Here is a 115,343-nt window from a genome sequence, read left to right as displayed (position 1 = left end):
TCTTAACATACTCTCTATATTCTTCTATTGGTTCTGGAGTTATAGGTTGAGATTGGGCGTTAGTAGGCTTTATTATTTCTTCCATTTCTTGGGGTTTTTGAATTATAGATTTATGCTTATCGTTATTGCTACCCAATACGGTAAATTCGTTTATTGCTTCTTTACATTCAAAAACACTTTCATCGGTAATTAAATGGTACTCAGTGGGTAAAGTGCTATTAAAATCTGTTATAATTGATTTTAAATTAGAAAGAATTAAGTATTCAGGAACAGGAATTTTACTCCATTCTCCCTGTACTGCATTCATATATCCATTTTCTATTATAGCTAGCTCTTTAAGTTCAGAGTAATCAGATATCCCAAAATCTTTTAAACATACAGAATTTGTTAACTTGCTATGATGTAAAAATTTTCCTATATTAATTACAATTTTTATTAAATTACTTAGTTGTTCATTATTGATTCCAAGGTGATTTCCATTTTTATAAAATTCTGATAAATATGCACAAGCATCATTACTTCCTAAAAACATAGCACCTTGAAAATATAATATGGTATCTACAAATTTTTCTTGTTGCTTAGAAATCTCTTCTTCCAGTAAAGCATCTTTATAAGATTTTTTACCTTTTTCATATAAATATTCAGGAGTTAGTTGTATAAATTTTTGAGCTGAAATAGGAGTTTGTTTCATAATCCATATCCCTATAATATATTACACGAATTATCTGAGGTTATTATTTTAACCTCATCTTCATGTATGGTTATTGAGGATACAAGCTCTGAATAGTCTATTGTTACAGATATACAGAGGCTATCAAGAGTGAGATTAAAATTGTCAATAATTTCATCCTCATTAATTACGAAAGGATCTTCACTATTTTGCTTTTGACATATTTCAATAGCTTTTACGTGAGCAACAACACTTGGTTAAAAAACTTTTCATTAATATCTAATGACAATAAGGAAGTATTTATACATTTTTCATTTTTAAGTTCTCTTCCGACTAAGACCATAATATCTCTAAATTGTGTTATATTTATATTTTGAAGTTCATAATCAGGCATTTTTTTATTATTTCGTCATATAATTCTACTAAACCTTCACATGCGTTATTATTACCGGTAAATAAGGCACATTTAAAAGCTTTTTCAATTTTATAAAAATCTTGCATTAATGTACGAATGTTATTAGAAGAAAGTTTTTTTTAATTCGTTTAATTGCTTATATGCATTTGTTAAAAATGCTTGAGACGTATAACTTGGATTGCTGTTCTCTTAGGGCATATATTTATTATCTTGTTAAATTAGAGCTTAAGTAGAAGTTAACAAAAATTAAATCTACAATTTAAATTTAGTAATATTTTTGCTAAAAGAAAAGTTCGGCAGTGGAAAAAGAGATTATTTTTTTGGAAGGTAGTTGCAATATTATTCTGCCGGTACTATCAATATCTTTAAAAAAACCGGTTACTATATCATTTTGATATTTAACGCTAATATTTTCATATAACTTGTAAGCATGTTCTAACCATTTTTCTCTAATAAAAGGAAAACCGTTATTATACCAAATTTGATAATATTTTTCAAAATTCTCTATTAATATCTTAAGTAAAGCTTGTGGTTCTATAGGCAGTAGATTTTCGCCTATTAAGCTAGTAGTAGGCTGGTCGATATTATCAGGGTGATAGGTGATATTAATACCGATACCGATAATAAGGTAATAATTATTTTCTACTTTAACAGATTCAAGAAGTATACCGGCAATTTTCCGACCGTTAATTAATACATCATTGGGCCATTTTAGTTGTACACTGTCATCCCGTGGCTTGACCACGGGATCCAAAAAATAACTTGCAGCACCATTAGTTGTTGATTTACTGGATCCCGTGGTCAAGCTACTAGATGACATAGTCAACAATTCTATACTCTCATAAACTGCAAGTGCCGTAACAAAAGATAATTGCGGTAATAATTCTAGCTCTTTATCAGGCTTTATTAGTAAACTTACATGTAAGTTATCTGACCTAGACTGCCAGTTTTTGCCGCTTCTACCACGTCCGCTAGTTTGAGATTTGGCAAGTACTGCATAGTTTGAATCAACTTTAGCATTCTGAGCAATTCTCATAGCCTCAGAGCTTGTACTGTCTAGCTTGTCAAAAACAATTAGTTTAAATTTACCGATGTTCATTTTTCCATTGTCACCCCGTGGCTAGTTAAAATTATTAGCATTTTAAATTGTTTTTCTGGATCCCGTGGTCAAGCCACGGGGTGACAGTAGACACCACCTAACTCACCCCCTACTTACATGACTTGTAGCTACGTTATGTTTGCTTTGAATTTTTGGTGCTTTGCTTTTACTTTTAGTTATAAAGCTTTCTAAATCTTGTTTAGTAAATTTAAACTTAGCAATATTTTCATCAAAGGTTTTAGTTTTATCAAATCGTACATCTTTATTTTTATCTATTCCAAGTACCTCAATGAAACTATCTTTTATTTTACTTGAAGCAGCAGGATCGTTTAAGGTATGCAGCAAAGCTTTCAATGAGTTTGTATCGGCTTTTAGTGTATTATTACGACTAGTTGCAGCAATAATTACATATTCTTTAAGCTTTTCATTTAATTCTTTTTCGTTTAATGCTCCGGTTTTACAAAATGATAATAACATTTTTGCTTTATCATCATGATTTTCAATAACTCCTTCTTGCCATTTAGAAGTATTATTTTCTTTTGACGGAATAAACATTTCTAATAATTTAGTTCCAAATGTTTTATGTAGATTTTTATTATCATAAACTTCATAAACATTTAGTAGAAATTTTTGATGGTCAAATGTTTTATCTGCTTCTTTGCCAAGGTTATGATTATTCAAATGTTCTCTAGTTTGACAATATCCTTTAATATGCAAATAATCAGAATATTTTTGTGCATCTTTGAAATCCAAAGTATCTATTCCGGCAGTATCTAAAACAACGGTGTTTAAAGCATTTTCACGTAACTGCTCATTAGTTTCTCTTAGAGTTTCAGTATATTTAAATTTTCCTCCTACTTTTGCAAGCGTCTTAAATAATACATCAGCTAAAAACTTTACGATATCACTTGGGCTTTCAAATTTTTTTGCACTATATATAGCAATATTTGCATCAGCTTCCATACCCGTACCAAAAGCCATAGCTAGAGTTCTACCTTGCTTTTTAGCTAAGGTAATCTCCTCCATATTATCAGTTACTTCTTTTGTGTCAAATTCCGGTTCATTGCCTTTAAAATATTTTGTCGGTATATTATCTCTATATCCGCCGTCGACATATTTTTTACCGTCAATTTTTACCGACTCAAAAACAAGTGGTATAGAAGCAGAAGCACGGCAAGCTAAAGCAATTTCAACATTTGGCGTATCAAAGCTATTGAAAATAGTTAGTTCGCTTGTCTCTTGCTGAGTTGCCGTAATTACTAAATCCTTATACTGTACGGGATCGTATTTTCGGAGTAACGCTATGTCTTTAAAATATATTTTACCGTCTTTTTGGTTGTATCTTCCTCTTAATTCATCAAGAGCTTTATCATCTTTAACATTTACTATATCTGATCTCTGTAAAAAATTTCCTATATTTTCTTTAATAACAAGTTCTAATAGATCATATAAAGGTTTACCGTCTTTATTTAACTGTACTATACCCGCAGAAAATCCTTTTTTTCCAAGCAATGTTTGTAAATTTGTATTTTTAGAAATTTCTTCAAATCGCTCAGGCGGTGTCCCAAGAGCTACCACTGCTGCAGTTATAGCACCGGCGGAAGAACCGGCTACCGCCTTGACATTATCCAAAATACCGGCTTTTTTTGCTGCCTCATAAGCTCCGGAATATATTGCTCCCTTAGCTCCCCCTCCACTAAAAGCTATATATTCGATGGGAGTTTCTTGAGCCTTTTTAATATCCTCTAAATTCATAATTTTACTTAATTAGGTTATCTTCTACAAACTTCCAGTTAATCATATGCTTAATAAATATGTCAACATAATCAGGTCGTTTATTACGATAATCAATATAATAAGCATGTTCCCATACATCACATGCGAGAAGCGGCTTCATACCGTTTGCTATAGGTGTACCGGCATTAGCGGTTTTTATAATTTGTAACCTATTATCGTGATATACAAGCCATGCCCAGCCGCTACCGAACTGCCCTACTGCCTCTTGCTTAAACTGCTCACAAAATCCTTCAAAACTATCGAAATCTTTATTAATTTGTTCTAATATTTTACCGCTTGGCTTACCTCCGCCCTGCGGCTTTATTGAATGCCAAAAAAAGGTATGATTCCATATTTGGGCTGCGTTATTAAAAATAGCTGCATTTGAGTTTTGAGAGGACCATTCTATTATTTCTTCTAAATCTTTTTTTTGTAATTCTTCTTTATCTTTGAGTAAATTGTTTAGATTTTGTACATAAGCATTATGATGTTTACCATGATGATAATCAAAAGTCTCGGGAGTAAAATGTAGTTTAAAACTTTCTTTCTCATAAGGTAAATCAGGTAAGATAAAAGGATATGAGGTTTGATTAGATTTGTTGCAATAGGTCATATTTATTTTCTCCTATGTTGGTTTTTATATATTTATAGCGAGAATCAATACGTCATTGCAAGGAAAAATTGGTTTTGTTGCATGGATCGAAAAAAGCACTCGGTGTCATCCCGCGACTTGACCACGGGATCCAGTTTAAAATACTAAATATTTTAGTATTTTAAGTTGTTTCCTGGATCCCGTGGTCAAGTCGCGGGATGACACCGGAAAAACTGATCCACGCAACAAGGCCTGCAGTCGCTCGCAATGACGATTTAGTATCCACGCAGGAATGACATCATAGTAACTTATAAAAATCGGAAGCTAAATAAAGCGATCCGGTTATTATAATATTTGCTTTATTATCGCCGTTTATCTTCTTTATATCACTAATCGCTTCTTCAAGTGAGTCGCTTTCGCTAAAATCAATACCGCTCTTTCTGCCTTCCAAATTTATTGTTTCTGCACTATGGCTTAGTGGTTCGGATAAAACTTTAACACCGTAACCTTTAATTGTCAAACCCTTAAAGTAGGAGCAAAATTCCTCGATATTCCTATTTTTAGTCATACCGAGTATTAAATATATCGGTGATTTTAAATTATCACGAATCCAATTTGCCAAAACTTGAGCTCCGCTATTATTATGAGCTGCGTCTACCCAAATTTGAACATTATCACCTATTAATTTAGAATATTTTTTCGGTTCTATTTTTTCGATTCTAGCTCCCCAAATAGTATTTTGCAGTCCTTTAGAGATAATTTCGTTGCTGATATTAAATTGTTTATTTATCAAACTTATTAAAGCAATAACGCTTGCAGCATTTATTAATTGATGATCACCAAGTAGCGAAGGATTCGGAAACTCATAACTAAAATTTCGTGATGAATAAATAAATCCGTTGTCCGTCTTTTTAATACCGAAATCATATTCATAACAGAAACTCGGTACTTCTAACTCTTCAGCCTTTGCAAATAATGTTTCATAAACTTCCAAAGCTTGCATACTTATAACGCAAGGAACGCAAGACTTCATAATACCAGCTTTTTCAATTGCTATTAGGGGTAATGTATTACCCAGCATATTCATATGATCATATGAAATAGGTGTAATTAAAGTAATTAACGGTCGTTCTACTATATTTGTTGCGTCTAATCGTCCGCCAAGTCCCGTTTCTAAAATTAATATATCAGCTTTTGTTTTCTCAAATGCTAGAAATGCTGCCGCCGTAGTACCTTCAAAGAAGCTAGGTTCGATATTAAATTTTTCGCTTGCTACCCTCACCTGCTCATAAACCTGCCATAATTCATTATCCGAGATTTTCTCACCTGCTACTACGATTCGTTCATTAAATTCTAATAAATGAGGAGATGTATAGCAATGTACCTTATAACCGGTAAGCATAAAGATGCTTTTGAGCATAGCGGTACTTGAACCTTTACCGTTTGTACCTGCTATATGTATGACGGGAGGAAGTCTTAAATGAGGATTACCTAAGGCTTTTAAAAGCCTTGATATATTTTCAAGATCATATTTAATATTATTTTTCCAGGTCGGCACCGGAAAATGCGGCATTAGCATTTGTTACTGTTTTTTTGCTTTAATAATATAATCAGTTCCACCTATGTCACCCCGTGGCTTGTCCACGGGGTCTAGTTAAAAAATACTAATAATTATTAGTATTTTTATTATTTTTCTGGATGCCGTGGTCAAGCCACAGCATGACGCTGAAATAGTCAAATTTTGAAGTTCATCGAGTTTTTGGTTTTACTACATTAATAAGTCCAATTAATAATACTGATTTAATTATTCCCGGTATTATAAAAGGTAATACACCACCGTAAAATGCACCGCTTGGTCCTAAGAGTTTAGAAAGCCACATCCAGCCAAAACTCATAATAATTATATTACCGATTAAACATAAAGATATCTGATTTAACCATTTATTAGAAGTAAAAATTTTATCTTTTAAGCTAGCCATAATATATACGGCAATTACAAAACCCGCTAGATATCCTGCGGTGGGACCGAATAATATTCGTAACCCGCTCGAAAACTCTCCAAACACAGGGATTCCCATTGTTCCAAGAGTTATGTAAGATAGTATAGTTAAAGGTGCAGTAGTCTTATTATATGTAAGTCCGATGAACATCACTGCAACGGTTTGCAATGAAATAAATATAGGCTTCATAGGTATTACTATTTGTGAACAAATAGTAAGTAATACCACTCCTAAAACTATTTCTATTGCTTGCCTTTTGGTTAACGGTAGTGAGATTGAATTAAGTTGCATAAAATTGCCTCATAATTTATTTTTAAGTAATTGCACTAAATAGAATTATATAATGTCCTTGTCAAGAATATAAAAATGAAAATAAAAATTTATAATGATCTAGGAGTTTCAAAAGAAAGTATTAAGCATTGCGTGCATACCTTAAGACTTTATGCTCCAAAGTATAACGTAGATTATATTACTGCACAAGAAATTATAGGCGAAAAGTGGGTTCAAAACACCTTATTACTTATTTTACTTGGTGGAAGAGATTTATACTATGTACAAAAATTGCAAGGTAAAGGAAATGCTAATATAAAAAATTATTTAAAAAATGGCGGTAATTTTCTTGGGATATGTGCAGGCAGTTACTATAGCGGTAACTATGTAGAATTCGCTAAAGGAACAAATATAGAGGTTATAGGTGAAAGAGAATTAAAGATTTTCAATGGAACGGTTAGAGGACCGCTGCTTGCTCCTTATTATTACAACTCACATAAAGGAGCAAGAGCCGCTTATCTAAAAATAAATCCAACACTTAATTTAAATATTAAGGATTGTTATGCTTTTTATAATGGCGGTGGATATTTTGTTGATGCAGAAAATACTAAAGATACTGAAATAATAGCAAGTTATGAAGATAATAAACCTGTAATAATAAAATGTACTTACGGTGATGGGAAAGCTATTTTAAGTGGAGTTCATCTTGAATATGAGCCTGCACTCATAAAAAATCAATCTCTTAATAATATTCGTAAAATACTAAAAGCTCATGATACGGAAAGAATCAAATTATTAAATTATATATTAGACTTCTTCGGAAACTCGCTTATAGAGAGGAATTTGTAGGAAACACGCAGCACAGCACCACAGCGTACATAGAAGTATGTGAGAGAATGCGAGCAGCGGATTGACACACAAATTACCTCTAGAAGTAGAGTTTCCGAAGAAGTCTATTCAAAAATCTAAATCTGTATAATAGTTCGGAGGGGTAAAGCCCGGGATTCTATCTTGTAGTAATAACCTAAAAGCGGGTCTTGATTTAATTAGTGAATACCAATGTTTGATAAGCGTCCATTTATCCCAATAAATCTCACCGAAATAATCGAGTACCGATAAGTGACAACTTGCGGCAATATCGGCAATAGTTAAAGAATCCGATACAAGATAACTTCTTTTTTCTAGTAAAGAAGTTATATATTCTAAATGATAATTTAAATTATTTTTTGCAGCACGTAAAAACTTGGTTCGTGGGCTGCTCATTTTAGCAATTGATCTTATAACTTTTTCATCGATAATAATCTTAGTAACTTCACGATAAAATTTATCGTTAAACCAAAAAAATAATCTCCGAATTTCACAGCAAATATCAATATCTTCATCTAAAAAATTAAAATTCGGATATTTGCTATTAAGATATTCAACAAAAGGATAAATACCTACCACAAATAAGCCGTATGATTCTTCTAAAATAGGCAATGTTCCGGCAGGATTTATTTTTAAGAAATCTTTATTGAATTGCCAATAATCTTCTTTAATCGTAGTAAATTCTATATCTAATTCTTTTAAGAAGACACGGGCTTGTCTTGAAAGAGGACAAATAGGATAATGATATAACTTTTTCATTAAATTATGTCATAATAAGTTCGGTGTCATCTCGTGGTCTTGTCCTATATTGTACAAACACTTCGTATGTCATTCCTGCGAAAGCAGGAATCCAGAAAAATATAAAACAAGTCTATAAAAAAACAAGTTTTTTATAGATTTTGCTAGATTCCTGCTTTCGCAGGAATGACATAAGGGTCACGGGATGACAAATAAGGTCTATAAGCCGGATTCTGTATGAATAGAAATTCATTGCAGTTATTTATCTAGGATAAACGTTGCCGTTTACCTCAAGCGATCTACCCGCATTACAAGCCGGTTAGAGATAACCCGGGAACTTGATAAGTTCTGTAACGCCTATTTGATCTTGCTCTTGGTGGGGTTTACCATGCGTAATTTGTTACCAACTTACCGGTACGCTCTTACCGTACCTTTTCACCCTTACCGAAAATACTAAGATAGAACTTCAAAATTTGAAGTTGTGTCGAAATATTCATATTCGGCGGTATATTTTCTGTGGTACTTTCCCTAAAGTAATAATACTCTGCCGGAGGTTAACCGGCACCATACCTCTATAGAGTCCGGACTTTCCTCGTGATCTATAGCTTTGCTATATCATCACGCAACTGCACGACCGTTTAGAATTATGGTCAATTTTCTTAAATTAGTCAATAACATTTAGAAGAAGTTCAATTAACTTATTAGGTTCTGTGAAGGTTTCTAATTGACTTGCTATTTTGAGATATTTTTTAGCGAAAATTAATAAGATTTTTTTTGAAAATTTGACTTTTGTACACAGAATATAATTAAATTAATAAGTATACTAACAAATTTAAAATTTCAACTATTTTATTAAAGATATTCTTAATTTAACATTGCTACTATTTTTTTCATACTGTATAAATATGTATTTAATGCTTCTAAACACATAAATTGTTAGCAAATTTTGATATATGATATGAAAAAATTAATTTATTATTTTGGCAGTAATGGTAGTGATGGAAACGCTAGCATGAAGAATATACTTGGTAACAAAGGTGCCGGTCTTGCTGAAATGTCTAACCTAAAACTACCTATTCCTGATGGTTTTACAATAACTACAGAGCTATGTAATTACTTTTATACCCACAATAATAACTTTCCTAAAAATTTTCAAAGCGACTTAAAAAAAGCTATCACCGAACTTGAAATAACTACCGGTAAAATTTTCGGCAGTACAAGCAATCCTTTGTTATTATCGGTGCGTTCGGGCTCTACGATTTCAATGCCTGGAATGATGGATACTATCCTTAATCTTGGAATGAATAACGAAGTGTGTAATGCTCTTGCGGATTCCTGCGGTGATAAACGATTTGCTCTTGATAGTTACAAAAGATTTTTAGAAATGTACGGTTCAACGGTATTATCTATACCTAGTGATCTATTTGAACAAATTTACGAAAAGCACAAGATTCAAGCCGATATTTATAAAGATAGCGATATTACCGCAGAATTATTAGAAAAAATTATTGATGATTTCAAACGGTTGCATATTAAGTATACTAAGCAACTAATTAATGATCCTTATGAACAATTAGAATCGGCAATTAAAGTGGTGCTACATTCTTGGATGAGTAATAGAGCGGTTATATATAGAAAAATCAATAATATTTCGGAGGATTTCGGTACGGCTATTAATATTCAAGCAATGGTTTTCGGTAATTTAGGTAAAACTTCAGCTACGGGAGTTGCTTTTACTAGATCACCTTCTACAGGAGAAAAAAAGCTCTTTGGAGAGTTTTTAATAAATGCTCAAGGTGAAGACATAGTATCGGGAACTAGAACACCTATGCCTATTATTGCAAATGATTCAAATTCTATGCAAGCAATGATGCCGGAAGTGTTTAAGGAGTTATCACAAATTGCGAAAAAGCTTGAAGAACATTACTTAGATATGCAGGATATAGAATTCACTATAGAAAATAATAAGCTATATATCTTGCAAACACGTACCGCAAAAAGAACAGCCATCGCTGCTATTAATATTGCCGTACAAATGGTAGAAGAAAAGCTTATTTCTAAAGAACAAGCCTTAATGCGAATTGATCCGGAATCATTAAATCAATTATTACATACAAGAATTGATTACAGTAAGGGGCTTACTTCTATTGCCGAGGGGCTACCTGCTTCTCCTGGGGCTGCAACAGGTATTGCAGTATTCTCACCTTATGATGCCGAAAAATTATCTCATCATCATAAAGTAATTTTAGTACGCCATGATACTAGTCCCGAGGATATTAATGGAATGCATGTTTCTTCAGGTATTTTAACTATTAGAGGGGGAATGACTTCACATGCCGCAGTTGTGGCAAGAGGTATGGGGAAGCCTTGTGTTTGCGGCACAAGTAATTTATCTATAGATGAGAAAAAGCAAATATTAACAGCAGGCGACATAGTTATTAAACAAGGTGATATTATAACGATTGACGGAGGTAGTGGTAAAATCTTCTTAGGTGAAATGCCGTTAATTCAACCTACTTTCAGTGAGGAATCAAAATTAATTTTAGATTGGGCAGACGATATTAGTAGCTTAAAAGTTCGTGCAAATGCCGAAACGGTTAACGATGCTTTAGTATCTATAAAGTTTGGAGCTCAAGGTATAGGTTTGTGTCGTAGCGAACATATGTTTTTTGATAAAAATAAAATTCCTTTAGTAAGGGAAATGATTATTGCTCCTGATATAGAACGGAGAAAGCTTGCCGTGCAGAAATTATTATCTCTGCAAACTGAGGATTTTAAAGCTTTATTCAGAGTAATGAAAGATAAACCAGTAAATATTAGATTACTTGATCCGCCGTTGCATGAGTTTTTACCTACCACCGAAGAAGATAAAAAGAATTTGGCAAATAGCTTAAATCTACCTTTATCCATGATTAATCAACGTCTTCATGCTATGCATGAAGTAAATCCTATGCTCGGTCACCGTGGATGTAGACTTGGTATATGTTCGCCGGAAATTTACCAAATGCAAATTGAAGCAATTTTTACAGCTATTTTTGAGCTCCATAAAAAAGAACATATAGAATGTAACTTAGAACTAATGATTCCTTTAATTAGCAATGTAGGTGAAATAAAAAAGCTTAAAATGGATATTTATGAGGTAATAGAGGAATTAGAGCAACGTTATAGATATAAAATTTCCTTTACGCTCGGTACTATGATAGAACTACCAAGGGCAGCACTCGGCAGTAAGAAAATAGCTAAGGAAGTTGACTATTTTAGTTTTGGTACTAATGATTTAACTCAGACTACCTACGGAATTTCTAGAGATGATATTGCTTCCTTCCTTCCATATTATTTAGAAGAGAAGATTTTTGAATCCGATCCATTTACTACTCTAGATGAAGAAGGTGTAGGAGAATTAATTGAAATTGCTATAAAACGAGGAAAAAGCAGTAATGCTAATTTGAAACTCGGAGCTTGTGGGGAGCATGCAGGAAACCCTAGCTCTATAGAATTTTTTCACAGAATGAATTTAAACTATGTTTCTTGCTCTCCATACCGAATCCCTATAGCAAGAATTGCCGCAGCACAAGCTAAAATTAAACATGGGTGATAATATATAATCATTGCGAGGAGACACTACCCCGTCATTGCGAGCGGTCGAAGACCGCGTGGCAATCTTATCAAATATCCTGAGATTGCTTCGTCAAAATTTTCAGTTTTTCCTCGCAATGACGGAAAAATTATTTACAAATTAATATGATCATAATACCGATATTAAGCATTTTTGGGTTTTCGTCTTTTTTTGCCAAATATTTCAAAACAAAATTGACTTTCGTTATTCCTGTAACAATCAGCATATTAGTACCGGTTTTATATTGTTTTGCTATGTTAAAGCTATTACCGGCTGCAACATATGTAAGTTATTTCATCGGTATATTTTTAGCTTTCATGTCATTCCTGCATTTCATAGGCGTTGTTGCAGGGGTTGGCTCCGTTCCTGTCATCCCGCGACTTGATCGCGGGATCCAATTAAAAATGTTTAGTATTTTTAAGTTATATTTTTGGATACCGTGGTCAAGCCACGGTACGACACCGCACGTATTTCTTGATCTACGCAATAATACCTCCTTCATGTCATTCCTGCGGAAGCAGGAATCTAGAAAAAATATAATTGAAATCATTGTATTTACTTTATTGATTCTTTTGTTTTTTCTTTATACCAGAGATGCATCGCTGCATACTTATGATGATTTCTCACATTGGGGGATATTTACTAAAGAATTGCTATATTTCGGTGTTTTTGAGAATCAGTCTTCGTTAACCTCCATTATTACTACTCATGCCCATTATCCAAGAGGAGCTGCTGTTTATCATTATTTTATGCTGTTACTTTCAGGTTATTCGGACGGTAACGTATTATTTGCTCATTTCTTATTACATTTAGCATTTCTAGCTCCTTTAGCCGCAAATAAGAAATTGTGGCAAACCGGTGTGTTGTTCACACTTTTACTTTGTAGTGTAGTATTATATACGACCGGAATTCGCTCAATATATAACGATAGTACTATTGGCTTAATGTTCGGAGCTATTTTTGCAATTTATATCCTTGAGGAAGACAAGAAAAAAGCATTATTGCTTATTTTACCTATTACGATATTACTTGCCTCTTTCCGAGAAATTGGAACATGGTTTGCTAGTTTTGCTTCAGTAATTCTTATAGCTCATTATACAATTTTTTATAAAAAACATAAAAAATCAAGTGATTACATTATATATCTAATTCTACTTACCTTATCGATTTTGTGTAATTTTATTTGGATGAGTTATTTTAAAAATACTCATGATTTTTTTGACAGAGGCGAACATAGTTTTAGCAATTTAATATACATTGCTGAAAATTTTAATGAACAGCATAGATCATTATTACTAAATTACGGTAAATTTCTCTTGTTATTCTTAGTAAAAGAAGGAAGTTTAGTTGTATATACTATTTGTATAGCTGCATGGTACGGAATTCGTAAATATAAACCTGATTTGTTGAAAGAATATAAATTTTTCCTGATAAGTACGTTTGCGTGTTTTATAATTTTTGCTTTGTGGCGGTTATATTTATATTTCTTTAACTTTAGTTATGAGGAGGCAATTAGAGGAGCATCGTTACTTAGATATCTAGGATGCTATGTTATCGGTATCGGAATGATTGCAGCTGCATATATTAAAAATAGTATTTTCTTAAATAAGCAAAGTAATAAAGAGTTATTTATATTTCTTTTGCTTCTTGCTGTTTCTACGTTTTCCGTAGTAAAAAATATACTAAGAATCAAGCACTTAAACTTAGAACAAAAGAATTTTATCCAGCAAACGACAGAGATTAAAAAGCTATTGGAGCAAGGAAATAAAATTGAATTTAACTTTAGCGGTAAGAAAGATAATTTACAATGTTATATATTAAATTATAATCTAGCACCGTATTTAGGGAAAAAATCTTTACGAGAATGTATAAAAGCTCCTAAAGAAGCGATTATAGAAACAGAGAAAGAAGCAGTATACGCTCCCTTTAAATAGCGCTGAGGATTTGTTGCACAGCTCCTATGTCATTCCAGCAACGGCGGGAATCCAAACTTTTTTGTTGTCATACCGTGGCTTGTCCACAGTATCCAAAAAAACAATTAGTATTAGTTGTTTTAATATTTTTACTGGATCCCGCAATCAAGTCGCGGGATGACAGACAATAAAAAACCAGTCTACGCGAGAATAACATAAAACCAATATAGATTTTAACAATAATGGATATAAAATATAATTTAGCTGCCGCTTACCGAATAATGGCGTATTTATCGCTGGATGATCATACTTATACGCATCTATCCGCAAGACCTAAAAATGCCGATTTTTACTATATTTATCCTTTTGGACTAAGGTTTGAAGAAGTAACTACAGAGAATCTTTTAAAAGTTAGTTTAGACGGAAAAATTTTAGAAGGGGAAGAATATCAATATAATAAAACCGGTTACTTTATTCATGGTAGTATTTATAAAGCACGCTCTGATATTTCTGCCATTTTTCATTATCATACTCCTGCAGCTATTGCCGTTTCTGCTTTAAAATGCGGGCTTTTACCGATCAGTCAATGGGCATTACATTTTTACGATAGAATATCATATCATGATTATAATTCTCTAGTGCTAGATGCTGACAAGCAAAGCACTAGACTTGTTAATGACCTTAAGCAAAATTACGTGATGTTACTTCGTAATCACGGTGCTATTACCTGCGGCAAAACTATCCATGAAGCTATGTTTTATACTTACCATTTAGAACAAGCTTGTAAAACGCAATGTTTACTAAATTTCACAAAAGAACAAGAGCTTATAATCCCTTCCGTAGAAATATGTAAGCAGACGGTAAAAGACTTATTATCGTTTGAAAAAGATTTAGGCAAACGTGACTGGGAAGCTTGGCTGCGACTTGTGAAAATGTGATTTTTGCTTCTCATCTCCTTCTTGTAGTTTAGCCATACTCCCATATCAGAAAACTAAAAATATCAACCTATTAATTCTAAAGAATAAGGAGGATCTTCATGCCCTATTGTTACCATTCCGCTATGTTCATATACTTTTTGTACTAAGTAGTTATAGTGTCCACTATTTACAGGTAATGTATAAATCTGACCATGATACATGACTAAAGCAGGCCAAAGAGGGTTTTAAGAAACTACGGGAGGATTTGGTACAGTTAATTTACATATTTTACCTTCAAGATTATAATTAATTCCTAGATAAGCGTTATCTTTTGCCTCCATCTTATCGCCGTTAGGACCGCTAAGAACAAACTTAAAATCAAAAGATCAGCCAGGGATTATTTTATCAGGAAGAGAAAGAGATCTATATTCTATAATTGTTATTGGATAATGTTTATTTAATCTAAATTTTATATGTGTTTTTATTGTTTCTTCACGTATTTCACCGTAACATTTATTATGTTCATTTCTGATTTCAGTAGTTTTATAAGGTTTATGATTATTTGAATAAGTTGTAGTAGTAGTTGTTACGGCAGTGGTAGCTCCACTAGTATTGACATTAGTACTAACGTTTTTATTGTTACCGGTGTCAATAAATTCATGAATTTTCTCGCCAAAATCAAACACTTTTTCAATAACGCTTTTTCCTATATACTTTATAGTTCCTCTATGTCCATAATACTCTATTTTATCTTGTAATGTTAAATGAATTTTAAAAATGTCAAGCAAATACGCTCTAAGAAATGGACGAAAAGCTTCTAAAACTGTATCCTTATATAATACAGTATCATTAGAAGTATTTGTTGCATTAGATTTACATATATTAGCAAATCGCTCGGCTTTATTTAAAAGATTTATTATTTTGTAAAAATTCAGTAAGGTCAAAAGTTTCATCATTTTGTCCTTCCATATATCGCGTACATATTTCGCTACCTAAGTTTTTTCCTACAGCTATAAATAACTTTATTTTATCTATATTTAGTTTGTCACCAAAACCGTTATAACAAAGATATGCTAGAAGTGTTGCGGCGTCGGCAATTCCGAATACTAAAGCCTTTTGTAAATCTTTAATTGTCTGTAAATATAAATATATTACTGTTGATGTTACTCCTTCTTTAGATCTCATCCATTTTGCAAATGGTATATTTTCTAATGAATTATTGTATAAATTGCGAGGTGTTCTAAGTATTCCTTTTTCTTGTGATATATAGCATTCTTCCGGATATTGATTAGATATATTCGGTTGTTGTTGATACATAAAATATTTCCTCCATATTTATTAATAAAAATAAATTTTAAGAATTAATTAATGCCTACAACCGCTACCGTGAATATGTGGAGGATGGAGTTTTATATGCTTTAGCATCTTTTTAAGTAGTGTATCATGCTTAAGTTTTGATAAATAATCTAAGAAAGTTTTGCCGTTTAAATAATCTATTTCATGCTGAATTACAGTTGCTAAAAAGCCTTCTGCTGCTAGTTCTTGCTTATTACCGTTATAATCAAGATACTTTACCTTGATTGCTTTTGATCGTGTAATAGATGCTTCAATGCCTGGAAACGATAAAGAACCCTCAATAAAAGTTTGTTTTTCTTCCGAAAAATAAGTTATTTCCGGATTAATAAAAACTATAGGCGATGATTTATTATTTTCATGTAGGTCAACTACCGCTATACGCTTTAATATTCCTACCATATTAGCACCCAAGCCCACTGCCCTTTCTATATGTAAAGTCTGAAGCATTTTATCAACAATAGTACGAATATTATCATCAACAATGTCTATATATTCTGCTTGTTTTTTAAAAATATCGTTTGGTGCATAAACTATTTGATAGTAATGTTTCTCTTGATTCATTAATATACTCCGGATAAATGAAGAGTTATTTTTGCATTGCTAAATAAAGATAGATATCGTTATTGCGAGCGAGCATTGTTGCGTGTATCAGTTTTTCCAGTGTCATCCCGCGACTTGATCGCGGGATCCAGTTTAAAATACTAAGATTATTAGTATTTTAAGTTATTTTTCTGGATACCGTGGTCAAGCCACGGTATGACACCCAGTGCGTTTTTCGATCCATGCAACAACGTCTCCTTGCAATGACGTAGCTTTTTCAAACCATCAATATTTATTTAGCAATGCCATTATTTAATTACGATAGCTGATAATATATTCTGATTATAAGGTTCTTGCAAATGATATAAGCGTCTTTTACTTGGATATTTTAACGGATTTGTGTAAGTATTTTCAGCAATATTTTTTATATCTTTGACACCTGCTTCTTTAAGTTTTAACTCTACAAAAGCCGGTAAATCAAACATATAATGATTTTCTTTTATAGAGTTTATAAAAAACTGTTTATTGTTAATATCCTTACTTAAGAAAGCTTTATAATATTCATCATCAACTTCATATGAACTTTGAGCTATAGCAGGACCTATCACTGCTATTAAATTCTTTGCTCCTTTTTCTGCCATTTTAGTAACTATATTACTAATAATATTATTTATACTTCCTTTCCAACCTCCATGTGCCGCTCCGATTATTTTACCGTCACCGCTTGCAAGTAATACCGGTACACAATCTGCCGATTGTACCGCTAATACTAAATTTTTCTTAGTTGTAATGCTTCCATCTGCCTCAGGTACGGCAATTATGAACTCATCAGCATTAACAATTTGATTGCCATGTACTTGGTTTAAAATTAAAATATCTTGTGCTTTAAAATAAGTAGTAATAGATTTTTTGTTTTCAACTATTTCTGTTTCATTTATAGAGTTATTTTTTTTTATATATCTATGACTAGAATTATTGAATGTTTTATCAAAAATTTTATAATAAACTGATCCGTTTATTAATCCTTCCATGAAAATACCCCATATTAATTATAATAGTTTTATTAATACTTTATCCGGTCGTTTACAAAAAAATAAACAGCTGGAAAAAATAATAGCACAATTTCATCAAGACTATAACCTAATCCCTATTATTGGCGTAGAAATAGAGTTTTATTTAAGCCACAATATTGATATAGCTAAATTTGAAATACTTTCAAGAAAATACTTAGCTAGATTTAAAATTTCTAAAATAAAAAAAGAAAAAGGCAATAACCAATTTGAAATAGATCTTCCTCCTTCTGTAAACTTAATACAATATATAAAAAATATATTAGAGGTTAAAACTATTTTAAAAAAAATGGCACAGCAGTTAAACGGTTATATAGATTTTTCTCCTAAGCCGTTTTTGGATGATTATGGTAATAGTATGCATTTTCATATTAATTTTAATTCCGATTTCAATGATTATTATATAATTTTAGCAGCACAAGGGCTATGTCACTATATGTTAGACACCCTACTCGCTTTTATGCCGACTACTCTAGATTATTCACGGATAAATAAAAAATTTATGGCTCCTACACATATATCGTACGGTGGAAATAATAGAAGCGTAGCCGTAAGAATTCCAAATTCTTTTCCAAAACGTTTAGAACATCGCTTATCTTCCCCCGAAACCGATCCGTATATAGCAATTTTTACTATTTTAAAATCAATATTATTGGCTTTAAAATCTCCAAATTCGCTCCAAAAAATAGAAAAAATTTATGGGAACGCTTTCGATCCGCAATATAATTTAACTCCATTACCTACATCATCTCAGGATAGCTTTATGTTATTTAAACCGGAGTTTTTTAAATAATTTGTATTTTGTTCACAAAACCTAAAAACTAAAAAATAAAAGTATTTTATTTTTGTAAAATTAAATACTTATGAAGTGTTTTAAGCCGCACTTCACTCTATATTTTCATAATTTTTCATTAGATAATTAAATTCCGCACCATAGATAAATATCATATTTATAATATAGAAGAATATTAATGTAACTATTATACTACCAAGGGAACCATACATTAGATTTAATTGATTATAGTAGACTATATAAGTTGAAAGCAAATGGCCGCTTATTATCCATAATATTACAGTTAATAAAGCCCCTGGACATACATCAATAAAATTTAGTTTTACATTAGGTAATATATAATACAAAGACGAGGCACCTAAAAATAATAAAATTAAAATTAAAGAATATCTTATAAAATTTAAAATGATCTTATATTTTTCAATGGTCTCTAATATTATCGGAATTTTTGTAAATAATATTGGAATCACCACTAAAAGAAACATAGTAAAGGTAATCAAGGCACTAATTATAAGAAACTGTATAATACTAAGTAATCTTCTTCTTATATAAGGGGGGGGAGATTTTATTTGATATACACGATTTAAAATAGTCCTTAAACATTCTACAAAAGAAGAAGCAGTCCAAATACTGCCTACTATGGCAAGATTCATTAAACTTTGAGGAGGAGCACTTAGTAATTCTCGTATTCTCTTTTCTATTGATTCTGTTGCTTGCTCTGGAAGACTCTCTAGAAAAATTTGTATAAAATTTTGACCAAGTTCTGAAGCTCCTAAAAAGCTTGTTAAAGCTAATAAGAATACTAGGAAAGGGAAAATAGATAAAAGTATCATGAATGACATATATCCCGAATGTTCAACGCCATCATCTTCTATTGTTCTAAATAAGGCTACGTAAAGACAATTAAAAATTTTTCTCATTATAAAAGCTAAGTTGTTATTATTAATTTTATATTTAATCTTAAATAAGTTCGCTGTAAATAATTAATTTATAATTAAAATGAAACTATACTTTATCCTTGATTTGAAATATTAATATAGAAATGAAATTTTCCTTTGCATTAATTTTATATTTTTCTATAATGCACCAAAATTTTATTTTTTTATAAATTGTAATTTATGCTTCAGTAAATAAGTTTTTAAAACATAAGATATTCATATTTTATCTTTAAAATAATTTTAAAGTTCTTATGATATTTTTATTTGATAAGAAATAATTTTGCACGATTCTTTAATAATTATTTACCAAATGATTATAAAAACTTAAAAAATATTATTTTATAGTTGCTTATAATATTAATTTATAGTATTATCTCTACTTACAATTGGATAAGTTTAATGGTATTAAATTATTAATACCACATGTTTTATAATAATATAGGATAATATCATTTTTGTTCAAAGAAAATTTTTAAATATAGATATAATTAGTAACCAAGGAGAAAATAATGGGTAGAAAAAACGATATTATACAAAAAATCGATAGTTTTATCGGCAAGAAAATTTATTCTTTAAGACTCGCTAAGGGGCTGTCTCGTCAACAACTTGCTGAAGTAATTGATGTTACTCATCAACAATTACAAAAATACGAAAAAGCAATTAATAGAATTTCTGTAGGAAGGCTAGTACTAATCGCAGAAGCTTTAGATAGGAATATTGATTATTTCTTTGAAGGTTTAGAAGAAGCTAATAAACCGCAGCCCGTACATACTCAACATCAACGTATGTGCATTGAAGTTTCAAGAAATTTTATGAAAATTAATAGCACGGAAGAACAACAAGCCGTTAATAATTTAGTAAAATGTTTAGCTGGAAAAGAAAAACTAAAAACTAATGCATAAAGGCAAGCTGTCATCCTGATTATGTTTTGATATCATTTATGTCATCCCCGCCGCGGAAGCGGGAACCTGGAAAAATAACTTTAATATTGATACAGAAGTTACATATTTAATAAAATAAACATATAAAAAACTTATTTTTTATACGTTTTACTAGATTCCCGCTTTTGCGGGAATGACATCGCTTGCCTTTATAATATACAGAATACAAATCTTGATCAGCGTTGTGGAGGAGAAGACTCTCTTTTAATAGGTATTGATTTATTTAAATTTTCCGACTGAATGCTATCTCTTGCATTCATTAATGCTCCCATAATTTTTATATTATCTTTGATATTAACTCTATCTCTTTCTACTACCATTTTAGCTTTTTCAATATCCGGCTCATCTTTACTTATAGGTTTTAATTCAGACTGTCCTGATACTACCCTTACATCTTCCGTTTTAACACTACGGTTTTCAACTGCGTCTGCTCGTTTTTGTTCTTGTAATAACTTATCTATAGTTTGTAAACGTACCTCTTTAGATAAAGTTTTATCATCAATTAAATTAGCTTTAATGAAACTTTGCTGTTCTTCAGTAGAAGATTTAGTACCAAATTCCTTTACCAGCTCATCTACTTTTTTTGTTGATTCAGCTCTTTTTTCTTCGAGAGTTTTAAGATTACCATATGGAGAAAGCATAGCACGAATATTATTGACTTTCTCAACTGCAAGCTTAGAGATATCATTTAATATATTTGAAGTTTTTTTCACAACTTCTTCTTTTGAGACTTCACGTTTTTCAGGATGAGCATCTAAAACAGGGGTAATAACATTTTTTAATGCATTAGCTACATCTTGGGCTTTGTTATATATATCATCGAGAGGCTTGGGTTCTTCTATATTCTGTCCTTTTAACCCTTCAGTTAAATTTTGAGTTTCTCTATCTAAAGCTGCCTCACTCGCTGCATCTTTAGCTTTTTTAAGTGCTTCTTTCTCAGAGTCATTAATATTACTATTATCGATCCCACTAGAAACTGCCTTAGTTATTTCAGGACCTCCTTTGCCTTCATAAATACCGTCTACTAATCCTTTAGTCATTAGCTCTCTATCAGGTAAATCAGTCTTACTTTCTGCAATACCTTTTTCCGCTGATGCCATAATAAGTGCTTTATCCGGTAAGGATAAAGAGGTATCACTATGAGTAGCTATAGTCTCGCCTACCCCTTTAACAATCTCTGCTTTGTCTTTAGCTTCAAGCGAGCTTCCTGCAATTGTGTTAGTAATTCCTTCAATTATTTCACTTTTTACCTCTACTTTAGCCGGACTATCTAAAACATTAGATGTAATGGCTTGTATGTTTGTTGTTTTTAATCCAGTATTACTTAGAGGATCAAATAAAATATCATTTACTTTTTTTATTGTATCTTTTTTAGTTTGTTCCGCCGTAATCTTATCTAAATTCTGTTGCATCAATTGTTGTTGTTCCGAGCTGAGAACTTGGGCTTCTACACCTTTCTTTAATACAGAACCTAATAATTTTTGTTTTTCCGCATTGCTTAATTCAGAGGCATTAACCTTATCACCTACTGCTATAAGCATCGTCCCTTTATCTTCAGTAGAAAGGTTACTTTTTATTACAGCATCCGTAATACCGTCAATTGCCGCAGCTCTACTTGCATCATCTTTAAGACTTAAACCGACATCTACTGCCTTTTCTAACATCTGCTGTTTTTGCTTCGGTTCAAGATTCTCTGAATTTAAAGCGATAGCTACTGTAGCTTCAAGCATTTTTGATTTTTCTAGGTCTGGGGTATTCTGATCATTTTTTATGGTTTCTAATACCGCATTTACTCCAGCTACTTTTGCGTCCGGTGTGAGGTCGTTATTATCGACCGTATTTTCAGTTAAAGCAATGATATTAGCCTGCTTTTTAGCAATATCACTTTTCTCATTATTAAGAATTGCCGTGGCTGCTTCTTTAATTAAATCAATTTGTTTATTGCCGTCAGTTTCTTTTGTTAAACCTGCATTTACATAATTTAATAAATCTTGCATGCTGCCTGATAAAGCTGTAGCTGCATTAAGGAGGTTTGGATTCACTTGTTGCGACTGTGGCATCTGTGTAGTTTGAGTAGACGTAGGCGTTTCAATAGATGACTGTAATCCTTGATTTGGATTTATTGTAGGTTCGTTTGTTTCTAGTGCCTTACTTTGTCCTTGTCCTATTATAAGATCTTCGGCTTGTGATAAGTCAACGCTCTGCCCTTGGTTTAGTTCTACCTCTTTCATCATTTCTTTATATTTACCGCGTGTTACCGCAAGTGTATAAATTTCTCCACCATGCTCTATATAAGCTATTGCGTCATCTCCGGTTCCAGCAAATTTTAAAGGTTTCGGTGAGCTTATTTCTTTAAGTTGAGGTTTACCGTTTGGTCCTTCTTCGTAGTGGGCAGTGAAATATACGGCTTTATCTTTGGAGGGCTTTGTGCCATCAGCTTTTAATGCTACCATCGACAAATGCATTGACCCATCGGCTTTATCAAGTTTTATAGGAAAATCTATTTCTCTATATGAGCTGATCTGAACCTGAATACCGTCTTGTTTAGCTACAGTAAAAGGCTTAGTTTTAACAGTTGTTTCATTTAAGGTACAGAGTTCATCACCTGCATCATTTTTAACTACTGTTGCTCTAAGATCGCTTGCACTTACTTGATTTTTCCACTGTACCGGCTTAAATCCACCAGGGTATCCACTAGCGACACTAAATGTATTATGAACATTTTTATAGCCGGCTATTTCTATTGATTCTAATTTCTTTTTAAGCTCAGGATTTTCTAAAGCCTTATCAATAAATTTTCTATTAGCCGGATTACCGAAAAAAGCATTTAATGTTTTATCTTTTTCTTCTTCTATTTCTTTTCTTTTTTGTTCAGCTAAATCACGGTCTGCAAGGGCTGCCAGGTCTTTTAATATTTGTTCTATTAAATTATCTTTTTGCGGTTGTATAATTGTTTCTCTTACAGCCTTGGTTATTGGGTCTGATGTCTGACCGTCAGGAGAGATATTGTCCAATAAAGCACTAATTGAAGGGGTAGATTGAGCAGAAGATGCAGAAGTAACGATAAAACCATCGTCAGCTGAATCTAGTGTAGGTTGAGCGGGAGCAGCTTGTTCTTGTTTTTTTTCATCTATATCGGATTCATATCCTTCATCATTTTCATATCCAGTATTATCTTTACTCATAAAACCTCTAATTTAACCAAAAATTAATTAGCACAAATTTTCCGCTGTCATCCCGTGGTCAAGCCACGGGATGACAGCAAAAAGACCTATCCATGCAAGTACTACATCTTTTTCACAGTTTGTGTTATACTGTCAAAGATATTATATAGAGATTTTAGTAATATCAAGAAAAAACTGATATTATTATTGAGAAAATTTAATAGAATTTTTATATTCTTTATTGAGTTCTTTAGTTGCCCAAAGCCAAGTTAAGCAAGTAATTATAAATATAATCATTAAACAGATGGAAATAGATTGATAACTAGCGGAAGGTAATATTATAAATACCAATGATTGTAAAAATGCACTACCGGATTTACCGAGTTTTGTACCTATCACGTCGGCAGCAACTTTACCTTTTATTTTTATTTCCGGATCTAAAGGAACATAGACCATTTCTTTTGTTGAATCAAATAAGGTATATTTGCTTGATTTACTAAGCACATTTTGAATAGCACCTATTGTTATAGCAATTAAAGCAGGATCGGTTAGGATAAAATTTGCTATTATTAAGCCGGCAAATCCTTCAAAATTATTAATGGCAAAAAATAATATACCGGTAATAAAAACTATTAAAGGTGTGATAACAACTGCCGTAAACCAGCCAAGTCTTCTAACTATATTTGAACCAAGTACGACAAATAAAATAGTAAATACTCCGGTATAGCTCAAATAACTTCCTATAAAAGCTGCATATTCGGTTGGAGTTTTATAAATTTTAGTAGCTGCTGCTTTCCAAGGACCTTCTACTAAATTAATGGCAATGCCATAGCAGATAAGCAAAGTTGCAATTAATCTAATATGTCTTGACGATAGAATCATTTGAAAACTTTCGGCAATAGTCATAGATTTTTTCTTTGCTTTAAACCTGAGTAACGCCATATGCTCTTTGTCTAGTACTTTATGATTAAGCAGCCAAAAAGTTTTAATAGCTATTATACCTAAAATTAATACTATAGTTAGTATAATTTGTATAGAAAGTGTATGAAAAGACGATTGCAATGCAAATTTATTAGTTACGTAATCATTAATATTACTTAGATTTTCTAAAAACTGCCCTGCTAAATAAATACCTGTTTGACTAAGTAAACCGAATAACGGATAAAATCTTTTAGATTCTTCCACTGTAGTAATATTATTAACAAACTGCCAAAAAAGTAATGCAAAAACTACGTTTGGCCATAATTCGGCTATTATATAAAATAGTGAAAAACTCCATTTTGATAAAAGCAGTATAAACCATTTTAAATTAGGTAAACTTGCCGTTAAATTTTGAACGTTTACAGGGCTTAAATGCAGCATTTCATGATTTGGAAAAATAACGTAGGCAAATAAAACAAAGAATGTTAAAAAAATTGATATAATAAGATAAAATATATTTTCTGCTTTCATCCTATTAACAAGCTTTACATAGATAGCAGCCATTAAGAAAGCTGACGGCATCACTCCCCAAAACTTCAAAAACGAGATAGTCTCGGCGCCTATCATAGTAGTAACAATACTATCTTTTAAAGCTCTGATTAGATTTTGGATAAATAAAATACAGAACATTAATAAGGTGATGAATAAAAATTTAGAAACTTCGTGGCGTTTTATAGGCCAGATATAATCGGTAAGTTTAGAAAGACAGGTATTGATTTTAGAGGAAGAATTTTCTATATTACTGGGGTTAATCGTCATTATTTGGTCTAACCTATCATGTAATTGGAGCTTTGTTGTATGAACTGTATGTCATTCCCGCGAAAGCGGGAATCCAGTACTTTAAAGCTTTTTAAAAGATTTTTTGAAAAGCTCGATTTATCTCGCTTTACCCTAGATCCCCGCTACGCGGGAATGACATCTAAAGCTTTCCCTGATCTATACAACAATACTTGTAATTGGCTAGATATATATTAAAGATTTTCTAAATTTAAGTCAAGTTAAAATCAAATTAAAATGAGTAATTATTGGTTAAATATTTATAAGCCAAGAGGCATAAGTTCTGCTAAACTTGTTAGTATAGTAAAAAAAATACTCGGTAAAGTTAAGATAGGGCATGCAGGTACTCTAGACGTAGAAGCGGAAGGAGTATTACCACTTGCCGTAGGTGAAGCTACAAAACTAATACAGCTACTAATTGATGCTAGAAAAACCTATATTTTTACCGTAAAATTTGGAATACAAACAGATAGCGGCGATTATGCCGGTAAAGTAATAGCAACGAAAGATTATATCCCTTCTCAAGAAGAGGCTTATGCCGTATGTTCTAAATTTATCGGTAACGTAACACAAATACCGCCGGCTTTTTCAGCTCTTAAAGTTAACGGCGTAAGAGCTTATAAATTGGCGAGAGAGGGGAAAGAAGTAGAATTAAAGCCACGAAATATAACTATTTATGATCTAAAATGTTTAAATTTTGATGAGAAAAATGCTACCGCTATATACTATACGGAATGCTCAAAAGGTACTTATATAAGGACTTTAGCAGAAGATTTGGCATTGTCCTTGCAAAGTTTAGGATTTGTGATAGAATTACGCCGTACTCAGGTTGGAATATTTAAAGAAGAAAATGCTATCCGAATTAAATCGCCTGACGAAATTACCAAAAATTCCCTAGAGGAAAAAAGCATAAAGATAGAAGCAATACTGGACGACATCCTGGTTCTTGATGCAACTGACAGCCAAGCACAGCAAATTAAATACGGACAGAAATGTTTATTTAATTATGAAAAAGACGTTAATCTTTTATGGGTTCGCTATAAAGGTGTTTTGCTTGCAATAGGTAGCTTAAACAAGAGTTGCTTTAATTCTTTACGAGTATTTAATTTAATACAAGACTTCTTTTAAAACTAGAAGTCTATATATTTAAGGAGAAATTATCGATGTCGATTACTACAGAACGTAAACAACAATTAATTAAAGAATATGCTATAACGGAAAATGATACAGGTTCAAGTGCGGTGCAATGTGCTATCTTAACTGAAAGAATCAATAATTTAACCGAGCATTTTAAATCTAACCATAAAGATCATACTTCAAGACGCGGATTATTGATTTTAGTCGGACGTCGCCGCAGATTACTTAACTATATTAAAAAGAATAATGTTAGCGAATATTTAGATTTAATAAGTAAGCTAGGAATTAGAAAGATTAAGTAGTACAAATATCATATCGCAACTTGACCTAGTGTCATCCCGTGGTCAAGCCACGGGATGACAACCTTGAATAAAATATAAATTATGAAATGAGATAAATAGATGTTTAACGAAATAACTAAGAGTGTTACATGGAACGGGAAAGTTCTTGAGCTTAGTACAGGTAAAATAGCAAGGCAAGCTGATGGAGCAGTTACGGTAAAAATGGGTAATTCCGTTTTATTATGTACAGCAGTAGTAGCTAAAAAAGCAAAAGAAGGTATCGGCTTTTTTCCTTTAACGATTAATTATAGAGAAATGGCGTATGCTGCCGGTAAAATCCCCGGAGGATTTTTTAAACGTGAAGGAAAAGCATCAGATAGAGAAGTTTTAGTATCTCGTTTAATAGATAGACCGATTAGACCGTTATTTCATCCGGCTTTTGTGAATGAAACGCATGTAACTTGCAGTGTTCTTTCATATGATCCTGAAACTCCGGTAGATATACTTGCAATTATCGGTACATCGGCTGCACTTAGCCTATCCCCTGCTCCTTATCTAGAAATAGTTGCTGCAAGTAAGGTCGGTTTAATCAACGGTGAATTTGTTTTAAATCCGGCACTTGAATTATTAAAAACAAGTCAGCTTGATTTAGTAGTTGCAGGAACATCAGATTCAGTAATGATGGTTGAATCGGAAGCTCATTTACTCTCTGAAGAACAAATGTTAGAAGCCGTAAAATTTGGATTTGAAAGCTTCCAGCCGGTAATAAAGATAATTAAAGAACTAGTAGAAGAAGCTAAAAAACCAAAGCTTGAAATGCAAGATTTATATCCCGCCTCATTAAAGAAAGAAATTGAGAAATTATTTGTAAAAGAAATTGAACAAGCTTTTGCGATTAAATCTAAACAAGAACGTAGCACTAATTTAGATTTAATACCTGAAAAAGTTCTTACACATTTTGTAAGCGACATAGAAAATAAAAAATATAGTAATTATCAAATCGAATCGGCTTTAAAATCTATTGAATCAGATATATTACGTAACGAGATTTTAGAAAAAAATAGACGTATCGATGGAAGAAGTACCACGGATATAAGACAAATTGCTTGTGAAATAGGTTTACTACCTTCCGCACACGGTTCAGCTTTATTTACTAGAGGCGAAACGCAAAGCTTAGTTAGCACTACATTCGGTACTAGTTTAGATGAGCAGATGGTTGACAGTTTAGAGGGTGAGTATAAAGAGCGTTTTATGCTTAATTATATCTTTCCGCCCTACTCTGTAAATGAAGCAATGCCGATGAAAGCACCTAGTCGTCGTGAAGTCGGACACGGTAAACTCGCATGGCGTGCTATTAATCCAATATTACCTAATAAAGTACAATTTCCTTATTCTATTAGAGTAGTTGCCGAAACTACGGAGTCTAACGGTTCTTCTTCAATGGCAACTGTTTGCGGTAGTTCTCTTGCTTTAATGTATGCCGGCGTACCGATAAAAGCACCGGTTGCGGGTATTGCTATGGGACTTATTAAGGAAGGCAAAAAATTTGCCGTATTATCGGATATTCTCGGTGATGAAGATTATTTCGGTGATATGGACTTTAAGGTTGCAGGAACTAGTGAAGGGATTACTGCATTACAAATGGATATCAAAATATCCGGAGTAGATTTTAAAATAATGAAAGTAGCTTTAGAGCAAGCACGACTCGGTCGTTTGCATATACTGGAGCAAATGAATAAAGTTATCAGTAAACCAAATAGCGAACTAAGTAAAAATGCTCCTTCTACTACTACTATAAAAATAGATAAGGATAAAATTAGAGATATTATAGGACCGGGCGGTAAAGTAATAAAGGAAATTTGTGAAACTAGCGGTGCTAAAATAGATATAAGCGATGACGGCAGCGTTTCTGTTTATGCTTCAGATAGAGATAAGCTAAAAGTTGCCTTAGATAAAATTAAAGCTATTGTCGTTGAACCTGAAATCGGTGAAATATTTAACGGTACGGTAATGAAAGTCTTAGATTCCGGTGCTTTTATTAATTATTTAGGTAATAAAGATGGCTTTGTTCATATTAGTGAAATTTCAGAAGAAAGAATAGAAACGGTTAGTAGTGTTTTAAAACAAGGCGATATAGTAAAAGTTAAGCTAATAGGTTTTGATAATAAAGGCAAAGCAAAATTAACTATTAAAAATACCGATAAGGATAAATCTTCAAATAATCCAAAACCAAAAAATAATGTTAATAATGCTAAGGAAAGTTCAGAATCTGAGCAGCGACGTGATTCTAGTAAAAAACGAGCTTGGAATGAAGATAATAATACTGAAACGTCTGAAGTAATTACAGAACGTAAGTATTTTAATTGATCTTGTCATACCGTGGACAAGCCACGGTATGACAATGAGTAAATAAATGACCAACACAAATAATTACCGCATCATCGCAAAGAGGGTTATTTCTAGTGAAGCAAGTGCTTTAGAAAAATTATCCGAAAATATCCCTGAAGATTTTAACAGAATTATAGAATTTTTACTATCTTTCAAAGGACGGGTAATTTTAACGGGTATAGGTAAAAGCGGTTATATTGCAAAAAAAATAGCAGCTAGCTTTTCCTCAACCGGTATGCCTGCTTTTTATTTACATCCGGCAGAAGCAAGTCACGGCGATTTAGGTATGGTGACGAGAAATGATCTAGTAATTATGCTATCTAATTCCGGTGAAACTAAAGAGCTATTTAATATAATTGAATATTGCAAGAACTCTTCCATAAAAATTGCTGCGATGACAATGAATAAAAATTCCACTTTAGCTAAAAGAAGCGATTTTTTATTAATAGTACCTGAATACCCGGAAGCTTCTGTAATTGGAGCTCCTACTATATCATCTTTAATAATGTTATCACTCGGTGATGCTTTAATGACTGTTATACATGAAAAACGAGGCTTTACTAAAGATGATTTTAAAATTTATCATCCGGGAGGTACAATCGGTGCTAATTTAACAAAAGTTAAAAACCTAATGCGTAGCGGTGATGAAATACCTTTAGTATATGAAGATACTTCCTTTGCCGAAACTATAATTGTTATGAATAAAAAACGTTTAGGTTGTACACTTGTAACAGATAAAAACCAAAATTTGGTGGGAATTATAACCGATGGGGATTTACGTCGTCATATTAACGATCAAATCCACTTAAAAACAGCATCAAGCATTATGACCAAAAACCCTATTCATATCTCATCGAAAATATTTGCAAAAGAGGCTTTAAATTTAATGAAAGCCAAGAATATCACTAATATACCGATTGTTGATGATAATGTTATTATAGGCATTATCCATATTCATGATTTACTACGCATAGGAGTTAGCTAAAATCTATGCCCTCTTCTTATAAACGGCGAAAAAAAATTTGGAAATCTGTATATCTTTTAATAATAGTTGGAATTTTGTATATAGGATATATATTAATTAAAAGTGGTTATATTAATGAAGAAAACGATATTAACGTTACAAAAAAAAGTTTAAAAGATACTAAAAATTTTGATTTAAAATATAATATTATATTGAAAGATTCAATTTTTGAGGGAGTAAATAAAAATTTAAATGCGTATAAGATTAAAACTGAGCGAGCTGTAAAAGAGTCAGATAACAAATATAAACTAGATATAATAAATGCTATTTATAACGTAAATCAAGACCAAACTCTTATTATCAATGCGAAAGAAGGCTTTTTAGATGAAGAATCAAACATATTAGATTTAAAAAACGATGTAAAACTTTTTTTTGATGAGATCATATTTAACACTAACGATGCAAGGATTGATTTAGTAAATAAGAATATAACCGGTCATTCCCCTGCTAAGTTACTTTACAAAAACTCTTCAATTACTTCGGATAGTTTTAATACGAAGGATGAAAATAATATTATAATTTTTAAAAGCAATGTTTCTACAATCATCGATTTATCGGATTAGATATCTTTCTAAACCAGCTTATAGAGAGGAATTTAAAGGAGACACGGAACGCAGCACCGCAGCGTATATAGACATACGTGAGGATGCGAGTACCGGTTCAACGTTTAAATTACCTCTAGAAGCGAAGTTTAGAAAGATATCTATTATTAAACTTGTTTTACTTCTTATAATTAGTACCGCAATATATGCTAATGATAAAAATATTTCAAATTTACATATAACATCTGATACTTTAATTATTGATAGAACCAAACAAAAGGCAGAATATCTTGGAAATGTTGTTGTTTACTTCGATAATGCGATACTTAGAACGAAAGAATTATATATTTTTTATAAAACAATAGATGAAAAGCAAACTATTGATCATATAGTTGTCCCTACTAAATTGACTGTAGAAAGAAAAATAAATAATGAATTATTACTTGCAGATAGTGCTAAATATTTTTTCGATAATAAACAACTTATTCTACTTGGTAATGTAATATTACAGCGTGACGATAATGTTTTAAAAACTAATAAACTAATCTACTATGTAGATATTATTAAGAAATAGAGCTATTTATCGTTGGTACGTCATTGTGAGCGACTGCAAGGAGTGTTGCAATCCAGTTTAAAAATGCTAAAGATTAGCATTTTTAAACTGGATTGCTTCATCAGTTACTTACGTAATTTTCTCGCAATGACGTTGAAAATTAATCCACGCAACAAAATAACAAATAAAAAAGATGGACAGCTTACAAGTTAAAAATATATCAAAATCCTACAAAAAAAGGAATATATTAACGGATATATCTCTGAATATAAAACAAGGAGAGATAGTTGGTTTATTCGGTCCGAACGGAGCCGGTAAAACAACTTGCTTTAACATTATTATCGGTTTAATGAAACCGGACTCGGGGCAATTACTTTTAAATGATATAAATATTACCAACTTGCCTATTTATTTACGAGCAAGGCTTGGAATCGGTTATCTTCTTCAAGAATCTTCGATATTTCGGGGATTATCAGTCGAGGATAATATTAAAGCTGTAGTTGAGATATCTGAAAATGATAAAGAAGTAATTGAACAAAAAACCCATAATTTGCTAGAGAAATTTTCGATAGTTCATTTAAAGGATTTATCCGCTGCTAGCTTATCAGGCGGTGAAAGGCGTAGGCTTGAGATTGCACGTTCACTTGCAATAGAGCCTAAATTTATCATGCTTGATGAACCGCTTGCCGGTATTGACCCGCTTGCTATTTCCGATATCAAAAATCTAATTACTTATTTACGTGAATTTAATATAGGCATATTAATTACCGACCATAACGTACGTGATACTCTAGATATAGTCGACCGTGCTTATGTTATTTTTGAAGGTAAAGTATTATTAGAAGGAAGTGCTAAGGAAATAGCAAGTAGCAAGAAAGTTAAGGAAGTGTATTTGGGAGAAAGCTTTAGCTTCTAGATTCCGATGTCATCCCGTGGCTTGACCACGGTATCCAGTAGAATTGACTACTATAAATTGTTTTTATGGCGTGGTCAAGCCACGGCATGACATTGAATACGTTTTCCGAACCATGTAATAACATTCAAAACAGTTTTTTATGCAAATTAACAAAGAAATTTTTAGGGCTTATGACATACGAGGTAATAGCCTTAAGGATTTAACGGAAGAAGTAGCTTATAAAATCGGCTTTTGTTTCGCCGAGATGACTATAACGAAAGATAACGATAAAATCTGTATAGGTTTAGACGGTCGGCTCAGCTCCCCTACCCTTTGTAAAGCTTTAGAACTAGGATTAACTGATGCAGGAGCTAAAATCATAAATATTGGCATAGTTCCAACGCCGGTTTTATATTTTGCAGATAAACACTTTATGCCTGCCGGTAGTATTATGGTCACGGGATCACATAACCCTCGTGACGATAACGGTTTTAAAATGTTGCAAAACGGCAAATCTTTTTTCGGTCCTCAAATCCAGGATTTACTAGCAAAGATTAATGTCATACCGTGGCTTGACCACGGTATCCATAGTGATATTAACTGGATCCCGCGGTCAAGCCGCGGGATGACAATAACTCCTTACGACATCCAATCTAAATACCTAAAACGTATTTTAGATGGAATAAATATTAATCCAAAATTAAAAGTAGATTGGGATTGCGGTAACGGAGCAACCGGCAATATTATTGAAGAACTAAAAAAACATTTAGCTAACAAGAATATAATCATAAATAGTAAGATTGACGGGAATTTTCCAAGCCATCACCCCGACCCTACTAACCCTGCTAATTTACAAGAGCTAATTAAATTAGTTAAAGAACAAAATTGTGACCTTGGTATAGCTTTTGACGGTGACGGTGATAGAATCGGTATTATCAGCTCAAGCGGGAAGATATTATTAGGTGATCAAATTTTATGTATATTTGCTGAGGATATTTTAAAGGAAAACCCAAATGCCACTATAATAGTCGATGTAAAAGCCAGCCTGTTCATCGTTGATAAAATAAAATTATTCGGCGGAAATCCTATAATATGGCGAACAGGTCATCCTTTTATTAAAAGCAAAATGCTTGAGACAAAGGCTTTACTCGCCGGTGAAATGAGCGGGCATATATTCTTTGCCGATAAATATTTTGGCTTTGATGATGCAATTTATGCAGCTCTTAGATTTTTAGATTTACTTAGCAAATCGGATAAAACTCTAGATGAGATAATAGACGAGTTACCCAAAAGCTATAGTACACCGGAAATTAAAATATTTGTTTCTTCAGAGTTAAAACTAAAAATTATAGAAGAAATAAAGCAAAAGTTACTTGATGATAAAATAGAATTTAACGATATTGACGGTGTACGGGTAAATACTGAGCATGGTTGGTGGCTCTTGCGTAGCTCTAATACCGAATCTATTATAGTTGCAAGGGCTGAATCAGCTAATAAGGATGGTTTAGAAAAAATAATAACTATAATTAATAAATATCTTGAAAAATACGGGCTGTTACTATTAATTAATTATTAAAAAATTATTGCTTTCTAAAGTATTATTTTATATATTTTTCTTACATTAAATTAATATAAAGGAAAAATAATATGTTTAAAATCTCATATACAACAGACCTAATCGATACATCATCTGTTGATACTAAATTAGTTACAATAACGGCAACAGGTGCAAATACATTAAATATTAACATTACCAACAAGGCACCATTGGTAATAAAAAATAAAGACCTTGAGCCTACTAATGATCCTCTTATTTTTAAACTTAACAGTGATGTAACAGCATCTAACGGTCTAAATAGTTTAGTTCTTGACTACAATGACGCAGGCTTAGTCCAACTTTAGTTATGACAACAAATTTGGTACAATAATATTTAGTGGACCGGCAGATAGTAATGCTAATACTAAGACTTTAGGAAATACTATTAATACTGATGAAATCGTTTAAGGGTATTAATGTCATTCCTAGCTAAAAGCGGGAATCCAGTACTTTTTGTTGTCATACCGTGGTCAAGCCACGGTATGACACCGAATACATGAAATAGTTTAAACAAGTGACAAAGGAAGAAATATACTCAAATGATTTGAAGAATTGGAATGTAAAACGAGGAGCGAGCACGCACAGCCTATACTTAATAGGTGAGCATGCGAGTCCTCCGAAGTTTTGCAGAAACAATTCTTCAAATCATTTGAGTATATTTATATTATGCGGGCCGACTGCTAGCGGGAAGTCTTATTTAGGGCATGAATTGGCTAAAGCTTATAACGGCGAAATCATTAATATCGACTCAATGCAGGTTTATAAGGAAATTCCTATCATTACCGCCTCCCCTCCGAAAAGCTATAAAACTGAAGTTACTTACCATTTATATAATTTTCTATCAATTACAGAAGATTTCTCGGTAATAAAATATCTAAAACTTGCGACAGAAAAAATAAAAGAAATAACCGGCAGGGGGAAACTACCCATATTAATAGGAGGAACGGGCTTATATATCAATTCTCTAGTTTTTGGCTATAATAATATTCCTGATATAATGGAGGATTTACGCAAAGAAGTTAGAGAATTGCATAGTAAAATAGGCAATATAGAATTATGGAATAAATTAGAGAAGCTTGACCCGCTTACTGCTTCTAAAATAAATCAAAATGATACTCAACGTTTAATTAGAGCTTATGAAATATTCATGCAAACCGGTAAATCTATTTTTTCCTTTCAAACCTTGCCAAAAGAACAAATCTTATCTGATTTTAATTTCAAAATTATCTTCTTAAATCCTGAGCGAAAATTTTTGTATAAAACATGTGATGAGCGTTTAGATAAGATATTTAAAGAAGGGGCAATTGACGAAATTGCTTTAATAAAAAGACAATTCACCCCACAACATTATTCGAATTTAAAAGCAGTAGGGATAAAAGAAATTTTAGCTTATTTAAACGGCAATCTCACTTTAGATGAGGCTTTAAATGCAGCTCAAATACGAACCCGTCAGTATGCTAAAAGACAAGTTACTTGGTTTAAAAATCAGATACAAGATAAAACCACATTAGAATATTCTAACCAAGAAGAGTTTGCACAAATATTAAGAAATTTTACGTACTATAGCTAGGGTTAAATAAAAATGGTATGCTATTAATTTGTCATCCCGTGGCTTGATCATGGGATCCAAAACTTTTTAAGGTTTTCTGGATACCGGGAACAAGTCCCAGTATGACAGTTTTTATATCTTTTTTATCTCGCTTTAGCCATAATTAATGCGTTATCTATGTATTTCTTCTTTCTTTTTATTATTAGAAATAGAAGTAATGGAAAGTGCATTTGTCTTAGATCCTACAATATTAATCTTACTATTTAAATTTGAGACGATACCTTGTGCTTCTTTTAAAATATTTAATTTATTAATATTTTCAAACTCATTTTTAAAGTTATCTTTTAACTGTTCATTGAAGATTTCTTTTGGTAAATAAATTCCACCGATAATAGTGCCTGCCCAAGTATATTTAGATTTAGAATTTAAAGTAGAGGCAATATTACTTGCTAACTTTTCTAGATTTTTCGGCTCTAAAAAATTATTTATATTATCGGGATTCTCTTTAGAATATTCAGAAACGATAGGTTTTAGCATCTGATTAATCATGTAAAAATCTTCACCTCTATTATCACCTTTATCAAAAAGTTTTTGTGATATTTTCTCGCTTAAAATATTTGCTAATAAATTACTCTTAATATCTTGTTTATTTGCAATATTTTCATATAAAGGGTTTAATATTTGTAATGGAGAATTTACATGATTTGTAATATGTTTATATTGATTTGTTTTAGGAGTAGCTAGGTTAGTAACCATATTCATAGGTAGTGAATTTAGTTTTTCTATAATATAGTCTTTAATCGTTTGATTTTCTTCATATAATATTTTTACCTGTTGAACAAATTCTTTTTTACTAAGTAAATTTCTTTTTCCTTCAGCTTGTATTTGTAAAAATACTTTATCAATTGCCTTATCAATTAATTTTGCTTGTTGTTCTTTAATTAGTTTAGGTACTAAAGGAGGGATAGCCTTATCAAGATTGTAAGTATCAGTAAGTAGCATTAAATTATCAGGTAATTTAGCACCTGTTAAATTAGTATTTTTAAAATTACAATCTTTTAAAGAAGTTACTTTAGTTAAATCTGCATTTTTTAATGATACGCCTGAGAAGTCGATATTAGATAAATTACCTACTAATATAGCTCCCTTTAAGCTGAATTTTCCATTTTGTATTTTATTTAAATTATTTCTAAGAGTAATTTCATCTATAGTTTTATCTTTAAAATCTTGTGATGGACTAAATACGTCTTTTACTTTTTCAGTAGCATAGCTAAAACCTGCTTTTATAATATTCGGCAATTGCCCTTCAAAATAATTTGTTTTTTGAGCTAGATTATATATAGCACTAACAGCCTCACGATAATTACTTTTTTCAACCTCTTCTATAACTTTAACTAATTCATCAGGATGGTTTAACATTGATGGAAGTACATTATATAATTCTTTCTTATCAAGGTTATTTATACCTGGTATGTCCACTAAAGTTTTATCTAAAATACTTGCAAATATTTCTCTATTATTATTTAAATATTTTTTAATTTCAGGATTGTCTTTAGTTAAAGCTATTAATTCTTTTGCCATTCCCGTATAATCGCCTTTAATAAAATCTCGAAAAACCTTTTTTAATGATTCAGGTTTATCAAGTAATATAGGCATTATGCTAGTTAGCTTTGTAACATCACTCACTTCTAGACCATAATTTATAAGTTGTTGTTTTATAGTTTGGCTATTTTTTTCATCTTGTTCTAAAACTCCTGTAATTAAATTATCAAATAGACCTTCTTTACTTTGGTCTATTAATACATCTTTTAATTTAAATGAAGGATCATTAAGGGCAGAGATTATATTACCGATTAAACTCATATAATCGCCTTTATTTAAGTCTACAATAATCTCATGAGCAATTTCCGGCTTTGACATAACTTCGCCTACTATACTAAGCATTTGTTTATCAAAATTATATTCTTTTGTTATGCTTTGTACGCTAGGAGTATTTTCAATAATACCTAAAGCAATATTTGGTAAGATTGTTTTATTATTAGCAAAAAAACTTTTTAATTTATCATCACCCGCTACCATTTCTAAGGATTTCTCAAGAGATATCATTACACCTTGATTTGGAGCATTAAGAGTATCAAAAATTTCTTTTGTCTCAGGAATTTTATTTAATAAAGTAGGAATAATATCTAAAATTTTAAGATCGATTTTGTAGCTTTCAAAATGTTCTTTTAAGAAAGGTTTAGCTTGTTCTTTTGCTTCTGCTAAGAAATTTTCAATAATTATTTGTTTTTCAGGAGATAGTTTGTTAAATCTTTTTAGAGAATGAGTATTATTTATATTTTTAGCTAGTTCTTGCTTAAAATCAGGATGTTCATTAAATATTTTTATAACTAATGAATATAAATTTTTCTTTTCAGGTTTTTGTAATATATCATCAAAAGTTTTTATATAATCGCTTGGAAGTATTTCAGTTGCTCCGGTACGTATATAATTCGTAATATCTTCGCTCTTTTCATTAAAGAATTTTTTGAAGTTTTTATCGGTAACCAGCATATCCAAACTTCTAGAAGTCACTTTATTCCAGTCCGGTAGCTCTTGCTTTACTTCAACTGCAATTTCTTGAAGTTTTTTAAGTACTTTTTCATTTTTAAAACATTCTTTTAGTATTTCGAGTCCCTTTTGATCTAAAGCACTCTTATCTTGAAATTCTCTAAAGCCCGCATTTGCTAAGATTTGACCTATTTTAGGCAAATCATCTGAATGTTTTTTTAAAAATTCCCATATTGAAGATTTTTCAAGAAGTGATTTTTGAAATTCCAGATCAAGATATATCTTAGAAGAGTTAGCAAGCTTAACAAGATTATAAGTATTTACAGGATTAGTTAAAACAAATCTTGCTCCGAGTAACATCGTTCTTAAGCTTATACCTTTTGAAGACGATAAGTCCTTAATTGCACTCTTTAGTACTTTATTAGCTTTAGAAGAAGATAAAACTTTTTCTACAACTTTTTGATAGTTTTTATTTTTTATAACAGCCATAAAATTACTCGAAATTTTTAAATATTTTAAATCTATTTTAAAAAATTTTTAAAAATAAAGATTAGGTATTTTTAATTTTTTTTTGTTGTTAATATGTATACTTCGACACAATACGTTCAGCATCCGAGGACTTACAAGACATTGCTGCCAATTTTTCAAGTTCTATCTGAGTATATTATTTAGCCTCCGCTTTTGGCGTCCATCTCAGTGAATACTTCTTCCCATGAACCGGTAGTCGCTGCTTTTGAATATTCAGTTGCTCTATTTTCAAAAAAGTTCGTATGTTCGACTCCGTTTAGCATTTCATCAAGCCAAGGAAGCGGGTTATGATTTACCAAATATACATCTTTGAGTCCTAGCTGCATTAAACGACGGTCGGCAATATAACGAATATATTGTCTTACTTCATATGCCGTTAACCCCTCAATACCACCAACTTCAAAAGCAAGTTCAATAAAGGCATCCTCAAAATGCACAATAGTCGTACAAGCTTCATAGATACGTTTACGCAGCGTTTCCGTCCAAACTTCAGGGTTTTCTCTTACAAAAGTCTTAAACAGAGTAATGATTGAATTAGTATGAAGCGTTTCATCACGCACTGACCAAGCAATAATCTGACCCATACCTTTCATTTTATTAAAACGAGGAAAATTAAGCATGATCGCAAAAGAAGCAAATAGCTGTAATCCTTCAGTAAAAGCTCCAAATACTGCGAGTGTAGTTGCTATATCTTCTTTGGTATCCACTCCGAATTGCTGCATATAATCATACTTGTCTTTCATTTCCTTATATTTAAGAAATGCTGAATATTCTACTTCCGGCATACCTACCGTATCAAGTAAATGTGAATATGCTGCAATATGTACCGTTTCCATATTAGAAAATGCCGATAACATCATTAATATTTCAGTCGGTTTAAATACTCGTGAATAATGCTTCATATAGCAATTATTCACTTCAATATCTGCCTGTGTAAAAAAACGAAATATTTGCGTTAATAGATGTTTTTCCCCTGGAGTTAAGTTATATTTCCAATCTTTAACATCGTCGGCAAGCGGTACTTCTTCCGGTAACCAATGAATTTTTTGTTGAGTGTGCCAAGCTTCATATGCCCATGGATATGAAAACGGTTTATAAATTGGACTTGCATCAAGTAATGACATAATTTTTCTTTTAATTTTTCTATTTCCGTAACTGATAACCCCGTTATTCTTGATATAGTATTTATATCAATTCCCTCAAGTAATGCGTTTTTTGCTGCTTCAATTTCGCTTTCAGCTCTACCTTCGTATACTTACTTTTTTGATTTGGTGTCACATCTATGTATTGTTTCATATTCTATTCTTTTAGCTTTTCTATCTCTTCCGGAGATAATTCTGTAAGCTCAATAATATCTTCTAGCAACATTCCTTTAATTAGCATTTTTTTTGCTATTTCAATTTTCCCATCAGCTTTCCCCTCATTATATTTACTTTTTTGATTTAACTCTTCCGTTTGAGCAGTAAGCATCGCTTTAATATAATTATCATATTCTGCTTCGCTCCAGTTAAATTGTTCAATAGTTTTATAGGCTGATAATACTATTTCATCTTTTGTATGTTTCGGGGGTTCTTTGGCTCTATCGAATTTAGCCATCATATATAACCAATCATCTTCTAAGCTTTCTAACTCATCTGCTTCTTTGGTAAATTTGTCTAATTCAACAAATACGTAAGACAAGCATTTAAGTTGATGCTCACCGTTACCGACATTAATAGTTTGATGATAGCTAATACATTCTTTTTCCTCGGGTAATGCCTGAAATCCAGAAGTAATTACTACCATTACTACAGGAGCTAGATCAGCATATTCTTTTCCTCTTTTTAATTGCGAAGAAAATGCTATACAACCGTAAAATTGTACTCTTGCTAAAAAGGCATCGGCATAGCCGTTTTGCATCTCAACAATATAAATATTGCCGGAGTTATCTCTAACTTTTACGTCTACTATACTCCTTTTATTCTGCCCTAAATCCGGTACTTGTTCGTTTGAAATATATTCAAGGTCGATAATCCTTAACTCTTCAGGTAACCTCATAATATTATTGAGAAAGCTTAGTAACCTTGTTTTATCCGTAAACAATTTTTTAAATGCTACATCATTTGTTGGGTCTAAATATCTTTGCATAGTTATATTATACTTACTGACAAGCTAAGCATTCTTCGTAGTTACCGGCTTCTACTAACTTATCGTTTTGTTTCTCTAAGTCTTTAAAATCTGCTTTTAGTACATCATGCGACACTTTATCGGCTCGTTGTATTGACGTGGATCTACAGTAATATAAACTTTTTACTCCTTTTTTCCAGGCTTTAAAATGAATATTATTTAAATATTTCTTACTAATGTTACCCGGTAAAAAGATGTTTAAAGATTGTGCTTGCGTAATGTAAGGAGTACGATCGCTTGCCAGTTCAATTAGCCAATTCTGATCAATTTCGTAAGCGGTTTTGAAAACCTGTTTTTCTTCTTCGGATAAAAATGTTAAATGTTGCACTGATCCTTCATGTGTTGCAATCGAAGACCAGACTTGATCATTATTAAATCCTTTCTCTTCTAATAACTTTTCTAAATGTTTGTTACGCACGTTAAAAGAACCGGTTAAAGTCTTTTGTACAAAGCTATTAGCGGCAAACGGCTCTATTCCGGGTGAGGCATTACCTGCTATTACCGAAATTGAGGCGGTAGGTGCTATTGCGGTTTTATTGCTAAATCGTTCATTACTTCCTGCATCTAGAGCATCAGGACATACTCCTTTTTCTTTACCGATTTCTATTGAGGCTTTACCGGCTTCAGCAGATATATATTCAAATATTTTTTTATTCCAAACTTTGGCCATAACCGATTCTACCGGTACTTTTTTCACTTGCAAAAATGAGTGGAAGCCCATTACGCCAAGCCCAACGCTTCGCTCACGCAAAGCCGAATATTTAGCTCTTGCCATAGTATCTGGTGCTTTATTAATAAAGTCTTCTAAAACATTATCAAGGAATAACATAATAGAATGGATAAATTCTTTATCATCTTTCCACTCTTCATAATACTCTAAATTTAAAGAGGAAAGGCAGCAAACAGCAGTTCTTGACTTTCCTAAATGATCAATTCCCGTCGGTAATGTAATTTCGCTACAAAGATTGGACATTTTAACTTGAAGCCCTAATTTTTTATGATGCTCAGGTATGGATTTATTAACACTATCGATAAATAACAAGTAAGGCTCACCTGTTTCTATTCTAGTAGTTAATAATTTAACCCATAAATCTCTTGCTCTAACTTTATTTACGACTTTTTTGGTAGCAGGACTAATAAGGTCAAAATCCTTATTGTTTTCAACGGCTTTCATAAATTCATCGGTTATAGCTATACCGTGATGAATATTAAGAGCTTTACGGTTAACATCCCCACCTGTCGGACGTCTTATATCGATAAATTCTTCAATTTCAGGGTGATTAATAGGCAAATATACAGCCGATGAACCTCGTCTAATAGAACCTTGCGAAATAGCAAGAGTCATAGAATCCATTACTTTAATAAACGGTATAATACCGGATGAATGACCTTTATCACGAATCCCTTCATTAATAGAACGAACATTACCCCAATAACTTCCAATCCCGCCGCCGCGTGCAGCAAGCCAAACATTTTCCGTCCATAAATTTACTATATCGTCTAAGCTATCATCGGTCTCATTCAAGAAGCATGAAATAGGAAGCCCCCTATCCGTTCCGCCGTTACTTAAGATTGGTGTTGCCGGCATAAACCACATTTTACTCATATATTCATATAACTTCTGAGCATGCTGTTTATTTTCGGCATAATAACTAGAAACTCTTGCAAATAAATCTTGAAAATCCTCACCTTTCATAAGATATCGATCTCGCAGAATAGCTTTACCGAAAGGAGTAAGTAAATTGTTATGGTTGTTGTTTATAGTTATTTGAAATTTGTTTTTTTTAAGCGTGTTCATTATAGGTACTAATGGGGTTGTAGGCGTTATTTATAATGCTTATTTTGAAAAAATGACACCATATTCAGTGTATAGAATCTTCACCTAAGTAGACACGAGAATAATAATTTATTCAATATAAATATTTATTTTTTTTTTAGATTTTTGACTTGACACAAATCACCATTGATTACTATATAGAATAGTTTTTACAAATGTTATGCTTTCTTAAGGCACAAGCAGTCTTAATCCTGTGGAAGTAAGGCATCGTTGCGTGGTTCCAAGTTATATTTCTGCGTAGGCATAAGTTTAAGGATCGATTCCATCTCTGTCATCCCGTGATCAAGTCACAGCGTAACAGAAAGAAAACCGATCCATGCAACAAGACCTTATCTATGCGGGAATAACGTTAAAGGCATTCTCCATCATTCGTATTAAGACCTATCGGTGTAACCTCATCCTTATATTCAACAATAAACGACGAAACAAATTTACGTGGTGTGTCGGCTACTATCCAATCAACTTCTACAACATAATATCCTGGATCTCTGTCTGGAAAAGTCACTTCAATCGTTTTAGAAGGAGCTAATGTATGATCCCAGTAAGGGAATTTATCAGAAAGTTCACTATAAATTTCTTCTAAATCGTCGTGTTTCAGTCTATTTTCAAAGGTAAACTCATATTTAATATAAATTTATGATATTTTTCCCACAGAATTATTAGCTTGTTATAAATAGAAATATAATTGACTATTATAGTATAATAATACTTTTATTTTTTCAGAGTATAAAAATGGCTACTAAAATAGCAATAAGTCAATTTAAGTCTCATTGTCTTGAAATAATAGAAAAATTACAAACAGATAAGGAATCTATTATAATTACCAAAAGAGATAGGGAAGTAGCACAAATATTACCTATAAATACTAAAAAGATCTCAATATTTGGTATGCTAAAAAACAAAGCCGAGATAAAAGCGGATATATTAGAACCAATAGAAGAAATAATGGAATGCAGAACTAATAATGGTTTAGTACTAGATACCCATGTTTTATTGTGGTCACTATTACAACCTGAAGAATTATCAGAACAAATAAAACACAAAATCAATTTAGCTCAAGAAAATTCGCAATTATTCCTAAGTTCTATCTCATTATAGGAAATAGCTATGCTTAACTTTAAAAAGCGTATTAATATTTACGAACCTATAAAGGACTTTCTAAACTCTATAACAAATATCAACGGATTATCTATTAAAGATATTTCTCTGGAGATTGCTGCTGAAAGCATTTCTCTTATGGATGATTTTCATGGTGCCCTAGCTGATAGAATTATTGTAGCAACAATAAAATGTCTTGGAGCTACCCTACTTACTAGAGATCAAAAAATTCTTAACTGGGCTAAGTTAGGACATATTAAATCAATATCTATCTAGGTTCTGTACGCTTTTGATTAATGATTATAATTATGAGATATTTTTAAGCGAAAATTAATAAGATTTTTGTAGTAATAGTTGTTCCTATTTCAAAAAAATCTTATAATTTGCAGCTAAAAAGAGTCATAATTATGATTATAATATTAAAAGTGTGCAGAACCTCAGCACAATAACAATTGATTATTTCCTCAATATCCAATAAAATCCTTTTTAAAATTTAAATATAAAAAGTAATGTATAATACTGATGTTGTAATAATAGGTGCCGGTCCGGTTGGATTATTTGCAGTTTTTCAAGCAGGAATGCTTGGCATAAAATGTCATGTTATTGATGCACAAGAAGTTATTGGCGGTCAGTGTATTACCCTATATCCTGAAAAGCCTATTTACGATATACCGGCATATCCTAAAATTGCAGCAGAAGAGCTAATAAAACAATTAGAGCTTCAAGCAGCTCCTTTTAAGCCTGTATATCACTTAAATCAGCAAGCTATAGAACTAAATAAACAAGATGATTTTTTTGAAATTAAAACCTCAAAAAACACTCTTATTAAAAGCAAAGTTATTATTATTGCAGCAGGAGCAGGTTCATTCGGACCGAATAAACCGCCTCTTGCAAATATTGAAGATTTTGAAAGCAAGTCGGTTTTTTATTTCATCAATGATAAAAGCAAATTTGCGGGTAAAAATATAGTTATAGCAGGCGGCGGGGATTCGGCTGTTGACTGGGCTATTTCTCTTTCGGAGATTACAAATAAAATATATTTAGTACATAGGCGGGATAAATTTACGGCTGCCCCTGAAAGCGTAAGGCAATTAAGGCATATTGCAGAAACCGGTAAAATCGAGTTAGTAACCGGTTATCAATTAAATGCTTTAGATGGTAATAATAGTAAACTTCAATCGGTTATAGTTAAGGATCTACAAAATAATACTCGCAAATTGGATGCCAATATATTACTACCTTTTTTTGGTTTAAAACAAGATCTGGGTAGCTTAGCAAATTGGGGTTTAAATGTTAAGCTTCACCATATTGAAGTAGATAATTCCTATTATCAAACTAATATAAAAGGTATTTACGCTATTGGTGATATTGCTCATTATGCCGGTAAACTTAAACTGATTCTTACCGGTTTTGCCGAAGCAGCAAGTAGCCTCCATCATGCTTATAGTAGAGTATTTGACGGCAAGGCTCTACATTTTGAGTATTCTACCACAAAATATACTCGATGAACTTTAAAAATTGGCTACGTCGTTCTACAAGTTCTGCGGTGCTCACGTATTATTGCTCCGCTCCTCGCCTTGTGAACTCCTTGCTCTTTTTAAAGTTGATCTTCGTATATCAATACTTCATTTATCAAGGGTATATAGTGAATAATATAATTGACGGTAAAGCGTTAGCAAATGAGATACTAGCAGACTTAAAGCTAGAAATTCAAGAACTTAAAAGCCAAACCAACGCTTCACCGAAACTTGCTATAGTATTAGTAGGCGATAATCCGGCAAGCATTATTTATGTAAAAAATAAAATAAAAAATGCACATAAAATAGGAATCGATACTTTATTAGTAAATCTATCTACTACTATTTATACAGATGATTTAATATCGAAAATCAACGAGTTAAACCTTGATAACGAGATTTCGGGAATTATAGTTCAGCTTCCTTTGCCAAGCTCCATAGATAAAAATAAAATTTTATCGGCAGTATCACCTTCTAAAGATATCGATGGTTTCCACCCTTTAAATGTCGGTTACTTACATAGCGGGATTAGTCAAGGCTTTATCCCCTGCACTGCCCTTGGTTGTCTTGCAGTTATAAAAAAATACGAACCTAATTTAACCGGTAAAAACGCTGTAATTATCGGACGCTCAAATATAGTAGGAAAACCTTTAAGTGCTTTACTGTTAAAAGAAAATTGCAGTGTTATTATTTGCCATTCCAAATCACGAAACTTAAGCTCTATTACTTCTAAAGCCGATATTGTCGTTGCCGCAATAGGTTTGCCTTTAAAATTAACTGCAGAATATTTTAATCCTGAATCTATAGTAATTGATGTAGGCATTAATAGAATTAGCGGCAATAAAATTATCGGTGATGTTGATTTTGAAAATGTTAAATCTAACGTAAAATATATTACTCCCGTCCCAGGCGGCATCGGACCGATGACTATTGCGTTTTTACTTAAAAATACGGTTAAGGCATTTAAGGATTCTTATAATACATAATGTCATTCCCGTGTAGAATAGGCCTTGTTGCATGGATACCGAGTTATCATTGCGAGAAGCCGTAGGCTGCGTGGCAATCTCATGAAATAATAACAAACTCCTGAGATTGCTTCATCAATTGCTATGCAATTTCCTCGCAATGACGGATAAACCGATCCATGCAACAAAGCCCCTAGAATAACATTAAGATTATTCTAATTCCCTATTATAAATACTCGCAAGTTCTACATAATTTCTTACGTTATCTTGCATATATTCTAAATCTTGATCGGTTAAATATCTAACAAATTTTGCAGGGGATCCCATCCATAATTCTTTAGATTTAATTATCTTCTTTGGCAGATAAGACTTCCTGCAGCAATAAAAGCATATTCTTCTATTACTGCATAATCCATTATCGTAGTACTCATACCGATAAAAACATTATTATGTATTGTGCAGGCATGAATAAGAGAGAGATAACCGATAGTTATATTATCGCCTATTTCTACCGGTCCGTTAAATCTTGAAGTATGAATTACACTATCGTCTTGCACGTTAGTATTATTTCCTATTTTTATCGATTCAACGTCGCCTCTAAGAACCGTATTAAACCAAATGCTTGAATTACTACCTATTTCAACATCTCCTATTAAAGAGCTGCTTTCGACAATATATGCACTTTTATCGATTCTTGGCGTAACTCCTTTATAAGGGATAATAAGCATTAATTATAATCTACCCAAGAAATATTACCGTCTTTACGATAATAAACTATATTGATACGATCATTATTGATATTTTTAAATACTACCGCAGGTAAATCTTCTAAATCCATTTTCATTACCGCTTCTTTTACTGATAATTTTAATATTTCTACAGGCTTTTCAGCGATAATTGCCGGATTATCATTATTTTCGGAGTTAGAGGTTTCACTATCAGATTGCGGATTAATAATATATTTGGTACCTTCGTAAGCAATTTCTGATATTTTTACTTTACCCGCATGATGATTTTTGAATTTTGATTTATATTTTCTAAGCTGTTTTTCTAGTTTTGACATAGCTTTATCAAAAGCTACATATATATCGCTACAACTATCATTACTTTTGACTATATTATGTTTACCTGAACCATATTTTACTATAATATCACATTTAAAGTTAATTCCCTCTTTTGAAAAATGTATATCTATATTTATTATATCGGTAAAATATTTTTTAACGACTTGCGTAGCCCTCTCTTTTGAATATTCTTGTAAGCTATTACCGATCGAAATATGTTGAGCTGAAACTGAAATAATCATAAATAACCTTTATAATCTGAAATAATTAATATATAGGCGTTACTAAGTAACACCTATACAATTAATTTATATTTAGAGTAATTTCAAGTTTTATTACAAATTAATTTATTTAAACTTTAGCCGTAGAGTTTGGGACGCTTATCTTTAATTTTGTTGTGATTTAATTAGTTTTTTAGCAGTCTTCCTTACATAATTAGGCTCAATACCGATTTCTAAGCAGGTAGCATTAAAATTTTCATTATTTTCAAAAAGCCACTTTTTAGCATTATATTCTGCTTTTGTTGACTCTTTCTTGGTAGAAGTATTAGTTGCATCTATTATTGCCTGCATAATAATAGCACTTCTAAGAGCAATATCGGGTATAGGATTATAAAGTTTTAATACGCTCAAAAGGAGTAGTTAATTTAATGACATATGGTTTAGTCATATAAAACCTCTAATAATTATTAATAAAGTAAGGTTTTGTTAATATAGATGTAACCAATAGGTTTTTCTTTTTTAACAAAGTCCTTAACAAATATAATAATTTTCAAGGCTTCAACTAATAGTGACTAATTTAGATTAATAGAAATATCTATTGATTATAATATTAGGAATAAGCTATAAAATCTAAACGTTAGGTTCTGTATATTTTTTGATAAAATAAGATATTTTACTCTTGCAGAAATAGAAGAATTGTTATATATATTGTTATCTCTTATGTATAAGGGGGATGTAGCTCAGTTGGTTAGAGCGTCTGCCTGTCACGCAGAAGGTCGCGGGTTCGAGTCCCGTCATTCTCGCCAAGCCCTTTCAGGGTTTCGGGGTTTCACTTCGTTTTCTAAAAAATCCATATGCTCCTTTTATGTTCCAAAATGTCTAATTTTTATATTAAACTCTTTTAAATACCGTTTAAATATTATAAAAAAACTAACTTATATATAATCATTAAAGCAACTTCAACTCATTTATTCACACTTTTAGTTAAATTTCTATTGCATTCTTAAAACTCCTTATTATGATTCTGGCTATAGCTCATTTTTAACAAAATATTAAAATTTATATGATTTAATAAGGATATAAATATGAAAGAACTAATAGAATTTCTAGAAAAAAGAGGGGGCCGGCAAGCAGATAGTTTAAGAAAAGGTGATACAACGCTTTATCTTGGGAGTAACCAAATAGGCGATAGTGAAGAAAGGGATTAGCCTTAATGCTAAAAGATAATTCTACTCTCACATCGCTTGATCTTTCTGCTAACAACATAGGCGATGCTGGAGCAAGGGAAATCGCTGAAGCACTTAAAGCTAATAACTCTTTAATATGGCTTAATCTTGATAACAACAACATAGATAAGGCAACGTTGGACACGATTAACGGATATCTGCAAAGAAATAAAACTATAGCCGAGAAAAAAGCAGAAAGCTTAAATGCAGAGGGTAATAATTTATGCAGTCAAGAAAAGTATAATGAAGCTGTAGAAAAATATAAAGCAGCAATAAAGATCAAGAAAGAACTGGATGGCTATAGCTATAAAAAAGAAAATTTATATGAAGAAAATAAAGCAAAAACAGAAAAGAAATATGCAGAACAACAGCAGCAAGAACTAGAAAAACAACGAATAGAAGAAGAAAAGAAACGATCGGAAGAAGAAAAAAGAAAACTATTAGCAGAAGAAGAAGCGAAGAAACAGGCAGAGGAAGAACAACAGCAGAGCCTAAAACTTGATGAGCTAAAATATAATCAACTAATTTTAGCAATAAAAGAAAGTAAGGAAGAAGAAGCAGAAAGTTTAGTTAAAGAGCTAAATTGTGATATGCTTAGCAAAATTGATGCTAACGGCAATACGGCTTTAACTTTAGCCGCTTATAAAGATTTAGAAAAAGTCTGTGAATTACTTAATATCTAAAACGAATAATTAGGCTATTAGTATTATCAATAATAATGGCGAAACAGTATTAACTTATGCATGGCGAAACAGTATTAACTTATGCTGCTAGTAAAGGCTTAAGTAAAGTATGTATGCAACTAATCCCTCAAATGAGCGATCCAGCTATTAATACTATTACCAAAACACGGCACTACAGCCTTAACTTGTGCTGCATGGAAAGGCTTAGGTGAGGTATGCGTGCAACTAATTTCAAGAATGCCGGATCAAACTATTAATCATATAACTAATGGCGGCGAAACAGCATTAAGCATAGCTACAAAAATATTATAAGCAAAAATAAAATTACTAAAGGTCAGCTAATAGATTTGGAAGATGAAATTGAAGAAGCGGTACAACAGCAATATATAGCAGATAAACATTTAAGTATAGATAAAGTAGTAGCAGAGTTAAATACTAAATTACAGAAAGATAATACTATTACCATAAGCGATAAAGATGAAATACAAAACACTATAAACATAATAATAGAAAAAGTACCGACATTAACAAATGCATCCGATAGAGAGAAAATAATAAGTAGTATGAAATGGCTTACAGTAGGAAAGATTACAAAAGGCAAGCTTATAGATTTAGAAGAAGAAGTTAAGGAGCGTATAGTACAACAAATGAATAAACCAGCAAATAAAATAGTAACATTTGTAGTAAAAGAGATAATTTATGACAAACCGCTTTTGAATCATCCGAAATTGCTGAAAGTTGCCGTAGATAGTAAGCTAAGCCCTGATTTAATCCACGAAGCAATTATAAATAACGATGAGGAGCTTATTTTAGCCGGACTAATGAGCATGGGGTATGATGTAAACCAATTAATTAAGTAAGGACAAGGGCAATTTCCCTACCCTCCTGCCTATGGCTTAAGGTATAGCGAGACTTAACAAAAGTCTTGATTAAGTCTATCTATACTGGTTTAAGGCTCTACATTAGTTAGAACACAAATTATGGATAATTGGGTTATTATAGATTTATTTTAATCTTTAAAGACCCTTGGTTTGCCGTATATTTCTTTGCCAAGTATAAATTATATCTAATACCGAATTCCATCATATTATATTTAGTCGAAATACCGCCGCCTAAATTATAGGTTATCTTTGCAGGTTTAAATCTAATTGTTGTAAGCGGTCTATCTATACCATCAAGACGTGCATCGATATTCGGTAACTTACCTTTAAAGTTATAATTTATAAACCCGTGTAATTCAGGTTTTACTATTATATCTTGTACTAAATAATTAGTTACGCTCTTTAAACCTAATATAGTTTCAAATTTATCATAGGAGTTTTTTCTTATAGATAAATTTTGGAAAGTAGTACTGCTTTCTTTATAACTATTATTTTTAAATTTAGCATAACGAACCCCAAGCATCGGCGTTATAGTTGTCAGATGAGACATTAGATGGTTATATCCGCCGAGTAATTCACCGCTATAAAAAGTATTAGTAAATTTACCGATTGCGGTTTGATCACTGGTAGAAGTTATACGCTTTTCGTAATTTTTGACTTTATTTCTACCATATGAACCATAGCTTCAACAAAGAAGTTATTAGTAAGCCAATTATAAAGTCCATAGATAGAATATATATTGCTTTTAGCTTTGGTTCTATCACCGTTTTTATCGTTTTTGTGCCGTACTTTACTATCGGCCATAGTATAAGCAGCCCCAATAACTATAGAATTATCAATATTATAGTCAAAACCAATTATACCGCCGCCGGTATTAGATTTATAACCGCTTGAACCGTTTTTAGATTTTTGCGTTGCTTTGCCATAGAATGGTATGCCCCAAATGCCTGTCCCGATATTATCTTCATCACCCTGCCACAACTGCTGCCTGATTAGTAGTAGAACGTCTTCTTCGATTCTGATTATTATTGTTAAGAGGTGAATTCGGTTCATTTAGACCACTTAAAGTATTTTCATTGAATTTTAAAGTACCACCGTTATCAATAGGTACATCTATTAAAACTGCATCTTTGAAATTTGCCGTGGCCGTAGCATCTGCAAAATTTAAATTATCTGATTTAATATCGGTTAAGTAATTAAATAGCGAGAGCGAACGAGGTAATACGTCTAAATCAACGTTAGCACTCGGTACGGCTAAGCTTTTTGAATTTGCATTATTATTACCTCTATCAAAATCTATAGTTTTACCTGCGTCTATATTAATATCTTTAGAATATACATCACCTTTAACAGTACTATTTCCACTAACTTGTACGCTCGCTAAACTGCCTAGCTTACTACCCAAATCATAAACAATCCCACCGTCTATATTTAGCTTTACGTTACCTTGTCCGTTATTTGCGGTGGTAATTCCTGAATAGAAATTCTTAGAGTTAACCGTAACTGTACCGTTACCTGTTAACTCTATCGCTTTTAATCTGTTATTTGCAGCTCCGATAGAACCGTTACCGGTATCAAAATCCGTTACCGCTAAAGTGTGGAGGTTATTTCCTGCCGTAGTAATATTAGTAACTTGTGCTGCTGCACCTAAAGTTAAAGTAGCTGTTTGAGCGGCATTTGAGAAGTTAATATTTTGTGCTTTTGTAATGGTAGCATCATTATTTGCAACTTCTATTGTACCTATAGTATTGTTATTGCCAAGCGTACCGGTTATATTAACAAGGTGCAGGATTATTTAGTTTTAAAGTACTGTCATTAGCATTTTCACCTGAGATCAGTAGCAGTTACGTTCTTATTAACCTGCATCGTAGCACCGTTCGATATAATAACATTACCGCTTTTAACGGTACTGCCGAAATTTACCGTCCCTGCTTGTATCGTAATATCACCGACTACTGCATTTGAACCGACAGAACCGCTAACGCCATTGATAAATACTAAATTCACAGCCTGACCGCCAGTCTTGTTAATCTCAGTTGTTAAGTTTGAATTAGCACCAAAGGTTAAATCATTATTACCGTTACCTTGAATTTCGGTAATAGAATAATTACCGCCGGTAGAGAGCGATACATCACCTGCTCCTGCTTTCAGCATTGCTATATTAGTGATTAAACCGGTAACTTCGCCTGCTCCTTTAAAATCCAAGGTACCGTTCACATTACCGGTACTTGTAACGATACCATCAATTTTTATACCGTCATTAAGATTTATTACCCCTGCATTACCTTGGAAATCCACATTACCGTTTATATTGCCTGTTGCCGTATATGTTGCATTCTTGTTAAAAAGAACATTTACATTAACCTCGTCAAGCTCTATATCATTAACGTTCAAGGCGATATTTTCAACATTGATCCCTACATTTAAATCGATAGCCCCATTACCGGTACTGGAAAAGTTAATTGTTTTAACCTATGATTTGCCGTACCGAGCGTATAAGCCGCATTACCGTTATTATCTATCGTTAATTTGTTAGTATCCGTGGTTAGGTTAACTCGAATTGATCATTACCGAGATCTAAAGCAGCTGTTAATGTTATAGTACGGTCATTAGCATTTGAACTATTTTTAAGCTCTAATACCGAATCTTGATGTTCAAATATCATCCCCCCCCCGGTATTTAAATCAAAATCACCGTTTATAGCATCTAAAGCATAAGTAGCTACCCCTGTTACTTCACCGATACTCATATTTGCAATCTTAGCAGATGTTAGGCTTTGGTCGGTAAGTACTGCATCGTTATTTATATTTAACTGCTGATATTTTGTACATCCAAAATTATTAGTGACAGTAACTTTCCCTTTGATATTCAAGCTAGCTAGCTCATTACCTTTACTACCGAGTGTTGCTCCATTATTACCGCTTACGGTTAAATTATTACCGTTACCGTCTAAAGTTACAATACCTCCACCGGTTTTTATACCGTTTAAGCTATTAGCAAAGGTAATAGTTTGATCAAGCGGTGCAGATAATATTAATTTAGCATCACCAAAATTAATACTACTATTTACGCTACTTAAAAGAGCTAAATTTCCGTTATTAACTTGAACGGTAAAGTTTTGTGGAGTCCCTACTTGTCCTATATTAATTGTTTTAACCGTACCGATACTTGCATCAGTAGATTTCAAGGTAGTGAAAATGTTTAATATACCGTTTTGTCCGTTTACTATAACGGCATTTAAGTTATATGTATTATTACCGTTAAATTCTAAAGTACCGCCGCTTGCTCCGAAGTCGATATTAGGAGTGGTTAGATTTCCGCTAAGCTGAATACTCCGCCGTTTGTAAAGTTAATATTACCTACAAATACATCATTTGCTATAGTTACGTTTTTTGTATTATCACCTTGGATATTTATATTAGCAGGGCTATTTGCAGCATCCGTACCTATATTTTGAGTTACATTACCGTTTCCTATAAAATTCAATGTACCACCTACACCGCCGGTGCTAAGTACTGCTCCGGTAATGACAAAGCCATCTCCTAAATTAAACGTTCCGTTAGTACCTTTGAAATCAATATTTCCTACTATGCCTTAGCCGTTAATTTACCGTCTGCATTATACTTTAAGTTACCGACTAATCCTGCTGTCGTGACATCGGCTGCGGCATCTGTTACGGTAAAAGTTGTTGCATTTGCTACATCTTGTATATTATCTACACCGTTAAATATTACTTCTTCTAATGCTGCTCCATTTGCTCCTACACTACCTGTTACCGTTCCATCACCTGCAAATATTAACTTACCGCTTCCATCTCCGGCAGTAGTTGTAACTGCTCCGGTTAGCGTTACACCGTCTGCTAAAGTTAAAGTAGAAGCATTATTATTCAAGGCTACAGGAACAAATACATTAGCTGAGAACGTAACGGGATTTGCTCCGATATTTACGAGTTTTAAGCTGCTGCCGTTAGCTCCAATCGTATCGTTACATACCGCTTTGTATTGTCAGTGTTCCTTGGTTATTTGCAGAGGTCGTAACTGAACCGGTTATGCCATTTACTATTAACTCACCATCTGCTCCAAATAATATGTTACCACCTGCTCCTAGGTCTAAAGCTTGGTTAAATGTTACTTGACCTGTACTATTCATACTAAGTAACTTTGTAAATACCGTATTATCGACTACGACATCACCTGCTCTGTCTACTATGAAATTCTTAAGGCGATGGGTATTATCTTGTCCTATAGTATAAGGACCACCGTTATTTGCTATAGTTAGGTCTTTTGTGGTTGCTCCTATTCTCACTATCCCATATTCATCATTGCCAGATTTGTTTAAATTATTATATAAGGTAAATTGTCTATCATTTATGTTGCTAGTATTCACTAAATCTAATTCTGAATTTGGTCCTTCAAATATTATTTTAGCACCGTTATTTAGCAAATTTACATTCCCATTTGCTGCATCTATTGTATATGTCGTATTATCCGCTATTCTAATATCACCTATATCTCCGGCACTTGGATCATTGATTGTTAAATTAGCATTTATTTGTATTTTTGCTTTTATAGCGTTTAATAATGCCACATTGATTGTATTTTCGGTATTTATTATTAAAGTACCGCCGCTAGCATTACTATTATTAAAAGTAATACCTCCTACATCTAATAGACCGTTAACACTTATAGTTCCCGAAGCTAAAACACTATCTGCAAAAACAATACTATTTACCGTAGTATTACCTTGTAAATCAAGAATCTTACCGTTACCTTCACTACACTGAAGTATATTTAAATTATTTATATTTCCGTTAAGTGTAGCATTCCCTATAAAATTTAATGTACCGTTTACTCTGTTAGCACCGTTTATATTACCCGTAACCGTTATGTCGTCATTTAAATTAAGTACGGCAAAAAGAGTAAGCATAGAGTTATGGTTAGTAAGATTTATATTTGCAGCATTAATTGTAATATTACCTGCTCCAGGCATATAAATCTGTGCTTCCCCGTTTCCTACATTTATTCCGGAAAGAGAGTTAGTTAGACCTATGTGATTTGATATAGTACCCGTACCTGTGCCATTATTTCCAGCTACCGTATTATCTATCTGAGTTGTAATATTTAAACCGTTATTAATTTGTAAAGTAGAATTCTTACCGGCGAAGTCTATATTACTAAATGTTTGATTACCGACTCCGGTAATAATTGACGTAACATTATTATTAATAAATTTAAGAGGACCGAAATTAGGAGTAAGACCTACTGTTGCACTAAGAGGACCTATTGATACATTTTGACTTACCTCAACCCCTCCAAAATTAAGAGCACTAACTAATGTAGTTATACCGCCGATTTGAGCATTCGCTTTATTTGCTGATATTTTAATTCCAGGAAGACTAGCGACTATTTGAATAGTATCACTATTATTAAAGAGAGTTGCAAGACCTGCATTAGTACTAAGATTTACGTCTACAAGACCTGTAGTTAAAACCGTTGCTCCTGCAGCGTTAGAGCTAGTGAATAATGTTCCGCATAAATGATGCCGTTGCTAAAAATTTTCTTAATATTTTTGATTCTTTCATTAATACTAACCCCAATACATTAATTATTTTTAATAAATATTAGTAATTAGTTAAAAAATATTAATATATTTTATATAGATAAAGTTAATTTTAATTAATAATTTGTAGCAACTTTTTTACAACAATAAAATAGAAGCAAATGCCAAAAAAATATTGTTACTTGGTAGTGTAGAAATTTAATTATGTATTTAGAATTAAGTTAAAGGAATTGCTAAATGAAAGTTGGAAAGAAGAAAGATAAACTAAGCTGTTTTGTCTTTTATTGTAGGCATGGATTTTACTACCTCGGATAAGCCGCTTTGAGTAGCTGCCGCAGTAGTAGCTGCATTACTGTGTCACCCCGTGGCTTGACCACGGGGTCCATAAAAACAATAAAAAATACTAATAATTTCAGTATTTTTAACTGGATCCCGTGGTCAAGCCACGGAATGACAGAGGTGAAATTGATCCACGCAACAATATAGTCAATTCAGCCCAATTTAGTGACAGGCGTAAGAAAGAAAGCCTATAATAATAGGCAAGTTCAAATCAATTGACTATAGGAATTAAGTAAGAAAAATCGCATTTTAATTGAAAAGTCAAAAAGAATTACCTTACTATAGCTTGCATTAATTTAATATATGATATTTTGACTATTAACAAATCTCTATTTATTTATCGGTGTTTCTACCAAAGCATGCTTAAGTACTTGATCAATATTTGACACAGATATAATTTCTAGGCTTTCTTTTATATTCGGCGGTATATCTTTTAAGTCTTTAACATTCTCCTCAGGAATCAACACGGTTTTAATACCTCCCCTACTTGCAGCAAGTAACTTCTCTTTAAGACCACCGATAGGTAAAACATTTCCTCTTAAAGTAATTTCGCCTGTCATTGCCACGGTGCGGTGTACGGGTATTTTAGTCATCAACGAAACAATAGTCGTAAACAAAGCACAGCCGGCAGACGGTCCATCTTTTGGAATAGCTCCGGCCGGTACGTGAATATGAATATCAAAATCTTTATAATTGTCATATTTTAATCCAAAATTTGTTGCTCTGCTTCTAAAACAACTATAGGCAGCCATTGCCGATTCTTTCATAACATCACCGAGTTTTCCGGTGGTCTTTATTTCACCTTTCCCTGGAAATGCTAAAGCTTCTATAGTTAAAAGCTCCCCGTCTACTTCGGTGTAAGCAAGTCCCGTAGTACTTCCTATTTGATCTTCTTTCTCGGCAAGCCCGAAATTATATTTCTTAGCCCCTAAAAATTCTTCAAGATTATTACTATCTATGGCAATATGCTTAACACTTTTATCTGCTAAAATTTGCTTTAATGCCTTTCTAGTTAATGCCCCTATTTCACGTTCTAAAGCTCTTACGCCTGATTCCTTGGTATAATATCTAATTAAATCCAAAATTGCCGTCTCGGATATAGTAATTTCATCTTTCTTAATTTTATGCATTTTAAATTGTTTCGGCACTAAATAATTTTTGGCGATTTGGAGCTTTTCTTCCTCTACATAACCGGAAATATATATTTTTTCCATTCTATCACTTAAAGCTCTAGGTAAATCATGAGAGTTAGCAGTAGCAATAAATATTACATTTGATAGATCATATTCTACTTCTAAATAATGATCAACAAAGTGACTATTCTGCTCAGAGTCTAATACCTCAAGTAAAGCGGATGCCGGATCACCTCTAAAATCAGAACTCATTTTATCGATTTCATCAAGTAGCATTACAGGGTTACTAGTCTTAACTTTCTTAAGTTGACCTAAAATTTTACCGGGCATTGATCCAAGGTAAGTTTTTCTATGCCCTCTGATTTCTGCTTCGTCTCTAACACCGCCGAGAGCAAATTTAGTGTATTTTCTACCCATTCCTTCGGCAATAGATTTTACAAGTGAAGTTTTACCGACCCCTGGCGGACCGATTAAACATAATATAGGTCCTCTAATTTTACTTGAACGCTGTAATACCGCTAAATATTCTATAATTCGTTCTTTAACTTTTTCGAGTCCAAAATGATCACGATTTAAAATTTTCTCGGCTTGGTTAATATCTATTTTACTATTATCATGCTTACCCCAAGGCAAACTTAGCAAAGTCTCAAGATAATTACGCGTCACTCCCGACTCTGCCGACATTTGATTCATACTACGGAGTTTTTTAAGCTCTGATTCTGCTTTCTCTTTAGCTTCTTTAGATAATTTTAAACTTTTAATTTTTTTCTCGATATCGGCAAGTTCTGATTTATCTTCATCAAGCTCCTTTTGAATAGCTTTCATTTGTTCGTGCAGATAATAATCACGCTGCGTTTTTTCGATTTGCTTTCTTATTCTTTGCTGCAATGCCTGCTCGGTTTCTGAATTTACTGTATTGGAAGTAAGCGTACTAATAACCGTAGTGATACGCTTAAAAGGACTAGTTTCTTCTAATAAATGCTGCTTTACCTCAAGTGAAGTTATCAGATGTGAAGCTAATATATTTATAATATTTATGAAATTAGTGTTATTACTTATTTTTTTATTGATAGTTTCAATAATTTCCGCATTAACTTTCTTATCATTAATCGCATATTTACTAAATAGTTGTACTGCATTATCCACTAATGAACGCATGTTATTAACGTCAAATATTTCTTCATCCGGAATAATTTCGTAATTTGCTTCAAAAGCTTCTTCGCCTTTAATATTGCTTAGCTTTACTCTTGCTATTGCTTCTATTAAGATTTTTGCCGTATTATTAGGCAGCTTCACTATTTGGATAATCTTAGCAAGTATAGCTGTGTTATAAAGTTCATGTTTACTAGGGTTTTCTTGATCAAATTTTTTCTGTAAAGTTACTAAAATATATTTACTATTATCTTCCTCGGAAATGGTAGTATGAGAGAGTGCTTGCAGCGATTTTTGCCTACCCACAAAAATAGAAGCAATTATTCCTGGGAATACTACCATATCTCTCAGTGCCATTAACGGAAGGGATTTTTTATTCATCAATTAAAACCTTTTAAAATTTCTAATTATTAACTATATAATATAGTATCAACCTGATTTCAAGCTACCATTATTAATTATATTTATGAATTTATTACTACAACCTCCTCAAAATGTAGCAGCCGCACATAATAGAATAAAACAATATCTACATTTAACTCCGATCGTTCACTCTGAAAGCTTAAATGAGATGCTTGGTCATGAGATTTTTTTTAAGGTTGAATCATTACAAAAAACCGGTGCATTTAAAGTTAGAGGAGTGTTAAATCATTTATTAGAATTAAAAGAGCAAGGAAAATTACCTGATAAAATAGTCGGTTATAGTACGGGTAACCATGGGATTGGTCTTGCTTATGCAAGTAAATTATTCGGTATTAAAACAAGGATTTATTTACCGTTAAATACTTCAAAAGTAAAACAGCAAGCAGCTCTTTATTACGGCGGTGAAGTTATATATATAGATACTCGACAAGAAGCGGAAGAAAAAGCAAAAGAAGATGAAAAGCAAGGATTTTACTATATGCATCCTTCCGATAGTGATTATACAATAGCAGGAGCAGGCACGTTATGCTATGAAGCATTACAGCAGCTAGGCTTTAGTCCTGATGCTATTTTTGCCTCTTGCGGCGGCGGCGGTTTAATTTCCGGCTCATATCTTGCCAAGGAATTAATATCACCGACAAGCTTGTTAATAGGTTCAGAACCTTTAAATGCCAATGATGCTTATTTATCTGTTAAAGATAATAAAATATATAGATTTAACTATGCTCCGAATACTATTGCGGACGGTCTTAAAACCTTGAACGTATCGGCTCGTACATTTGAATATCTGAAAAAGTTAGATCATTTTTATTTAGCAGAAGAGTATGAAATATATTACTGGACGGCGTGGCTTACTCATTTACTTAAAGTTATATGCGAGCCGTCAAGTAGTATAAATATGGTTTCAGTAATAAATTTTTTAAAAACACAATCCAAACCTCAAAAACTACTAGTACTAATCTCAGGCGGTAATATCGACCCTATTCTTTATAACGAGCTATGGAAAGAGGAGTATTTAAGCATCTCACCTAAATCTTTATGTTCTGATGTCATTCCTGCGAGGCATTGTAACAAAGCCTCCTCACAATGATGAAGTTATATTAAAATTTAACCCCTTCTTCTTGTTGCTTCTTGATTTTTAGTAGAAGTATTAGGAGTAGTTTGCGGGGGTTTTATATTAGAGCTTCTTAGTTTTATTAAATCTTCAAATATGGTTTTATCAAATGCTATTGGATTGATTTTTCTTAATTCTGCTAAATTAAAATTATTAACTCGTTGCGGTTGAATTATAATAGGCTCACCCGTAACAGGAATTAAATTTTTAAATTCAGGATTAGCTGCTGCTTTATCTTTATTTTCATTTAAAAATTTTGTTAGACCTTCAGCAATTTCAGGATTTGTTAAAGCGTTTGAAAAGATTTTATCATTAATTGTCTTCACTACATATCCATCACTCAGAGTAATATATTTATCTACAACTTTTCCTAATCTTTCTTCCAAATAGTTTCTACCTGTAAATATCTGCTTAAACTTTTCCCATAAAGAAGTGCCTCTATAATTAATATCTTTTAATTCAGTGGCTATTTTAGTACTATTTTCAGTTAGATAAGTAGAATCTAACTTATTTAATTCCCTTATTATTATTTCAGGATTCTTTATGCCTGATGAGTTAGTAAGTATAATAGTTTGTTCTAATTGCTTACTAATTTTATTATTTTTTTCTAATCTATTACTAATCTGCTGCACCATATTAGTGGCTGCCTTTTGTAATTCCTTAAATTCCGCTTGAGATAATTGATTTACTCTTGGGATAAACTGCTTACTATCTTCATTAAATTTCTGGTTTTTATCTCCTTGAATAATAAATTTTTCATATTTCTCAAGTTTTTCCGGAGTGTTTTTAGGATCTTGTTTTAAGATTTCTATAGCTTTATCTTTTACAGCTTGTGCATATTGCTCTTTAGGTATAGAATTTCCGCTTACGGCTATTAATGCTTCTTTAGTTGCTCTTATAGGATTGGCAAAGATTTCTTCTTCATCTTCTATACCCATAAATGATAATTTATCAAAAGGTCCTCCTTTATTTAGAGGAAGTACAAAACCCTTAAGTGCTGCTTCAGCCCTTGCGACATCAAACTTTAGCTTATCTGCTGCACTAGGTATTAGTTTTGTATCTTGTCCTAAATTGATATGTAGATTATCTACTAATTTTTGTACATCTTTATTTTCTACAACTTCACTAATAATTTTACTGGCAAGTACTTCAAGCGTACTAGTGATATATTCTTCAGATTGTAAATATTGTTGAATAGGATCGGGAGTAACAATATTTTTATTCAAAGTATCTAATCTACTATCTACGTTTTTTATATCAACTATTTTACCTTTTACTGCAGCCGATATCTCAGTTACTTCATCGTTTTTTTTAATTTTTTCAATAGTATCATCTATATTAGTTATAATCTCTGCCATATAATACTCATTATTAAGTTATTTGATATAATGAACTAAATTATCAAACTTCTTAAAAATTTGCAACTATATTATCATATAAGTCACTACTTACTATGCCCTAACTGTTGCCTACTCTCTCTACTTTTATTAAGGTTTTCAACATGAGATATAGGGGTTGATATAGAAGACTTATAGCTTTGGGTTGCTACTTGTTTTAGCTCTTTTACTTCTGTTACAATATTGTTTCCTTTATTTGGTGCTTGTTTTTCTCTTTGTAGTTCTTCCGACAAATTTTTCATACTATATACAAACTATTACTTTTTTCAAAGTTAGCGACTGCTTTATCTATATTTTTTTGAGCATAATCTGTACCGGTAATAGCACTTACTATTCTTTGCCACAGCTTAGGTTTGGCTACTCTTTGTAATTCTAATGCTATACTTTCTCCCCATCCGTGTTCCGTTAAATATCCAGGATTTAACTCTGCCAATACTCTTTTAAGTGCAGGATTGCTGCTCTCGAGTAATGGAGCAAAATTTGCAATAATGCTACTACCTTGTTCTTTCATTTCTTCCGGGTTTTCTTGAATTGCTGAAAAAGCCTGCATATCTTGATTGACTAATTTATTAAATTTATCGATATTTTCTTTTGATTCTAATTTATTTATATCTATTAAACATATTCCTTCAGCCGATTGAGTTTTTTCACCAAAACACATTCGCGCATGTTTCATAATTGTATTCCTTAGAGGATCTAACAATTTTCTGTCACGTAATAACGGTGTAACTAAATTAGAAGGCATTTCTATACTTTGCCCTATTTTCTCATATATTACTTCTCTTTCATTGCTAGGAAAAAAAGTAAGTTTACCATTATCTAATTTTGCAAGATCTACTGCCGGAAGAACTACTTTGTCTTTGAGTCGTTTTATTACGGCAATATCAATACCTTCTTGCGTAGAATACTGGTTTTCTATTTTTTTAGGTAATGCTTTAATTTCTTCTTGTAGCTTATCAAAGTAGTTTGTATATTCGGGATTGTTTTTAATAAATTTGGAAATATTTTTTTGAATATCTTGTGTAGTTGCATTTATACTTAAGACTGGCTTTACAACTACTGTTGGGTCTTTATTATTATCAGGTTCAGAATATATTAAAGAATTAACTGCGTCTTTTACTCTAACATCATTCACATCTATTTTCTTGTTCTCACTTGCCTGCCCTATCTTGACTAGCTCTCCTACTATATAACCTTGCATTTGTTTCAAATCATCTCGTGATTTATTAATCAATTCTTCGGCTTTTTCCTGATTACTCTTATTTTCTGTCGTAGCTTCTTTAGACATAATTACTTCCTCTATTAATTATTATTAATTAAATTAGATAATAATTAGTTAAAGAATGCAAACCATTTTAAAATTTATGAATGAAAATTAATTAAAACTTATAAAAAGAAGTGTATTTTTTCATAGAAGAGGTCCTGATCGTAATTTCATCAGGGATTTCGGTTATGAACCTTGAAGGGTAAGAGCGGACTATTTCATAAAATATTTTTCGGTTTTCCGCATGGGTAATGTATAGGTCTTTTTTGGCTCTCGTAATGCCGACATAAGCAATGCGGCGTTCTTCTTCTAAGCCTTTTTCACCGTCTTCGTCTAGAGATCTTTGAGACGGAAATACCCCCTCTTCCCATCCCGGTAAAAACACTACGTCAAACTCAAGCCCTTTAGCTGCGTGCAGGGTCATTATAGTAACAGAGCCACCGTAATTGGTTTCAAGCACTTCATTTTCCATAACTAAGCTTGAATGTTCGATAAAATCATGAATATCGTTAAATTCGGCAATAGCTCTAAGCATTTCGTTAATATTTTCGATTCTACCGAATGCTTCTTCGGTTTTTTCTTCTTGAAGCATTTCAAGATAACCGGAATCATCAAGTATTGCTTTAACCACGTTTATTGGAGCATCTATACTAAATCTTTCGTACCAATTATCGATTTTAGTAAACAAATCTTTTAGAGAATCATATGATTTTGCTTTAATCTCACCTATTTCTAGCATTTCTTTAATGGCTGCGAAATTAGAAATATTTCGCTCAAGTGCATAAACTCTAATTTTATTTAAGCTAGCTGCACCTATTGCCCTTTTCGGCACATTTATAATACGCTCAAGTGCTAGATTGTCATTTTGATTCAAAGATATACGGATATAAGCAAGCACGTCTCTTATTTCCATACGTTCATAGAACCGCAAACCGCCTATAATTTTATAAGGCATAGCACTATTTATAAAAGCCTCTTCAAAACTTCTAGTTTGGAAACCTGCCCGCACTAATATAGCGATATTACCTGCATTATATCGGTCTTCTCTCACTAACTTATCTATTTCGCCGGCTATATATCTTGCTTCTTCTTTATCACTCCAACAAGAAATAATTTTTATCTTTTCACCGCTTTCCCTATCCGTCCATAACGTTTTACCGTGACGGTTTTTATTATTATTGATAACATTGGAAGCAGCAACAAGTATTGGCAAAGTTGATCTATAATTCTGCTCTAATTTAATAATTGTTGCACCTGCAAAATCTTTTTCAAAACGTAATATATTCCCGACTTCTGCTCCTCGCCAACCATAGATAGATTGATCATCATCCCCTACACAGCAGATATTTTTATATAAACTTGCGAGCATTCTTGCCCATAAATACTGGACAACGTTAGTGTCTTGATATTCATCGATTAAAATATATCGATATTTTTCTTGGTAATATCTTAGTATTTTGGGATTTTTAATAAAAAGCTCATTATTATAAAGTAGCAAATCTCCAAAATCTAAAACATTAGAAATAAGTAAATTTTTCTGATATTCTTCGTATACAAGTTTTGCCACCCGCTGCAGCGGTAAATTAGTATCTGATGCTGATAGTTTACTTGGTAATAATCCTTGATTTTTCCATCTCGAAATTATGATATGTATTAATTTAGGAGCATATTTTTTAGTATCAATATCTTTTAGCTTTACTATATCTTTAACTAGTTTTAATTGATCATCATGACTAATAATAGTAAATCTATTATTTAAACCAAGATTTAAATGCTCAATCTGGTCACGTAATATCCTAGCTGCCATTGAGTGGAAAGTGCCTATATTAAGACCATAGCAATTAATTAGACTATTAACTCTTTCAGCCATTTCTTTAGCAGCTTTATTAGTAAAAGTAACGGCTAGAATATTTTGAGGTGAGGCTAAATTTTGGTGAATAATATTAGCTATTCTTGAGGTAAGTACCTTTGTTTTACCTGTCCCTGCACCTGCAAGCAATAAAAGCGGTCCTTCAGTGTGAAGAACTGCTTTTTGTTGCTCTGAATTTAATGTATGTATGAAATCTTGATTTTGCATTGTACCTGTCATACCGTGGCTTGACCACGGTATCCATAAAAAAATTTAAAAAGACTAGACTCAGTGATCAAGGAACTAGGTGACACTGTTGGCCTTGTTGCATGGATCAATTTCACCACTGTCATCCCGCGACTTGATCGCGGGATCCAGTTTAAAATACTAAAATTGTTAGCATTTTAAGTTGTTTTTCTGGATACCGTGGTCAAGCCACGGTATGACACCGAGCGTATTTTTCGATCCATGCAACAATGCCGACACTGTTCTAAAATATCACCTAATTCTTCTCAGATTTTTAATAATATAAGAAATAGTAATTATCGGACTACAAATAATTATTTTAAATAACCTAAAACAAGAGATTAAATTTCTATCTTCAATAAACCAATTATATAAATCATTTATAGGTTTAATCTCAGCAGGAATAATATATTTATCTTTAAATAATTCTTTCAAAGCTCTTTTTGCCTGTTTTGCTTCTACTTTACGCTCCATTGTTAAGCTTTGATCATGTACTCGGTAGAAATATAAAGATTCCGGTATATGAGCAAATTTCGTAACAAGTCCAAAACGAAGCCAATATTCATAATCATCCACTAACTGTATATTTTCATTATATCCACCTACCTGCCTTGCTAAATCAACTCTATATAAGAAACATGCACCGACGCAATCTCTAATCGGTAAAAACTCAGGCGGTTCTTGATAAAGTCTTGCACCTATACTACCTTGCTCATCGATTAAAGTATAATCAGTATATACAAGCCCTATCTCAGGTGAATTATCAAGTGTCTTAACCATTTTTTCTAAAGCATTTTCATGGAAAAGATTATCATCTGAAGTCCAAGTAAAATACTCTCCCTTAGCCTCTTTAAAAGCAATATTAAGACTTGCCGGTAATCTTTTATTGGTCTCATTTACTATTACCTTAATACGTGAATCCTGCTCTGCATATTTCCTAGCTACTATAACACTATTATCTTTTGAGCAATCATCAATAATAATAAGCTCAAAATCTTTAAAGCTTTGATTAAGGCAGCTCTCAATAGCAAAAGGTAATAGCTTCTCTCTATTATAAACCGGTAAAACTATTGAGATTTTTGGAAGATTACTATGCATGTACTCCTAACATGTCAAGGGTATTTAAACTATTAATTATATCTTCTATTAGTTCTGATTCTTCAGATTTACATCCATCTTCAAAGATTAATAATATATTGCTTAAAGCATTATTAAGCATTTTGGATATTATAATATTTTTCTCTTCAAACCTTCTAATTAGTTGCATCAAAGGATAAACATATTCAATTGATAACGATTCTTTATATTGATCTAATAGCCCAGCAAGACAATCAGATATTGCCCATAACCAAGGATCAGCTCCTTACATTATCTATTAAATCAAATACTTCATAAATTTTTTCAATTTGTACTTCAATATTATCTACAAGAACCGGCATAATTTTTACTATTTATTACTTAGATTATTATATTTTCTATGTCATTCCCGCGAAAGCGGGAATCCAGAAAAAATAATCTTAATACTGCTACAAAGAATTATATATTTTATAAAATAAGCATATAAAATAATTTTTTATATTCTTTACTAGATTCCTGTTTTCGCAGGAATGACATAAAAGAACCATGCGGGCATTCTTAATTCTGTAAATTTATATATTTCGTATTTAGATATTCAAATATCCCTTCAAATGAGCCTTCAACTCCAAAACCTGAAGCTTTACGTCCTGCAAAAGGTGCTTTTGCATTTGCAGGTAACGGGTCGTTAATCGATACCATACCAAAATCAAGCTTACCGGCTATCATTTGTGCCACAGATATATTATTTGAATATACATACCCTTGCAAGCCGTATTCTGTATTATTGGCACGTTCTATTACTTCATCCAAATCTTTAAATTTATAACAAGCAACTACCGGACCAAATATTTCTGTTCTAAAGATATCCATATTATCCAAACAATCAATAATAATAGTAGGCTCAATAAAATTATCAACAGCTTTACCGCCACAAATTAATTTAGCTCCTTTATTTTGGGCATCAATGAGTAGCTTTTGTATTTTTTCTATAGCAGCGTGATTAATTAATGGACCTATATCTGATATCTTATCAAATCCGTCCCCGGCTTTAAGCTTAGTAAATTTAGCTTTTAGAATTTCTATAAATTTTTCATATATAGATTCTTCTATAAATATCCTATTAGGTGAAGTACAAGACTGCCCGCTATTTCTAGTTTTAGCGATTACTAAATCACTTGCCACTTTTCCCAAATCATTAGACATCTTTTCAAACTTCGCTTCTAGAGGTAATTTAGACGTCGATCCGGTACTCGCATCCTCACGTATGTCTATATACGCTGCGGTGCTGCGTTCCGCGTCTCCTTTAAATTCCTCTCTATAAGCTGGTTTGGAAAGATGTCTATTATCTGCAGTTATAATGAAAGGAGCATTACCGCCAAGTTCTAAAGATAAACGTTTTATAGTATTAGCTGAATTTTGATATAGAATTTTACCGACATTTGTAGAACCGGTAAATGATAATTTACGAAGCCTAAAATCTTCACAAAAAGCCTTACCTATAATATCCGAATCACCGGTAATTACGTTAAATACTCCGGCAGGCAACCCGGCATCGCTTGCCAATTTTGCAAGCACTAAAGCTGATAAAGGCGTAAGGCTTGACGGTTTTAATATAACGCTGCAACCCGCAGCTATTGCAGGTACTACCTTGCGAATAATCATTGCATTTGGAAAATTCCAAGGAGTTATAGCCGCAGAAGGTCCAACCGGCTCATATTGCGTAACAATTTTATGAGTTTTACTATTACCGGGTTTGATAGTTGAATGAATATTATGTATAGCATATGTATACCAATCAATAAAAGAGGCTCCGTATAGAATTTCTTTTTTTGATTCGGCAAGTACTTTACCCTGCTCTAGCGTTAATATATGACTTAGCTCATCAATATTTTCGATTACTAAATTATACCATTTTCTAAGAATCGCTATTCTTTCTTCAAATGAACTTTGTGACCATGAAGAAAAACTAGTCACCGTATTATTAATTGCTGAATTAATCTCAGATAATCCCAAATTCGGAACTGTAGCAATTTCTTTTAAGGTCGAAGGATTAATAACGGATATTTGCTTCCCGAACTCTATAAATTCACCGTTTATATAATTCTTTCCCGTAATGTTTTTAAGTAAGTTCATATATTTCTCATGGCATTATTGGGTGGATACTAAAATCGTCATTGCGAGGAAAATTACGAAGTAATTGACGAAGCAATCCAGTTAAAAATGCTAATATTTAGCATTTTTTTAATTTTTTCTAGATTGCCACGCTCCTTTCAGTCGCTCGCAATGACGAAAAAACTATTACAAACTTATCTTAAAATTATCCGGTAATACTAGCAAGAGAAATATAATAATTTAAGCTACTTCATCGTAACAACTTCTTACCACGCCGGTAATATCTGTATCAGTCTCCTCTGTTCCAATTGTGAATCGTTGACCGTCTTTAGAAAATGTAATTTCTTTATCGGTATCTACCTTATCTCCAATAAAAACATCACCTTCTTGTACTCGTGTTATCAAATTTAATTGTTCTCCTAATATTTTCCAAATAACCACCTTTTGCTCAATATTGTCAATATATTGCTCAAGCTGTTTCATACCGTTAGGATCTCTTAAACTAATATGAATAAATCCTCCATGCATTGCAATTTCTTCAAAAAATTCTTTATTGTAGTTCTCACCAAAACCTACCGCATACATATTAAATTGAGGATTTTGTATTACAGCGATTGTAGAATCTATAACCTCTTGTTGTGTTGTATTACAGTCAGTTCCTTCGTTCTTTCCATCAGTAAATACTATAATAGTAGAATGTATATCTATTTTTTCTTTCAATAATTCTAAAGCATCTTTGACAGTACCGTATAATCTTGTATATCCATCAGCATTTAACGTTTCTACATATTTCCTAATATCTTCAAGGGAATTTTCCTTATCAGAAAAAGATTCCATGCTAGATTGATCATTAAATGAAACTATATTAATTTTCCAATTAGGGATCTCGACTAATTTAGCTAGTATCTTTTGTATATTACTTTTTTAATCACTAAAAGTATATTTCATACTACCGCTAATATCTATTAATAAAGTAATTTCATGATTATTATTAGTATTTAGATATTCTGGGTCTTTAGAAGAAAACATAATAGGAAATTTACCGTCTTCCTGCCAGACAAAACCGTTAAATATCGGAAATAAATATTTTAATAAATACTGCTTATCAAGGATAAATCCGCCTTCCAAATTAGAAGCGATAATAGGTGGCTTACCGTCAACTTTATAAGCTTGAACGGCTTGCATTGCTGCACCGTTATTTAAAGTAAAAGTTAAGCTATTATTTTCTTTATGAGAAATAATTTGGGATATTAATTTAGAAAATTCAGTAGGTGGATAGGTATAATCCGTAGCCAGTGTTGCTTCGCTTGTTAAAATTTTTGATAATTTATTTTCATCACTTATAACAGCTTGTAATGTCTCAAGTTTGGATTCATCCATTTTATGTTTTATTGGATTTCCACAAGAGAGTTGAATCTCAGCAGTTAATAATTCTTTATTAAATTCAGCTTCTAATCTTATTGTTTCTAAAATTTTAGACAAACCATACTCTGTTATAAGGTCACCATCTACTAGCTTATAAAATAACTCTCCTATTTCTATATCTGAAGTATCCGCATTATATAGTTCAGATTCTACTATATTCTCTCTTATTATCCTTAAATAAAGCATGTATCACATTCTTCTTTAATTCATCAGGGGATGCTAATAATGTACGAAAATGTTCTAAGTCATTAGAAGTTGTTTTAAAAATGACTTTATTATCAGTTACCTTTGTAACTCCTATCTCTGCTCCTATAGCTTTTAAAAAAATTTCCCATTTTTTCTCTGAAGTTAAGTGCTGGATAGGTATAATTCCTCTCTATTTTATAAAATTAGAAAGAAAGATTATATTGCTATAATTTTCAATACAAGAATTTATTAAAAAAAATTAATAAATTTTTATATGATTATGTCTTTTTTTTAGGAAATTTATTATTTATTCAAAAATTTCTCTGCCTCAAGAGCCGCCATACAGCCACTACCCGCAGCAGTTACTGCTTGTCTATAAATTTTATCCTGAACGTCACCGGCAGCAAAAACCCCTTCTACGCTAGTCTTAGTCGTACCTGATTTCGTGATGATATAATTATCGTTATCCATTGCAATTTGTCCGGTAAATAGCCCCGTATTCGGTACATGCCCGATAGCTATAAATACACCGCTACAATTCACTAAACTAATCTCTTTGGTGTGAACATTTTGAATTTTAACTCCGGTAACGGATTTTGGTTTATCGCTACCTACAATCTCATCTACTACATGATCCCAAATTACCGATATTTTAGGGTTTTTAAATAATCGATCCTGTAATATTTTCTCAGCTCTAAAACTATCTCTTCTATGCACTATAGTAACTTTACTAGCATGATTGGTTAAGTATAAAGCTTCTTCTACTGCACTATTTCCTCCCCCTACTACCACTATTTCTTGATTCTTAAAAAAGAAACCATCGCAAGTAGCACATGCCGAAACACCAAAACCACGAAATTCCTGCTCTGAAGCTATACCAAGCCATTTTGCTTCTGCACCGGTACAAATGATTATACTTTCTGCTTCATACTCATTTCCTGATCCTGTAAATACTTTAAAAGGCCTTTTTGATAAATCTACCTTTTCTACGTAATCACTAACAATTTCTGTACCGACATTTTTAACCTGCATAGACATCTGCTCCATAAGCCAAGGTCCTTGCACCGTTTCCGCAAATCCAGGATAATTCTCAACATCGGTGGTAATTGTAAGCTGCCCGCCTGGCTGCATACCATTAATTAATATTGGTTTTAGAGCGGCTCTAGCCGTATAAATAGCGGCACTTAAGCCCGCAGGTCCTGAACCTATTATTAGTACTTTAGTAGTAATTTTCATAATTATTATTTATTAATTTAAATGATTCCTATGTCATTCCTGCGAAAGCAGGAATCCAAATTTTTTGCTGTCATACCGTGGCTTGACCACGGGGTCCATAAAAACAATAAAAAATACTAATAATTTAGTATTTTTAACTGGATCCCGCGATCAAGTCGCGGGATGACAATGAACAAATGACACCTAAGACTTCTTCTCTAACCAAGATTTGACATAGTTAATTTCTTCAGGGTTCATTAGAGAAGGAGCATGACCGGCATATTTTATTTCATAAAGATCAAAAGTTTTTGTTTCTTTCATCTTTTTAACAGTAGATTTTGTTAAAATTTGAGATTTCATCCCATGAATTACTAATATTCTACATTTTATTTTATTCCATACGGACCATAGTTTAATATCTTCTTGGTTACTAGCATTTTTCATTCCTTTTGTTATAGCAGGATCATAATTCATTTTATATTTTCCGCCAAATGTAGAAATTACGCTATATTTTGCTAAATAATCCCAATCTTCTTCATCTTTAATACCTATTTGGGCATAAATAAGTTTTAAATGTTCTTTTGCACTAGCCAAATCATCTAAAAGTACCGTTTTTTTAGCATAGCCTCCAATTTTAATTAAAGGAGCAGCATCAATAAATGCCCCTATATCATTTAATATTAAGGCTTTAAAAATATTTTTATATTTACTGGCAAGTACCATGCCTATAATACCTCCCATTGAAGTACCGAGCCAAATAGGTTTTTTAATATTTAGTCTTTTAAAAAAGAATAACGTATCCTTAATATAGGTAGTATAATTATAATGATTAGCTTTTTTAAAATTTTCGCTATCACTGCGACCAGGATAATTTATTGAAATTACTCTATAATTTTTACTCAACTCTTTAGCTATTTTATCAAAATCATGAGCATTTCTAGTTAAGCCGTGAGCACATACTATTATATTTTTATTTTTATGATCACCGAATTCTACATAAGAAATTTTATGTTTCGGTATATATTGAAGAGGTAATAAATTAATATAGGGACCAATTTTTATTGAATTAATTTTCATATGAACCTATTAATACCAATTTAGAATTAAAAAAATCATTGTCATCATGTTATTAATTTAAGTCACTTAAAAATATACTGACCATTGTCGGCATATATATAACTACAAAAAGCAAAGATAAAAACACGGTAGCTGCAACTTTCTCAGGGTAAAATTTCTGTAAATTCGCTATAACTATAGTATTTGCTGCGAGTGGTGCCGTAGAAAGTAGTTTTAGGGCATTATAGTAATCATTGTTATACCATTTTGTTACAAAATGATCAAACATGATAAATAACCCTACTCCCAAAGGATAGAATAGAAATTTAGCAGCAAAAGTAGCAAAAGTAAATTTTATATCGACTTCAAATTTTTGTAGAGACGAAAGAGCAAGACCCACCATCACCATACCGAGTATTGAAAAAGAACCTTTCATATTATATATAAAATCATCTAAAAAATCCGGTAAAGTAAAACCGCAAAAACTAAATAAACATCCCAAGAAAAAAGCGTTTAAAATCGGTAATTTTACTACTTTTAATATACTATCGGTGGTATTAGCAAAACTTCGCATACAAATATAAAAGCCGACGGAACATTCATAAATATTAACTCCTATCACCGCCATCATGTAAATACTTAATGTATAATCATCGAAAAGTGCTGCAGCTATAGGCAACATAAAATATCCGCCGTTTGCCGTACCTGCAGATAAAGCTATAATATTACGTGTATGATCCTGCCAAAATTTACCAAAAAAATAATAAGAAAAAAGCGATAAGAGTGTTGCAATTACAAATGTTACGACCGTAACGCTTAATACCGAAAATGTTAAGGTTGTACTAGCAGGTATCGTAAAAAATACTATAGGCGATATAAAATAGAATAGTAACGAAGAGATACTATCTCTTTCAACATTTGAATATTTACCTGCTAAAAATCCTATTACTACACTTAATAATACCGAAACGGTTTTAAAAAAAACTATACTAAAGATTATCATGTAATGAGCTAAAGATATAATTACTTATAATATATGAGGTTTTATTTTTTTCACTAAATTTTGTAAAGATTTTTACTTCATCGGAAAAATAAATTTTTAATTGAAATTTAAAAAAGTTTATGTTATTTAAGGTATCTAATTTAATATAATATTTTCATTATTTATGCAAAATCTATTATCCTTATTCATTATATTTTTTTGTTTAAATACCTATTCTAATCCTATGCCCCTTGGTCTTGAATTAAATAAAACTACCAATATAGATCTAACAAAAAAATACAAAATCATCAATAAAGAACCTAATTATTGGCAAGGATATAATTATTATATAGAACCAAATGAAAAAACTATATCTAAAGCTTTAGTGATATGTAATGATTTTAATGTAATAGAAGCCGTTATTTTAACTATAGATAAAAATAAATTTGAAGAGTTTTATAACATCTTAAAAGATAAATATAGTTTAGAAGAAGAAAATGATAAAGTGGTTACTTTCAAGGATGGTGAATGTTTAATCATACTTGAATCTTCTGAATTAAATCCCGAAATGGAACTTGTATATATAACAAACGGTTTTTATAAAGAATTTTTAAATAAACTAGATAAAGAAGAAAAATTAGAGCAGGAACAGATGAAGAGATTATTGTAGCTACAATCAATCGTCATTGTGAGGACGATTTATGCAACAATACTTATGCAAGGATAATATAATGAAAAATATGTAGACGAAGTTTAATTTGGAAAAGAGCAAGGAGTCCATAAGACGAGGAGCGAAGCGTATACTTAATACGTGAGCACCGCAGTACTTATAGGACGACGTAGCCAATTTTTTAAATTAAACGAGTATACACGAAGCCACTTCAGAAATTATAGGCATCCGTAAATTATATTTTTTTATCAAATCCAAAACTAATTTTAATGCTTCTTTTCCCTCTACTAACTCTTTATATTCTTGTAAAAATTTCTTTTTATCTTTACTAATTCCAAGCTCATAACCGAATTTTGTATTACGTGATCCTAAAGAATAGCAAGTAAGAACTAAATCACCAACTACTCCCGCCTCTAATAATATATTCCCCCCCTCTTGCATACAGCTTAAAGCTTTCGATAAAGTAGCAATTTCTTTTAAGGCAGCTACTATAAGCATTGCTCTTGCATTTTCGCCCTGCTCTCTTGCTAAATCAATCCCGCTTTTAATAGCAAAAATATTTTTTAATGCTCCTGCTACCTGTAATGTCACAATATCGCTTGTCACATTAGTAGTAAAAATTTTTGAACTTAGGTCATAAGCTATTTTATTTGCTATATCTATATCTAAACTTGCAATACTTGCTGAAGCCGGTAAATTTTTAGCAAGTTCTCTTGCTAGATTCGGACCTGCAAAAAACGCTGTAGGGCTATGCAGTAATAGAGTTTTAAGTCTATCAGAAAATAGTTCAGTAGGATTACGGGCAAAGCCTTTTGTTGCAATTAGAAGAGTATTAGCTGTAGAAATACCGTGAGTTTTTAATAATTTTATTGAGTAATCAAAGGCGTAAGACGGCACTGCAATAATAATTAGTTCAAAATTCTTAATTATATCTAAGTTTGTAGTAGCCTGTAAATGAGCAGGTAATTTAATATCCCCTAAATATTTTACGTTAGTTTTGTTATGTAAAATTTCTTTTGCTATTTCCTCGTCACGTAAAAATAAAGTAACGTTATTACAGTTTTGTGCTGCTAAAGAAGCAAGGCTAGTACCGAAACTCCCTCCCCCATAAACCGCAATATTTTTAAATTTATTCATGTGCTTATTTTTTCTTTGTCACTTGTAGGCTTGTAGGTATCGTTGCTTGGCTCAGATTCTTCGGTGTCACCCTGTGGCTTGTCCACGGGGTCCATAAAAAAATAAAAAGACTAGATCCCGTGGTCAAGCCACGGGATGACAGTCAAGAAAAAATAACACTATTCCATAGCTTTCTCAAGATTTACTATTATAACGGGTGACTTATTAATTTCTTGTTTTAAGGTTTTACGGATTGTTCCTTTTATTGCCTCGATTACTTGTTCATCCGACAATGCTTTTTTAGCCTGTTCATTTTGAATGGTAACAAGTTCTTTAATGTCGTTTTTAATGAGGTTAACTAATGCCATATCCTCTTTCAGATCAAGCAGCCCAGGCATAGACAGCATTGGGTTTGCAGCAAGCAGCCCTTTTTTATTAATTACTACTGATGCTACCACAATACCCGACTCACGCATACGTCTTCTAGCTTTGAAAATCGGGGACTCAACGGACAGTAAATAATTACCGTCTACAGCTAAATAACCGTTTTCAACCTTTGAAATTACTTTTGCATTATTAGGTTCAAGCAGTACTACACTACCGTTTTCAACCTCTACTGCCTGTTTTATGCCGTTTTTCTTAGCAAGCTTAACATGTTCATGAATATGTACCGGCTCGCCGTGAACAGGTATACAAATATTCGGTCTAATTAGAGAATACATTTTTTGCAGCTCGTCAATCGATGGATGTCCTGAAACATGCACAAAATGGTCTCGCTCGGTAATAACTTCTACACTGGCTTTAACAAATATATTAAATAGCCTGAATATTTTCTTTTCATTACCCGGAATAATTTTTGAAGAAAAAATCATTGTATCCTTAGGAGCAAGCTTTATAGACGGGTGAGAATTACTAGCCAGTTTTGCGGTGGCAGCCATAGGCTCACCTTGACAACCGGTAGCAATTACTAATAATTCTTCTCTTCTAAATCTGCTAACATCACGTTCACTAATTAGAGGAGCAATATCTTTAAAATAGCCGCTTTCCTGAGCAGCAAGCATCATACGATGCAAACTTCTACCGGTTAAAACTACTTTTCTACCAGCAAGCCCTGCTGCATGAATTATTGTATCAAGCCGTGCTAAATTAGAGGCAAAGGTTGAAACTACTACCATTTGAGGACAGCCGGCTATAATATCTACTAAACTTTTTCTAACATCCCCCTCAGAACCCGAGCTTCCTTTATTAAACACGTTAGTCGAATCACAAACAAGTGCAAGAACCCCTTCATCTCCGTAAGATTCTAAAAGCTCCTCATCGGCTTTTTTCCCAAGTACCGGGTCATTATCAAATTTCCAATCTCCCGTATGTAAAATATTACCTGCATCCGTACGGATCATAATTGCTTGCATTTCAGGAGCCGAGTGAGTCAGCGGCACCATCTCTAAGGAAAAAGGATCTAGATTTATTTTACTACCGGGTTTTACTTCATGAATTTTTATATTTTTAGCAAAATCATATTCATTTAAACGAATCTTTAAAAAATTTGCCGTGAAAGTAGTAGTATAAATAGGACATTTAAGACTATTCCATAAATATTGTACCCCGCCTAAATGATCCTCGTGAGCATGAGTTAAAATCAGACCTACTATATCTTTTTTATATTTCTCGATAAAGCTGCTATCGGCAATTATCATATCAACACCGGGTAAATAATCATCAGCAAAACCGCTACCGCAATCAATCATTAACCATTTACCTTTATAATGGTAAAGATTAAGATTCATACCTATTTCATTAGATCCTCCTAGCGGTACAAATAGCAGATCATTTTTATGATTTTTGATGTTGAATGATGACATAATTTAACTTAATATTTATTTTATTACTTATATTCTTATAACTTATTATTAGCTAAGCGTCTATATATTAAAAAAGAAATTCATATAATGAATATAAATAAAATAGCATTGATTTATAACCAAAATTCCAAACATCTAGCTATTATAGAGGAAATAAGAAAACTCTATAATTATTGTAAAATAGAGGAAGCAGAAGCAATTATCGTAATAGGCGGCGATGGAGAATTACTACATAATATTCACCGTTATATGCATCTTAATATCCCTTTTTATGGAGTTAATTTAGGAAGCCTCGGCTTTTTAATGAATCCTTTAGATACCAAGAATTTATTACAAAATATACATGAAAGTACGGTTTCTATCCTAAATCCTCTTCTTATGGAAGTCGAAGATACGAGCGGTCAAATATATACGGCACTTGCTATTAACGAAGTATCGATATTTCGTAAAACTAATCAAGCTGCTAAATTTAGAATAGACGTAAACGGGATAGAGAGAATGAGCAAATTAGTAGCAGACGGAGCTTTAGTTGCAACACCTGCCGGCAGTAGTGCTTATAATTTATCTGCCGGCGGTCCTATTTTACCGCTTGAGTCAAACATGTTATGCCTAACCCCTATCTGCTCGTTTAGACCGCGTAGATGGCACGGCGCTTTACTGCTTTCATCTGCTACGATTAAATTTGAAATACTTAATACAAACAAACGACCGGTAAATGCTACTGCCGACTTTCAGGAGTTTAATAATATCACAAATGTTACCGTTAAATCTACTAAGGATAAGCCTATCAAACTGCTCTTTAATAAAAACCATACGCTGGAAGATAGAATTATTAAAGAGCAATTCGGTGGGTAATTAAAAAATATTAATAATTTTTTGACTAAGAATTAAATTAATGTATGATGCCTTGCTAAAAATAACTAGGCATTATGAAATCAAAAAAGTCTTCTATTAACTTTTCTGAAAATAACCATATTTTATGGTTACCGCTCGAAACTCGCAATATTCCTTAAATACAAGCCCCCTCTTTAGAATTACATAGAGGTCAGAAATTAACAATTTTTAAATATTATATTAATAAAATATTAATTTTACTTAAAATTATTTTAAAAAAGTAGACTTGTATTATACATCTCAGTTTACTATAGCTCTACATATTTTGCATCTATCTTATTTAAAAGATTACTTAAGGATATAGACTCACTTAATGGTTCACGTAAAATATAAGCAGCATATTTATCATCACTCAAATTATCATAATAAATTCCACCACCCAATATTTTTTCTCTTTCTCTATCTATATCTCTAGCAAATTGTAATGTGGTTATACTTTTTTCTAAGATATTTGCAATTATTCCTACATGAGGCTTATCTTTATAAAGGCAAATATCTCCTGGCTTTACTAATTCTAATTTACTATCATTTATACTACCATCTAATTCGACAACTAACTCATAACCATATTGACTTCAGTCTTCTTTCATTTTTTGAGTTGATATATCTTTTATTTGTTCAGCCTTTACATAAGTCGCTTTACCTACTGAACTTGAGCAATCCTCTGGAGCGAATACTGACCAATTTTCAAAGTAGTTATGACCGCCAAATTGGTAATCTCCAAAAAGTAATATTCCTTCTTCATTAGCAAAAGGATAATGTTTTGGTACTAAATTAGATAAAATGTAGCAGCACCTATCATAGTAGGTGTTTCAGCTTTAAGTATTTTAGCAATACTCTTTAATAATACTGAACTAACAGAAGAATTTTCATTACCCCAATACGAGATCCTACTATCCGATTGTAAAACAGGTAATTCATTAGGAGATATGTCATTTGATAGACCATGATAAAATTTCTTTTTTATTATTTGGTCTATTAAATTACCTTTTTGTTGTTTCACATATTCATAAACCATTTTGAGCTGTATATCAGTTTTATTGTATTTTAATTCTACATCATCTATACTTTGATCTTTTAAGTAATTATTTATTGCTTTACTAGTTTCTAAATATTGCTGTATTTTGTCCTCTATTTCTTGCACTAACTCTTCGTTGCTTTTATTAAACTTCTTTCCTCTTTCTTCAACTATAATTTTTTGAATTTTATTTTGTGAATCTCTAATAGCTAATTGTTTTACTCTAATCTGTGCTACCATATTAGCAACCGATTTTGAATTAATTTTAAAATTCTGCATAAAACCTCTTTTGTGATATAGAAGCTTCAGATTAAACATTTTTTAATAAAATTGTCAATTTTTATTAATATTTTACTCAAAAGGTTGGCGTAGGTTAATAGCGGCAGATAAAGTACCTTCGTCTAAATAATCAAGTTCACCTCCGATAGGTATACCACTAGCAAGGCGAGAAATTTTAGCAGGATGCTCTTTTAAATATTCTGTAATAAAATAAGCAGTAGTCTGACCTTCTAAAGTAGAATTAGTAGCAATAATAACTTCTTTAATATTTTCTGCAAAACATCTTTTAAGTAGTTCAGGTAACCGAAGTATGCTAGGGTTTTGTCTACTAGCTGCCGATAAATTATGACCGAGTACATGATATAAACCTTTAAAATTACCGCTACGCTCTATTGCCCATAATTCAGCCACAGTTTCGACAATAGCAATAATTGATTTATCTCTATATTCAGAAGAACAAATACGGCAAATATTTTCCGTATCCATATTACCGCAAATCTTGCATTTTACTATTTTCTTATCTATCTCTACAAGATTATTAATCAGGCTTTTTAACCTTATATCTTTATCTTGTAGTAAGTATAATACTATACGTCTTGCCGACCTACTACCAAGACCGGGTAATTTTGAAAAAAGGTAAATTAGCTGATCTATATCATTATCATTTGTTTCATTCATAAATATACTCGTTTAATTTGAAAAATTGGCTACGTCGTCTAATAAGTTCGCAGGTAGCCACGTATTAAGTATACGCTCCGCTCCTCGCCTTATAAACTCCTTGCTCTTTTCCAAATTAAACTTCGTCTATTACTTAGAAGTATATTTAAGACTTAATAACGACGGTTCCGGCTATTTTATCATGTAATGCTTGTTTTTTAGAAGAAAAAAGTATGAAAAAAATACCTATAGGAAAAGTCATATATCCTAAAAATCTTTTAATTAACTGCTTTAAAGTCGGACGATTTAATGTTACGGCATCTACGATTTTCATACGTAAAAACATTTTACTAAGCGTTGCACCTTTATAATACCAAAGTGTTATGAAATATGAGCCTATTACTAATATATTAGTAGCAAAAATTGAAATATTAAACAAAATATATTTATTAAAATTTCCTGCTTTAAGATATTCATAAAATTCCTGACTCATAACAGAGTTAAACATTTCATTGGGATTATGAAGATTAATGTTATTGCTAAGGAAATAATCATTAAAGAACAACCATAATAAATTAAAAGAACAAAATTGTGATATTGGGATTGCTATAAAGGCAAATAATGATAAATCAAGTGCCGTAGAAAAAATTCGTGCTATAAAATCAGGATAAATAATTTGCTTTTTCATTGCCGGTTACTTTATTTTGGTGTTAGATAGTAAGGGTTGCCGAAATCGTCATTGCGAGGAAATTGCATAGCAATTGACGAAGCAACCTCAGGGATTTTATATTACTTCATGAGATTGCCACGCTCCTTATAGTCGCTCGCAATGACGATTAATGCCCCTAATTAAAATTCAATATATTACATTTATGAATCAATTTGAAGCATATAGTTTATTATTTGTTGATAGTTTTGTCTCAAATCTTGTTATCGGTTTTCAGAATGAATTAATATTTCACTCTATGAAAATGTTTAGGGGCTATAATAGTTTAATAATGCTGCTAGTAGCTATTTGTGCTTCTCTTAGCGGTAATGCAGTCAATTATATTTTTGGAAGAATAGTTTTAAATATCTTTTATGCTTCCAAAAATGAACAAAATATCTTAAGACATAAAAATTTAACAAAATTATATTATAAATATGAGATATTTATAATTTTCTTAATGGCCTTTCCTTTTTGGGGATGCTTTATTTCCTTATTTTCCGGTTTTTTTAAAACAAAATTTCTAAAATTTTTAGGTATTGGTTGTTTGGCAAAAGCATGCTATTATGCTCTAGAATTGTATATATTTTAACTCATGAAAAAATTAACCAAAACTAATTCTCATAGACAACAAAAATTAGCAAGCATTATAAATGAAGCATTAATCGAAATTCTAAGGCGTGGTAAAATGCTGGATAGCAGACTTTTTGATTGTCCTCTTACTATTACGAAAGTTATAGTTACTGCCGACCTAAAAATAGCTAATTGTTATTTCTTGCCTTTTAATACTAAACTAACAATAGATGAAATTATGGATGCATTAAATAATTCTAAAAATGCTATCAGAAATTTTATTACTAATAAAATAAATATGAAATTCTCGCCTGATATAAGATTTCATTACGATCACGGATTTGATAATGCTATAAAAGTGGAAGAGTTACTAAAAAATATATAGGTGCTAGGGGATAAACTCAATCATTGAAAACAATATCCGTTATACTAAAAACGCTTAAAAATTAAGCTTTAGTACAACAACCCCCTAGCATAAATGGACTAAAGGCTATAAATGTTTTGCAATGATAGAGTTTAAACATCATTTACAAAATGATAATATCATAATAATTGAAATAATCAAGATATTTTAGCTATTTTTTAATATTTTTTAAACTTTAAGTATAACTAAAATAAAAATAAATCCTTATTTTTATTAAATAACTTTAAAAGATTATTTTTTTATATTAATATATAAGAATAATCTTTTAATAAAAATAAATAGAAAATGTCTCCTCAAATAATAGAGTTATTAATTTTTGCCGTTATTGCCTTTTTTATTATTAACAAATTAATTACGACTCTCGGTTCTACTTCAGAAGAGGAACAGACAAAGCAAAAATCTTATTTTGGCGAACCGGTTATTAAGGACATAACTTACAGTACAGTTAAATCTAATAAAGAAGAAAAAAATATTCCAACAGCCCAAGATATTAAAGCCTTTAAAAATATAATAGTGGAACACAATATAACTACGGTCGTAGATGGAATGGAACAAGTCCATAAACGCCTTTATTCCTTTGATCCGGTTAAATTTGTAAATAATGCTAAAACTGCTTTTCAAATGATTATAGAAGCTGCTTATAAAAAAGACACTCAAGAATTATCTGAGCTGATAGATAAAAGATACTTGGAAGAATTTGAAAAAATAACGCCGTCTTACGGTAATTTTTTTGACTCATCGGCTTTAAGTGCAAAATATTCAGAAATTTACATGTTCGGTAATAACATATTTATTAAATTACTATTTCAAGGTAAAAATGTAGTTGACAAAATCGAAGATTTAAAAGAAGAATGGACATTTACACGTAATGCTAATGCCAAAGAAGTTGATTGGTTTTTAAGCAATATTGAGAGAGTGTAAATAAAATTCTAGGTCATTACGAGGAGATGCTACTTGCGTGAACACCAAGTCGTCATTGTGAGGAAATTACGAAGTAATCTCAGGATATTTGACGAGATTGCCACGCAGCCTACGGCTGCTCGCAAGGCATTGTTGCTTGGATCGAAAAACGCATTCAGTGTCATACCGTGGCTTGACCACGGTATCCAAAAAACAATAAAAAATATTTAGTATTTTAAACTGGATCCCACGATCAAGTCGCAGGATGACAGCGGTGGAATTGATACACGCAACAATGTCTGCTCGCAATGACAACTCTAGATTCACGGCATGACACTTATAAATAACATAACAAACCATTAGTAATGAGCAAAATTTTCTATATTATAGCTACTATATTAATAATAAGTGTCGGTATTTTTATGTTTCAAAAGCAAACGATAGTGAATAACAATCAAATAATCCCAAGAAAAGTTTTATTCGGTAACCCTGATAAAGCAAGGGTTTCTCTAACCCACGACGGCAAATATATTCTATATGTTGCACCCAAAGACGGCGTCTTGAATATTTGGCTAGCACCATCAGACGATATTAGTAAAGCAGAATCTATAACTCATGATAAAGATCGGGGAATAAGAGACTATATGATAGCTTATAATAATAAGAATATTATATATTCTCAAGATCATAAGGGTGATGAAAATTTTAGGCTTTATAGCTATAACCTAGAGACTAAAGAAACAAAGTTACTCACTCCTGAGCGTGATGTTAGAGCTGGTATAGTTGCGATAAGTTATAAAAGCTCTAATGAAATATTAATAGATTTAAATGAGCGTGATCCTAAATATTTTGATGTTTATAAATTAAATCTAGATACTTTAGAAAAAGAGCTAGTATTAAAAAATGAGAAATTTACAGGTTTTATCATAGATAATAATTTACAAATAAGATACGCTGCTGCACCTGATAAAGACGGAGGTACGGAATACTACGAACTAAAAAATGATAAGTGGGAATTATTTACTAAAATATCAATGGAAGATTCAGCGAATACTTCTATTTTAGGCTTTGATGCTAGTGATGAAATTCTTTATATAGTTGATGGACGCAATCGCAATACTTCTGCACTTAAAGCTATAACACTTATAAACGGTAAAGAAGAAATATTAGCCGAAGATGCAAAAGCCGATATAGGCTTATTTACCGTGCATCCTACCAAACAAACTCCTCAAGCGGTATCTATAGATTATGATAGAGTATCATACAAAATATTAGATACAGACATTGAAGATGATGTTAAATATTTGCAAGCTCTTGATCGTGGGGATTTAATTATTAATAGCAGAACACTAGATGATAAAACTTGGATTGTAGCTTATGATAGTGATAATGCACCGGTGAAATATTATAAATATGATAGGGCAAATAAAAAAGCCGAATTTTTATTTACTAACCGTAAAGAACTTGAGCAATATAATCTTGCTAAGATGATTCCGGTAATTATCAAGTCACGTGATGGACTTAATTTAGTTAGCTATATAACTTTCCCAAATGATGTAAAGCTTGATGAAAATAATATACCCGATAGAAAAGTACCTCTAATCTTAAATGTTCATGGTGGTCCGTGGGTACGTGATAGTTGGGGATATGATCCTGAGCATCAATGGCTTGCAAACCGTGGCTACGCAGTTTTAACTGTTAATTACCGTGGTTCTACAGGCTTTGGTAAGGATTTTGTTAATGCTAGTAACCTCGAATGGGGAAGAAAGATGCATTATGATTTACTTGATGGAGTCAACTGGGCAGTTAAGAATAATATCACTGACCCTGATAAAATTTGTATTATGGGCGGTAGTTACGGTGGTTATGCAACTTTAGTCGGTCTTACTATGACGCCGGACGTATTTGCTTGCGGTGTTGATATGGTAGGACCTTCAAATTTATTAACCTTAATTAAAAGTGTGCCGCCTTATTGGGAACCGGCTTTAAATGAATTAAAAAAAAGAATTGGACCTTGGGACAACGAAAAAGATATAGAATTTTTAAACGAACGCTCTCCTTTAACATTTGTTGATAATATTAAAAAACCACTTTTTATTGCTCAAGGAGCTAACGATCCTCGTGTAAAACAAACAGAATCCGATCAAATTGTAAATAGCATGAAAGCAAAGCATATACCGGTAGTTTATGCACTTTACAAAGATGAAGGACACGGCTTTGCAAAACCAGGTAACAAAATCTCATATTACGCTCTTGCCGAACAATTTTTAGCCAAGATTTTAAAAGGAAGAGCAGAGCATATAGGAGATGACTTAAAGAATGCTAATCTCATCCTGAATGATAAAGAAAAAATTACCGGCGAAGAGGCAGAAAAGATTATAGATAAGGTGGTTGGGAATTGATATACTACGTCATTGCGAGCGGGGATCGTTGTACATGAATCAAAAAACGCGTTCGGTGTTATCCCGTGGCTTGACCACGGGATCCAGTAAAATTCACAAGTTGTTTTCTAGATACCGTGGTCAAGCCATGGGATGACAATGCAACCAATTTTGGGGGTATCATGCTACTTACAAACACTGAAAATTCTTACGGCTTAATTGCAAAACTTTTTCACTGGGTCATGAGTATTATAGTTATAGTAATGCTCGTTGTCGGTTTCTCAATGGATAATTTCGTAGAGCCTCCTTTAAAATGGCAACTATACGGGATACATGAAGCAACCGGCATAGTTGTTTTATCTTTAGTAATAATAAGGCTTTTATGGAAATTCTATAATGCTAAGTTTTGCTACCGGAAGACATGCCGAATTGGCAGAAAAAAACCGCTAATATTAATATAAATTGCTATATCTTTTAATGTTATTAATGCCGATAAGCGTCTTTCTAATGACTATTTTATCAAACCATCATATTGATTTTTTGGTTTGTTTACTATAAATTCTTTTGCTCAAGATTTACAATTTGCCAAAATCTTTAAAAAAATCCATAAAAAGGCTGCTTTGTTATTTACTACTTTAATTATTTTGTATATACTAGCTGCGTTATATCATCACTTTATTAGGAAAGATAACGTACTTAAGAGGATGTTGAATGAGTAGCACAATGTCACCCCGTGGCTTTGAGTCTCAGGATACAGCCTGTGATACAAGATACCGTGGTCAAGTCACAGTATGACATTAAATAACAAAGAACTCTCTTCTTTACAGCTTAAAGATTAGTTATTATACTGTGCTTTTATTATTTAAATAAATTATTTAAAATGAATATTCATGAATATCAAGCAAAAGAGATTTTAAGAAAATACGGCGTACCTACTTCCACCGGGCTAGTTGTTACGAAAACCGAAAGGATTAATGAAACCATAGATAAATTAAATACGGAAGTATATGTGGTTAAAGCACAAATACATGCCGGCGGTAGAGGTAAAGCAGGCGGTGTTAAGGTTGTTAAGAGTAAAGAAGAAGCCAAAAAAGTTGCTCATGACATGTTTGGTATTAATTTAGTAACGCATCAAACAGGGCCTCAAGGACAAAAAGTAAACCGTCTTTATATCGAATCAGGTTGTGATATTTTAAAAGAATATTATTGCAGTATAGTATTTGATAGATCGGCTAGCTGTATTACTTTCATAGCTTCTACTGAAGGAGGAGTTGATATTGAAGAAGTAGCAGAAAAAACTCCGGAAAAAATTATTAAATTTTCCGTTGATCCTGCAACCGGTTTACAAGATTTTCATATGCGAGGCATAGCTTATGAGTTAGGCTTTAAGGATAACCAAGTCAAACAGATGAAAGAAATAGTAAAATCAGTCTATAATGCTTTTATTGAAACCGATGCAGCACAAATTGAAATCAACCCGTTAATTGTAAATAGCGACGGGAACTTATTAGCTTTAGATGCAAAAATTACTTTTGACGATAATGGCTTATTTAAGCATCCGAATATTACGGCAATGCGTGATCACGATGAGGAAGATCCTTTAGAAACTAGAGCGGCAAATGCAGGACTTAGCTATGTAAAAATGGACGGTAATATCGGCTGTATGGTTAACGGGGCCGGTCTTGCCATGGCTACTATGGATATTATTAAACTTTACGGTGCTTCGCCTGCTAATTTCTTGGATGTCGGTGGCGGGGCCGATCGTGAGTGTGTAAAAGAAGCTTTAAAAATAATTCTATCCGATAAAGAAGTACAAGGGATTTTAGTTAATATTTTCGGCGGTATCATGCGTTGTGATATTATAGCTGAAGGAATTATTGCAGCTGCAAAAGAAATAGGCATAAAAGTACCGTTAGTGGTTCGTTTAGCCGGTACAAACGTTGAAAAAGGCAAAGAAATTTTATCAAATTCCGGTTTAGAAATAATACCGGCACATGATTTAGCAGATGCTGCAAGCAAGATAGTTGAAGCGATAAGGTAATACTGCTTATATTTCAAGAATTGCTCTTTCATTTTATCAAGGACTCGTGATGCCTCACGTACTATATGTACGCTATAAAATTCAATTCTTGAAATACAAACAGTATTAAATACAACAAATTTTTAAAATAGCGTATTAAAAATGGCAATATTAATAAATAAAAAAACAAAAGTTATCTGTCAGGGTTTTACTGGTTCACAAGGAACTTTTCACTCTGAACAAGCGATAGCTTATGGCACTAACATGGTTGGCGGTGTTACACCTGGCAAAGGCGGTCATACTCACCTTGATTTACCTGTATATAATACCGTACATGAAGCAAAAGCAAAAACCGGTGCAAATGCGAGCGTTATATATGTTCCGCCCGGCTTTGCCGCTGATTCGATATTAGAAGCAATCGATGCCGAAATTGAAGTAGTAGTATGTATAACGGAAGGAATCCCGGTACTTGATATGGTAAAAGTAAAACGTGTTTTAGTCGGCTCTAAAACTAGATTAATCGGTCCTAACTGCCCTGGGGTTATCACACCGGGTGAATGTAAAATCGGTATTATGCCTGGGCATATTCATAAAAGAGGAACGATAGGTATTGTTTCAAGATCAGGTACTCTAACTTATGAAGCAGTAGCACAGACAACAGCAGTAGGACTTGGACAATCTACGTGTGTCGGTATAGGCGGCGATCCTGTTAACGATACTAATTTTGTTGATTGTATTGAAATGTTTTTGAAAGATGATGAGACAAAAGCAATTATTATGATTGGTGAAATTGGCGGTAATGCGGAAGAAGATGCAGCTGAGTTTATCAAACAATCAAAAATTAAGAAGCCTATTGTTAGCTTTATTGCAGGTATTACAGCACCTCCAGGTAAAAGAATGGGACATGCCGGAGCTATTATTGCCGGAGGAAAAGGAAGTGCCGAAGATAAGCTTGAAGCTCTACAAAGTGCCGGCGTAACTATTACTAGATCCCCTGCCGATATCGGTAAAACTATGCTGGATTTACTGAATAAAGGCTAAATTCGTCATTGCGAGGAAAGTACGTAAGTAATTGACGAAGCAATCTCAGGATGCTTGACAAGGTTGCCACGTCGCTTCGCTCATCGCAAGGAGCGTGGCAATCTAGAAAAAATAATAAAAATTCTGATTTACAGAATTTTTTACTGGATTGCCTCGTTAAAACTTACAGTTTTTCCTCGCAATGACAGAAAAACCGATCTACGCAACAATTCTTAAGAACTCTTATTATCCCTAATTTCTTTAACTATATTTAGTAATTGTGGAAAATCTATTAACCCAGGTATTAATTTTGAATCAATTATATACGCAGGTACTCCTTGGATTCTAAGGCTTCTAGCTATTTTCATATTTTGAGTAATTAAATCTTTAATCTCATTGCTATCGGCAATTTCTTCAATTTCCGTAGCATTTAAGCCATTCTCGGTTAATAATTCTTTTATAGATTCCTTAGAAACATCTCTTATTTTTATTAATTCATCATGAACAGCTTTAAATTTACTTGGATTGACCTTATAAACGGCTAAAACTATTCTTGCAAGATATTCGGAAGCATCTCCAAGGATAGGAAGCGGTCGTAATATAACTTTAACTTTTGGATCATTTTGCAATAATTCATTTATAGAAACATCACCTTTTTTACAATAAGAACAATTATAATCATAAAAAGCAATTATTGTTACATCATCGTCTTTATTTCCTATAACAGGAAAGCTTGTGCTATCCTCAATACCTAACTTATTATCTTTTAGATAGTTATTAACTTTAGTCTCATTTTCCTGTACTTTACGTTTTTGCAACCCTTCTATTGATTCTATTATTATTTCCGGAGTTTTAAGCAAATAATCTTTGATTATTTCTTGGACTCTTTCCTCTTCACATTTCCTTGCATCCTCGCTTTGTTTAACCTCAACGGAAACCGGATTTGTAGAATAAGTTTTCATTGTTTTGAAAACAAATAAAACTCCTATCACAACTACAAATATAACCAATATTTTACATATAATATGCTGCATAAATACCTTTTTAAAAATTCTAAATTGTTTTTACTTCATTTCAAGAAAGCTGGTTCAATGTCATCTAGTTCGGTTATTTGCTGCATGGATCATGGATAGGTTTTTCCGTTGTCATACTGCTATCCAGCTTAAAATATTAAAATTATTGATATTAAAGTTTATTTTTCTGGATACCGTGGTCAAGCCACGGGATGACACCGAATACGTCGAGCCCACACAACAAAATCCATTACTTCTGTCTTATTAATCTGCTCTGATCTCTTTTCCAGTCTTTTTCTTTAATTGACTCTCTTTTATCATGTAATTTCTTACCTTTAGCAATACCAAGTTCAACTTTCACTTTATTTTTTTTATTAAAATACATAGAAAGAGCTACTAGCGTATAGCCTTTTATTCTAATTCTACCGATAATTTTCTTTATCTCTTTAGTATGCAACAATAATTTACGCGGTCTACGAGTAGAATGATTAAATCTATTCGCTTTTTCATATTCTGCAATATGGCAGTTATACAAAAATACCTCATGTCCGGTATCTGCCGCATGGCTTTCTTCTATAGAAGCTTTGCCTTGACGCAGAGACTGTACTTCACTACCCTTTAATACAATACCTGCTTCTAATCTTTCTTCAATAAAATAATTAAAAAGGGCTTTCTTATTTTGTGCAATAACTTTCTTATATTCGGTCATATTTTTATGGATAGTGATGTTATGATGTTTTCAATTTGTTTTTTAGCACTATCACTTGCTTCAGTTAATGGGAGTCTAATTTCATTTTCACATAAACCTAAATAATGTGCAGCATATTTTATTGGAATCGGATTAGATTCTACAAATAATGCTTTATATAAAGGCAGTAATTTCTGATGGATTCCTAATGCTCCTTTAGTATCATTCTTATACCACTTCTCTAATAGCTCTTTACACATATTGGGAGCAATATTAGAAGCTACGGAAGTCCACCCTACCCCACCTTGAGCGTTAAAAGCTAAGACTACTTCATCATTACCGGTTAAAATGTTGAAATCCTCTTTAACTATTGCTCTAATCCGCAATAGACGTTCTAAATCTACGCCACAATCTTTTAATGCTAAAATACGCAGTAGCTTGCTAAGTCTCAATATTGTCTCATCAGAAAAATCTACTCCGCTTCTAGTTGGAGCTGAATATAACATAATAGGTAGATTACACGCTTCATGCAATGCTTCAAAATGCTTATAAATCCCGTGTTGGGTAGGTTTTACATAAGATGGCGGACTAGCCATAAAACCATCTACACCGATTTTTGTAGATTCCGCTGCAAGTTCTCGTGCATAAGCAGTATTATTTGATGAACACCCGCTTATTATAGAAATACGCTTATTAACGATTTCTACGCTAGTTTGCAGTAATAATTTATATTCTTCAAAGCTTAAACTACTACCTTCTCCGGTTGAGCCTGCAATTAATACTGCATCGACTTCATGCTTTATTTGATATTTTAAAATTCTCTCTAAAGCATATAAGTCTAACTTATTATCTTTAAAAGGTGTTATAAGTGCAGTAATTAAACCTTTAAATATGTTATGCATGATTTTTTGATTTTAATTGTTTAGCTTATTAAATCGTCATTGCGAGAAGAATTACGTAGTAATTCAACGAAGCAATCTCAGGAGTTTGTTATTATTTGATGAGATTGCCACGCAGTCTACGACTGCTCGCAATGACGACTCGGTCCACGCACGGGCAATACCTCCCACAATGACGTTTCTTCTACTCCCTAACAACACGCCCATACTCTTCTTTCAAACGATCTGCAATTTGATGATCATCGAAAGTAATCTTTTTATTGCCTAAATCTATAGAATCAATATTTTGTACCTCGATTGCCGTGCCTGTAACAAAGCATCCGGTAAAATCCTCTATTTGCTCTAATTTTAAACGCTCTTCTTTTACTTCTAGACCTAAATCTTTTGCAATTTCAATAATAGTCTGTCTTGTTATACCGTTTAAAAACCTATCAGCAATTGGAGTATATAATGTTTTATCTTTAACAAAGAAAATATTTGTTGTAGTGCATTCAGCGATATACCCTTCATAATCAAGTAATAATGCATCATCATAGCCAAGAGCTTTAGCTTCTTTTTTACTCGTTATTGCCATATTATATTGAGCGGCGGATTTAGATTGTACCGGCGTGCTATCAGGCATTGCTTTACGCCAGTGGCTTACATGCAAATTTATACCTTTCTCAAAAGACCTCGGCATAGATGGAATACCGGCAATCAAAAGATTAGTAGATAAATACTGATTAGTGATATTTAGCGACTCGTCTCCACTCCAAATAAGCGGTCTTATGTATGCATCCTTAATATTATTTTGTTTTATTACAAGTTCATGAGCTTTCATAATCTCATCAACATTATACGGTACTTTCAAACCTAATGCTTCTGCTGATTTTATTAATCTTTCCGTATGTTCTTTTAGTTTAAAAACTTTGCCGTTATAAGCTCTCTCACCCTCAAATACCGATCCTGAATAATGCAGGCTATGAGTTAAAACATGAATCCTTGCAAATTGATAAGGAACTAAATCACCGTTAATCCAAATATGCCAAAAAATTTGCTCTAGTTTTATCATTGTCATTAACCTATATTTATATTAAAGTATTGTCAATAGTCATTGCAAGCTGGTATATGATAGAAAAGCTAATACCAATTTTTCAAATTAAACGAGTATACATGCATACATACAAAGCACATATTTTAATCGTTGATGATGATAGCAGAATATTAGCACTTTTAAAGCAGTTTTTAAATAATAACGAGTTTTTAGTATCAACGGCAAGCTCAGTCATAGAAGCTAAAAATCTATTAAAAACTTCTAATTATGATTTAATTATTTTAGATGTTATGTTACCTGAAATAACAGGGCTTGATTTTGCTACTACTATAAGGGATGCCGGTAATAATATTCCTATAGTTATGCTTACTGCTTTATCGGAAGCCGATGACCGTGTTAAAGGACTTGAAGCCGGTGCCTCTGATTATATAACTAAACCTTTTGAACCGAGAGAATTATTACTTCGGATAAATAACTTAATCAATAATTATAATAACTTTAAAAAAGAAACGAATATAATTAAATTCGGCAATAATTTTTATAATTCCGATACAAAAGAATTTACCAAGAATAATCAAATTGTATCTCTTAGCTCTACTGAACAAAAATTACTTGAGATATTAATAAAAAATTCCGGTAAATCTACTAGTCGTTTTGAACTTTCAAAAATAATGGGAGGGCTTAGTATGCGTTCTATCGACGTACAAATTACAAGAATAAGAAACAAAATAGAAGACAACCCAAAAGAACCGAAATATTTAAAAACCGTGCGTAATGAGGGCTATGCACTTTATATCTAAATTATTACAGTATATTTCAAAGAGCTTCAGACAAGATGAATTTAAAAGCGAGCCTGCACAGCGTATAAAAATACGTGAACATAGGCGAGTCTTGAAAAATTCGCTTGTATCAAGTTCTTTGAAATATGCTTTACCGAGAACATTATTTGTACGGTTTATGTTTATTATAATCATTCCGATTTTAATAGGACAAATCGTTGCTATATTTTTGTTTTACGATCGTCATTGGTATAATGTTTCATATTATACTAGTACTATTATTATCAATGAAATAGAATCACTGATTAAAGAACATAGAAATAATTCAAGAGAGATAACCCATTTATCGGAAAATTATCTTAATTTATCTTATCAATTTCAGCTTAGTAAAAAGTTATCTATAAAACAACCTAAATTAAGTGAGCCTCTAACTATATTTAAAAATATTTTAGCTACAAAAATCCATGAAAAAAATATAGTTAAACTAAATAAAGAAAATAAAATTGAAGTATTTTTAGAATTAAAAGATGGAATATTATATATTACTTTTCCTGCAAAGTTACTACTTAATCCTACAGTATATATATTTGTTTTATGGATTATATCTTTAACAGTTATATTACTTTCTGTTTCTATTATTTTCTCCAAAAATCAAATTAAATCAATACTCACTCTTGCGGATAGCATGGATAAATTTGGTCAAGGTGTTTTAAAAGGCAAAAATTTCAAACCTTCAGGAGCCTTAGAAATAAGAAAAGCAGGGCTTGCTTTTTTAAAAATGAAAGCCCGTATAGAAAAACAAATTACTAAAAGAACCACTATGCTTGCTATGATTTCGCATGATCTTAGAACTCCTTTAACAAGAATGAAGCTACAACTTGAATTGATGGAAGAAAGCGAAGAAATCAAAGGGTTAAAACAAGATATATTAACTATGCAGCAAATGATAAATTCTTATTTAGATTTTGCTAAAGGTGAAAGTACAGAAGAATTTGAAGAAATTTTATTATTACCTTGGATGGAACATCTTTTAAACAAATGGTCACATGTAGATATTGAATTTATAAAATCTACTAATTTAGATAAACTAGAAGTACGAATTAAGCCGAATTCTTTTGAAAGAGCCTTGTCCAATTTAATCGGTAACGCTATAAAATATGGCACTAAAATTAAGATATCTTCAAAAGATAATTCATCTACCGTAGCTATAATTATTGAGGATAACGGTCCCGGTATAGATGATACGGAAAAACACCTTGTATTTAAACCGTTTTATAGATCAGATAAAGCAAGACAGCTTGATAATGCAAGTAACGTAGGACTTGGGCTTGCTATTACTAAAGAAATAATAAACGATCACAAAGGCTCTATTTATTTAGAAGATAGCAAGGATTTAGGCGGACTATCGGTAAGAATCGAAATACCTAAAATATAGCTTTTGTTTTCTCTGTCATCCCGTGATTTATTCACGGGATCCAGGAAAATAAACAAAAAAATAACATTATTAAGTTGTTATTCTGGATACCGTGGACAAGCCACGGTATTACATCGAGTACGTTTTTCGATCCATGCAGCAACATCTAAAATATAAAATAATGACTAACATAAAACATTTAGCAATAATAATGGATGGTAATGCTCGTTGGGCAGATCGGCATAACTTAACAAAATCTGAAGGGCATAAAGCAGGAGCCGATAAAATTCATGAATTACTCCCTGAGTTTATTAATCTTGGCGTGCCGTACGTAACTTTATATACTTTCTCTTCCGAAAATTGGCAACGTTCAGGCACGGAAGTAGATTTCTTAATAAAATTATTAAGTATCTATTTAAAAAATGAATTAAACAGCTTACATAAAAACGGCGTTAAAATAAAAGTAATAGGTAGGCTTAATTTATTAAGTAGCTCATTGCAAAAACAAATAAATAATGCTATAGAATTAACAAAAAATAATAATAAAATAACGCTTTGTATAGCTTTTAGTTATGGAAGTCGCCAAGAAATAGTTGATGCCTACACAAAAATTATTGCAAGCGGTAAAAAAGAAGTAAGTGAAAGCGATATACAACACGCTTTATATGATCCTGAAATGCCGGATGTAGATTTATTAATAAGACCGGGCGAGGTTTATCGCATCAGTAATTTCTTGCTTTGGCAAGCAGCTTATGCTGAATTATATTTCTCACCCAAATATTGGCCTGATTTTAATAAAGATGATATACTAGAAGCTATAAATGATTACTCAAAAAGGAAAAGAACATTTGGCAAAAGATAAACAAAATATATATTTAAGAATCCTGTCCGGTATAGTTTTAGTTCCGTTATTTGTTATAGCTATATTATGGTTTAAGCCTTTATTCTATATTCTAATGATAATAGTAGGTATGGGAATGTTAAGTGAATGGTATAATATGACCTATTCTTCTATTCCTTATCTATTAATCGGGCTAATTATTATTCCGATTCCTATAAGCCTATTAATATTTTTAAGTATGGAAGATACCAATAGATGGCTTATTATGCTTTATTTTTGCATAATTTGGTCGGTAGATACTTTCGCTATGATTGGCGGCAAAACTTTTAAAGGAGCAAAACTTGCTCCAAAAATCAGTCCTAAAAAAACTTGGAGCGGTTTAGTTACGGGAGTATTATCAGCAGGTTTAGTTGCGGTATTAGTTAGTTTTATACCAAACTTTCATATTGAAAATTACTATTTTTCAAATAAAATTTATTTGTTTATAATTAGTTGTATATTAGCATTAATAGCTCAATTAAGTGATTTATTTATTTCATATTTTAAGCGAAAATTTAATATTAAAGATAGCGGTCATATAATACCCGGTCATGGAGGAGTACTAGACAGATTTGATAGTATTATTTTAACTGCTCCGGTATTATTTCTTATGAATATATATTTATGATAATACATTTAAATAATCATTCTAAAAAAATAATTTTAAATATCTTTTTAGCTTTACTGCTTGGATATTTTGTTTTTCATTGCATATATGGTAACAAAGGGATTATTGCATATTTAAAAGTAAATAGGCAGCTTGAAAAAGCTTATGATGAACTAAAAGGCTTACGAGCAGAAAGAGTAGAACTTGAACATAACGTCAAATTACTCCGAACGGAATCGCTAAATAAAGATATGTTAGAAGAACAAGCAAAGAAAGTTTTAGGAGTAGCTGCTCCAAATGAGCAGGTGTTTACAATAAAAGACACACCTAGTCAAAGGTAGGTATCGTCATTGCGAGCAGCCGTAGGCTGCGTGGCAATCTCATGAAATAATAACAAACTCCCGAGATTGCTTCGTCAAAACTTGCAGCTTTTCCTCGCAATAACGGGAAAACGAACCACACAACAACATTATTGATTAAAAGGAATTAAAAATCATTTATGACTATAAAAATTTATCAAAACGACCTACCTAATAATTTTGAACTTGAAGGAGATCTAGCTATAGACACCGAGACAATGGGGCTAAATCTACATAGAGATAAACTATGTTTGCTACAATTTAGTAACGGCAATGGTGAAGCTCATCTTGTTCATTTTACAAATCAAGATTATACAGCTCCTAATTTAAAAGCATTATTACTAGATAAAACTAGATGCAAGATATTTCATTTTGCTAGATTTGATCTAGCATCCATAAAAAAATATTTAAGTATAGATTTAGAAAATATCTTTTGTACTAAAATATCTTCAAAACTAGTTAGAACTTATACCGATAGTCATGGACTTAAGGATTTGTGCCGAGAATTGCTTAATATAAATATTTCAAAACAACAACAATCTTCCTATTGGGGTGCTGACAATTTATCTTCAGAACAAAAAGAATATGCAGCAAAAGATGTGCTTTATTTGCATCAGTTAAAAGATATTTTACAAAAAATGCTACTTAAAGAAAATAGATATGAACTTGCCCAAGATATTTTCCGTTTTTTACCGACAAGAACTAATTTAGATTTACTCGGTTGGAATGAAATCGATATTTTTATGCATTAATTTAAATTAAGATAAGTTAATAAAAATATTAAATTATTAACATAATAAATTGACTTCAGGTATAAAATCCTGCACTTTATTTAAGAGGCTAATTGATTTTTTTAAATTACTTAGCCTACAATAGACTTATTGCATAATGTAGCTAATAAGGAAGAATTTGAAGGAAACACGGAAGTGCTTACCTGCCACAGTTGTACCTAAAAGTACGTGAGGATGCAAGTACCGGATTGACATACAAATTTACCCTTAGAAGCAAGTTATATAAAAAGTTTAATTAATTAGTAACTAAAAAGGGGATCTTTATGACTAATAGAAAAAAATAGATGTGCTAGATTCAGAGTAAGATTTAAATTTAAATCTAAGTCTAGATAGTATAGCAAACCTCTGTTATCCTAGGGTTATAACTTGTGAAACAGAAGAATACACTTTAAGTATTGATGACGGTGTTTTTGCCGCATTTTGGTGGGCAGCCAATTATAAATTATATAATAGATAAAGTATTAATGCCAATAACAGACAATATTTACTATTACCTTAGAGAAGATCTAGGGCATTATGAAACTTCATCTTATCAGAGTTATAAGGGTGCTTCAAAATGTACTTACCATAATAATTGCAGTAACTTTATAAATGAGACGAAGCATTATGACTCTTCATTAGATAAACATGAGGAGGTGGTTTTAGGTAATACTACTTTTTTTGGGTTAGTATGGTGGTAATGCAATAAAAGTATGCTAGGTGTCATACTGCAGCTTGACCACGGTATCTAGAAACAACTTAAAGTACTAAATTTAGTATTTTAGCTGGATACCATGGAAGGACCATGGTATGACATTCTGACTAGTTTTTAATCCCCACAATCTTTCACTTCAAACAATAATATTCACAATTTTACGAGGAACGAGGATAATCTTCTTCAGTTCTTTTCCCTCTAAGAACTTTTGTACCTTTGGCAGACTGACGGTAATTTGCTTTATTTCATCTTCACTTAAGGAAGTTTTAAACTCATAGGTATCACGGAGTTTGCCGTTAACCTGCACTGCCATAATATATGTATCTAACTCTAGCATTGATTCATCAAATGCAGGAAAAGACGAATTATATAATCGCTCTTTATTGCCAAGCTTCTGCCAAATTTCTTCCGTAATATGCGGGATAAAAGGATTTAGTAGCTGTACTAAAACATTAAAGCCATGCCTTACGGTTTTAACATCAATTTTATCTTTGGATATTTCAGCAGATATAGCATTAGAAAGCTCACGCATACGTGCTATTGCTCTGTTTAGGGCAAAATGCTTTATATCTTCGGCGACATGCTTTATTGTAAAATGTACTAATCTATTTAACTCTTTACTAATTTCAGTTATATCATCTTTTAAAGAATCTATCGCCTCAAACATATGCTCAAGCCTATTAATAAAACGTGAGCAGCCTTCAATACCGCTTGCCGACCATTCTAGATCTTTCTCAGGCGGACTATCGGACAGCACAAAAAACCTAATCGCATCTGCCCCGTATTGCTCTTGCATTGTCTCAAGATCGATGAGGTTCTTTTTAGATTTACTCATCTTCTCAATGCGTCCCTGCACTACTCTATTATTGCTTTCTTTATGAAAAAATTCATTACCTTTTTTAACTACTTCTTCAGGATATAACCAATTATTATGCTCGTCTTTATAAGTAGCATGTAACACCATCCCTTGAGTAAATAATCCTTTAAAAGGCTCACGAACGCTTACGTAATTCTGTTCGTTCATTACCTTAGTGAAAAACCTTGCATATAATAAATGCATTACCGCATGCTCTATGCCGCCTATATATTTATCGACCGGTAGCCAATAATCACAAGCTTTTTTATCGGTCATATCTGTAGTATTGCTATTGCAATATCTCGTAAAATACCAAGATGATTCAAAAAATGTATCAAAAGTATCGGTTTCACGAACAGCCGGCTTATCGCATTTCGGACAATTAACATGTTTCCAACTAGGATGATGATCAAGCGGATTACCGTGACCATCAAAATTTACGTCATCAGGTAACGTAACGGGTAAGTCTTTGTAAGGTACGGGAACTATGCCGCAAGCTTCGCAGTGAATCATAGGAATAGGACATCCCCAAAAGCGTTGACGAGAAATCCCCCAATCTTTTAGACGATAATTTACGCTGCGTTTACCTATACCTAGTTTCTCAAATTCCCCAATGATTTTTTGTTTTGCTTCATTACTAGTTAAGCCGTTTAGAAAATCTGAGTTAACCAAAATTCCATCTTCCGTGTAAGCGGTCTTTTGTACATCAATATCTGCTTTTATTACTTGTTTAATAGGTAAATTCATTTTAACGGCTAATTCATGGTCACGTTCGTCATGAGCAGGACAACCGAAAACAGCACCAGTGCCGTAATCCATTAACACGAAATTCGTAATAATAACCGGCAATATTATATTAGAGTCAAAAGGATGAATGACATAAAGACCGGTAAACACTCCCTCTTTTTCAGCCTTTTCTAGTTCGCTACTTCCTGTAATATGTGAACATTTAGTTATAAAAGCTAGTATCTCAGGTGTTTTGGAAACTAACCGTTCTATTATCGGATGATTAAAGGCAATTCCTATAAAGCCAGCTCCGAAAATAGTTTCAGGTTTGGTTGAGAATACTTCTATAGTAGTATCTTCATTATCCTTAATTTTGAAATGAAAGTTAGCACCTATCGATTTACCTATCCATTTCTCTTGCATAGACCGAACAGCTTCAGGCCACTCTTTTAAATTCTGAATTTCGTTTAATAATTCTTCAGCATAATCGGTGATTTTTAAGAACCATTGCTTTAAATAGCGTTTCTCAACAATTGCACCTGAACGCCAACCACGACCGTCTACAACTTGCTCATTCGCAAGAACGGTATTATCAACCGGATCCCAATTAACAAGTGATTCTTTTTGATAAGCAAGATTTCGTTCATAAAGCTCTAAAAAGAATTTCTGCTCATGTTTATAATACTCAGGATCACAACTATTTATCTCTCTAGACCAATCATAAGAAAAACCCATAGATTTTAGCTGCTTTTTCATATTCTCGATATTAGAATAAGTCCAATCTTTCGGATGAGAATTATTTTTTATTGCGGCATTTTCGGCAGGTAGCCCAAAAGCATCCCAGCCCATCGGATGAAGCACGTTAAAACCTTGCATAGTCATAAACCTTGCAATAACATCACCTATAGAATAGTTGCGTACATGACCTACATGGATTTTACCGGAAGGATAAGGCAACATTTCAAGTACGTAATATTTTGGCTTGCTACTCTCGTTTGATACTTCAAAAGCTTTTTCTTCTTGCCAAATTTGCTGCCATTTTTGTTCTATTTGGTTCATGTTTTTTTATAATTTATATGCTGCACCGTCATTGCGAGTAGTCGTAGACTGCTCGGCAATCTCATCAAATATCCTGAGATTGCTTCGTCAATTGCTATGCAATTTCCTCGCAATGACGGAAATACTGTTATTACCTCGCACTATTAATATATATATCTCTAGCTTTTCTTAAAATTTTATCTTCAAGCGTGATAGCAAGATTTGAGGTGTTTCCATTAAGTACCCATTGTTTATTTTTAAGCATTTCTTCAAATACTTTCACTTCAATTGAATCAGGGCTTATTACATCGTCTTTAATAAATATATTTATTTTAAATCGAAAATTAGGATTAGAGCGTGGGCTATACCATTCCGTAATAATCACGCCGCCGTTTGAGTCAGCTGATGCAAGAGGAGCAAAACTTATAGTCTCTAATGCTGCTTGCCAAAGATATTTATTAACCGAGCCTCCTACAGCTTTAGTAGATTCGTTTTTTACCCTGCCCGGTCTAAAAACTAATCCTTCTTCACCTGCTATAGAACCTACTTCGTCCCATTTCTGCTCTCGTTCTGTTTTTGGATAATCATCCGCTAAGATACTAGTACTTATTGCACTAAGTATAATTACAAAAAATAATCCGATAATTTTCTTCATAACCAATATTTAATTAGTGTGCTTGAGGGAAATAATAGAGAAGCTTTGGCTATTAGTCAAAAATTATTTGAACATAACTAATATGTCATTCTTGTGTGGACCGGTAAAAACCCAATGTGTCACCCCGTGGCTTGACCACGGGGTGACACAGGTGAAATTGATCCACGCAACAATGCCTTCTCGCAATGACGGAAAAACTGATCCATGTAACAAGACTACACCTTAACAGGCATGACGACAAAAATATCTTTAGGATTCTCAGGAAATTTAATAAGTACCGGTGCTGAAACATCTGAAAAATATAGTTCTACTAAATCCGATTTCACTGCTTTTAAGACATCTTCCAAATATTGCGGATTAAAGCCTATAGCTAAAGACTCATCACTATTATATTCATAAAAACTTTCCTTATCTTGTGAAGAATTAATAACCTCTTTTGCGTTACCTCTTGCTTCACCGACGGCACTAATCTCTAAGGTTTCACGAGATAACGATAATTTTACCGCTCTAAATTTTTCAACGGTTATTATCGCTATCCTTTCTATACTATCTGCAAATATTTTTCGATTAATTACTAATTTTGAGCTACTGCTTTCCGGAATAAAAGCACTATAATTAGGGAAAATACCGTCTATAAGCTTTGATAGCATAATAGTATTTTCGTTACATATAAACTTAATCTTATTGCTACTTAATAAAATTTCTATATCTTCATTTATATTTTTAGGATCTTTAACTATTTTTAAAATTTCCTCTGCACTTTTTTGCGGTAATATAACTCCAAAATTCTTTATTTGTTTTTCTAATGCTACCCATGAAATCGAAAGTCTATGCCCATCGGTACTTGCCGAACAAAACTCTTTGTCTTTTATGTGTAAATAAACACCGTTTAAATTATAACGAGTTTCATCTAAAGAAATCGAAAATTTTGTCGATTCGATTATTTTAGCAAAATCCGTGCAGGAAATTTTAAAACTTGCCTCAGGATTAATACTATCCATTGCAGGAAAAGAACTAACCGGCAAAGTAAATAAATTAAATTTACAATTTTTTCCTTTGATCTCAAGTCCCGTTGTACCGAGATCTGTTAATGTAAGCTCGGAATCCGGAAGTTTTCGGACTATATCATTTAGAGTTTTCGTAGAAACGGTAAGTTCGCCTTCACTTACTACCTGTACTGCTATTTTTTGACTTAAGTACAAATCCATATTAGTAGAACTAAGTTCCAGATTGCCGTCTTTTGCCGATAATTTAATGTTTGCATACTCAGGTATTACATTACGTTTTTCAACAACAGAACTTGCAAACCCTAGGGACTGAACTAACGTTTTTGTTTCAACTATTAATTTTAACATATTGCTATTCTCTTAATGTTCCTTGAAATTTTTGCGAGATGGCAGCAATTAAATCTTTACTGAACGAATTTAAATCAGTATCAGATAACGTCCGATCATCTGCTTGTAGCTCTATTTTAACCGCTATAGATTTTTTACCTTCAGGTAATTTATCACCGCTATAAATATCAAATAATATAACTGATTTGACAAGCTTTTTATTAAAATTATTTATATATGATATTATTTCACCGACTCTATGATCTTGATCAACAATAAATGCGTAATCTCTAAAATTAGCTTGAAAATCCGATACTGCAAATTCGTCTCTTTTACCGAATTTAGCTTTTATCAACGGCAAATTCGTAATATTTAGCTCGAATGCGAATATTTCCTGATTAATATCGTAATATTTCAAGATTTTAGGGTGTATCTGCCCAAAATGACCTAATAAATTTTTACCAAGCCCTATATTTACTGCTCTGGTTGGATGATAATATTGTGGCAATGCTGCCCCATTTGTTGCTATACATTTATCTATAGATAGTCCTGCATAATCAACTACCAGCTCTAAATCGCCTTTAAGATCAAAAACATCATAGCCCCGTCCAAGCGAATGAGGATCTTTATTATTATATGAACCGCTTATAATTGCCGTCAAATAAGTTGCTTCCGTATTTAAATCTACAAAACTCGGTCCAACTTCAAAAAAAGCCATATCTTTTATAGAGCGTGCTAGATTTTTACTTACTATACTTAACAAATTTGGTAGTATAGTAGGACGCATATAATTGTCTCCTATGCTAATAGAATTAAGCAAAAATAACTCTTCTTTTAATTCAGCAAACAACTTTGCATCTTCGCTACTCATAAAAGAATTAGTTACTACCTCATCATAGCCTTTGCTTGCTAATATCCTTTTAAAACTAGATATTCTTTTATGCTCTCTTAGCTTATTATTATCTTGGTCTAGTTTGGGTAATTTTATACTCTCTATTTTATCATAGCCGTAAATACGAGCGATTTCTTCAGCTATATCTTCTAAAATAGTTATATCGTGACGCCAAGAAGGAGCTATTACCTTTATAATCTCACCTTTAACATCCGTAATAAATCCTAGTTTATTTAACATAGCTTCTATCTCTTTGATATTTAATTTAATTCCTGTAATTTTTTCTAAATAGCATGCTGAAAAATCTAAAGATTTTTTTTGTGACTCTTTTTCACCGACTTTCACTACTTCCGACACTTCACCGTTTCCGCATATTGACAAAATAAGATTAGTTGCTATGTCCAAAGCCTTTTCTGTAAAATTTCTATCGATATTACGCTCATTACGATATCTAGCATCCGTATCAATTTGGAATCTTCGCCCGCTAGTTGCAACCATTTTAGCATTAAAACAAGCAGCTTCGAGTATTATATTATTCGTACTATCAGTACAACTACTATCAACCCCGCCAATGACACCAGCCAGACCTTGAATACCGCTTTCATCTTTTATAGCTAAATCATTTTCAGTAAGTAAATATTCTTTACCATTTAGGGCGCGGAAAGTAACTGCGTCATCCTTGTCATACCGTGGCTTGACCACGGTATCCATAGAACAACTTACAGCACTAGTAATTTCATTGGATCCCGCAGTCAAGCCGCGGGATGACAATTGTTTTTCCTCGCGATGACGATTACAATGACGTGCTACAGTAATCTCTCCTTTTATCCTATCCGCATCGTAAGCATGCATAGGCTGCCCGAAGCTATAGGAAATATAATTTGTTACATCCACTAAGCTTGAAATAGTTTTTACCCCGACATTTTTTAATAATTTCCGTAACCAATCAGGGCTTGGTTTATTTTTTAAATTTCTTATTTCTCTAAAAGTAAATAACGGGCAGGCTTCTTTATCTTGCACGTTAAGCTTCATTTTAGAAATGAATGTACTCTTTATTTCCGAAATTTCTAGCTCTTTAAGTATTCCTATTCCTTTAGCTGCTAAATCTCTTGCAATGCCGTAAACTCCAAGTGCATCACCTCGGTTAGGAGTAACGTTAATAATAAATACCGGATCATCTAAACCGTAATATTTAGTAAAATTCTCTCCAACCGCAGCATCTTCAGGTAGCTCTATAATCCCTTCAGACTCTGAAGCTATCAGTAATTCCTTTTCAGAGCAAAGCATACCGCAGCTTTTTTCGCCTCTAATAACAGATTCCTTAATCTTAAATTTACCGTTTGGTATTTCTATTCCGATATTTGCAAGTACTACTTTTATACCTGCTCTTACATTACTCGCACCACAAACTATTTGTAGCATACCGCTTTTAGTCTCAACATCACAAAGCTTTAATTTATCAGCTGAGGGGTGAGGTTTAGTACTTGCTATATATGCTACTTCAAATTTTTGTAACTCCCCTGCCTTATCTATCACCTCTTCTACTTCAAGGCCGATAGCTGTTAGGGCCTCGGCAATTTCAATAACCGAAGCCGATGTCTCTAAAAATTGTTTTAACCATGATAAAGTAAATTTCATTTTGTTAACCCCATTGCTAAATTCGGTATATCAAATGAGGTAAAGTTATAATGTCTAAGCCAACGCATATCACCTTCAAAAAATTGTCTTAAATCTTTAATATTATATTTTAGCATCGCAAAACGCTCTATTCCAAGCCCAAAAGCAAAGCCTTGATACTCACTGCTATCGATTCCAACATTCTTAAGTACGTTTGGATGAACCATCCCGCACCCTAGCACCTCAAGCCATTTATCGTTTTTATTCATCCGAATATCAACTTCAGCAGAAGGTTCGGTAAATGGAAAAAAGCTGGGTCTAAAACGTAGTTCAATATTAGAATTTTCAAAAAAGCTTTTTATAAATTCCGTGATAACATATTTTAAATGTCCCATATTGATATTTTTATCAATAACAAGCCCTTCTATTTGGTGGAACATCGGCGTATGCGTCATATCCGAATCCGATCTATAAGTCCTACCCGGTGCTATAAACCTAAAAGGCGGTTTGCCGTTTTTCATAGCTCTAATCTGCACTGTTGAGGTATGAGTACGTAATAACAGCGGCTTATTATTTTCCTGACCTTTCAAATAAAAAGTATCATGCATTTGCCTTGCGGGATGATCATCTTCAAAATTGAGAGCGGTAAAATTATGAAAATCATTCTCGATATTCGGTCCGTTTTCTATAGTAAAACCAAACTGTGAAAATACTTGTATTAACTCCTCACTACATTGTGTTATTGGATGAATAGAACCTTGTTTATATCTTCTTGCAGGGATTGTTAAATCAATTTTATCGGCAGCAAGTTTAAAATTTAGTTCCTGCTCCTCTAAAATTTCTTCTTTTGCTTTTATTATATTCTGTATTTTATCTTTTAATTTATTGATTTTTAAGCCAAATTCTTTACGTTCCTGTTCATTTAAACTACCTAATTTTTTAAGCTCACCGGTCACTATACCGTTTTTGCCTAAAAATTTTACTTTATATTCTTGCAGATCTTTTAAGCTTTGTACTAATAAGATTTTTTCCTCAGCAAACCTTAATATTGTTTCTATATTTTTTTCCATGATTTTCTTTATTTTATGTTAACACTGTCATCCCGTGGCTTGTCCACAGGATGACACCGAAGACGTTTTTGATCGACGCAAGCAAACCTCATGAGGGAATGACAACGCACCTCATATACCCCTCTTCTATCCCCACCAACTTCGCTTTAAATATCTGCCCTATTTCTAAAGGTTTATCTAGCTTTACCGGAATAAAATTCTCGGTATGAGCAATATTATTATTCTCTACTAATAACTCCACTTTCTGCCCTATATGTTTTTTAAAGAATTCGATCAACTGGTTTTGCCCTTCTTGCCTTAAAATTTCTGCCCTTTCTTTTCTTATATTTTCAGGTACTTGCGGCATACGTACTGCAGGCGTCCCTTCTCTTTCCGAATAAGGAAAAACATGTAAATATTGTAATTCCGCTTCTGAAATTAATTTTCTTGTATTTTCAAACATTTCAGGGGTTTCCGTCGGGAAACCAGCTATAATATCCGCACCAAACGATACTTCCGGTCTTATTGCCCGCAGCTTTCGACAAAACTCTATTACGTTTGCTCTATTATGGCGTCTTTTCATACGTTTTAATATCATATCGTCGCCTGCTTGCAAGCTAATATGAAAATGCGGCATTATCCTTTCACTATAAGCTATAAGCTCAAAAAGTTCATCATCTATTTCAGCCACATCTATCGAAGATAATCTAAGCCTCTTTAATTCAGGGACTAAATTCAAAACTCGTTTAATCATTTGTGCGAATGTTGGACTTCCCGGCAAATCACTACCGTAAGCCGTAACATCGACACCGGTAAAAACTACTTCTTTAAAGCCATTTAATACTAAATGCTTTACCTGCTCTGCTATAGCTCCTATTGCTACTGATCTACTTTTACCTCTACCGTAAGGGATAATACAGAAAGTACAAAAATGATCACAACCGTTTTGTACCTGAATAAAAGCACGAGATTTACCGTCAAAGCTACTTACTAAATGACTTGCCGTCTCTTTCACCGACATTATATCGTTAACTGTTATTTTTTCATCGGTAATTTGGTAGTAATTAGGTAATAACTTCTCTTCATTACCTATAACTTTGTCAACTTCCGGCATATTACCGTACATTTGCGGACTTGCTTGAGCGCTACAGCCGGTAACAATAATTTTTAAATCAGGATTATTTTTTTTAGCCTTGCGGATAGCTTGTCTTGCTTGTTTCTCAGCTGCTTTAGTTACCGCACAAGTATTGAATATTGCCACATTATCGATACCCGACAATTCCAAGTTTTTTCGTATTATCTCACTTTCATAAATATTAAGTCTACAGCCAAATGTTACTATTTCTTGTCTTAAATTATTGCTCACAATAATATTCCCCACGTGCTACAAGCGTAGCTGCCCCTTGCATTATTATATTACCGTTTTCTTCTTTCATAGTAAGGTTACCGTGCTTAAATACTACCGTACTTGGTGAATGGATAAAACCGAGCTTTAAACCGGCAGCAAAACTACCGCAAGCTCCGCTTCCGCAAGCAAGCGTTAACCCTGCCCCCCGCTCCCAAACAGATAAATAAATTTTATTATCTTTTACTTCAGCAAAATTAACGTTTACCCCATCTGCGAATAATTCCTTAGCCTGCAATTTTTCACCGACAATTTTTTGATCTTGAGGTTCTAACTTACTAAAAATAACCAAATGCGGATTACCTATATCAACGCAAATAGTTTCCTTTAAATCAATCATATAACGCTCTGCAAATTCCCAAATTCTATCACGGCTTGGCATCCAAGCTTCATTAAAACTAACGCTTCCTACATTAACGCTAATATTATTTTCATCATTGACATTACATAGCAATTTTTTATTGCCTACCATTACGGTAATATCTTTCTTTCCCGTATCAAGATAAATTAACTTGGCTAAACATCTTGTAGCATTACCGCATAATTTAGCACTAGAGCCGTCTATATTATAGATAATCATCTCATAAAAATCATCATGCTCTTCATAAATAATAAACTGATCACAACCTATACCACCCGTATGACGATCAGCCATATTTTTTGCTAACTGCGATAAATCATGTGAACTTGATAAATCTCGTTTGTTAACAATAACAAAATCATTACCAAGACCATGCATTTTTACAAAATTAATTTTACTAATCATAATGTTTTACATATTAGGAAATTGTATTATAGCAAATTTCTTGGAATTTGCTATAATGAAGTGATGATATATAAAAATATAGACTATTATGCTAATTTCACGTTTCTTAGACCCTAAAAATAACTATGCATTTTTAAAAATTTTCGGTACGGAAAAAAATAAGGATATACTTATTCATTTTCTAAATGACATTTTAGGTTATACGGAAAAAGAAGTAATTACCGAAGTTACTTTTTTAAAAACAATCCAAGATCCCGATATCGCTGCTTATAAACAATCTATAGTTGATGTATTATGTAGAGATAAATACGGTACTCAATTTATTGTAGAGATGCAGGTCAGCAAACATCCAGGTTTTGAAAAACGAGCTCAGCCTTATGCAGCAAAGGCCTATTCAAGACAAATAATAAAAGAAGATGAAGATCATAAAAAAATGGCAGTATATGCAAAACTTCGAGGAGTAATATTCTTAGCTATTGCCGATTTTATTTCCCGATAAAAAAGATTGGAGATCAGATCATAGATTACTTGATACTAAAGATTTTTATTTTATCTTTTTAGAGCTTGAGAAATTTAATAAAGAATTAGATCAATTAGAGAACCTTCAAGAAAAATGGGCATATTTCTTTAAACATGCACATGAAAGCACTCTAGAAGAAATGGAGAATTTGATAGGTCATGATTTTATTATTAAAAAAGCTTTTTATGCTTTGGATCAAGCTAGTTGGTCTGAAGAAGAGTTAAATACTTATGAAAAAATGATAAAAACCGAAATGGATAATCTAGCCGTAGAAGGGCAGAAAATTATGGATGCTGAAGCTAAAGGGGAAACCAGAGGAGAAGCAAGACAAAAAATTCCTATAGCTAAAAAAAATGCTAGCAAAAAATAAACCTTTAGATGAAATTATAGATTTTACCGGTTTAACAGAAGTTTAACAGAAAAAGAAATCGAACAATTAAAGTAATGAAGATCCTTAATATTATGCTAAGTCGTGACCTTGGCGGCATTCAACAAGCATTTTTAGATTATAACGCAGCTCTTGGGATGCAAAAAATTGAGGTTATAAATATCACTTCTTACAAGGCAAAAATAAATTCCTTTCTACACAAACAAAACTTAAAACTACCTAATATAGTACCGTTTGATTTACTCTCGGTACTTATTCTTAAATATATAATTCATAAGACTAAGCCCGATATAATTATAGCACACGGTAATAGAGCAATAAATTTTAGTAAATTTGCTAAATCACAAAATATAAAATTAATCGGTATCGCTCATAATTATAGTTTAAAAGGACTACGTAAATGTGATTTTGTTATTGCCTTGACGCATCATATGAAAGAATTTTTACTAAAAAATAACTTTGCCGAATCTAGGATATGCATCCTACCAAATATGATAAATATTGCTAAAGACTTCACTCCAAATAAAACATATAGAAAACCTATCGTAATTGGTGTACTAGCAAGATTTGTAGCTAAAAAAGGTGTTGATGTTTTTATTAATGCTATAAAAATTTTAAAAGAAAAAAAATATGATATTCAAGCTGTTATAGGTGGAAGCGGCGAGGAAAAAGATAATTTAATTGCTTTAGCACGTAAACTTAATTTACAAGATCAAATATCATTTACGGGATGGGTTAACGATAGAGATAAATTCTTTAAACAAATAGATATTTTTTGTTTACCGTCTCTTCATGAACCGTTTGGAATTATAGTGCTTGAAGCAATGGAGGCAAGCGTGCCTATCGTTAGTACGGATACTGAAGGACCTGCAGAAATTCTAACACAACTACAAGACGGGCTTATTTGTAAAGCCGGCTCTAGCGAAGATTTAGCAGAAAAAATTGTCTATCTAATAGAGAACCCTATAAAAGCAAAAGAATTTTCTAAAAACGCCCACCTTACTCTCAAACAAAATTATGACATTAAAGTTGTTTCTGAAAAGTTACAGCATATTTTAGAAAGCTTCAGATAAGATGAATTTAAGGGTGAGCCTGCACAGCGTATAAAAATACGTGAGCACAGGGGAATCCTGCAAAATTCGCTTATATCAAGCTTTCTAAAAAAATACACTGTAGCAACATTATTACGTAATTATAAAAATAGTTAGTTGAAAAAATAATAGTCTATATTGACATAGCGGTTTAAAGATTCATAATTAATATTAAATAATATTAATTTATTTTAATGAATCTACTGAAGAGTTTTATGTCATTCCTGCGTGGATCAAAAAAAGTACTCGGTGTCATACCGTGGCTTGACCACGGTATCCAGAAAATAACTTATTATATACGTTGTTTTAGCGTTTTTAACTGGACCCCGTGGTCAAAAGCCACGGGGTGACGATGGGGGAACTGGATTCTCGCTTTCGCAGGAATGAAATAAAAAGAGCTAAGAATAACATACCGGTTATATCAATTTTTATATTCCTATTATGTAGCTGCAGTGCAAAACACGATAATATTCCCCCTAAACTCCCATTACCTGCTAACTGGAATTATTATTCTTTAGCTCAAAAAGATAATATGCCACAGCAATGGTGGCTACAATTTAACGATCCGATATTAAATGAGCTAATTAAAGAATCATTAGTAGGTAACTCCGATATTGAGCTGGCAATGAGTAACGTGCTTGCTGCAAAAGCACAGCTTAACCTTGTTAATTCTTATAGATTTCCACAAATCAATTTACAAGGCGGAGCAAATCGAACAAAAAATAGCAAGGAAACAAAAGCACCGAATGAGCCGAAATTCTCTAATAATTTTGGGCTAGCAAGCGTGCTCAATTACGAGCTGGATTTATGGGGAGCAGCTGCAAATGCTAGCGAATCGGCTAAAAAAACTTTCCTTGTAAGCGAGTATAGCAAGGCGGCGGTACGTTTATCGGTTATAAGTAACGTCACTATAAGTTACTTTAATCTTTTAACATTAGATAAACAAATATATCTAACTGAAAAGCTAATTGAGGCTCAAACGGAAATTTATAAATTAAATCAGAAATCATATAATCTTGGCGTAGGTGATTTAATATCGGTTAGTGAGGCTGCTTCCGAGCTTGCACTTACTAATTTGTCATTGCCGCCTTTAAAACAACAAAGACATGAGCAGGAAACCGCTTTAAAAATTTTAGTAGGTAGAACTCCTGAAAATATAGTAAACGGCTTAATTTATCGTGATAAACCAATAGATTACTTCCCTGCTCTACCGGTATTACCTAAAATATTACCATCAGAGCTTTTAGAGCAAAGACCGGATATTAAAGCAGCAGAGCAGAATTTACTAGCAGCAGATGCCAACTTAAAAGCAATAAAAGCTACTTATTTTCCACAAATTTCTTTAACAGACTTATTAGGATTCGGTAGCAATAAACTTAATACTCTATTTATTAACTCAGCTGAGACTTGGCAGGTAGGCGGCAATATAGCAGGACCTATCTTTGATTTTGGTAAAACTAGAGCTAATGTACAAATTGCCGAAAGCGTTAAAGAGCAATATATAGTACAATATAAATCGGTAGTACGTACGGCTTTCGGGGAAGTTATGGATGCTTTATCGGCAGGACAAACATCAAGTAATAATTTTCATATATGGCAGCAAAACGAAGCAGCTTTAATGTCTATATTTAAGCTTGCTGATCAGCGTTATAAACGAGGTAATATAGATTACTTAACAGTACTTACGGCCAAACAAAACGTACTACAAAATGAAATTGACGGGGTGGCTATAAAGCTTTCACAGCTAAGTTCTATGGTTAATATTTTCCATGCACTCGGAGGGGAGTGGTGAAAATGTCATACCGCGGCTTGACCGCGGTATCTCAGGACACAGCATATTTTTAAAAGATCCCGTGGTTCAAGCCACGGGATGACATTAACCTAGGTTAAAACAATGCTTAAAACAATAATGCGGAATTTGATATTGATAACATTACTAGTACTAACGGTAATATTAGTATTTTGGGTAATAAAGCATCATCATAAAAGTAATAAACAAATAATAATAGCAGCTCCAGTTGAGGTAACAAAAGTTATCAGAAAAGACGTACCTTATGTGATAGAGCTTGCAGGAGCGGCTGAAACTTATCAAAGTGCCGATATTAAATCTCAAGTTACGGGACAAATATTAAGCGTAAATTTTGATGACGGACAAGAAGTAAAGGCAGGTGATTTATTATATGAAATCGATTCTCGTCCATTTCAAAATCAATTACAGCAAGCACAAGCGAATTTACTAAGTGATACTTATAACTTTGAAAATGCTATAAAAGAAGAAGCAAGATATCGTGCTTTATATGCAGAAAAAGCCGTCTCGGAAGAGCAGTATTTACAGATGCTAACTAATATGAATATGCTTAAAGCTGCCGTAGAGCGAGATAAAGCAATTATTGCAGACGCTAATTTACAAATCAAATATTCAAAAATAGTAGCTCCTTTTGACGGTAAACTTAGTGAGAGTAATGTAGATATAGGTGATTTAGTGTCACCGGATTTTGCAAGTCTAGTCACTATAAATACTATCTCGCCTATTTATGTCAGTTTCTCCGTACCTGAAGAATATCTAGATCGTATTAATAAATCTCAAAAATCTAACGATTTAGCTTTAACGGTTAGAACCGTAAACAATCAGAAAATTAAAGACAGTGAGATCGTTTTTGTCGACAATGCAATTGACCCAAATAGCGGCACTATCAAAGTTAAAGCAACATTAACTAATAATAATGAAGCATTATGGCCAGGACAATTTGTGCGTGTATCATTACGCATCTATACAGAAAAAAACGCCTTAATAGTTCCGTCTAAAGCAATGCAAACTAACGATCAAGGACCTTATGTAAAGGACCTTATGTATTTGTTGTCGATAAAGATAATAAAGCCATGGTTAAGAACATAGACATAGCTTTTTCTAATGATGATTTTATTGTTATTAAAAGCGGTATAGATGAGGGAGAAACGGTAATCACCAACGGGCAGCTACGATTATCTAACGGAGCAGAGGTGAGTGTTAGGGAGGAGTAGTGTCCATCCCGTGGCTTATCCACGGGATCCAGAGAAAAAGCGAGATAAATCGAGCTTTTAATTTTAAGAATTTGCTATATTTGTAACTTTTATTACTGGATCCCGTGGACAAGCCACGGGATGACAGGAGTGAGGAATAATTGGGTATTTCAGAAACATTTATTAAGCGTCCGGTTCTTGCTACTTTATTCATGGCAACTATTTTGCTGTTTGGAGCATTCGGCTATAGGCTATTACCGGTAAGCGTTTTACCTGATATCGATTTCCCGACTATTCAGGTTTCGGTAAGCTTGCCTGGAGCTGACCCGACCACTATGGCGTCTTCAGTTGCATTACCGCTTGAAAAGCAATTCTCGACAATATCCGATATTGATTCGATGAGTTCGGTTAATAGTAACGGAACTACTCAAATTACTTTGCACTTTAATTTAGATCGTGATATAAACGCAGCAGCACAAGATGTGCAAGCAGCTATTTCATCTGCCGCAAAACAATTACCGAACGACTTACCTACCCCGCCTTCGTATCGTAAAGTAAATCCTGCCGATGCACCTATATTTTATTTATCTTTAACCTCTGATACTCTCCCCTTATATACAGTTGACTATTACGCCGAAACAATTATGGCTGAGCGTTTATCAATGCTACCGGGCGTTGCACAGGTATAAGTTTACGGCTCACAGCAATATGCAGTACTGCAGTACGGGTACAGGTTGATCCGGTTAAGATGGCAGCAAATAATATAGGGCTTGACCAAGTATCAAATATTATCAGCTCTGCCAATGTTAATTTACCGACCGGAGCTTTACACGGTAAAGATATCTACTCAAGCATTAGAGCTCCGGGACAATTACAAAATGCTAAAGAATATAACGATTTAATACTAACTTATAAAAACGGTAATCCGCTTTTTCTTAAAAATATAGGTAAAGCCATTGATAGCGTAGCTAACAATAAAATAGCTGCTTGGTATAGGGATAAGCCAGGGATAATACTTGCTATTCAGAAACAACCGGATACTAATACTATTGAAATAGTTGACTCTATAAAAGAAGTATTGCCGTTACTTCGCAGGCAAATCCCTGAGGGTGTTAATATTAATATCATGTTTGATAGGTCAATTTCTATCAGAGAATCGATAAATGATGCCAATTTTACGATGCTCCTTGCTTTAATACTCGTAGTGATTGCTATATTTCTCTTTCTATATAATTTACGATCCGTGATTATTCCAACTATTGCTCTTCCTTTATCAGTTGTCGGTACCTTTGCCTTTATGTACTTATTCGGTTATAGCATCGATAATATGTCTTTAATGGCTCTAACGCTTGCGATGGGCTTTGTCGTAGACGATGCAATAGTAGTGCTTGAAAATATCACACGACATATGGAAAAAGGCGAAAGTAAAATAGCAGCATGTATTAACGGTACTAAAGAAATAGGATTTACTATCGTCTCAATGACTTTATCCCTAATGGCAGTATTCATCCCGATATTATTTATGAGCGGAATTTTAGGGAAATTACTGTACGAACTTGCCGTTGTTATTAGTACCGCTATTTTGCTTTCGGGAGTTATCTCGATAACCGTAACTCCTATGTTATGTAACGTGTTTTTGAAAGATCGTCATTACGAGGAACGTAGTGACGAAGCAATCTCAGGACAACAAACCGAGATTGCCACGGCGTCTTTGACGCTTCGCAATGACGAGTTATTATTAACAGAAAAAGCCTTTGAATATGTCAAACAAAAATACGATAGCAGTCTAAAAACGGTAGTAGAGCATTCAAAAACTACTATGCTTATATTTCTCTTAGTAATCATCGCAACGGCTTATTTATTCGGGAAAGTCCGTAAAGGCTTTATGCCTGATTCCGATACGGGACAAATCTTAGTTTTTACCGAAGCCGCTCAAACTATTTCTTTTGATGCGATGGTAAAAGAACAACAGCAGGTAAGCGATGTATTACTTAAAAATCCTAACATAGATTCATTTTTTTCAGCTGTAGGGGTTTCAGGTAGAAATTCTGCCGTCAATCAGGGTACGATTTTTATTAGCTTAAAACCTCGTAATCAAAGAATAGGTACCGATGCCGTTATAGACCAGTTACGCTCAAAACTAAATCATCTAGTAGGTTTAAGGGTCTATATCCAAAACGTACCCACTATCACAATCGGAGAACAAGCAACCAAAAACCAATATCAATATACTATGCAAGGACTCGATCAAGATGAGCTATTTAGCTTTGCACCGAAATTAAAAGACAAGTCCACACAACTGCCAGGTTTTATTGACGTAACGTCGGATTTACAAATAGCACAGCTGCAAACTTTAGTGCAGATTGATAGATATAAAGCTGCAAAACTCGGTATATCAGTTGAACAAATACAGAATATCTTATATGCAGCTTACGGTGCTGAGCAAATTTCAACATTATATACCCCGACAGCTCAATATGACGTTATTTTAGAGCTAGATACAAAATATCAAACCGATTCGTCAATGTTATCTTTAGTCAATATTAACTCTGCAAACGGCAATTTAGTACCGCTAACGACACTTGCTAAAATTGTTAATAATGTCGGTCCGCTTAGTATTTCACATTTCGGACAATTACCTTCGGTTACGGTGTCATTTAACTTACAAGACGGCTACTCAATTAGTGATGCCGTTCCAAAAGTCAATGAAGCTATAAGAGAGTTACAAATGCCGGCTACGATTACGGGAAGCTTCCAAGGAACGGCTCAAGCATTTCAGTCGTCTTTTTCCGATCTTGGCTTACTGCTTGGACTTGCCGTTATAGTTATTTACATTATCCTTGGCATGTTATATGAGAGTTTTGTGCATCCTATAACCATACTTTCAGGACTGCCTACAGCTATATTTGGAGCATTACTTACGTTGCTAATATTTAATAGCGAACTTATATGTACGGACTTGTTGGGCTTATTATGCTAATCGGTATCGTCAAGAAAAACGCTATTATGATTATTGATTTTGCTTTAGAACTTGAGAGAACCGGCAATAAATCTTCGCATGAAGCAATCTATGAAGCATGTATAATAAGATTCAGACCAATTATGATGACTACCTTAGCTGCATTAATGGGAGCTATACCTATTGCCCTTGGAGTCGGAGCAACGGGAGCAGAGAGAAGATCGCTAGGACTTGCCGTAGTCGGTGGTCTACTCACATCGCAATTACTTACTCTTTATATCACACCGATAATTTTTCTATATTTAGAAGCAGCTAAGAGATGGTTAAAAAATAGCAATTACAAAGCTGAAATTAGAAACTATCCGGAACTAAATTGGAAATCTTAATTTGTAATTATCTAGGTTCTTATTGAGTCTCTCTATATTTACATTAAAATAACTAAAAAAAATTAATACTTGATACGCAATCAATATTTATCCTATTCTAAAAGATAGGAATAGCGAAGGAGATTGCAGTGTCAAATAATTCATATCTAGAAAATTGGATAGAAACAATAAGTAACCTTAATAATAATTCATCTGAAGTAGAAACTTCACAATAAGTACTAATGATTGGATGTATACAAGAATTAAAACGTTTGGGAAATGATGGAGGGGGTGATAGCACGAGTATTAATTGTGAATAAAGATATAATACTAATAGCAAA

Annotated in this window: 105 protein-coding genes, 1 tRNA gene, 1 other RNA gene and 13 pseudogenes (1 of these 120 running past the window's edge); 57 read left to right on the top strand and 63 right to left on the bottom strand. The window is 32.6% G+C overall.

Features of this window, described 5'->3' with window-relative positions; genetic code table 11:
* The 7 genes from MB29_RS12220 to MB29_RS00575 all read right to left on the bottom strand — a co-directional run.
* Positions 1–691, bottom strand: partial view of a hypothetical protein gene (locus MB29_RS12220; RefSeq protein WP_233418809.1) — the start only. It extends 695 nt beyond the left edge of the window; 691 of the gene's 1,386 nt are visible here — the first part of the coding sequence; it begins with the start codon at positions 689–691; the stop codon falls past the left edge of the window.
* A 345-nt stretch (positions 692–1,036) separates the two neighbouring features.
* Positions 1,037–1,171 carry a hypothetical protein gene (locus MB29_RS13320; protein WP_267881707.1) on the bottom strand — a complete coding sequence of 45 codons (135 nt, stop codon included), beginning with the start codon at positions 1,169–1,171 and terminating at the stop codon, positions 1,037–1,039.
* Positions 1,172–1,365: 194 nt separating this feature from the next.
* Positions 1,366–2,184 (bottom strand): biotin--[acetyl-CoA-carboxylase] ligase, encoded by an 819-nt coding sequence (locus MB29_RS07860; protein WP_215426135.1) that lies wholly within the window; start codon positions 2,182–2,184, stop codon positions 1,366–1,368.
* A gap of 102 nt (positions 2,185–2,286) precedes the next feature.
* Positions 2,287–3,939, bottom strand: a complete 1,653-nt coding sequence (locus MB29_RS00590) for a patatin-like phospholipase family protein (RefSeq protein ID WP_051965268.1) — start codon at positions 3,937–3,939, stop codon at positions 2,287–2,289.
* Positions 3,940–3,943: 4 nt separating this feature from the next.
* On the bottom strand, positions 3,944–4,573 hold the full coding sequence (locus tag MB29_RS00585; protein ID WP_032138634.1) for a superoxide dismutase: 630 nt from the start codon (positions 4,571–4,573) through the stop codon (positions 3,944–3,946).
* Between the two features lie 277 nt (positions 4,574–4,850).
* On the bottom strand, positions 4,851–6,131 hold the full coding sequence (locus MB29_RS00580) for a folylpolyglutamate synthase/dihydrofolate synthase family protein (protein WP_032138633.1): 1,281 nt from the start codon (positions 6,129–6,131) through the stop codon (positions 4,851–4,853).
* 169 nt (positions 6,132–6,300) lie between these two features.
* The gene (locus MB29_RS00575) at positions 6,301–6,843 is read right to left on the bottom strand and encodes a biotin transporter BioY (RefSeq protein ID WP_032138632.1); all 543 of its coding nucleotides are present in this window, start codon (positions 6,841–6,843) and stop codon (positions 6,301–6,303) included.
* Positions 6,844–6,918: 75 nt separating this feature from the next.
* Between MB29_RS00575 and MB29_RS00570 the strand changes: the two genes are divergently transcribed.
* On the top strand, positions 6,919–7,671 hold the full coding sequence (locus tag MB29_RS00570; RefSeq protein WP_032138631.1) for a BPL-N domain-containing protein: 753 nt from the start codon (positions 6,919–6,921) through the stop codon (positions 7,669–7,671).
* Positions 7,614–7,792: pseudogene (locus MB29_RS13580) on the top strand (palindromic element RPE1 domain-containing protein); the annotation flags it as partial. The gene MB29_RS00570 and the pseudogene MB29_RS13580, both read left to right, overlap by 58 nt.
* On the opposite strand, the gene MB29_RS00565 reads toward MB29_RS13580, so the two are convergent.
* Both MB29_RS00565 and rnpB read right to left on the bottom strand, forming a co-directional pair.
* Positions 7,780–8,448, bottom strand: coding sequence for a glutathione S-transferase family protein (locus tag MB29_RS00565; protein WP_032138630.1), 669 nt, complete (start codon positions 8,446–8,448; stop codon positions 7,780–7,782). The pseudogene MB29_RS13580 and the gene MB29_RS00565 sit on opposite strands and share 13 nt — an antisense overlap.
* A gap of 184 nt (positions 8,449–8,632) precedes the next feature.
* Positions 8,633–9,069: RNase P RNA component class A (gene rnpB, locus MB29_RS08980), an RNA gene on the bottom strand.
* A gap of 316 nt (positions 9,070–9,385) precedes the next feature.
* On the opposite strand from rnpB, the gene ppdK reads away from it, so the two are divergent.
* Complete coding sequence (gene ppdK / locus MB29_RS00560; RefSeq protein WP_032138629.1) at positions 9,386–12,022, top strand: pyruvate, phosphate dikinase; 2,637 nt, start codon at positions 9,386–9,388, stop codon at positions 12,020–12,022.
* 130 nt (positions 12,023–12,152) lie between these two features.
* Here ppdK and MB29_RS13575 read toward each other — a convergent pair whose 3' ends face one another.
* Positions 12,153–12,269, bottom strand: coding sequence for a pyruvate phosphate dikinase (locus MB29_RS13575; protein WP_324607263.1), 117 nt, complete (start codon positions 12,267–12,269; stop codon positions 12,153–12,155).
* Between the two features lie 28 nt (positions 12,270–12,297).
* Between MB29_RS13575 and MB29_RS14430 the strand changes: the two genes are divergently transcribed.
* Together MB29_RS14430 and MB29_RS00550 are read left to right on the top strand one after the other, a co-directional pair.
* Positions 12,298–13,977, top strand: coding sequence for a hypothetical protein (locus MB29_RS14430; RefSeq protein ID WP_324607262.1), 1,680 nt, complete (start codon positions 12,298–12,300; stop codon positions 13,975–13,977).
* 221 nt (positions 13,978–14,198) lie between these two features.
* Positions 14,199–14,894: a class II aldolase/adducin family protein gene (locus tag MB29_RS00550; RefSeq protein ID WP_032138627.1), complete on the top strand. Its 696-nt coding sequence runs from the start codon at positions 14,199–14,201 to the stop codon at positions 14,892–14,894.
* 62 nt (positions 14,895–14,956) lie between these two features.
* Here the strand turns inward: MB29_RS00550 and MB29_RS11055 are convergent, their stop codons facing one another.
* The 4 genes from MB29_RS11055 to def all read right to left on the bottom strand — a co-directional run bounded on the left by MB29_RS11055 (position 14,957) and on the right by def (position 16,790).
* Positions 14,957–15,094 (bottom strand): hypothetical protein, encoded by a 138-nt coding sequence (locus MB29_RS11055; RefSeq protein WP_215426134.1) that lies wholly within the window; start codon positions 15,092–15,094, stop codon positions 14,957–14,959.
* A gap of 165 nt (positions 15,095–15,259) precedes the next feature.
* Positions 15,260–15,817: a hypothetical protein gene (locus tag MB29_RS11050; protein ID WP_215426145.1), complete on the bottom strand. Its 558-nt coding sequence runs from the start codon at positions 15,815–15,817 to the stop codon at positions 15,260–15,262.
* Positions 15,774–16,190, bottom strand: a complete 417-nt coding sequence (locus MB29_RS11045; protein WP_215426144.1) for a hypothetical protein — start codon at positions 16,188–16,190, stop codon at positions 15,774–15,776. Before MB29_RS11045 ends, MB29_RS11050 begins: the two co-directional genes overlap by 44 nt.
* Positions 16,191–16,238: 48 nt before the next feature.
* The gene (gene def, locus MB29_RS00540; RefSeq protein ID WP_032138626.1) at positions 16,239–16,790 is read right to left on the bottom strand and encodes a peptide deformylase; all 552 of its coding nucleotides are present in this window, start codon (positions 16,788–16,790) and stop codon (positions 16,239–16,241) included.
* A 53-nt stretch (positions 16,791–16,843) separates the two neighbouring features.
* Here def and MB29_RS14425 point away from each other — a divergent pair.
* A pseudogene (locus MB29_RS14425) lies at positions 16,844–17,027 on the top strand (hypothetical protein); the annotation flags it as partial.
* Positions 17,028–17,077: 50 nt separating this feature from the next.
* Here the strand turns inward: MB29_RS14425 and pgeF are convergent.
* Positions 17,078–17,800 (bottom strand): peptidoglycan editing factor PgeF, encoded by a 723-nt coding sequence (gene pgeF, locus MB29_RS00535; RefSeq protein ID WP_032138625.1) that lies wholly within the window; start codon positions 17,798–17,800, stop codon positions 17,078–17,080.
* On the opposite strand from pgeF, the gene MB29_RS00530 reads away from it, so the two are divergent.
* Positions 17,799–18,632 carry a type I glutamate--ammonia ligase gene (locus tag MB29_RS00530; protein ID WP_023508179.1) on the top strand — a complete coding sequence of 278 codons (834 nt, stop codon included), beginning with the start codon at positions 17,799–17,801 and terminating at the stop codon, positions 18,630–18,632. The two genes, pgeF and MB29_RS00530, sit on opposite strands and share 2 nt — an antisense overlap.
* A gap of 92 nt (positions 18,633–18,724) precedes the next feature.
* On the opposite strand, the gene MB29_RS00525 is transcribed toward MB29_RS00530, so the two are convergent.
* Positions 18,725–19,552, bottom strand: coding sequence for a YihY/virulence factor BrkB family protein (locus MB29_RS00525; protein ID WP_032138624.1), 828 nt, complete (start codon positions 19,550–19,552; stop codon positions 18,725–18,727).
* Positions 19,553–20,079: 527 nt separating this feature from the next.
* Between MB29_RS00525 and MB29_RS00520 the strand changes: the two genes are divergently transcribed.
* Positions 20,080–20,472, top strand: a complete 393-nt coding sequence (locus MB29_RS00520; RefSeq protein ID WP_011271056.1) for a helix-turn-helix domain-containing protein — start codon at positions 20,080–20,082, stop codon at positions 20,470–20,472.
* A 215-nt stretch (positions 20,473–20,687) separates the two neighbouring features.
* Here the strand turns inward: MB29_RS00520 and MB29_RS00515 are convergent, their stop codons facing one another.
* Positions 20,688–23,696 carry a Sca4 family spreading effector gene (locus MB29_RS00515; protein ID WP_032138623.1) on the bottom strand — a complete coding sequence of 1,003 codons (3,009 nt, stop codon included), beginning with the start codon at positions 23,694–23,696 and terminating at the stop codon, positions 20,688–20,690.
* A 183-nt stretch (positions 23,697–23,879) separates the two neighbouring features.
* On the bottom strand, positions 23,880–25,415 hold the full coding sequence (tlc4, locus tag MB29_RS00510; protein WP_032138622.1) for an NTP/NDP exchange transporter Tlc4: 1,536 nt from the start codon (positions 25,413–25,415) through the stop codon (positions 23,880–23,882).
* Positions 25,416–25,670: 255 nt separating this feature from the next.
* Here tlc4 and truB point away from each other — a divergent pair, with 255 nt between their 5' ends.
* The 7 genes from truB (at position 25,671) to lptB (ending at position 32,274) form a co-directional block, all read left to right on the top strand.
* Entirely contained in the window at positions 25,671–26,561 is an 891-nt protein-coding gene (gene truB / locus MB29_RS00505; protein ID WP_032138621.1) for a tRNA pseudouridine(55) synthase TruB, read from the top strand.
* A gap of 35 nt (positions 26,562–26,596) precedes the next feature.
* Positions 26,597–26,872: a 30S ribosomal protein S15 gene (gene rpsO / locus MB29_RS00500; RefSeq protein ID WP_008580203.1), complete on the top strand. Its 276-nt coding sequence runs from the start codon at positions 26,597–26,599 to the stop codon at positions 26,870–26,872.
* A 99-nt stretch (positions 26,873–26,971) separates the two neighbouring features.
* Positions 26,972–29,218 (top strand): polyribonucleotide nucleotidyltransferase, encoded by a 2,247-nt coding sequence (pnp, locus tag MB29_RS00495; protein ID WP_032138620.1) that lies wholly within the window; start codon positions 26,972–26,974, stop codon positions 29,216–29,218.
* A gap of 46 nt (positions 29,219–29,264) precedes the next feature.
* Complete coding sequence (locus MB29_RS00490) at positions 29,265–30,224, top strand: KpsF/GutQ family sugar-phosphate isomerase (RefSeq protein ID WP_032138619.1); 960 nt, start codon at positions 29,265–29,267, stop codon at positions 30,222–30,224.
* Positions 30,225–30,229: 5 nt separating this feature from the next.
* Entirely contained in the window at positions 30,230–30,826 is a 597-nt protein-coding gene (gene lptC, locus MB29_RS00485; RefSeq protein ID WP_032138618.1) for an LPS export ABC transporter periplasmic protein LptC, read from the top strand.
* A 136-nt stretch (positions 30,827–30,962) separates the two neighbouring features.
* On the top strand, positions 30,963–31,379 hold the full coding sequence (locus tag MB29_RS00480; protein WP_410528030.1) for an LptA/OstA family protein: 417 nt from the start codon (positions 30,963–30,965) through the stop codon (positions 31,377–31,379).
* 172 nt (positions 31,380–31,551) lie between these two features.
* Positions 31,552–32,274 carry an LPS export ABC transporter ATP-binding protein gene (gene lptB, locus MB29_RS00475; RefSeq protein WP_032138616.1) on the top strand — a complete coding sequence of 241 codons (723 nt, stop codon included), beginning with the start codon at positions 31,552–31,554 and terminating at the stop codon, positions 32,272–32,274.
* Here lptB and MB29_RS14420 read toward each other — a convergent pair.
* A complete protein-coding gene (locus tag MB29_RS14420) occupies positions 32,264–32,398 on the bottom strand; it encodes a hypothetical protein (RefSeq protein WP_267881705.1) in 135 nt (44 codons plus the stop codon). The two genes, lptB and MB29_RS14420, sit on opposite strands and share 11 nt — an antisense overlap.
* 15 nt (positions 32,399–32,413) lie before the next feature.
* Between MB29_RS14420 and MB29_RS13950 the strand changes: the two are divergent.
* The 3 genes and pseudogenes from MB29_RS13950 to MB29_RS07850 all read left to right on the top strand — a co-directional run.
* Positions 32,414–32,809, top strand: a pseudogene (locus MB29_RS13950) (phosphomannomutase/phosphoglucomutase); the annotation flags it as partial.
* Between the two features lie 87 nt (positions 32,810–32,896).
* Positions 32,897–33,829: pseudogene (locus MB29_RS00470) on the top strand (phosphomannomutase/phosphoglucomutase); the annotation flags it as partial.
* Between the two features lie 71 nt (positions 33,830–33,900).
* Entirely contained in the window at positions 33,901–34,155 is a 255-nt protein-coding gene (locus MB29_RS07850) for a hypothetical protein (protein ID WP_233418807.1), read from the top strand.
* An 80-nt stretch (positions 34,156–34,235) separates the two neighbouring features.
* Here MB29_RS07850 and MB29_RS13305 read toward each other — a convergent pair whose 3' ends face one another.
* Entirely contained in the window at positions 34,236–34,364 is a 129-nt protein-coding gene (locus MB29_RS13305; protein WP_267881704.1) for a hypothetical protein, read from the bottom strand.
* Here MB29_RS13305 and miaA point away from each other — a divergent pair, their 5' ends adjacent.
* Complete coding sequence (gene miaA, locus MB29_RS00460; protein WP_032138614.1) at positions 34,365–35,420, top strand: tRNA (adenosine(37)-N6)-dimethylallyltransferase MiaA; 1,056 nt, start codon at positions 34,365–34,367, stop codon at positions 35,418–35,420.
* A gap of 150 nt (positions 35,421–35,570) precedes the next feature.
* On the opposite strand, the gene MB29_RS00455 is transcribed toward miaA, so the two are convergent.
* The 5 genes from MB29_RS00455 to MB29_RS12215 all read right to left on the bottom strand — a co-directional run bounded on the left by MB29_RS00455 (position 35,571) and on the right by MB29_RS12215 (position 42,985).
* Entirely contained in the window at positions 35,571–38,438 is a 2,868-nt protein-coding gene (locus MB29_RS00455) for a pentapeptide repeat-containing protein (protein WP_032138613.1), read from the bottom strand.
* Positions 38,439–38,617: 179 nt separating this feature from the next.
* Positions 38,618–39,601, bottom strand: coding sequence for a ribonucleotide-diphosphate reductase subunit beta (locus MB29_RS00450; protein ID WP_032138612.1), 984 nt, complete (start codon positions 39,599–39,601; stop codon positions 38,618–38,620).
* 175 nt (positions 39,602–39,776) lie between these two features.
* Positions 39,777–40,604: an Rpn family recombination-promoting nuclease/putative transposase gene (locus MB29_RS00445; protein ID WP_032138611.1), complete on the bottom strand. Its 828-nt coding sequence runs from the start codon at positions 40,602–40,604 to the stop codon at positions 39,777–39,779.
* Positions 40,605–40,617: 13 nt separating this feature from the next.
* A complete protein-coding gene (locus MB29_RS00440) occupies positions 40,618–42,441 on the bottom strand; it encodes a ribonucleoside-diphosphate reductase subunit alpha (RefSeq protein ID WP_032138610.1) in 1,824 nt (607 codons plus the stop codon).
* Between the two features lie 388 nt (positions 42,442–42,829).
* On the bottom strand, positions 42,830–42,985 hold the full coding sequence (locus MB29_RS12215) for a hypothetical protein (protein ID WP_008580442.1): 156 nt from the start codon (positions 42,983–42,985) through the stop codon (positions 42,830–42,832).
* Positions 42,986–43,212: 227 nt separating this feature from the next.
* Here MB29_RS12215 and MB29_RS00430 point away from each other — a divergent pair.
* The 4 genes and pseudogenes from MB29_RS00430 to folD all read left to right on the top strand — a co-directional run bounded on the left by MB29_RS00430 (position 43,213) and on the right by folD (position 46,081).
* A pseudogene (locus MB29_RS00430) lies at positions 43,213–43,453 on the top strand (type II toxin-antitoxin system Phd/YefM family antitoxin).
* A gap of 134 nt (positions 43,454–43,587) precedes the next feature.
* Positions 43,588–43,854 carry a PIN domain-containing protein gene (locus MB29_RS12210; RefSeq protein WP_233418806.1) on the top strand — a complete coding sequence of 89 codons (267 nt, stop codon included), beginning with the start codon at positions 43,588–43,590 and terminating at the stop codon, positions 43,852–43,854.
* Between the two features lie 233 nt (positions 43,855–44,087).
* Positions 44,088–45,086 (top strand): NAD(P)/FAD-dependent oxidoreductase, encoded by a 999-nt coding sequence (locus MB29_RS00420; protein WP_032138609.1) that lies wholly within the window; start codon positions 44,088–44,090, stop codon positions 45,084–45,086.
* A gap of 137 nt (positions 45,087–45,223) precedes the next feature.
* A complete protein-coding gene (gene folD, locus MB29_RS00415) occupies positions 45,224–46,081 on the top strand; it encodes a bifunctional methylenetetrahydrofolate dehydrogenase/methenyltetrahydrofolate cyclohydrolase FolD (RefSeq protein WP_032138608.1) in 858 nt (285 codons plus the stop codon).
* Between the two features lie 189 nt (positions 46,082–46,270).
* Here folD and MB29_RS07835 read toward each other — a convergent pair.
* The 3 genes and pseudogenes from MB29_RS07835 to MB29_RS12205 all read right to left on the bottom strand — a co-directional run bounded on the left by MB29_RS07835 (position 46,271) and on the right by MB29_RS12205 (position 47,793).
* Positions 46,271–46,788 (bottom strand): annotated as a pseudogene (locus MB29_RS07835) (gamma carbonic anhydrase family protein).
* Positions 46,788–47,366 (bottom strand): ribosome hibernation-promoting factor, HPF/YfiA family, encoded by a 579-nt coding sequence (hpf, locus tag MB29_RS00405; protein ID WP_032138607.1) that lies wholly within the window; start codon positions 47,364–47,366, stop codon positions 46,788–46,790. Before hpf ends, MB29_RS07835 begins: the two are co-directional and overlap by 1 nt.
* 116 nt (positions 47,367–47,482) lie before the next feature.
* Positions 47,483–47,793: pseudogene (locus tag MB29_RS12205) on the bottom strand (hypothetical protein).
* Positions 47,794–48,074: 281 nt separating this feature from the next.
* On the opposite strand from MB29_RS12205, the gene MB29_RS00395 reads away from it, so the two are divergent.
* From MB29_RS00395 to MB29_RS08960, 4 genes are all read left to right on the top strand, one after another.
* Positions 48,075–48,151 (top strand) — tRNA-Asp (locus MB29_RS00395).
* 279 nt (positions 48,152–48,430) lie between these two features.
* Entirely contained in the window at positions 48,431–48,553 is a 123-nt protein-coding gene (locus MB29_RS13300; RefSeq protein WP_267881703.1) for a hypothetical protein, read from the top strand.
* Positions 48,554–48,558: 5 nt separating this feature from the next.
* Complete coding sequence (locus MB29_RS12200; RefSeq protein WP_032138606.1) at positions 48,559–49,254, top strand: hypothetical protein; 696 nt, start codon at positions 48,559–48,561, stop codon at positions 49,252–49,254.
* Between the two features lie 347 nt (positions 49,255–49,601).
* Positions 49,602–50,114 (top strand): hypothetical protein, encoded by a 513-nt coding sequence (locus MB29_RS08960; RefSeq protein ID WP_233418805.1) that lies wholly within the window; start codon positions 49,602–49,604, stop codon positions 50,112–50,114.
* Positions 50,115–50,250: 136 nt separating this feature from the next.
* On the opposite strand, the pseudogene MB29_RS13945 reads toward MB29_RS08960, so the two are convergent.
* Positions 50,251–55,716, bottom strand: a pseudogene (locus MB29_RS13945) (autotransporter domain-containing protein).
* A 299-nt stretch (positions 55,717–56,015) separates the two neighbouring features.
* Between MB29_RS13945 and MB29_RS09405 the strand changes: the two are divergent.
* On the top strand, positions 56,016–56,180 hold the full coding sequence (locus MB29_RS09405) for a hypothetical protein (RefSeq protein ID WP_233418801.1): 165 nt from the start codon (positions 56,016–56,018) through the stop codon (positions 56,178–56,180).
* Between the two features lie 182 nt (positions 56,181–56,362).
* Here the strand turns inward: MB29_RS09405 and lon are convergent, their stop codons facing one another.
* On the bottom strand, positions 56,363–58,699 hold the full coding sequence (gene lon, locus MB29_RS00345) for an endopeptidase La (RefSeq protein WP_032138602.1): 2,337 nt from the start codon (positions 58,697–58,699) through the stop codon (positions 56,363–56,365).
* 85 nt (positions 58,700–58,784) lie between these two features.
* Here lon and MB29_RS00340 point away from each other — a divergent pair, with 85 nt between their 5' ends.
* Positions 58,785–59,831 carry a serine/threonine dehydratase gene (locus MB29_RS00340; RefSeq protein ID WP_032138601.1) on the top strand — a complete coding sequence of 349 codons (1,047 nt, stop codon included), beginning with the start codon at positions 58,785–58,787 and terminating at the stop codon, positions 59,829–59,831.
* Positions 59,832–59,848: 17 nt separating this feature from the next.
* Here MB29_RS00340 and MB29_RS00335 read toward each other — a convergent pair whose 3' ends face one another.
* From MB29_RS00335 to MB29_RS00275, 13 genes and pseudogenes are all read right to left on the bottom strand, one after another.
* Entirely contained in the window at positions 59,849–61,213 is a 1,365-nt protein-coding gene (locus MB29_RS00335) for a hypothetical protein (RefSeq protein ID WP_032138600.1), read from the bottom strand.
* An 86-nt stretch (positions 61,214–61,299) separates the two neighbouring features.
* Positions 61,300–61,494 (bottom strand): hypothetical protein, encoded by a 195-nt coding sequence (locus MB29_RS00330; protein WP_233418800.1) that lies wholly within the window; start codon positions 61,492–61,494, stop codon positions 61,300–61,302.
* Positions 61,491–62,540: a hypothetical protein gene (locus tag MB29_RS11030; protein WP_215426133.1), complete on the bottom strand. Its 1,050-nt coding sequence runs from the start codon at positions 62,538–62,540 to the stop codon at positions 61,491–61,493. The genes MB29_RS00330 and MB29_RS11030 overlap by 4 nt, the downstream gene beginning before the upstream one ends.
* Positions 62,541–62,631: 91 nt before the next feature.
* Positions 62,632–64,605: a DNA helicase PcrA gene (pcrA, locus tag MB29_RS00320; RefSeq protein ID WP_215426132.1), complete on the bottom strand. Its 1,974-nt coding sequence runs from the start codon at positions 64,603–64,605 to the stop codon at positions 62,632–62,634.
* Positions 64,606–64,863: 258 nt separating this feature from the next.
* On the bottom strand, positions 64,864–65,709 hold the full coding sequence (locus MB29_RS00315) for a glycosyltransferase (RefSeq protein ID WP_032138599.1): 846 nt from the start codon (positions 65,707–65,709) through the stop codon (positions 64,864–64,866).
* Complete coding sequence (locus MB29_RS12155) at positions 65,702–65,881, bottom strand: hypothetical protein (protein ID WP_233418799.1); 180 nt, start codon at positions 65,879–65,881, stop codon at positions 65,702–65,704. The genes MB29_RS00315 and MB29_RS12155 overlap by 8 nt, the downstream gene beginning before the upstream one ends.
* A 365-nt stretch (positions 65,882–66,246) precedes the next feature.
* Positions 66,247–67,821, bottom strand: a complete 1,575-nt coding sequence (locus tag MB29_RS07805; protein ID WP_037202824.1) for an NAD-dependent succinate-semialdehyde dehydrogenase — start codon at positions 67,819–67,821, stop codon at positions 66,247–66,249.
* A 37-nt stretch (positions 67,822–67,858) separates the two neighbouring features.
* A pseudogene (locus MB29_RS13570) lies at positions 67,859–67,962 on the bottom strand (lytic transglycosylase domain-containing protein); the annotation flags it as partial.
* Positions 67,963–68,040: 78 nt separating this feature from the next.
* Entirely contained in the window at positions 68,041–68,664 is a 624-nt protein-coding gene (locus MB29_RS12150) for a vWA domain-containing protein (RefSeq protein ID WP_324607265.1), read from the bottom strand.
* A 60-nt stretch (positions 68,665–68,724) separates the two neighbouring features.
* The gene (locus MB29_RS12145; RefSeq protein WP_032138597.1) at positions 68,725–69,411 is read right to left on the bottom strand and encodes a hypothetical protein; all 687 of its coding nucleotides are present in this window, start codon (positions 69,409–69,411) and stop codon (positions 68,725–68,727) included.
* Between the two features lie 303 nt (positions 69,412–69,714).
* The gene (gene trxB, locus MB29_RS00285) at positions 69,715–70,647 is read right to left on the bottom strand and encodes a thioredoxin-disulfide reductase (RefSeq protein ID WP_032138596.1); all 933 of its coding nucleotides are present in this window, start codon (positions 70,645–70,647) and stop codon (positions 69,715–69,717) included.
* A 183-nt stretch (positions 70,648–70,830) separates the two neighbouring features.
* Positions 70,831–71,703, bottom strand: a complete 873-nt coding sequence (locus MB29_RS00280; RefSeq protein ID WP_032138595.1) for an alpha/beta fold hydrolase — start codon at positions 71,701–71,703, stop codon at positions 70,831–70,833.
* 52 nt (positions 71,704–71,755) lie between these two features.
* Entirely contained in the window at positions 71,756–72,685 is a 930-nt protein-coding gene (locus tag MB29_RS00275) for an AEC family transporter (protein WP_032138594.1), read from the bottom strand.
* A 163-nt stretch (positions 72,686–72,848) separates the two neighbouring features.
* On the opposite strand from MB29_RS00275, the gene MB29_RS11020 reads away from it, so the two are divergent.
* The gene (locus MB29_RS11020; RefSeq protein WP_215426131.1) at positions 72,849–73,334 is read left to right on the top strand and encodes a hypothetical protein; all 486 of its coding nucleotides are present in this window, start codon (positions 72,849–72,851) and stop codon (positions 73,332–73,334) included.
* Positions 73,335–73,520: 186 nt separating this feature from the next.
* Here the strand turns inward: MB29_RS11020 and MB29_RS00265 are convergent, their stop codons facing one another.
* On the bottom strand, positions 73,521–74,471 hold the full coding sequence (locus MB29_RS00265; protein WP_032138593.1) for an NAD(P)H-dependent glycerol-3-phosphate dehydrogenase: 951 nt from the start codon (positions 74,469–74,471) through the stop codon (positions 73,521–73,523).
* Positions 74,472–74,629: 158 nt separating this feature from the next.
* Entirely contained in the window at positions 74,630–76,312 is a 1,683-nt protein-coding gene (locus MB29_RS00260; protein WP_032138592.1) for a ribonuclease J, read from the bottom strand.
* Positions 76,313–76,399: 87 nt separating this feature from the next.
* Here MB29_RS00260 and MB29_RS00255 point away from each other — a divergent pair, with 87 nt between their 5' ends.
* The gene (locus MB29_RS00255) at positions 76,400–77,167 is read left to right on the top strand and encodes an NAD kinase (RefSeq protein ID WP_032138591.1); all 768 of its coding nucleotides are present in this window, start codon (positions 76,400–76,402) and stop codon (positions 77,165–77,167) included.
* Positions 77,168–77,454: 287 nt separating this feature from the next.
* On the opposite strand, the gene MB29_RS13290 is transcribed toward MB29_RS00255, so the two are convergent.
* From MB29_RS13290 to MB29_RS00240, 4 genes are all read right to left on the bottom strand, one after another.
* Entirely contained in the window at positions 77,455–77,589 is a 135-nt protein-coding gene (locus tag MB29_RS13290) for a hypothetical protein (RefSeq protein WP_267881701.1), read from the bottom strand.
* Positions 77,590–77,975: 386 nt separating this feature from the next.
* Positions 77,976–78,503, bottom strand: a complete 528-nt coding sequence (locus tag MB29_RS08945) for a hypothetical protein (protein ID WP_215426130.1) — start codon at positions 78,501–78,503, stop codon at positions 77,976–77,978.
* Positions 78,504–78,575: 72 nt separating this feature from the next.
* The gene (gene recR, locus MB29_RS00245) at positions 78,576–79,181 is read right to left on the bottom strand and encodes a recombination mediator RecR (RefSeq protein ID WP_032138590.1); all 606 of its coding nucleotides are present in this window, start codon (positions 79,179–79,181) and stop codon (positions 78,576–78,578) included.
* Between the two features lie 145 nt (positions 79,182–79,326).
* A complete protein-coding gene (locus MB29_RS00240; protein ID WP_008579802.1) occupies positions 79,327–79,848 on the bottom strand; it encodes an RDD family protein in 522 nt (173 codons plus the stop codon).
* A gap of 184 nt (positions 79,849–80,032) precedes the next feature.
* Between MB29_RS00240 and MB29_RS00235 the strand changes: the two genes are divergently transcribed.
* The 10 genes and pseudogenes from MB29_RS00235 to sucD all read left to right on the top strand — a co-directional run bounded on the left by MB29_RS00235 (position 80,033) and on the right by sucD (position 87,205).
* Positions 80,033–80,458, top strand: coding sequence for a YqaA family protein (locus MB29_RS00235; RefSeq protein ID WP_032138665.1), 426 nt, complete (start codon positions 80,033–80,035; stop codon positions 80,456–80,458).
* 3 nt (positions 80,459–80,461) lie between these two features.
* On the top strand, positions 80,462–80,824 hold the full coding sequence (rbfA, locus tag MB29_RS00230) for a 30S ribosome-binding factor RbfA (RefSeq protein WP_032138589.1): 363 nt from the start codon (positions 80,462–80,464) through the stop codon (positions 80,822–80,824).
* Between the two features lie 324 nt (positions 80,825–81,148).
* Positions 81,149–81,784 carry a Tim44 domain-containing protein gene (locus MB29_RS00225; protein ID WP_032138588.1) on the top strand — a complete coding sequence of 212 codons (636 nt, stop codon included), beginning with the start codon at positions 81,149–81,151 and terminating at the stop codon, positions 81,782–81,784.
* Positions 81,785–81,817: 33 nt separating this feature from the next.
* Complete coding sequence (locus MB29_RS14415; RefSeq protein ID WP_233418819.1) at positions 81,818–81,994, top strand: hypothetical protein; 177 nt, start codon at positions 81,818–81,820, stop codon at positions 81,992–81,994.
* A gap of 134 nt (positions 81,995–82,128) precedes the next feature.
* On the top strand, positions 82,129–84,165 hold the full coding sequence (locus MB29_RS00220; RefSeq protein ID WP_032138587.1) for a S9 family peptidase: 2,037 nt from the start codon (positions 82,129–82,131) through the stop codon (positions 84,163–84,165).
* A 161-nt stretch (positions 84,166–84,326) separates the two neighbouring features.
* Positions 84,327–84,605 (top strand): cytochrome b, encoded by a 279-nt coding sequence (locus MB29_RS07795; protein WP_233418797.1) that lies wholly within the window; start codon positions 84,327–84,329, stop codon positions 84,603–84,605.
* 16 nt (positions 84,606–84,621) lie between these two features.
* A pseudogene (locus MB29_RS13565) lies at positions 84,622–84,770 on the top strand (cytochrome b); the annotation flags it as partial.
* The gene (locus MB29_RS12120; protein ID WP_233418813.1) at positions 84,765–84,863 is read left to right on the top strand and encodes a hypothetical protein; all 99 of its coding nucleotides are present in this window, start codon (positions 84,765–84,767) and stop codon (positions 84,861–84,863) included. The pseudogene MB29_RS13565 and the gene MB29_RS12120, both read left to right, overlap by 6 nt.
* Positions 84,864–85,024: 161 nt before the next feature.
* Positions 85,025–86,185 carry an ADP-forming succinate--CoA ligase subunit beta gene (gene sucC / locus MB29_RS00210; protein ID WP_032138586.1) on the top strand — a complete coding sequence of 387 codons (1,161 nt, stop codon included), beginning with the start codon at positions 85,025–85,027 and terminating at the stop codon, positions 86,183–86,185.
* 141 nt (positions 86,186–86,326) lie between these two features.
* Positions 86,327–87,205 carry a succinate--CoA ligase subunit alpha gene (sucD, locus tag MB29_RS00205; RefSeq protein WP_032138585.1) on the top strand — a complete coding sequence of 293 codons (879 nt, stop codon included), beginning with the start codon at positions 86,327–86,329 and terminating at the stop codon, positions 87,203–87,205.
* 212 nt (positions 87,206–87,417) lie between these two features.
* Here the strand turns inward: sucD and MB29_RS00200 are convergent, their stop codons facing one another.
* The 4 genes from MB29_RS00200 to MB29_RS00185 all read right to left on the bottom strand — a co-directional run bounded on the left by MB29_RS00200 (position 87,418) and on the right by MB29_RS00185 (position 90,841).
* Positions 87,418–88,218: a DsbA family protein gene (locus MB29_RS00200; RefSeq protein ID WP_032138584.1), complete on the bottom strand. Its 801-nt coding sequence runs from the start codon at positions 88,216–88,218 to the stop codon at positions 87,418–87,420.
* Between the two features lie 229 nt (positions 88,219–88,447).
* The gene (gene smpB / locus MB29_RS00195) at positions 88,448–88,906 is read right to left on the bottom strand and encodes an SsrA-binding protein SmpB (protein WP_011270991.1); all 459 of its coding nucleotides are present in this window, start codon (positions 88,904–88,906) and stop codon (positions 88,448–88,450) included.
* Positions 88,903–89,787 (bottom strand): 4-hydroxy-tetrahydrodipicolinate synthase, encoded by an 885-nt coding sequence (gene dapA / locus MB29_RS00190; protein WP_032138583.1) that lies wholly within the window; start codon positions 89,785–89,787, stop codon positions 88,903–88,905. The genes smpB and dapA overlap by 4 nt, the downstream gene beginning before the upstream one ends.
* 181 nt (positions 89,788–89,968) lie before the next feature.
* Positions 89,969–90,841, bottom strand: coding sequence for a branched-chain amino acid transaminase (locus MB29_RS00185; RefSeq protein ID WP_032138582.1), 873 nt, complete (start codon positions 90,839–90,841; stop codon positions 89,969–89,971).
* A 95-nt stretch (positions 90,842–90,936) separates the two neighbouring features.
* Between MB29_RS00185 and MB29_RS00180 the strand changes: the two genes are divergently transcribed.
* The 8 genes and pseudogenes from MB29_RS00180 to MB29_RS11010 all read left to right on the top strand — a co-directional run bounded on the left by MB29_RS00180 (position 90,937) and on the right by MB29_RS11010 (position 96,327).
* Complete coding sequence (locus MB29_RS00180) at positions 90,937–91,617, top strand: response regulator transcription factor (RefSeq protein WP_032138664.1); 681 nt, start codon at positions 90,937–90,939, stop codon at positions 91,615–91,617.
* Positions 91,601–93,031 (top strand): palindromic element RPE3 domain-containing protein, encoded by a 1,431-nt coding sequence (locus tag MB29_RS00175; RefSeq protein ID WP_215426129.1) that lies wholly within the window; start codon positions 91,601–91,603, stop codon positions 93,029–93,031. Before MB29_RS00180 ends, MB29_RS00175 begins: the two co-directional genes overlap by 17 nt.
* Before the next feature lie 133 nt (positions 93,032–93,164).
* Entirely contained in the window at positions 93,165–93,872 is a 708-nt protein-coding gene (gene uppS / locus MB29_RS00170) for a polyprenyl diphosphate synthase (protein WP_215426128.1), read from the top strand.
* A complete protein-coding gene (locus MB29_RS00165) occupies positions 93,832–94,518 on the top strand; it encodes a phosphatidate cytidylyltransferase (RefSeq protein WP_032138580.1) in 687 nt (228 codons plus the stop codon). Before uppS ends, MB29_RS00165 begins: the two co-directional genes overlap by 41 nt.
* Positions 94,515–94,838, top strand: coding sequence for an FtsB family cell division protein (locus MB29_RS00160; protein ID WP_008579820.1), 324 nt, complete (start codon positions 94,515–94,517; stop codon positions 94,836–94,838). The genes MB29_RS00165 and MB29_RS00160 overlap by 4 nt, the downstream gene beginning before the upstream one ends.
* A 158-nt stretch (positions 94,839–94,996) precedes the next feature.
* Entirely contained in the window at positions 94,997–95,608 is a 612-nt protein-coding gene (locus MB29_RS00155; RefSeq protein WP_032138579.1) for a ribonuclease D, read from the top strand.
* 120 nt (positions 95,609–95,728) lie between these two features.
* Positions 95,729–95,884: pseudogene (locus MB29_RS13930) on the top strand (palindromic element RPE1 domain-containing protein); the annotation flags it as partial.
* Positions 95,885–96,045: 161 nt separating this feature from the next.
* Positions 96,046–96,327 carry a hypothetical protein gene (locus MB29_RS11010; protein WP_032138578.1) on the top strand — a complete coding sequence of 94 codons (282 nt, stop codon included), beginning with the start codon at positions 96,046–96,048 and terminating at the stop codon, positions 96,325–96,327.
* 150 nt (positions 96,328–96,477) lie between these two features.
* Here the strand turns inward: MB29_RS11010 and leuS are convergent, their stop codons facing one another.
* From leuS to dapF, 8 genes are all read right to left on the bottom strand, one after another.
* A complete protein-coding gene (leuS, locus tag MB29_RS00145; RefSeq protein ID WP_032138577.1) occupies positions 96,478–98,982 on the bottom strand; it encodes a leucine--tRNA ligase in 2,505 nt (834 codons plus the stop codon).
* Positions 98,983–99,112: 130 nt separating this feature from the next.
* On the bottom strand, positions 99,113–99,616 hold the full coding sequence (locus tag MB29_RS00140; protein ID WP_032138576.1) for a DUF3576 domain-containing protein: 504 nt from the start codon (positions 99,614–99,616) through the stop codon (positions 99,113–99,115).
* Between the two features lie 63 nt (positions 99,617–99,679).
* Complete coding sequence (locus MB29_RS11005) at positions 99,680–99,829, bottom strand: hypothetical protein (RefSeq protein WP_215426127.1); 150 nt, start codon at positions 99,827–99,829, stop codon at positions 99,680–99,682.
* 2 nt (positions 99,830–99,831) lie between these two features.
* Entirely contained in the window at positions 99,832–100,971 is a 1,140-nt protein-coding gene (gene dnaN / locus MB29_RS00135) for a DNA polymerase III subunit beta (protein WP_032138575.1), read from the bottom strand.
* Positions 100,972–100,975: 4 nt separating this feature from the next.
* Positions 100,976–103,480 (bottom strand): phenylalanine--tRNA ligase subunit beta, encoded by a 2,505-nt coding sequence (pheT, locus tag MB29_RS00130; protein ID WP_032138574.1) that lies wholly within the window; start codon positions 103,478–103,480, stop codon positions 100,976–100,978.
* Entirely contained in the window at positions 103,477–104,529 is a 1,053-nt protein-coding gene (gene pheS / locus MB29_RS00125; RefSeq protein ID WP_032138573.1) for a phenylalanine--tRNA ligase subunit alpha, read from the bottom strand. Before pheS ends, pheT begins: the two co-directional genes overlap by 4 nt.
* A gap of 88 nt (positions 104,530–104,617) precedes the next feature.
* The gene (gene mtaB, locus MB29_RS00120) at positions 104,618–105,889 is read right to left on the bottom strand and encodes a tRNA (N(6)-L-threonylcarbamoyladenosine(37)-C(2))-methylthiotransferase MtaB (RefSeq protein WP_032138572.1); all 1,272 of its coding nucleotides are present in this window, start codon (positions 105,887–105,889) and stop codon (positions 104,618–104,620) included.
* Positions 105,864–106,679 carry a diaminopimelate epimerase gene (gene dapF / locus MB29_RS00115; RefSeq protein ID WP_032138571.1) on the bottom strand — a complete coding sequence of 272 codons (816 nt, stop codon included), beginning with the start codon at positions 106,677–106,679 and terminating at the stop codon, positions 105,864–105,866. The genes mtaB and dapF overlap by 26 nt, the downstream gene beginning before the upstream one ends.
* 88 nt (positions 106,680–106,767) lie before the next feature.
* Between dapF and MB29_RS12115 the strand changes: the two are divergent.
* From MB29_RS12115 to MB29_RS11000, 6 genes and pseudogenes are all read left to right on the top strand, one after another.
* Positions 106,768–107,615 (top strand): annotated as a pseudogene (locus tag MB29_RS12115) (Rpn family recombination-promoting nuclease/putative transposase).
* A 28-nt stretch (positions 107,616–107,643) separates the two neighbouring features.
* The gene (locus tag MB29_RS00105; protein ID WP_032138570.1) at positions 107,644–108,660 is read left to right on the top strand and encodes a glycosyltransferase family 4 protein; all 1,017 of its coding nucleotides are present in this window, start codon (positions 107,644–107,646) and stop codon (positions 108,658–108,660) included.
* A gap of 212 nt (positions 108,661–108,872) precedes the next feature.
* On the top strand, positions 108,873–109,028 hold the full coding sequence (locus MB29_RS14410) for a hypothetical protein (protein ID WP_233418796.1): 156 nt from the start codon (positions 108,873–108,875) through the stop codon (positions 109,026–109,028).
* Positions 109,029–109,030: 2 nt separating this feature from the next.
* On the top strand, positions 109,031–110,470 hold the full coding sequence (locus MB29_RS00100) for an efflux transporter outer membrane subunit (protein ID WP_233418795.1): 1,440 nt from the start codon (positions 109,031–109,033) through the stop codon (positions 110,468–110,470).
* Between the two features lie 102 nt (positions 110,471–110,572).
* Positions 110,573–111,574: an efflux RND transporter periplasmic adaptor subunit gene (locus MB29_RS09345; protein WP_215426126.1), complete on the top strand. Its 1,002-nt coding sequence runs from the start codon at positions 110,573–110,575 to the stop codon at positions 111,572–111,574.
* Positions 111,559–111,699, top strand: a complete 141-nt coding sequence (locus tag MB29_RS11000) for a hypothetical protein (RefSeq protein WP_215426125.1) — start codon at positions 111,559–111,561, stop codon at positions 111,697–111,699. Before MB29_RS09345 ends, MB29_RS11000 begins: the two co-directional genes overlap by 16 nt.
* Here the strand turns inward: MB29_RS11000 and MB29_RS10995 are convergent.
* Positions 111,686–111,892, bottom strand: a complete 207-nt coding sequence (locus MB29_RS10995; protein ID WP_215426124.1) for a hypothetical protein — start codon at positions 111,890–111,892, stop codon at positions 111,686–111,688. The two genes, MB29_RS11000 and MB29_RS10995, sit on opposite strands and share 14 nt — an antisense overlap.
* On the opposite strand from MB29_RS10995, the gene MB29_RS13285 reads away from it, so the two are divergent.
* Positions 111,891–112,367, top strand: coding sequence for an efflux RND transporter permease subunit (locus MB29_RS13285; RefSeq protein ID WP_215426123.1), 477 nt, complete (start codon positions 111,891–111,893; stop codon positions 112,365–112,367). The two genes, MB29_RS10995 and MB29_RS13285, sit on opposite strands and share 2 nt — an antisense overlap.
* Before the next feature lie 59 nt (positions 112,368–112,426).
* Positions 112,427–115,023 (top strand): annotated as a pseudogene (locus MB29_RS12105) (efflux RND transporter permease subunit).
* A gap of 97 nt (positions 115,024–115,120) precedes the next feature.
* On the opposite strand, the gene MB29_RS10975 reads toward MB29_RS12105, so the two are convergent.
* On the bottom strand, positions 115,121–115,343 hold a 223-nt coding region (locus tag MB29_RS10975; protein WP_215426122.1), incomplete at its 5' end, for a hypothetical protein.

The sequence above is a fragment of the Rickettsia tamurae genome, assembly GCF_000751075.1.
In the GTDB taxonomy this organism is placed as follows: Bacteria; Pseudomonadota; Alphaproteobacteria; order Rickettsiales; family Rickettsiaceae; genus Rickettsia; species Rickettsia tamurae.
This window is presented reverse-complemented; position numbering and strand designations above follow the sequence as displayed.

What these genes read in the sequence shown, in the direction of transcription:
- MB29_RS12210 (WP_233418806.1), top strand. Translation starts at nt 43,588, where the DNA reads ATGCTTAACTTTAAAAAGCGTATTAATATTTACGAACCTATAAAGGAC.
- MB29_RS11030 (WP_215426133.1), bottom strand. Translation starts at nt 62,540, where the DNA reads ATGTCTAAAGAAGCTACGACAGAAAATAAGAGTAATCAGGAAAAAGCC.
- MB29_RS00575 (WP_032138632.1), bottom strand. Translation starts at nt 6,843, where the DNA reads ATGCAACTTAATTCAATCTCACTACCGTTAACCAAAAGGCAAGCAATA.
- rpsO (WP_008580203.1), top strand. Translation starts at nt 26,597, where the DNA reads ATGTCGATTACTACAGAACGTAAACAACAATTAATTAAAGAATATGCT.
- pheS (WP_032138573.1), bottom strand. Translation starts at nt 104,529, where the DNA reads ATGGAAAAAAATATAGAAACAATATTAAGGTTTGCTGAGGAAAAAATC.
- MB29_RS00275 (WP_032138594.1), bottom strand. Translation starts at nt 72,685, where the DNA reads ATGATAATCTTTAGTATAGTTTTTTTTAAAACCGTTTCGGTATTATTA.
- MB29_RS13285 (WP_215426123.1), top strand. Translation starts at nt 111,891, where the DNA reads ATGGCAACTATTTTGCTGTTTGGAGCATTCGGCTATAGGCTATTACCG.
- MB29_RS00515 (WP_032138623.1), bottom strand. Translation starts at nt 23,696, where the DNA reads ATGAGTAAAGATAATACTGGATATGAAAATGATGAAGGATATGAATCC.
- MB29_RS00240 (WP_008579802.1), bottom strand. Translation starts at nt 79,848, where the DNA reads ATGAAAAAGCAAATTATTTATCCTGATTTTATAGCACGAATTTTTTCT.
- MB29_RS00590 (WP_051965268.1), bottom strand. Translation starts at nt 3,939, where the DNA reads ATGAATTTAGAGGATATTAAAAAGGCTCAAGAAACTCCCATCGAATAT.
- lptB (WP_032138616.1), top strand. Translation starts at nt 31,552, where the DNA reads ATGGACAGCTTACAAGTTAAAAATATATCAAAATCCTACAAAAAAAGG.
- MB29_RS11000 (WP_215426125.1), top strand. Translation starts at nt 111,559, where the DNA reads ATGGTTAAGAACATAGACATAGCTTTTTCTAATGATGATTTTATTGTT.
- pgeF (WP_032138625.1), bottom strand. Translation starts at nt 17,800, where the DNA reads ATGGAAGGATTAATAAACGGATCAGTTTATTATAAAATTTTTGATAAA.
- MB29_RS00235 (WP_032138665.1), top strand. Translation starts at nt 80,033, where the DNA reads ATGAATCAATTTGAAGCATATAGTTTATTATTTGTTGATAGTTTTGTC.
- trxB (WP_032138596.1), bottom strand. Translation starts at nt 70,647, where the DNA reads ATGAAAATTACTACTAAAGTACTAATAATAGGTTCAGGACCTGCGGGC.
- MB29_RS00180 (WP_032138664.1), top strand. Translation starts at nt 90,937, where the DNA reads ATGCATACATACAAAGCACATATTTTAATCGTTGATGATGATAGCAGA.
- MB29_RS00585 (WP_032138634.1), bottom strand. Translation starts at nt 4,573, where the DNA reads ATGACCTATTGCAACAAATCTAATCAAACCTCATATCCTTTTATCTTA.
- MB29_RS00335 (WP_032138600.1), bottom strand. Translation starts at nt 61,213, where the DNA reads ATGGCAGAGATTATAACTAATATAGATGATACTATTGAAAAAATTAAA.
- MB29_RS00520 (WP_011271056.1), top strand. Translation starts at nt 20,080, where the DNA reads ATGGGTAGAAAAAACGATATTATACAAAAAATCGATAGTTTTATCGGC.
- MB29_RS11020 (WP_215426131.1), top strand. Translation starts at nt 72,849, where the DNA reads ATGCAAAATCTATTATCCTTATTCATTATATTTTTTTGTTTAAATACC.
- ppdK (WP_032138629.1), top strand. Translation starts at nt 9,386, where the DNA reads ATGAAAAAATTAATTTATTATTTTGGCAGTAATGGTAGTGATGGAAAC.
- MB29_RS00260 (WP_032138592.1), bottom strand. Translation starts at nt 76,312, where the DNA reads ATGTCATCATTCAACATCAAAAATCATAAAAATGATCTGCTATTTGTA.
- MB29_RS14410 (WP_233418796.1), top strand. Translation starts at nt 108,873, where the DNA reads ATGAATCTACTGAAGAGTTTTATGTCATTCCTGCGTGGATCAAAAAAA.
- MB29_RS13300 (WP_267881703.1), top strand. Translation starts at nt 48,431, where the DNA reads ATGAAAGAACTAATAGAATTTCTAGAAAAAAGAGGGGGCCGGCAAGCA.
- MB29_RS00455 (WP_032138613.1), bottom strand. Translation starts at nt 38,438, where the DNA reads ATGGCTGTTATAAAAAATAAAAACTATCAAAAAGTTGTAGAAAAAGTT.
- MB29_RS00105 (WP_032138570.1), top strand. Translation starts at nt 107,644, where the DNA reads ATGAAGATCCTTAATATTATGCTAAGTCGTGACCTTGGCGGCATTCAA.
- MB29_RS14430 (WP_324607262.1), top strand. Translation starts at nt 12,298, where the DNA reads ATGTTAAAGCTATTACCGGCTGCAACATATGTAAGTTATTTCATCGGT.
- MB29_RS08945 (WP_215426130.1), bottom strand. Translation starts at nt 78,503, where the DNA reads ATGCAGAATTTTAAAATTAATTCAAAATCGGTTGCTAATATGGTAGCA.
- MB29_RS11045 (WP_215426144.1), bottom strand. Translation starts at nt 16,190, where the DNA reads ATGTATCAACAACAACCGAATATATCTAATCAATATCCGGAAGAATGC.
- MB29_RS00565 (WP_032138630.1), bottom strand. Translation starts at nt 8,448, where the DNA reads ATGAAAAAGTTATATCATTATCCTATTTGTCCTCTTTCAAGACAAGCC.
- pcrA (WP_215426132.1), bottom strand. Translation starts at nt 64,605, where the DNA reads ATGACAGGTACAATGCAAAATCAAGATTTCATACATACATTAAATTCA.
- lon (WP_032138602.1), bottom strand. Translation starts at nt 58,699, where the DNA reads ATGAATAAAAAATCCCTTCCGTTAATGGCACTGAGAGATATGGTAGTA.
- dapF (WP_032138571.1), bottom strand. Translation starts at nt 106,679, where the DNA reads ATGATTAGTAAAATTAATTTTGTAAAAATGCATGGTCTTGGTAATGAT.
- MB29_RS12145 (WP_032138597.1), bottom strand. Translation starts at nt 69,411, where the DNA reads ATGCTTTATTTAAGGATAATAAGAGAGAATATAGTAGAATCTGAACTA.
- MB29_RS00175 (WP_215426129.1), top strand. Translation starts at nt 91,601, where the DNA reads ATGCACTTTATATCTAAATTATTACAGTATATTTCAAAGAGCTTCAGA.
- MB29_RS07850 (WP_233418807.1), top strand. Translation starts at nt 33,901, where the DNA reads ATGTTTAAAATCTCATATACAACAGACCTAATCGATACATCATCTGTT.
- MB29_RS00220 (WP_032138587.1), top strand. Translation starts at nt 82,129, where the DNA reads ATGAGCAAAATTTTCTATATTATAGCTACTATATTAATAATAAGTGTC.
- MB29_RS10995 (WP_215426124.1), bottom strand. Translation starts at nt 111,892, where the DNA reads ATGAATAAAGTAGCAAGAACCGGACGCTTAATAAATGTTTCTGAAATA.
- MB29_RS13320 (WP_267881707.1), bottom strand. Translation starts at nt 1,171, where the DNA reads ATGCAAGATTTTTATAAAATTGAAAAAGCTTTTAAATGTGCCTTATTT.
- recR (WP_032138590.1), bottom strand. Translation starts at nt 79,181, where the DNA reads ATGAATGAAACAAATGATAATGATATAGATCAGCTAATTTACCTTTTT.
- MB29_RS00550 (WP_032138627.1), top strand. Translation starts at nt 14,199, where the DNA reads ATGGATATAAAATATAATTTAGCTGCCGCTTACCGAATAATGGCGTAT.
- MB29_RS11055 (WP_215426134.1), bottom strand. Translation starts at nt 15,094, where the DNA reads ATGTATCATGGTCAGATTTATACATTACCTGTAAATAGTGGACACTAT.
- MB29_RS00265 (WP_032138593.1), bottom strand. Translation starts at nt 74,471, where the DNA reads ATGAATAAATTTAAAAATATTGCGGTTTATGGGGGAGGGAGTTTCGGT.
- MB29_RS00525 (WP_032138624.1), bottom strand. Translation starts at nt 19,552, where the DNA reads ATGAGAAAAATTTTTAATTGTCTTTACGTAGCCTTATTTAGAACAATA.
- hpf (WP_032138607.1), bottom strand. Translation starts at nt 47,366, where the DNA reads ATGATTATTTCAGTTTCAGCTCAACATATTTCGATCGGTAATAGCTTA.
- pnp (WP_032138620.1), top strand. Translation starts at nt 26,972, where the DNA reads ATGTTTAACGAAATAACTAAGAGTGTTACATGGAACGGGAAAGTTCTT.
- dapA (WP_032138583.1), bottom strand. Translation starts at nt 89,787, where the DNA reads ATGCATAACATATTTAAAGGTTTAATTACTGCACTTATAACACCTTTT.
- MB29_RS00580 (WP_032138633.1), bottom strand. Translation starts at nt 6,131, where the DNA reads ATGCTAATGCCGCATTTTCCGGTGCCGACCTGGAAAAATAATATTAAA.
- MB29_RS00570 (WP_032138631.1), top strand. Translation starts at nt 6,919, where the DNA reads ATGAAAATAAAAATTTATAATGATCTAGGAGTTTCAAAAGAAAGTATT.
- MB29_RS11010 (WP_032138578.1), top strand. Translation starts at nt 96,046, where the DNA reads ATGACGGTGTTTTTGCCGCATTTTGGTGGGCAGCCAATTATAAATTAT.
- sucD (WP_032138585.1), top strand. Translation starts at nt 86,327, where the DNA reads ATGGCAATATTAATAAATAAAAAAACAAAAGTTATCTGTCAGGGTTTT.
- MB29_RS00330 (WP_233418800.1), bottom strand. Translation starts at nt 61,494, where the DNA reads ATGAAAAATTTGTCGGAAGAACTACAAAGAGAAAAACAAGCACCAAAT.
- MB29_RS07805 (WP_037202824.1), bottom strand. Translation starts at nt 67,821, where the DNA reads ATGAACTTACTTAAAAACATTACGGGAAAGAATTATATAAACGGTGAA.
- MB29_RS00340 (WP_032138601.1), top strand. Translation starts at nt 58,785, where the DNA reads ATGAATTTATTACTACAACCTCCTCAAAATGTAGCAGCCGCACATAAT.
- MB29_RS00420 (WP_032138609.1), top strand. Translation starts at nt 44,088, where the DNA reads ATGTATAATACTGATGTTGTAATAATAGGTGCCGGTCCGGTTGGATTA.
- sucC (WP_032138586.1), top strand. Translation starts at nt 85,025, where the DNA reads ATGAATATTCATGAATATCAAGCAAAAGAGATTTTAAGAAAATACGGC.
- MB29_RS00185 (WP_032138582.1), bottom strand. Translation starts at nt 90,841, where the DNA reads ATGACAATGATAAAACTAGAGCAAATTTTTTGGCATATTTGGATTAAC.
- MB29_RS00450 (WP_032138612.1), bottom strand. Translation starts at nt 39,601, where the DNA reads ATGTCATTACTTGATGCAAGTCCAATTTATAAACCGTTTTCATATCCA.
- MB29_RS00530 (WP_023508179.1), top strand. Translation starts at nt 17,799, where the DNA reads ATGAAAATACCCCATATTAATTATAATAGTTTTATTAATACTTTATCC.
- MB29_RS13575 (WP_324607263.1), bottom strand. Translation starts at nt 12,269, where the DNA reads ATGCTGATTGTTACAGGAATAACGAAAGTCAATTTTGTTTTGAAATAT.
- MB29_RS00155 (WP_032138579.1), top strand. Translation starts at nt 94,997, where the DNA reads ATGACTATAAAAATTTATCAAAACGACCTACCTAATAATTTTGAACTT.
- MB29_RS00315 (WP_032138599.1), bottom strand. Translation starts at nt 65,709, where the DNA reads ATGCATAGTAATCTTCCAAAAATCTCAATAGTTTTACCGGTTTATAAT.
- tlc4 (WP_032138622.1), bottom strand. Translation starts at nt 25,415, where the DNA reads ATGACGATTAACCCCAGTAATATAGAAAATTCTTCCTCTAAAATCAAT.
- MB29_RS00140 (WP_032138576.1), bottom strand. Translation starts at nt 99,616, where the DNA reads ATGAAGAAAATTATCGGATTATTTTTTGTAATTATACTTAGTGCAATA.
- MB29_RS00280 (WP_032138595.1), bottom strand. Translation starts at nt 71,703, where the DNA reads ATGAAAATTAATTCAATAAAAATTGGTCCCTATATTAATTTATTACCT.
- MB29_RS00440 (WP_032138610.1), bottom strand. Translation starts at nt 42,441, where the DNA reads ATGAACACGCTTAAAAAAAACAAATTTCAAATAACTATAAACAACAAC.
- smpB (WP_011270991.1), bottom strand. Translation starts at nt 88,906, where the DNA reads ATGACCGAATATAAGAAAGTTATTGCACAAAATAAGAAAGCCCTTTTT.
- uppS (WP_215426128.1), top strand. Translation starts at nt 93,165, where the DNA reads ATGCAGCAACATCTAAAATATAAAATAATGACTAACATAAAACATTTA.
- dnaN (WP_032138575.1), bottom strand. Translation starts at nt 100,971, where the DNA reads ATGTTAAAATTAATAGTTGAAACAAAAACGTTAGTTCAGTCCCTAGGG.
- MB29_RS14420 (WP_267881705.1), bottom strand. Translation starts at nt 32,398, where the DNA reads ATGTTATTACATGGTTCGGAAAACGTATTCAATGTCATGCCGTGGCTT.
- truB (WP_032138621.1), top strand. Translation starts at nt 25,671, where the DNA reads ATGAGTAATTATTGGTTAAATATTTATAAGCCAAGAGGCATAAGTTCT.
- rbfA (WP_032138589.1), top strand. Translation starts at nt 80,462, where the DNA reads ATGAAAAAATTAACCAAAACTAATTCTCATAGACAACAAAAATTAGCA.
- MB29_RS07795 (WP_233418797.1), top strand. Translation starts at nt 84,327, where the DNA reads ATGCTACTTACAAACACTGAAAATTCTTACGGCTTAATTGCAAAACTT.
- leuS (WP_032138577.1), bottom strand. Translation starts at nt 98,982, where the DNA reads ATGAACCAAATAGAACAAAAATGGCAGCAAATTTGGCAAGAAGAAAAA.
- MB29_RS00165 (WP_032138580.1), top strand. Translation starts at nt 93,832, where the DNA reads ATGATTACTCAAAAAGGAAAAGAACATTTGGCAAAAGATAAACAAAAT.
- pheT (WP_032138574.1), bottom strand. Translation starts at nt 103,480, where the DNA reads ATGAAATTTACTTTATCATGGTTAAAACAATTTTTAGAGACATCGGCT.
- MB29_RS00490 (WP_032138619.1), top strand. Translation starts at nt 29,265, where the DNA reads ATGACCAACACAAATAATTACCGCATCATCGCAAAGAGGGTTATTTCT.
- def (WP_032138626.1), bottom strand. Translation starts at nt 16,790, where the DNA reads ATGAATCAAGAGAAACATTACTATCAAATAGTTTATGCACCAAACGAT.
- MB29_RS00225 (WP_032138588.1), top strand. Translation starts at nt 81,149, where the DNA reads ATGTCTCCTCAAATAATAGAGTTATTAATTTTTGCCGTTATTGCCTTT.
- MB29_RS00255 (WP_032138591.1), top strand. Translation starts at nt 76,400, where the DNA reads ATGAATATAAATAAAATAGCATTGATTTATAACCAAAATTCCAAACAT.
- MB29_RS00200 (WP_032138584.1), bottom strand. Translation starts at nt 88,218, where the DNA reads ATGCAGCATATTATATGTAAAATATTGGTTATATTTGTAGTTGTGATA.
- MB29_RS00160 (WP_008579820.1), top strand. Translation starts at nt 94,515, where the DNA reads ATGATAATACATTTAAATAATCATTCTAAAAAAATAATTTTAAATATC.
- MB29_RS00445 (WP_032138611.1), bottom strand. Translation starts at nt 40,604, where the DNA reads ATGCAAAGATATTTAGACCCAACAAATGATGTAGCATTTAAAAAATTG.
- MB29_RS00100 (WP_233418795.1), top strand. Translation starts at nt 109,031, where the DNA reads ATGGGGGAACTGGATTCTCGCTTTCGCAGGAATGAAATAAAAAGAGCT.
- MB29_RS12200 (WP_032138606.1), top strand. Translation starts at nt 48,559, where the DNA reads ATGCTAAAAGATAATTCTACTCTCACATCGCTTGATCTTTCTGCTAAC.
- MB29_RS07860 (WP_215426135.1), bottom strand. Translation starts at nt 2,184, where the DNA reads ATGAACATCGGTAAATTTAAACTAATTGTTTTTGACAAGCTAGACAGT.
- lptC (WP_032138618.1), top strand. Translation starts at nt 30,230, where the DNA reads ATGCCCTCTTCTTATAAACGGCGAAAAAAAATTTGGAAATCTGTATAT.
- MB29_RS09345 (WP_215426126.1), top strand. Translation starts at nt 110,573, where the DNA reads ATGCTTAAAACAATAATGCGGAATTTGATATTGATAACATTACTAGTA.